The sequence below is a fragment of the Candidatus Roizmanbacteria bacterium CG_4_9_14_0_2_um_filter_38_17 genome (assembly GCA_002788855.1).
Taxonomy (GTDB): domain Bacteria; phylum Patescibacteriota; class Microgenomatia.
In genome coordinates this window covers 1-115,343 of sequence record PFSB01000006.1, presented here as the reverse complement: position 1 = coordinate 115,343, position 115,343 = coordinate 1, and the positions used below count along the sequence as shown (strand labels likewise).

The window sequence follows — 115,343 nt, the reverse complement described above, 5'->3', positions numbered from 1 at the left end:
GAGAATAAAGAGCCTTGGGTGGCTTACAAACAGTTCTGCCAACACTTTCTTGCTCCACTAGCTCTCATGTCATATGCAGATATTCGCACCCGGGAGCTCCTACGAACAAATATAGACGGAATTCCGTTGGATTTAGCTTCTAAACTATTACCTAAAAAGTCGTGGTTAAATTTTGGAATAGCAACCCACATCCATCTTCATGCACAAAGTCAGAAACGTTATGCTGACAAACACGAAACTGTAAAAACCAACCCAAGAGGAATTTCAAAAACTCAGTTAACAAATATATTAATCAATCTAAAATCAACCATAGAAAGCTTAAATTGGAATATCGCCAAGACAGAATGGGGAGACTACTACAACCAAACCAACTATTCTGGTAAAGCTTTTACACATAAACAAAAGCTAGTTAAAGACATTACTAAAAAGATTAAGCCTAAACAGATCTGGGATTTAGGAGCAAATACCGGAGAATTTAGCATAACCACTGCACCTTACACAAAAAATGTCATCGCCTTTGACATTGACCCTCTAGCAGTTGAACGCAATTATCTTAAGCTTAATAATATAAAGATTAATAATATTCTTCCTTTGATCCAGGACCTAACAAATCCATCTCCTGCGCTCGGTTGGCAAAACTGTGAGCGTATGTCTCTTATTGAGCGTGGACCAGTCGATCTGGTTCTGGCATTGGCATTAATCCATCACCTAGCTATTTCCAACAACTTACCCTTGAGCAGTATTGCAGAGTATCTGCATAGCATTACAGCTAATTTGGTTATTGAGTTTGTTCCCAAAACAGATTCCCAAGTTCAGAAAATGCTAGCAAGTCGCAAAGATATTTTTGACAAGTATACTCAAGTCCAGTTTGAACAAGAGTTTGATGAATATTTCATCACAAAATCCAAACACAAAATTACTGGTTCCAAACGAACGCTATACTGGCTGAAATCTAGATGATATCTATGTCAAAAAAATTAGTACTACTCAACCCTGTCATTTTCGCTATATATTCAGTTCTTTTTCTCTATGCCCACAATATAGCAGAGACTCCAATTAATATGGTATATAAACCCCTAGCATATTCAGTTTTAGCAACCGTTTCCACTACATTAATATTAATAATGGTTATCCGAAACAAGGCTAAAACAGCCTTTATTGCAAGTATATTTATTTTAATCTTTTTTACCCACGGACATTTGGTACAGCTATTTCCACCAGAATTTAATATAGATCTTGGAATATTAAAAGTTGGCCCAGATAAGCTTCTTTTTGTATCAGAGTTATTTCTCATAAGCTTAGGTATACAAAATGCGAGACTTGGTCGTTCCTTTCACAAAGTGAAAGGTGGGACCTTTGTCGAGAAATTTAATCAGCTATTTTTTATAATGAGCATTGTTCTCCTACTTTCATCTGCCTTCACCATTATCTCCCACAAACCAAGCTCTAATGCCAATCAAGCTTCCAATCCCAAAGCTAGCTTTGGGATTTTAAGAAGCGCTGTTAAACCAGACATATACTACCTCATCTTCGACCGCTACGCTGCCAACTCTACTCTACTATCAGAACTAGATTATGATAACGCAGAGTTTACTAACTACCTAAATAACGCAGGCTTTTATGTCACAGATAAAAGTGTTGCAAATTACCCTAAAACATTCCAGTCACTCGCTTCTTCATTAAACATGACCTATCTTAACCATCTTACCGATCAATATGGGAAAGAGTCGGAGGACCAAACACTCATTAACAGTATGCTGAATAAACATCAAGTTGGACTAGCACTGAAGGAACTAGGATATACCTATTATCACCTTGGGTCGTGGTGGTTTCCTACAGCTGACAATACTCTAGCAGACGAAGTATATAGTTGGAGCTTTCTAGGGCTTGATCAGTTCTCCAGAGAGTTCTTGCAGACCACACTAGCCTTACCAGTGCTTGCCAAAATGCAGGCTGTTGAATTCGGTGAAGAAAACTATCTTCGGGTTGAGCAGAAGTTAAGGATTCCAGCTAAAGTTAAGAGGTTAGAGCAGATCACTAAAACAAAGTCTGGTCCTAAGTTTGTGTTTGTCCATATGCTACTTCCCCATGGACCATATATTTATGACAGGGAAGGTAACCATATAACTGAAAGTGATGTAAATAGCCAAAGTGATTCAGACAGTTATCTGGATCAATTAATCTATACCAACAAAGTTATCCAAGATATTGTAGATAACATTCTGCTTAATTCAGAATCTGAACCAATCATTATTGTTCAGTCAGACGAAGGCCCCTGTGGCATTATTCCAGAATTAGCAGAAGACGATGGCTGGGGTCACTGCGGTGAAGATATGGATTGGAGAACGCTCAGTGATAACGCACTTAGAGTTAAAATGCGTATCCTAAATGCCTATTATCTACCCAATATGAACATGCAAGAGATACTGTATCCCAGCATATCTCCAGTTAACTCTTTTAGAGTAATTTTTAATCAATATTTCAACACTAATCTGGAATTATTACCTGATAACAACTATATAACATCTGACCTTGAACATCCTTATGATTTTATAGACGTTACAGATAAAGTAAAGTATTAAGCGAAATAAGGCTAAGCCTTAAATTGAGCATGAAAACAAAAATTGCAATAATCGGAGGAGGCATGTCAGGATTAAGCACAACCTATTATCTCTCACAAAACCCCGAATACCAGATAGATCTATACGAAAAAAATGCTAATTTTGGTGGACTACTGGGATTGCTTACAGTAAATGGAGTAGGTTTTGAAGGCTACTATCATCACCTATTTAAATCTGACAAAGATATTATTGGCCTTATTCACGAACTAAATATTGATCATAAGCTACTTTATTTACCAAGTTCAGTAGGTATCCACTACAACAGTAAAATCTACTCTTTCTCCACACCAAAAGACTTACTTCATTTCTCTCCTCTACCCCTTATTGACCGAATTAGACTGGGGTTTGTGGCAATATATCTACAAAAATTTGTTACTGATAAAAATTGGAAAAAGCTAGCACAGTTGTCAGCTGGCAACTGGATTCTCAAATACGCGGGCCGAAGGGCATATAAGATAATCTGGGAACCACTTTTAAAGGGAAAGTTTGGAGAACACGCAGACAGCATATCCATGGCTTGGCTCTGGTCAAGGCTATATCTTCGAAGCAAATCCAGAAACGGCGCTAATGAGGAGCTGGTCTATCTTGATGGAGGATTTAAATTATTAATTGATAAGCTATTAGAGAAGCTTAGGAATAAGCAGGTAAATCTCTATACCAATTCAGACATTGTTGAAATTAAACCTTCAAGCAAACAGGGTTTGACCCTGCAAGTTCAAAAAGGTCAAACCTTGCAATATGACAAAATTATTGTCACAACCCCAAATCCAGTCTTTGCCAAGCTTTGCCCATCTTTACCAGCAGAATATACAGAAAAACTGGCTAAGGTTAAGTATCGTGGGGCAATGGTGGCCATCTTGCAACTAAAAAAACAATTTATGAAAGATATCTATTGGCTAAACGTTAACGATCCAAATTCACATATTCTGGCTGTAGTTGAACATACTAATTTTGTATCACCAAATAAATATAGTGGAGCTCACTTGCTTTATGCTGGTGCCTACCCAGCCCAGACGGACGAGTTAATGACCATGAATAAAACAGACTTATTTGAGCTAATTGTTAAAGAACTAAAGAAAATTAATCCCAAATTTAACAAGTCCTTTGTAGATGCACATTGGATATTTAGAGATAAGTTTGCTCAACCCATCGTAGACACAAATTATCATAACTATATCCCACCTGTTAAAACCGGTATAGATAATCTCTATTTAGTAAACATGGCTCAAGTTTATCCGGAAGACAGAGGCACCAACCAAGCAGTCAGAGATGGAAAATCAATTGCAGACAAAATCATCTTTGGTGAATACTAATTTTCTGCAAGTTTTGTCCTTGCAGAAAATTCACACAAGCTATTTATATACACTAGAACGATGACCCGCTGTTAGAATATGGATTGTCTTATCTAGGTCATTAATTGTATATATTATTCTATATACTCCTACCTTATAAGAAAATTTTCCAGTCAACTCTCGCGTTAGGGGCTTGCCTGATCTGGGATTTTCTTGAAGCTCAACAAGTATTTCTACTATTGCTTGCTGGTATTTCTTTTTAATCTTTTTGAGTTCTTTTCTAGCTTGAGAAGTAATAAGTATTCTATACATCTTACTTAAAAAACAAGTTTCAATTCTTTTCTCAGCTGTTCAAGAGAATAAATCCGTCCTTTATCTACATCTTTCTCACCCTTCTTTATAGCTTTTGTAAGTTCCAAATCAGATAGAATTTCATTTGTTTCTTTCCAAGATTCGTACTCTGCCGAAGATATCACAACCGCCGCAGGGGTTCCATTAACTGTAATTACATACTCATCTAGCTTCCTCTTGACATTATCCACAAGGCTCGTCAATTCTTCCCTTGCTTGTGTTATGGGTATTGTTATTGTCATGTCTTCATTTTACATAATTCTGTACAGATTGTCAACAATCGCTCCCCCGGATAGATTCAAACCTTGTTAATTCTGGCGCAAATCAGGGCTACTTGCGGACAGAGAAATAGACAATAACAAACATACTAATCCCACAATAGCACTCAGGCGTGGACGCCAAAGAGTTGCTAAGATTAAAGACAGAAACATATTTGTTTTAAAACCCGGTTTTAAAACAAAAAAACCGGTATAGATAATCTCTATTTAGTAAATATGGCTCAAGTTTATCCAGAAGACCGAGGAACCAACCAAGCAGTCAGAGATGGGAAAAATATAGCTGATCTAATCTCAAGGGGCTACTGAAGGGGTGAAAAAACTACCAGTCTATATGTGGAAAAAGATTACTTAAACTTTCGGGATCAATAAACTTTTGTATTTCCCCTTTCCATGCACGATGCTCGTCCTTTTGGCACCTACCACAGCCACAGCCAACAGCCCTATTGCGGTACGCAGCAACTATTTCCCTGGATTCAGATAAATCGTCACCGTAGACATACCAAAACATTTCCTCTGCAACATCGTGTGCTTGCATTAACGCTCCATCATAAACAACCATACCTGGTCTAGCTTCTGACATATACAAAGAGTATACAAAACAAAGCCTATTTGTCAAACACTATGGGTTGCTATTCTGTTTCAACCCACCCACATTAAAAGGGGCTGTAAATAAGTGTAAACATAAATATTACACTAGTCTATTTTATTTAATAGCTTCCTTGAGCACAACCAAATCTTTACTTACAGTATCCCAAACCAAGTCAATATCCACCTCGTCATAGTCGTGAATTAGGACATCTCTCATCCCTGCCATATTCTTCCAGGGAACATTAGGAAACTGGCTTTTATAATCTTCTTCTAGTCTCTTTGTAGCTTCACCTATAACTTCTAGTCGTCTAATAACAGCATCTTGCTTTTCAATATTCTCTAGAAAAGACTTTTTATCATATTTAATTTCAGTTAAATATTTTTCAATCTGAACAATTGAATCTAAAATATTCTCAATGTATGGAGTAGCTATTTTCATCACGCTTGAAATAATACAGTTTCGTCTTTTAAGATATACTCCTTTATTGATGGTTTTATTGTTTTATACTGAACTAGATCTACTTTCATCCCTAGTCTATCCTGTAAATCCAGCCTTAATCCAGAATAATCAATTAAACCCATAGATCTACCTAATTCAACAAGAATGTCAATATCACTATCATCTCTATTATCACCACGAGCATACGAGCCAAAAACTGCTGCTTTCTTAACCCCATAATGAGAAAAAATATCTTTTGTATTGTTATATAAATCAGATCTCTGCATTATTGTAGATATTATAGCACGTGGGGTATGCTATTGAGCTCTGCAATGCCCCAGTTAACTTACGCTATCCTCGCTTAGATTAGTCCTGCCAAGTTCAAATAACTTGTCCGCCTACGCGTAACCCTTCTGACTCCAAAGCAATTCAGGGCTACTTGCGGGGTGTACTAATAAATAGCTGTAACAAAACAGCGTGAAGAATAAATGCGCCGGCATAATAAGTCAACCTCTGTGCTGTAAAAAATGTCCAAGTAGCAAACAAAGGAATAGATAATCCAAAACAAGCTAATCCAACAACAACACAAAGGCGAGGTTTCCTCATAACCAAAACTACCAATAAAACCGCAATAAAACCAATATCCTGTATTTTCATTTAAGCTGGGTGTACATAATTATATGTCAAATAAACATTTCCCAGGATGAATAAATAAAACCAGATACTAACTAAATAGCTATAAACACGCTTATTTTGTAGCATCATCGCTCCAATAACTGGTAAAAACATAATCACCATGAACAGTCTAAATTGAGAAGGAGCCAATCCAAAATTAGGCTCAAATATTAACTTCATCTGTGACAACCCTACAAACAGTAACATCGCTAATGGATACCAATTAAACTTGCGCTGACTCTCAACCAATAGCGCCGCAGTTAATATAGACATTAAAGGAAACAAGGGTATCATATACCAGCCAGATATAATATCTTGTGAAGCACTAACTATAAGTAATAGAAAGTATGTCATAGCAGGAACAATAATTATTTTATGTTTTGTATATTTAATTAAAGCTGTAAATATACTTAGTAAGCCCAAGAAGTACCACCCATCATAATACTCCTTATTGACAATAATTGGTTTAAACAGAAGTATCAGGAGATTATCAGGACCTATATTTCTAGTAGATTGAATGAATATTATCTCCTTAAACAATCCCCAGTCAAAGTAAGCACCATATAATACATAACCAAATCCAAATAGGAGGGTCGTTGATACTAGTAGAAGCGTCAATCTTAAGCTTTGCTTTCTTTCAATAAAAAGATACAGCAAGGATATAAAGACTATTACCCCTAGCTCTTTAGTCCAGATAGCAAGACCCGAGAGAGTACCCAATAATAATACGATTGGTACACGAAGTTTGTCCTTAAATAGTATATATAAGTACAAAGCTAGTAGAAATAATGGAGTTAAAAGATTCTCAGCAAATGCCACACGCGCATTCATTACAATAATAGTAGTAGTTATATTTATTAAGAGAGCCCATAACCCAGTCTTATAGCCATATAGTTTTTTGCCTATTAAAAATACTAGCGTTGAAGTAACCATAAATAAAAATATGGGTGCTAAACGAATTGTAGAAAGATTAATCTGATAAAACTCCCGCTCACCATTTAAAAGTGCCACTGATGCCACTAAGAGTCCATTAAGCGGTGGATGATCAAAATATGGATATACTACTGGAAAGTAGGCATTATTAATCGTTAATGAGTACTTGTTCTTGTATGCCGAAAAATGAGACCATGACGTTGGAACACCGTCTTTAATCAGACTCAAACCTAGAAATGAATAGGTGTACTCATCAGCACTAGCACCTCTTTGTGGATACTTTGCATAGTTATGTAAGATAAAGCCTAACCCTAAAGATAGGATAACTGCTACCACTAATATTTTAGCCCTTATCTTAAACATTATTTATCTGCTTTAATTTCAAATATATCTATATTCTCTATTTGGCTATGCTCAAGCCACGATAACTGCCCAAGCTCCTCTATGAGTTCAGCTCTAAGAGCTGGAACATACTTATGATCCTCAATAAACAGTTCCTCGCGATTATCGTAAGGAACAATAATATACTTAACCTTTTTATTTAGAAGTTCACTTCTAGAAAGCTCAGCTGACGATGAAGCTTCAATTGCCGGATGATTCTTGGATACAAATCCAAATCTCTGCCTACCAGGAATCCATAGTGTTTTAAAATCACCATCTTGCTCATAAATAAAATCCTTTAATTCAATATACTCACCTGGCACCGCCTTTGGCTCAAATGTACCCGTAAGCTGACCTAGCCAAACTGGTCTTATTAAAATTACCCAATAAACAATAAATAACCACACAACCCATTTAACCTTGAAACTATTAAGCACATATGGAATAAGGACAGAGTAGCTTAAAGCAATTAATAGATACCATTTAGTAGGATCTCTAAACATCACAAATCCAGGAACATGTTCAAATAGCCACAAATAGACCATACCAAAGGGTTCATTTGCACCTTTAGCCAAAAATGAACCAACTAACCCTAGTAAAGCAAAAAATAATATTTTAGGCTTTTTTGAGAACAAAAGACTGGAAAATGCCAAAATTGGCAGCAACATAAACTCAGGCCTTTGGAATCCCACTTTTCCAAATATATTGTCAGGCCAATTTGGATGAAAAAGTGAAATTGCATTTTCAAACTTTGCAAAACTAAAAAACTCTACCATTTCTCCACCTGTGTATATATCTCCATATTCCCCCGTACCAGACATAATTATAGGAACTATCCAAAATAGATTCAAAATAAATGCAATAATCAAAGGAATAATAATGAGCCTCACTTTTTTCCAGTCTGTTACTAGATAATACAAAACCACCCCAAACAAAGTTATATATGCCATTCGAGGATCAAACATTAACTGTAAAGAAACAAATAACCCTCCTAATAACCCTTTCCTACCTCTTACAAACCAATCCAACACCAAAGGCGCCAGTGCATATCCAAAAGCTACCCCCATCTGTCCCCCTCCAACCACCATTAATATATATGTGCTGGTTGTATAAACCAATACCCCCAACCATGATTTAGTTAAACGATAACTTGAATAGACACAAAGCAGTACAAAAGGTACAAACCATATAACCCTCTCAACCACTTCCCATGATAATCCCAGTACTTGCACAAAAAGTTTAGCTGGAATCTGATAATATAATCCAAGCCACAAAAATCTAATTTCTGGAAACCATGAAAATTCTCCAATATTTTCTAAATACAGATAAGGCCAATCCCCAGCAGATAAAGTTCCCAATCGAAACCAAACTCTATACACAGCAAAAACAACAACCAAAACTAAACCTAATTTCAACTTATTAAGCAACACTATTTATTAGATTGAATCATCTCTTGATAGCTATATTTCACAATAACTCCTACCAAAGATATATATAAAAAAACACCTAATATTTCTGAAAAACCAACTCCAAATACTGTATCTATTAGCAATAGAGCAGAAAAAAAGATTAATAAATACAGCATATATGTAACGCTTAGAAGAGAAATAATAATTAAATATAGTCCATATATAAATGAAGTATATGTAATCACTGCCTCAGAAATACTGCTAATTAGTATAAGTAGAAAAAGCACTGGTATTATTAACCACAGACTCGCTCCAACTAATAAACGAAAAAACACACCCAATATAACCAATGGAATCATAGTCATAATATCTATTTTTATGAATAAATTTGCATAAGGAACTTTGCTCAAAACTGCTATGACTACTAGCACAATCATCAATGTATAACCAAATTTAAGATCCATCTTTGTACTAGCTTCAGATACCCGATTTATAAGGTTTTTAATCATTCTTTTTAACAAATTTTTTGTAACAAATATATGCACCAGAGCTAACCGCAAAAAATAAACTGATAACTGCACTTACAGTAAATCTTCGCTGACTAGCGTGCCTTACCTCTAGTTTATAATCTCCATCTTTCTGAATCAACCAACTATTAGCATAATAATCAGATTCAAAGTGGTTCTGCACCTTGCTAGTCTCACCACTACCATCCGTTATTAAGAGCTCCCAATCTGGGTCAAATCTTTCATTTAATGTAACTACTGTTACATCTCCATTATCACCTATAACATTCACATTGTAATGAGTTGGATTAATTTTTGTGTAATCAACAACTAGTTTATGCACTATAACCTGTTGGTCCAACTCTCGCATATATACAACTGGAAAATATATTTGCGTTGTGTGAGGAAGAATAGATAGGCTATCTTCTTGTGTGTTGCCACAAAAAACAAATTCTCTTTTTCCCATTGCTTCAACGTCATAAAATCGAAGATCTTCAGTTGTGTCAGATACATCTTCTTGATACTCAAAAGTACTAAGATTAGTCACGCCACCTTCTATTGCATCGTTTATTTCATAGAAAATATATTCCTCACCTTGTGCGATAGGATTCTTAAACCTCATTTTAAATGAACCAAAACCAATTGGATCATCATTGACTAATTTTGCCCCATAGCAACTTTTGTCTGGATAAAGGCTTGAATCTGTCTCTGCCCATTTTAAAATATCAATATCTTCATTATTTATCCTAATCTCTAACCTATGTTCGCCCTTGTCTAAGGGTAGATCACCCATATCTATCCAAGAATCATTATTTATCTCTACCAATAAAGATTCACTTTTATCTATAACCAATTCGACAGTGGTACCTACTTTACCTAAATTAGAATCATATTTTAAGCTAAAACCATAAAGTCCTGAACGCGGTACTTGAAATATAAATAACTTGTCCTTTTCAATGTTTCCTCCAAATTTATAACTTTCAATATTTAATAGATCTTGTTGAAACTCTTGAAGTAACATCAAGTATCTACTCTTCATGCTACTACTTGCCCTTTGTATAGCTTCATTCTTAAACTGATTTCTTAAATATTGAAGTTCTTTATCTATATACATTGATGCTTTTATAGCTAACGTTAGTTTTTCCTCAGTATTTTCTATCTTTTCTATCTCAGCAATCAAAATATCGGTCTGACTAATAATATCATCCATTGTCTTGGTAAGTACCTGTTCATCTTTGACATCAAGCTCATACATCTTTATTAATCTGGCTACTCTTTTATTACTTATTCCCAAAAGTGTGGTTATTTTATCTACACCAACAACAGAGCTAATTTGCTTATTTTCTCTATACTGAATTATCTTAAAAAGAGGAGAGTTCGGTAAAATCCGTGAAGCAGTAAAATCTACATGCATGATATTTCTCTCAACCTCACACAGTCGACAATTAAGAAATGAGCTATAACTAGCTTCTTTATACATGTCCTGCGTAACACTATCAGCTATTATCGAGTTAAGCGAATATCTATAAGGAGTACCCAGTAAATTATGTAGATTAGTAATATCCGAACTAATCACTTCAATTGGCTTATAAACTGAAACAACACCATTAGAATAATTGACGGGCATGGTATACAGTGTCCATTCACCAAATGTTAGACTGGTTATATTAGGATAAAAACTTTTTATCTGGGCTTCATATTCATCCGGACTAATCGATCTCGACCATTCCAATTTATAATTAAAATCATTACGCACAAGCAGGTATTTAATGCTTGCTAACCTAGCTAATTGCTCAAAATATTGCTTGTCTCCAATAAGTAAACTACGATATATTTCATTTATTATTGTGCGAGACTGCCGATCAAGTAGCTGGTCGTTCATTATCACCGGCTTATTAGTAAAGTACCTTGTTAAAGGATATAGACTAAAAAATCCCCAGTTATAAACATCCGCTTGGGTTGAGCTGCTTAAATTAGGAATAGCCAACACTCTGTTATCCCCAGTGTCAGCTCTATTTATATAATCAGCAAAATCAAACACATATTCAGGCACCTTGAGCCTAGTACGCAAGTCATCTCTCCAATTAAATTGTTTCGTTTGTACAAACGGAAAATGATAAAGAACTACCAAACTCACAACGGCCACAGTCATAATTAAATGCATTTTAGGTTTAAATCTGTCTATAAAAAAACCAATTGTAATTCCAGCAATAATGGAAAACGAAAAGAATATTGTAGGTGCAAATTTATAATACGGGGTACGAAATATCAAAAAACCTGGTATATATCTCATCATAGCCTTGTACACAAAACCCAATGGCGCATGTGTACCGGCCGACAGAACAAAACCAATAATGAATAACCAATAGAGGTACAATACAAAAGGTCTGTGTTTTTTTGCTATAGACCATGTTTTCCATGTATATAAGGGTAGAATCAAAATTACGAGCGGAACAAAACTTGCCAATATTAGCACTGGAGTCATTAAATAGTTAGAAGCATAAGAATGCTGAGCATTGTCATACCACTCCGAAACACCCTGCAATCTAAATAAGTTATTATAGCTTGTATTCTTGCTTATAACACCCGCCCACTCAATTAACCCTTCCACACCGCCCACACTAGCAACACCGTCAATTACAGCCTTTGAAAGCTCAAAAAACACAGGCAACAACATATACATATTTGCCAAAACAGCCAAAATTAAAGTTCCTAAAATTAATAGCAAAAACCGAAAAGCTGTAGATAGTGAACCTTTAAGGCAATCATGCAGCGAGAAGAAAAGCACAAATACGACAATAGTGGTAATTAAACCTCCATACAATGGAATGCCAAACAAGCCACCAGCATTAAATATAAACAAGATTAAGCCATTTAGTAACGATCCGGTCAATATAGATAACCGCTTACGATAGACCTCATAAAATACCAGCAGAAGCAAAGGTAAAGCTGTGTACGCTGAAAATTTAGCTACCTCAGCAATAAACCAAGCTTGTAATATATAAAAATTAATCACATATAATACTGCTGCTATTGTTGCTACAACCCAATTTCCAAGACCTGTTCTTCGAACAAATAAGTACATCGATAGTGACATTGCCAACATCCAAAAAATATATGTAAATCTTTGTGCAACGGTAATCGAAAATCCAAGCATCGCTGGTAATGCCTCCAGCAAATGCATAGGTATTGTTCCCATGAAGCGCGTTTGATCAAGTCCAAAACCTTCATTTGATATCCATGTAAATAACCTACCGTGTAAAAATACTTGAGGCACAAGAGGAAATACATTATCGTGCCCATCTAGCAAATAACCGCCACTAACCCAAATTAAAGGAATCATGCTTATAGCAATGAGAATAGCGAGCCCTAAAATATCTTGCTTACGACCCTTTAACCACTTCATCCTACCAACCCAACAAGTTGCTGTTTGTAACTAATAAGCCACTTATATGTATCCTCGATAATGTTTTGTATGGATTTATTTGGCTTCCAACCCGTAGTCTTAGTTATTTCTGAATTATCTGTGTAATATAGCGGAATATCGCCAAGTCTTGCTTTGTCATTCTTTCCAATTTTAATTGTATTACCTGTAACTTCCTGACAATAATCAGTTAACTCTAACAAAGAAATACTGTTTTCAACTCCGCCTCCAGCATTATATATTTTACTTGTAAGTACAGCTGGATGTTCCAGCTGATATCTTAATAAGACAACAACATCATCAACGTGCACAATATCTCTAACCTGTTTGCCTAGTCCACCATATCCGATATAAGATAGTTCTCCACCAAAACTGTGCTTAGCTAACCAATGTGCAACTATTCCCTGATCAACCTTGCCAAACTGCCATGGACCAGCTATCATTCCATAGCGAATAATGGATGCATTTACACCATATACCTCCCTATATTCTTCAAGAATAAGCTCAGCAGATAACTTACTAGCACCATAAAAAGTCCTTTTTCCTGGAAGAGGAAATTTCTCACTAATACCGTCTACAGACACACCTGCCATTTCTATATTCTCAGGGATTTTATATCTTGACTCAGTCTCTTCATATTTTATATTTTCAAGAACACTATATGGATATACTCTACTTGTAGATATAAATATGACATCACTTGAGCATTTCCTTGCTACTTCATAACAATTAATTGCACCAATCAAATTTGTTGACAAAACATAGCTTGGACTTGATGTCACTCCAGCCTGTGCAGAAGGTTCTGCTGAACACTCAATAATCAGATCTGGATCTATTCCTGACAAGTCTTCCTGGTTTCGTACATCCCCTCGTATAAAATCAACTCCAGCATCCGCTAGACGCCCCACATTTAATTCTGATCCTCTCCTCCTCAAATTATCCAAGGCTAGAATATGAATACCTGCATACTCTTTCTTAAGAGCAAGACAAATGTTAGAGCCTACAAATCCCGCACCCCCAGTGATCAATACTTTCTTATACTTCATTTCTTATAAACGTTACATAGCTCTTCAATTATTCTGTCAATTCCATATTTATATTCCCACTTAGGATAATGCTTTTGAAATTTTGATACATCTGAAACATACCAAATATGATCTCCTATCCTATTTTCATCGATATAAACAACTTTAGCCTTTTTACCTAGCCGTTTTTCTATTTTCTCTATAGCCTCTAACATGGAAACATTTGAGTGCCTAGATCCGCCCATATTATACACTTCTCCTTTTCGAGGGTTTTGAACAACATGATAAAAAGCATTTACCAAGTCATATGAATGGATATTGTCTCGCACCTGTTTCCCTTTATACCCAAATATTTTATATTCTAACCCGATTGCAATACATTTAACTAAGTAAGCTAAAAACCCATGCAACTGAGTACCACTATGAGCAGGACCAGTTAAACATCCACCTCTAAAGATAGCCGTATTGAGACCAAAATATTTACCATATTCCTGAACCAAAATATCCGCGGCAATCTTGGATGCACCAAAGATACTATGTACAGAATTGTCTATACTCATTGATTCATCTATTCCTTGATAAAACCTATGATCTTTAGGCAACTCATAACGAGTTTCTAATTCTACAAAAGGAAGTGAATTTGGACGGTCACCATATACTTTATTCGTTGACGTGAAAATAAAGACACCGTCAGGAGCATATTTGCGAAAATTTTCAAGCAAAATCAATGTCCCATTAGCATTTATCGTAAAATCTGTCAGAGGCTCCTTAGCTGCCCAATCATGTGATGGCTGAGCGGCAGTATGTATAACAACGTCAAACTTATTCTGTCTAAATACCTTCTCTATCTTTTTTTCATCTCTGATGTCTATACTCAGATGCTTATAGTTTAGATGGCTTTCTTCAAGCTTTTTTCTATTCCAATCGGTACTCGCTTCCTTACCAAAAAAATAAGCCCTCATATCGTTATCAATACCAAAGATTTCATAATTCTTTCTACTGAAAAATCGCACTGCTTCAGAACCAATAAGACCCGCCGAACCAGTTATTAATGCTTTTTTTGTCATGAATTATTAATACTTTTTACTGCAAAAAGCTGATATGAAAACTTAGGAAAGTTATATAAAAATAACTGTGTAATACTTGCAACTACTCCCCAAAAAAACCAAGGTCTGTATTTTAAAGTTGCACATTCACCACGTAAATATCTTAACCCTCTGATTCCCTTAACATTGTAACCTCGTTTTTGAAAATCATCAACACTCCAGCCAGATCTGTGAACTTGGTAAGGGTTTCCTCCGTATGGTTCTTGATCATAATAGCCATTAGGTGTCATTATAATAACTTTTTTTGTCGCAATTTTTTCTACTTTCTCAAGTAATTTTATTCCCTCTTTTTTATCAAGATGCTCAATCAAATCCAACGCTATAACCACATCAAACGACTTTGGTTTAACCTTCTCATTAATTTTGGTCACATCACATTGGATATATTTATCATGTATTTTCTTGAGCTTACTTATTTCTATGCTTTTCGTAAATAAATCTACTCCAACAGATGTATAATTTCCAGCAACCTCTGACAGCGGTGAGTCTGCGCCACAGCCCAGATCAAGTACAGTTTCTATTCCCTCCAGTTCCCGCTCTATCGCCAAATAATAAGGCTTATCACCTAACTTCACTAGTACCTGCTTAATACTCATGGGATGATTTTAACTTTATCTCAAAGTATTGTAAACTACCTTATATGTTAAAGAGCCTTTTAATTGGAACTTTTGCCCTCTGGGAAAACAACGAGCGCACAGCAATCAACGGAATGATTGAACCAATGTTAAGCTTTTTTAAACCGCAAGTTAAACACATAGACCTAATTGACGGACCCCATCCCGGATCATCAACAGTAATTACAAAATATGAAACTTACTCTTCAGACAAAAAAATGGTAAATCGCGTGTCAGTTATTAGTATCCTCATGTATCCACTGTTAATGTTACAAAACACAATATCTACCCAAGTGTTTTTTAAGATTCGTGACATTTTTGCTACTCTTGAGCTTGCTATAAGATCAAAGAAAAATTTTGAACTATTCATAGGAATGGAGTCTATCTATACACTAGCTGGTATTATTCTTCGTAAAATGGGTAAAGTTAATAAGGTAGTATATTATGTCTCTGACTATTCCCCTAACAGATATGGCAGCTCACTTTTTAACAGCCTTTACCTATGGCTTGATAGAATGTGTTGCTATCATACGAATTATATATGGGATGTATCACCTGCAATGCATCCCGCTAGGATTAAAGCCGGGCTTAAGCCAAGTAAATCCGCACCTGTCATCCTTGTTCCAAATGCGCTATTCAAGGAACAGATATCTCCATTACCACTTTCAAAAAAGATACCTTTGTCACTCGTATATGCAGGAACATTAACAAAATCCAATGGTCCCGATCTTGCAGTAGAAGCAATGCATTATGTACTAGAAAAATTCCCAAAAAGCTCTTTACACATATTTGGAAGCAATGGCGCCGATCAAGCAAGAATTAAAAGTCTTATCCAAAAGTATTCCCTAGACAAGTCCGTTGTCTTTCATGGTTTCATAACTCAAGTTGCTGATATCACAAATGCAATCAATGTTTATTCCATTGGAGTAGCTCCATATTTGGACACTCCCAGATCTCATCGGAAATATGGAGACGCTACCAAGCTACGTCTATACCTTGGAGCTGGTCTACCCATCATCACAACAAGCATTCCTCCACTTGGAAAAGAAATCGAGAAAATTGGGGCAGCCATTAGAATAAAAGACAATCCCGAAGCCCTCGCATCAGCCATCATAGATCTCATGCATGACAAAAAGAAATATAACAAGATGCGCAAAGTGGCTATAGCATACAGTAAACAAAACACTTGGAAAAAGACCTACTCTAATGCTCTATCTCAAATGGAGTTACCGACACCGATGCATAAAGTAAGCCCATTAGCGCCGAGGACGCCTTAACTAGATACAATATTGGCAAACCTATAAGCAAATGAGGTTTGGTTAAAGCAATAGTACTAAAATATGAACGTCGTGGTAGTGAACGCGTAGCTATAGTGGTAGGATTTTGCTTCCAAGCAACCGCATATCCCTGTCCATAACGAAAAAATTTCTTAGCAAGAACACTCCAACTTGTTACCTCCTGATGCAAGATTGAAGAAGATTTCATATATTTCACCTTTGCTCCTTGGCGCAGTACTTGAGCATACAGAATTGTGTCATCAAAAATAGAGAGACCTTGAGATAGCTTGACTTTCTCTAAGATTTTTTTACTAAAGAATCTGGGACATGCTGTACCGAATAAAATACCGTCATCTATAACTTGATCTATGAGCCACTTATCATAAGCAATTAAGTATTCTAGATAGGTTCCTTTTTTAATAACAGATTTTTCAGATATGGTAATGGCATCATATCCATCCTCTTCGCAATATCTCACACATTCTTCAATTACCTTTGGCTCTAAAGTCTGATCAGAGTCAAGAGATAAAACATACTTACCGTGACTTCTGACTTGATTTTGCTTTCTAGCATCTCCAAGCTTATCGGCAAAGTGTACCTTTGCTCCAAAAGATTGGGCTATTTTAATAGTGTTATCCTTACTAAATCCATCTGCCAGAATAATTTCTATATTTTTGTAAGTCTGAGCTACTACCGATTCCAAGGTCTCTTTCAGAGTCTTAGCAGAATTATATGTACGAACATTAACAGATACCAATGGTAACGATCTCATTGAGTTATTTTATTTTGGACTTCCTTTGTAATATCAACTAGTTTTTCCTCAGAAGCAATATATTGAAAACCCACTACCTCATCTTTCTTAATACTACTTTGTTCCATGAACTTATCCAGCTTACCCTCCTCTCGAAAATACCCAAACCCTCTACCTTCACATTCTCTATATCCTTGGCTTAATTGTACATACAAAAACTGGTCGTTAAAAAAACACGCTGGAAAAGGTTCCCCATATGCATTATACCAAACCAAAAGCGTCTGCCCAAAACCGGATTGAAAAGGCATGATGTTTTCCTCCACTCCATAGAAAGATTTATCACTTGGAATATAAAAAACTACATTTTTTGGCAAAGTAGGATATTTACTCAAAATATTCTCTAAAATCCCTTTTCTCAAGTCGCCAATTGCTATTTGCTTGGCAATATCGTTTCTTATTTTGTAAATATGCAAAATAGAAAGAGCTAAAAAAACAAATATTAATGTAAGTAAGATAATTCTCTTCCGATTAAAAATTTCATACAACTCAAAAGAGACAGTAGCTATAAATATCGAAGTAAAAATGCCAGTGAGATAAAAATGTCTACCATCCAATAAAGAAAGAAATCCAGCTACTCCAGGAACAAAAATAAAAGGAAATGAGCTTAAAACTATGCCAATAATTGAGATTATCAATATACGTGCGTTTTGCTCCATTTTGTATTTTTTCAAATATATACATAAAACTAAAGTGCCAATTAGTAAAATTATTGCTATACCAAATGAAATAGTGTCTGCACCAATACTTTCCACAATATACGGATTTGGTGCATTATCAATGGCAATGAACTGAGGATAAGCAGTTTTAATAAAAAATCTACTTGCTTTAATAATATACTCTACTGGAATTACAGACTGCGTCAAAATTCTCAATGGCATACTAACTACTCGATAACCATATGTCACTAGATTTGGTTGAGTTAGTTCAACCACTGAGGGTTCAGGCTGCTCATAAAAAGCAGGAACTGCCAAACGTAAACCAACATATAGTCCTCCAAATATTAATAAGAAAATTGTAGTTTCTTTGATCTTTTTTCTATCAAACTTTACAATTAACGTATATAACGGAAGAAATAAAAAGATAAATACCGATGTTTCCTTAAAAAATATAGAGATCATCAAAAATAACAAAGATGAATATAAATATCTCCTCTTATCTGGTTTATCAAATAGATACTTAGTAAAAAATACTAAACATAGCAGAATAAAGAAAACAGCCCCTTCCGTCCCAGAGGCAGTCGCAATCCAGGTGACTGCCTGATGGGATATTGAATTAATTAGAAACAAAAACCCAGCAATACTTGCAAGAATTTTTTTCTTAAAAAGGAGCCACCCAAGCCAACAAACTAGAAGAGAATTCAAGAAGTGAAGCAGAATGCTACTGACCGCATATGGATAAAATTCTACCTCGAACAGCTTGAATTGAGTAAAAGAAAATAGGTTACTCAAAGGTATAAAATGAGTATATTGACCATAAAATAATCTTTCAAACCAACTCAAGCTTGCTTTCTGCCAGTAAAGGTAATTCCCAAAAATTAGCCATTCATCTTGCTGAAAAAAAGCAAACGGGAGCTTGCCAAAAGTAAGTAAAGCAGAAATTAAAATAATTAAGATAGATAGAAAAAAATATAACCTGTTTTTTTTCATAACTGACGTTCATACCAATCAATTGTCTTTTTTAGCCCATCACGAAAGACCATTTTAGCTGAAAAACCAAATTGGGACTTGGCCATACTAACATCAAGTTGTCTGCGTGGTTGCCCATCGGGTTTAGACTTATTCCACTCAATATCTCCCTTATACCCCGTTAGTTCGACTATTAACTCTACTACTTTTTTAATTGCAATCTCCTGACCCGAACCAAGATTGACTGGTTCTGGCTTATCGTATTCTTGCGTTGCCAATACTATACCTTCCGCCGCATCCTTAACGTAGAGAAATTCTCGAGTTGCCTTCCCCGTCCCCCAGACCTCAACCTTAGGTTTACCTAAATTTCGAGCTTCAATTATACGCCTGATTAAAGCTGGTATAACATGAGCTGTTCTTGGAACAAAATTATCCCCAGGCCCATATAGATTAACTGGTAAAAGATGAATTGCATTAAATCCGTACTGTGTCTTATATGCGTTTCCTTGCACTATTAACATCTTTTTTGCCCAGCCGTAAGGAGCAGTTGTCTCTTCAGGATAGCCATCCCAAAGGTTTTCTTCCTTAAACGGTAACGGCGGACTCTTGGGATATTCACATACTGTTCCAATGCTTACAAATTTTTCTATCCCTTCCTTACGCGCCGCTTCCATAAGCTCCACGCCCATAACTAAGTTGTTATAAAAAATTTCACCCGAGTGCTCACCAATAAACCCAATTCCACCAATCTGGGCTGCAAGGTGAATCACAACATCAACATTCTTTACAACTTTTTTACAGACCAATGTGCTACGAAGGTCGTATTCTGTAGATCTTGGTACAAATATATCTTCTGCTCCTTTAGCTTTTAACTCACTAACAACATACTGCCCCAGAAATCCCCCCCCACCAGTAACAAGGATTTTTTTATTGTTTAGATTCATTTATATAATTTCACGAAGAATATTTTCCATGTTAGCATATTACCAATAATAAACAAACCGAAAAGTACTATATAATAATATAGATACTCTGCAAAAAAATTATGTACTTTCGAAAAATTACAATAGGTTTAATTATTATTCTCAGCTTCTTTCTGATTGAATTATTTACACTATCAGATTACGGTATTAATTGGGACGAGCCTGCGCACTATATGCGAGGACAAGCATATCTTTATTACTTGTTAACAGGAAAAGAAAATTATAAAGAACTGCTAAGAGTTAAAAGCCATTATGAAAAGAGTTCTTTCTACGAAATACCAAAAGACGTTGAATATGAAGATACTTCACAATTTAGGAGAAGTATCTATCAGTACGACAGAGAGGATAAGGTCAGATATACGTATCATTATTACGCTCAATTTGACGGCGGACATCCTCCGATCAATGGAATCCTTGCGTCTTTAAGCAATCACATTTTCTATCAGAAGCTAGGATGGCTAGATGATATACAAAGTTACCACTTGTTTATCATAGTAACAAGCACTGTTCTTGTTGGTTCAATATTCTTTTTTGTCACACAATATTTTGGACTATTTAGCGGTGTCATTGCGTCTCTCTCGTTAATCTTATATCCTCTATTTTTCTCTGAATCTCATTTTAATATTAAAGACCCAGTAGAAACAACATTTTTTACCTTAACCCTTTTTACTTTTTTTAAAGGGATAACTAGTAATAGCTGGAAATGGATTTTGGCATCTGCAGCTTTCACTGGTCTGGCTCTGGGAACAAAACTCAATATTATATTTATTTCCCTAATTCTTGGACCATGGTTATTATTGTATAAGTGGAACAAGATTAAAAAAATGAAATGGCCTTTTACAAAAGGAGTTTCAATATCCTTATTTTTGCTGCCGATCATCTCGTTCTTAATATTTTATTTATCTTGGCCGTTCCTATGGCAGGATTTTAAAAACGTATTGTCAATTTTATCTTATTATCAAGATATCGGATCTCGGTTATACCAGCCTACTGATTATATTTTATTTAGAGCAATAAATACTTATGCATGGAAATGGGTTCTATTTATTACTCCCCTGTCGACTCTTTTGCTCTTTATTCTCGGAATAATTTACACCATTAATAGTGGATTTAAAGAAAAAACAAAATTATCATTATTAATTCTTTTTTGGTTTCTTGTACCACTACTAAGAGTAAGCACGCCAACAGCCGGTATTTATGGTGGAGTAAGACAAGTCATGGAATATATTCCCGCAATGGCAATATTAACCGGTATTGGAGCAATTCAAGGCATAAGATATTTATTTAAAATAATAAAGCTAAAACCAGAATCATTAAAAAAAATTAAATGGATTCTGCTTATTATATTTGTTCCTATAACAATAAAAATAGTTTCCATTCATCCCAACGAAAACGTCTATTTTAACCCGTTAATTGGGGGCTTATCTGGAGCCAGAGAAAGAAATTTTGCAGACTGGGGAGTAACCCTAGGAAGCCCTTACAAACAAGGCGTAGATTGGCTCAACAATAACACTGAAAAAGACGCAAATCTCACTCTGGTAAGAGGGTATACTCAAAATGTACCCAGAATAAGCCTAAGAAAAGACATTAATTTTAGCGATCACTACTTCTCTGGTAAAGAGAAAAAAGGCGAATACTTGATGGAGGTAACCGACTATAACTGGCTTTTGACAATACCAACGGATAAGCGTCTATATATAGAATCACTGGATCCTGTTCATGAGGTAAAAGTAGATGGAGTTCCCATTTTAACCATTTGGAAAAATGACAAAATCCATAGCAAAAATTAATAAATTTAAGTTCCACCCTTGGCTTCCTGGATTAATTATTGGGGTAGTCTTTTTTGTCTTTGGCCTTATAACATTACCTCATTATGGAGTCGATTGGGATACAATTAATCATCTTCCTCGCGGACAAGCTTACCTTAACTATTATCTAACCAAAAACTTGACCTACAATAATCTCCCCCCTCGCAACATATACTACCAAAAAGACGATACCCTGTTTTTCTCTCCTGATAAAGAGGTTAATAGGAGAAGTTTTTATCAAGTTGACTATTATTCTGCAGATTATTATCTTAATAATGACACCGGACACCCTCCTCTTTCTGATATTTTTTCTTCCCTTTTTAACTTCATATTTTTTCAAAAAATGGGAATTATAAATGATATTGATTCGTATCATATATACCCACTTCTACTTGCATCAATCCTTGTTGGAGGTCTATATATATGGGTATCAAAAGAATTTGGTATTTTTACTGCAATTATTACCGTTTTATCTCTAGTAACATATCCACTCTTTCTTGGAGAATCTCATTTTAATCTGAAAGACATTCCTGAGACTGTTTTTTTTAGTTTTGCACTTATCTTTTTTTATTACGGAGTAACTAAAATTAAAAAAATCTGGATACTACTTTCTGCAACCCTGTTCGGATTAGCCTTAGGAACAAAATTTAATATTTTCTTTGCTTTACCAATTATGATCATATGGTTAGTAATCTATATATATTTTAGAAAAATATCGATAAAAAAATACCTTAAGCTGACCCCCACGTTTCTCATGTATCCACTAATTGCATTTACTATATTGTTTGTAGGTTGGCCTTTTCTTTGGAAATCACCCATTTCACGGTTTATCCAAATTATTGATTTCTATAAATCCCTAGGTATCAGCTCGGATTTTGATCAACGATTCATTCACTTAGGTCTTAATACATATGCTTCTGAATGGATCTTATACACCACGCCCATCGTAACAATTATTCTTGCAAGCATAGGAATTTTCTATATTTTAAGATCTGGAATAAAAAAGAAATTGTTTGCAGAAATTTTCGTCCTGATTTGGTTTTTGATTCCTATTGTAAGAGTTACAGTCCCACATGCTGGAATATATGGAGGAGTACGTCAGATCATGGAATTTATTCCTGCTCTGGCCATTTTGTCTGGAATTGGAGCAGCCAAATTGGTTAATCAGACAGGAAAACTAGTGTTTTTATCACAATTGTTAATTATTCTTAGTTTCATTCCAATTACTGCTAAGCTAATTTCGATTCATCCAAATGAGAACGTCTACTTTAACCCGTTAATTGGCGGACTAAAAGGTGCACAAGAAAAAAATATTCCTTATTGGGGAAATACTTTTGGAAATGTTTACAAGCAAGCTATCCAATGGACAAATTACAATATTCCTCCAAACTCCACTTTGGTACTATCTCAAGAGATAATGACCAATTTACCAGCACTATGGGTTAGAAACGATCTAGCATATACAAATATAGAACGTAGCGGCTACTTAAAAAATGGTGAATATGTTATTGGTCTCAATTCTGGAACACCCTTCAATGAAATCTACTACAGCAGTAGATACTACAATCGTACACTAAACCCTATTTATCAAATAAAAGTCGACGATACAAGTATCTTAAATATCTGGAAAAATGACACAGAGCATACTCTAAAAAACTATCTTAAAGAAGCACAGCTTACTGATGTATATTATCAAATAACCGAAGAAGGAATAATGTTTAATCTGAAAAAGAAACTAATTATAAATCGTATTGAATGGCAGTTTTCGCAAGAAAACTGCAGTCCACTTACCCTTGGATATTTTAGAGTTTCTGCCGGCGGGAAAGACTGGATTTATACCCCCCACAATCTACCTGAAGAGTATCCAATAAGAAAATTAAATAGACAACCCGATGGCGATACTATTTCTTATCCTTTCGGGGCCGAATACGCTCAATACATATTTTTTCATATTGAACCCAAAGATGCTTGCGTAAAACAAATACTGAAAAATTCTGTTTATTTCTATCCCGACGCTAAAAAAACGAATTTGGATATAAATCCTCAAGCAGAATTGTAGGATTATTAATGTAAGGCAACTCTTTAAAGCTCTCTATAGCCTCGCTCTCGCTCTCAAATACCTCAACATCATCAAGATAACTCGTAAAATCCTGCAATGAAATACTCCGTGGAAGATTTACCCTTTGAAAACTGATAGTCATATATTTTGCACCATAAGGTGACTTAGCTGATACTTCCTCCATAACCCATTCATCTGATATGGGCGCCCTTGGAGATACAGCTACACCTACTCCTAATGTGTCCAGATTATTCATGTCATTATAAAAATCTATTCTTAAGAAGGACTCTCGATCTATATCTAATTTTTCTGCTGAATTTCTAATCCACCCCTTAACAGTATATGTTCTTCCAGCTTCTATAGAAATCGCGGACGAGCTAATTCTAGATGTATTTCCTTCTCCTTTCCCATATATTGCCACCGAACCATTCCCATTCTTTCCTATGGTCGGAACAAAACGAAAGGATGGTGGCTTAAGATTCATTAGACCTCTAATACTCCACATATCACTTTCGACATCAAAGTGAAACTCTGCAATCTTACGTCCATCATCATCTAACTTCTGAGGAATTTTAATAATAATATAGTTTCCAGTACTCATTGCTTGCCATGGCTTGTATATTTCATGAACGCTATAACTCATAAGCTCAGCAGCACTCAAGCCAAAAAATCCATTCATAATATAGTCATAGGGAACCTCTGAATATTTAATTAACTTATCCGCACTCCATCCTCTCCACCAGTAAGTCACGTTTTGCAATCTATTATCATTAAGAATTACAAAGTCAACCTCCTCTGCTTGAAATTCAGCAACCGAACTAGGTCCATAAGCATATTCCCAATCAGATTGGTTTATATGCTTGTTCTCTAGTATTGAGAAATATTGGTCTCTATTTTTCCAAGCTAAGACAAGGTTATGATTACGAAGGGTAATATTTGAAGGTAGATTTTTGTCCATCCATTGCATTAAAATGTCTGAATTCCATGTTTTTGAATAGTAATAACTTAAAAGAAAAGAATTATTAAAGGATGGAATATTAATACAGATTACCAAGCTAATAAGAACCAAAGAACCCCATCGATATTTTTTAGAGTACTGTAAAAATATCCACGCACAATATCCTGCAATAATCGTTAGAAAAGGAATAACAGTGCTAAAATTTCGAGTATATATTCCTCCATTGCTGTAAATAGTTAACATAAAGAAAAACGGCACAATAAACGAGGCTAACATTAAGAATTTTAGCAATGACTTTCTAGCCATAAAAACAGCACCCAAAACAATAGCAAAAGAGACAAACTCTCCAATTCCCCAATGAAAAAGATAAAAATATGGATATAAACGAAACTGGTAGTTTCCCATTTGATACCAACGGTATGTCAAATCCGCATGATATTTAAATTCATCTATATTTTTGAGAATGTAGGGATTTATAAGAAAAAAAACAGCAACTGAAATAAAAATTGTTAAAATAGAATTTCTATTAATAACTGCTCCTATTTTTTTTGTTTTAATCAATAAAATAATATGAACAAAAGCAAAAGGAATAAAGGTAAATATCTGATACTTCATCGCAACTGCCAATCCAATTGCAATTCCTGCAAGGATATATCTTCGCCTTGTTTGTTTTTCAAGTAATAAGTAACTTGTATAAAATGCGAAGAGAGAAAAGAACCCGTTATATGTATCAGGTAAACCAATATGACTTCCTAAAACATGACGATAATTAACAGCAAGAAATAATGCTGCAAAAAGAGCAACTTGTCTATTAAAAAGCTTCTTGGATACAAAATATACTAATAATACTGTACCCGAACCTACAAGACCTACAATATATCTTGACCAAAACATGGCACTTATATCTCTCACCCCAAAAATGGCATCATGATATTTTGTAAAAAAAATAAATCCTTTAGAAAAAAACTCGAAAATATATTCTGGGTGTAAAATAAATAACTTAAGAAGAACTATTGGAATAAAAAAGATAAGATAAAAGAGTGCCTGTATGAATGGAACTCCTGCGGGATAATAAAATATATTAGGCTCCATAAAGTGATAGAGCATATAAACACCTGTTGTAAAACTTATTCCCTCATCGGGGTGATTATCGGGAAAACCAGGATATTGTCCAAAAAATCGTAACAATCCCCCTATAATAAGAATAAAAATAAGAAGATAATAAGTTTTAACTTTTTTTTTCACTTCTTAGCTGTCTTAGGTTCTTCGTTTTTTCTTGCTATGCAAATAACTGACATTCCAAAAGGAAAATTTATATATTTTAATAGCTTGGATTCTAGCTGTAAGATTTTTAAAAATATAAAATTTATAATACCTGACATCTCAAAAATATCACTTACCGGTCTCCTGGGTCTTAAACCAATAATTTCAGGAAGTCTTTTTACAATTCCAAGTGGAAAAAGAATGCTATTTATATATGTAGACCTCAAAGTCTTAAATGAGCATTCTTTCAAAAGAATTTTTAATTCTGATGCAGTAAATCTATGTTTACCAAAAGAAATCATATCTTCATTTCCCATAAACCAATCATACGCAGGCTCTTCAAGTAAAAGAGTGCCTCCCTTCTTCAATACTCTATAGAACTCATCTAAAGCTTTTCGCTCATCTTTTACCCACACATGATATAAGACTCCGTAACAAAAAACTAAGTCAAAGGAATTATCTTTAAAGGGTAGATTCGCTATATCTGCTTTTTTCACCTTTCCTCGCTTCCTCGCAAATTTCAAAGCCTCATCTGATATATCAACTCCTATTGTTTCTCCATATTGGGATAGATATCCCAGCGCAGCACCTGCCCCACATCCAGCATCAAGAATTTTTAAACCCCTCTTTTGTGAAAAATATTTATTAAGCAAGGTTGTATTTATCAACCTCATTCCCTTATACCACCATAACGTATCTTGATTATCGTACAAATCTTCGTAGTGACTTTTTTGCATATTATAAAAAACTATTACTGTATATATCCTCTTTCTGAATAGTTGGTTTAATGTAAGGAATCTCCTTAAACTTTTCTACCGGCTCAAGACCACCCTCAAATACTTCAACGTCATCAAGATAGCTTAAAAAGCCCTGCGTCTGAATTTCTCGTTGAAAACTTACGGTCATATATTGCGCTTCTTTTGACGCCTTTGCAGAAACTTCTCTCAAAACCCATTCGTCAGAAATTGGAACCCGGGCAGAAATGGCAACTCTCGTTCCAAGCTCTCCAAGATCTTCTTTGCTATTATAAAAATCCAGTCTTAAGAAAGCGTCCTTTTCCACATCGAGAATTATTGGTGCATTTTTTATCCAACCACGCACAGTATAAATTTTCCCTGGCATAACAGGAATAGGAAAAGATGCAATTCTTGATGTACTTCTTACTTGACCACCTCCTGTTATCGCAATTGACCCTTCTTCTTCCTTTCCATCCGAAGATACAAAATTAAATACTCCAGGACTAAATTTTAATTCACCAGTAAGCGTCCATGTATCCTCCTCACTATTAAAGTGAAACTCATTTATCCTCTCACCTACGTCCGTAATCTTACCTGGAATTTTAAAAACTAAGTAGTTATTTGCACTTACCGCTTGATATGGCTTATAGAATTCTGCAACAGAATAATTCATTAATTCTGCCAAGCTCAGCCCATGAAATCCATTCATAATAAAATCAAACGGAACATCCGAATACTTAATCATACTATCAAAAGTCCAAAGACGCCACCAATAGGTAATGCTCTGAAAAGGTGCATCATTAATAATTGCAAAATCTATCTCCTCTTCTTGAAACTCTGCCAATGAGCTTGGTCCTGTATTGTAGCTCCACGGCAACATCTTAATATTCTTATTTTGAATAGCTTGGTTTAAAATAGTTCGATTCTCTGAAGATAGATCAAGAGGATAATTTCTTACTACTACCTCTGAGAGAATATAGTCCTCAATCCATTTTACCAATACATCAGAATTTCTTGGCTTTGCATAGTAGTAACTTAATACAAAAGAGTCTTTTGTCTGAGTAAAATTTGCGACAGCTATGAGTACGAATAGTATAGAATACGCAAAAAAAACATTTCTAACTTTAAGAAATTTATAGAGCCAATCGAAAAAATACGCAGCTATTATTACAACGAGCGGAATCACAGTTGTGAAGTTTCTTGTATATATACCTCCTACGCTATAAATAGTCATAAAAAAGAAAAATGGTGCAATGAAAAACAAGAGAAAAAACAATCTTATTTTTTCCTTAAAGAGAAGCACTATTCCTCCTAAAATTGAAGCTATAGAAATTATCTCTCCCAAGCCCCAGTGGTACAGATAAAAATATGAGTAGGGACGGAAACTCACGATTCCCATTTGATAGCGAAGATAATTATATCTGCTTTCTCTAAAAAATTGCTCTAAATTAAAGATTAGAAACGGATTAAGAATAGCAAAAATTACTATTACTACAAAACCCGCAAGAAAAATTTTCTTGTCAAAGAGATAAGAAAATCTTTTGGTCTTATAAACCCAAAACAAGTGTGCCAAGAATAGAGGAAAAAGATGAAAAAATTGATACTTGATTGAAACACAAATTCCAGCAATTAACCCAGCAAATAGATAATTTCGAGTAGTGTTCTTTTTAAATAATAAGAAAGACGCATAGAGAGAAAATGCAGTAAAAAACCCATTAAAAACGTCCGGGACCCCAATATGGCTGGATAATACATGACGAAAATTAAAAGCTAGAAAAAATGCAGCCAACAAACCAACACGCTTATTAAACATAATCTTTGCCAACAAATAGGTTATTACAACCGTTAATGCGCCAACAACAGCATTAATATATCTACCCCAATACAATGCAGATATAAGATTACGACCAAATAGTATATCGCTATATTCCGGATATGAGTGAGCTCCTCCATGCAACAAAAACTTCAAAAATAGCTCTGAATTTGTAAAAAGAAGCTTTGCATACTGAATCGGAAGAAACAATAGTTTGAAGACTATCAAAAGTATCAGAGGTCTTCCTCCTCCATAGTCAAAACTGTTAGGCTCTAGATTATTATAGAACATGTGTACTGCAGTCCCATATCCCAATATTTCATCTGGATGATTTTCTGAATATCCTGGGAAATCTCCGTATAAACGGACAAAAAGAGACAATAGCAAAATTAATACTAGTATCCAGTTTGCCTTGAAAAAATCTATTATATGCTTGTTTTTAGGTTGATGCTTCATAATTTCTATTCATGATAACATATAGATAACATTTCTTCTAACATATATTCTGATATAATTCGCTCGTGATAAAAAAGCGCAATACAATTGATTTATCTCTAATTCTTCCTTGTTATAACGAGAGTGAGCATATCCAAAAGAGTATCCTCAGAATCATATCTATTTTAGAAAATTCCAAGCATTCCTATGAGTTAATACTCATTGACGACAAAAGCACTGATAATACAACCACGCTGATAAAAAAACTAAGCAAGCAAAATCCAAAAATACACACGTATTTTCACAACAAAAACCAGGGCAGAGGAGCAACTGTAATAGAGGGACTACAAATTGCAAAGGGAGAAGTCGCAGGGTTTATAGATATTGACCTAGAAGTTTCTCCGGTATATATTCCTGAAATTGTAAGTGCTCTAAAAAATAATATGGCAGACATTATAGTAGGGCAAAGACACTATCCTTTTAGCTTCTTTCCAATTAACAACCTGATGAGATTCTTATCAAGTAAAATATACTCATTTATTGTTAAAAATGTATTAGAGCTTCAAATTCAAGATACAGAATCAGGCTACAAATTTTTTAATAGAAAAAAAATTCTAAAAGTTCTTTCTAAGGTTAAAGACAAGCACTGGTTTTGGGACACCGAGGTCATAGCCCAAAGCACCATTCAAGGCTTGTGTGTAAAAGAAATACCGGTTCTATTTTTAAGAAATGAAAATAAAACATCAACAGTAAAATTGCTCCCAGATACAGTAAAATATTTAGTAGCACTCCATCACTTTAAGCAGTCAACTAAAAAATGATCATAAGCTTGCTCAATAAAATTCTTGATATTCCTATTTTTTACAATCTAATACAGGTGGTCCTGAGCATGGACTTTCCTCGCGTTGCAAAGAAATATATTGAGAAATATCCTCACAATGCCATTTTTGAAATAGGTTGTGGACCAGGAAAATTTATGAAATATATCAATCCTAAAAAATATCTTGGGATTGACATGAGCGAAAGTTATATTGAATATGCCAAAAATAATTTTGAGACAAAATCTGTTAAATTTATGGTACTAAATGCCATGGATATTCCTAAATTGAACGGTTCATTCGACCTTGTTATTATCATGAATGTAACCCACCATTTAACAAACAAAGAAATAGAGCATATATTAAAGAGGCTTACTACCAATGTCTCCTTTAAGCGGCTTTTAATTTTTGATGGGAAACCAGATATCGGACCTCTTGGAAAAATATTAGAATACCTAGATCAAGGAAATAACTTCCGCGAAGTTGATCAACTTGCTCACCTAGTGAGTAAGTACCTTAAAATCGAAAAAGCAGAAACTGTGAGAAAACCATACTGGATTTATAAATGCCCGCTTGTTGTTGCTGTCCCCAAATAAAATGCAAAAGTTTAAAGAGTTCTCAATTGAAAAAACTATCAAAGATATTAAATCCAGCCCACAATATTGTTGGGATGATGACTATATCCTTTGGACTGCCATAACAACTCCCACTAGAGGGAAACGAGCCGTTCAATTATTACTTGATCATTTTAATAAAAAAGCCAAACTCCTTGACGTTGGCTATTCCCAAGGATTAACAATTGGCTATACTGGTCAAGTTTTTCCAAATCTTGAAGGAATTGATGTAGATGCGGATGCAAAAAAAACTGCACGAAAACGCCTTAATAAATTAGGCCTTAAAACTACTCTTAAGATATACAATGGAAAAACTCTACCCTTTAAAAACAATTCATTCGATGGCATCATTTCAAATGAAGTATTTGAACACGTAGACAATCGACAAACATTCGTAAGAGAACTACATAGAGTACTAAAGCCTAATGGAAAACTCATTATTACCACTCCAAATAAATTATTTCCAATGGAATGCGAGTTTCATTTACCTTTTCTATCATATCTACCAAAAAAATTAGCAGACTTATACGTAAAACTGTCTGGCAAAGGTAAGTCCTATGATGGAGTTAATCATCCTTTTCATTTTGAATTTATTGGAGAATTAGAAAGATATTTTTCAGTCAATGACATTACGCTCGATGTTCTTACAAAATACAAAAAATATTATCTAGGAGATGAACGTGGAGCAATTATCCCTCTAGTCGCATCTGTAATCAATATTCTTAAAAAGATTAATAAAACTCCATTGGCACCTATTTCAAAAGTAATTGAATATCTATTGCTTAATATCTCTGCGGGATGGATCTGTGTATGTACTAAACAGAAGAGTTCTTGAGTACTTTTTTTACAGCAGTAATTACATCCTTTACATCCTCATCTGTAAGATTTGCTCCAAGCGGAAGAGATAATATTCTCTCTCTCCCACAAACTCAGCATTTGGAAAATCTTTCTTTTTATACCCAAATGTTTTTCTATAATAAGGATGTAAATGAACTGGAGAGAAGTGCACTCCTGATCCAATATTTTCTTTAATTAGTCTATCAACAAATTCATTTCGGTCAATCGAAAGCTTTTCAAGATTGACCAAGATTGCAAACAGATGCATAGCGTGTTTGGTGTTTTTTTCAATTGGAGCAGGAAGAGTAAGTAATGGCTCATTTCTAAATGCTTTTGTGTATAAATTCCAGATCTGTTGTCTACGTTTCCAATTTTTCTCGATACGAGCAAGCTGATGAATTCCCAATGAAGAGGCAATATCAGTAAGATTATACTTAAAACCAGGCTCTACTGCCTCGTAAAGCTTAAAATGCTTAACTGAATATCTTTTCCATGCATCTTGAGAAAGCCCATGTAAACGAAGCATTGCCATTCTATCTTTCCATTTAGAATTATTTGTAGTTATCATCCCACCTTCACCTGTTGCTAGATTCTTTGTAACATAAAAAGAAAATACAGTAATATCCCCTATTGAACCTATCTTTTTACCATAATAAGTTGCCTCTATCGCATGAGCAGCATCCTCAACTACATACAAATTGTATTTTTTTGCTAGCTTACAGATAGCATCCATATTTACGGGCCTACCATGAAGATGAACAGGCATAATTACTCTTGTTTTTTTTGTTATTTTCTTCTCTATTTCAACAGGATCTATATTCCATGTTTTTCTATCAACATCTGCAAAAACAGGTTTTGCTCCGGCATGAATAATAACATTGACAGTAGAAACAAATGTTAGAGGCGTAGTTATTACTTCATCATCCGGATCTAGCTGTAACGCTTTAATCGCTAAGTGAAGACCTGCAGTAGCAGAGTTAACCGATATGGCAAATTTTGCTTTCGAATATGTACAGAATTTATTCTCGAAAATCTCTGTTTTAGGACCTGTTCCCCACCAACCCGAACGTAAAGTATTTACTACTTCCTCGATTTCTTCCTCACCTATAACCGGCTTGCCAAACACTAAAAAATCCTCTCTTCTTGACCTAATACTCATATTGTTAAAATTATTTTTTGCCAAGAATAAATTTAAAATATTCAATAGTTTTTTCTAACCCATCATCAAATGTGACAATAGGAGACCAATTAAGTTTCTTCTTTGCAAGAGATATGTCCGGCTTCCGAACAGCTGGATCATCTTTTGGTCTCGAAACAAATTCTATTTGAGATTTTGAGTCCGTTGCAGAAAGAATTTTCTTTGCTACATCTATTATTTTATATTCATCAGGATTGCCCATGTTTATTGGTCCGGTTTCAGAACTTCTCATCATTTTCATAAAGCCTGAAACCATATCAGACACATAACAGAAGGACCGAGTTTGTGTTCCATCCCCATGCGTAGTTAATGACTCACCGCGCAATGCCTGGGTGACAAATTGAGGAATAACTCTTGTATCACTAATGCTTGAGTTTGGCCCATAGGTATTAAATATTCTCACAATTCTAACTTCCACTCCAAACTCCCTATTGTATGCCATACACAACGCTTCTCCAAAACGCTTCCCTTCATCATAGCCAGATCTAACTCCAACTGAATTCACATTTCCCCAATAAGTCTCCCTTTGGGGATGCTCTTTGGGATCACCATATGCCTCGGAGCTTGAAGCAAATAAAAGTCTTGCATTTTTTTTCTTGGCAATTTCTAATAAATTCTTAGTACCACTTCCATTTGCTTCCGCTGCTTCTACTGGATATTCCATGATGTAAGTTACTGATGCGGGGCTAGCAAGATGATAAATTTCATCTATTTCTAAATTCTCAATACTACTATAAGCAGCTGAGTCTGCAACATCGCCTAGAACAAATGTAAAATTATCATTTTGTAAGAATTCCTGTATATTTTTCTTGTCACCAGTCGATAAGTTGTCAAAACAAACTACTCTATTTCCCTCTTCCATTAACGCCTTACAAAGATGCGATCCTACAAAACCAGCTCCACCTGCTACAATAATTATTTTATTCATTCTACCCATTCTATCAAATATATCGTTTGATTTCCACGTTGACAATGATTATTCTCATAATCTATACTTCCAGTAGATGAAAATAAAGCCCACCTTTAAAACATCCAGAAAAACCGCAGAAGATTATTTCCTCTGGAGAGTCGAAAGATCAATTCCCACTGTAAAAAAGATAAACTCAATTAGAAGCTTAAATAAGCTTAATATTTTAGATTTGGGTTGCGGATATGGTTCTTTATCAAAGACTCTGGGAGAGCTTGGGGCACAAGTTACATCCGCCGAAGTTAACCAAAAATCTTTAGAATTTGCCAAAAAATTCCTGTCACCATACAAAAACGTTAAAATTGTAAAAATAGGCAAAGAAAAGCTTCCCTTTAAAAGTCAAAAGTTTGACATTGTTTTTCTGTTTGATGTGATAGAACACGTTAAGAATCCAAAAACTACAATAGAAGAAAGCTTAAGAGTACTTAAAAAAGGAGGTCTACTCATAGTTGAATTTACCCCATACTATTCCATTGTTGGACACCATCTATATGACTACACTAAGTTTCCTGTACAAATATTACCGAAAAACATGGTTAAGAATATGATATATTCAAGAAAAATAGATAGCTTCCTTAGTCAAGATGAATTTTATGATGTCTTCTTATCCTTGAATAAGCTCCGAATATCAAAATTTCAAGAAATGGTCAAGATAACTAAAAAAGTTGAAGAGAAATATATAATAAAATATCCAAATCTATTTGAAGTAAATATTCCACTTTTAAAACACCTTGGACCACTTAAAGATGTATTCACCATGAGTTTCGAAGGGATTTATCAAAAAAATAATTAGTCAATTGTCCAGACTAACTACCATCGCTAAATTCAAAGACTCTGATTTCTTTATATTGAAGCAAACAAGAATCTTTATCAGCCATTTTCAGGGAAATTGAAGCAATTTCTTTACCATCAAAAAACCAAACAAATTTATCATTTTTATTCAGCTCCACAGAATAAGTACCTTGATGGCTATACCACACAATTGGGGTTCTAATTTCGCTTATTTTCCCTGGAACAGATCTTATTTGACCATTCACCTCTTCTAATTTACAATTTTCTGTACTATGGTCAATTTCCAAACGAGATACAGGCACAGATTGTAAAAAAGATATGACGAGTGAATTATCTTCCTCATTTTTTACAATTTTATAGGAGTTAAATTCAACTTCATGGAGATATTCTTTTTTTGTATAAATAGTATCATTTTTCCATATTCGAAGAAGCGTAACTCCATCTACTTTTACTTCATATATAGGATCTACTATGTTATTTAAATAATCAAAGCTGTAGGTTGTTGCAAGAGGAAAACCAACAGATACTTTTTCCATCATGTATTCACCTCGTCTGGAAGTACCAGAAAAAAATGGACCAAAAGTTATGTCTTCACGTAAAAATTGTTGAGGGACATTTGAACCAAGGCCAACTGGTAAGCCAAATTTTGCATTCTTTTCTGCATTTGCATTTAACCATTCAATACCCTGCAAATACACGTTTCCCATCGATTCTCCTGCACCTGGTAGACCTCTGGTTGAAGCACCATTAAGTCCCCCTACTAATTCATTCATATACATATTTTCGTTTGGATGTATTGACTTTAGATCAACAATAAGAAATACAAATGGGATTATGAATATCACATAGAAAATTACCTTATTGTCCATCAATAGCAATACTTTCTGTCTAATCCATAATGCACCAAGACCTGCTATACATACCATTGCTGGAACAAATTCCATGATCTGGCGTACTCCACTATATAGAGATCCACCAGGAATAGTAACTCTTAGAATAGGTACAAGAAACCATAAAAAAAGCAATAATTTAAAACGATCATTTTTATATGAAACTATAGACACTAAAAGTCCAAACAGAAAGAGCACTAATATTATGATTGGTGTTGAAGAAAAAATAAATGTTAGTGGATAAGTATTCCATCCTAAAAAATAGTATTTGATTGGCTGATATTGCTGACCACTGCCAATACCTTGATAAAAGTCAACTATTTCCAAGAAACGGACTACAGGACTTTGCCAGAGATATGGTCTGGTTATAAAAAGAAATATGAGTGCTATTGCCGGATAAATTATTAGACTATATTTAATATTATAGACAGTTTTAAAAACTGAAACAAGATTCTTTCGATAGGCAATTAGCAAATATATAAGAAAAATAATTGGTAAAAAAACTATGTTAAATTTAGTTCCCAACGCAAATCCACAAAATATACTTGATAATAATATGTATTTATTAGATTTTTTTTCAAATCCAAGATATAGAAAATATATAGCAAAACTAAAAAAGGTCGTTTCAACAGGATCTTTAATATTGAAATGAGATTCTGCAAAAAAAAGCGGGTACACACTTAAAGACAATGCACTTACAAATCCTGCAAAGATTCCGTAGTGTGTTTTCATAATAAAAAATATTAAGAAAACAAGGAGCGAAGAAATAAATATTTCGAATAGATGGTAGGACTCTAGATCTCCAACAATTCCAAGTTTTTCAAAAAATACTCTATTAAATACAGCAGCAGACACATCATTAAACGAAGGATGTCCAGTATCTTTTTCAAGAAAATAGGCCGCATCATAGCTTTTATTCTTCCAAAAACTAACTCTTGTGCTATTTAAATCCTCCGTAGAATAGTGGACTCCTTTGCCAGTAAGCATATGAAGATATGCTTGTCCACGTATAAAATGAATTGACTCATCAATATTTAATCCATAGTCCGATATTGTAAGAGTGGATACAAAAAAAAATGAAAACGCAATAAGCAACCCTATCCAATATTTTTTTAGAAATAAATTCACAGAATAAATTTAATAAGATTTACTACAAACCCCAATCCTCCTGCAGTAAATTTTACAACAGTCATCACAACCAAACCAACAAAAATAACCGGGTGTGTAAGTAAGATCTCAAGGTGCCGTAAATAACTTCCTCTAACAGGATTAAATTGCTGTGCAGCTAATTTAGGGTGTTTACGGAAATATGCAACCATGTGTTTACCATAGAAATAATGCTTACTCCAGATATCACTAATACTCTTTGGCTCACCCAAATGCCTCTCAATAGCTTCAATTCTCCCCCATTTAAATCCAGCACTTACAAAACGGTTATGAAAATCGTAGTCTTCAGGGCCATAGAGCGTTTCATCAAATCCATTAATTTTTTTCCAAGATTCTTTTGTAAAAAAGCGAACAGCAACTATTAAATTATCATCTATATAAGTATTGCGCTCATACTTTCTAACTTCAGCCCAGAACCCTAGTCCTTCTGCCGAAGTGTTGTGAACCGCGATTCCATCTAGATTCTCCTTCTCACACATCTGCACACACTGAGTTATCACAGCAGGCTCCAATACAAAGTCCGAATCTACTCTATATAGATATTTTCCCTTTGCCATTCTAGCTCCATAATTCACCTGAGCGGATCTCTCGGGACCCCTTCGGTATACCTTATCTGTATAGTCCTTTGCTAATTTAACGGTATCATCGCTTGAATTATTATCCACAACAATAATTTCCATATTTTTGTATGTCTGCTTTTTAAGGCTTTCTAAACAGGCAACTATAAAAGCTGCAGAATTCCAGGCAGGAATAATTACCGATACGAGTGGTTTTTTCATAGCAATCTACGTCCAACTCCTACTACACTGCGCCCTACTTTATTGAGAAAGAAGTTTCTCCCATCAATTACTACAGTATTATCTCTCACTAGTTTTTTGTAATCCATACCTAAAGCCGTGTGACCCGTCCCTACAATTAACATATCAACAACTTGAAGTTTAGCATTTGTAATATCTAACCGCTTTAGCTCTGCATCTGAGAGAACTGGATCATAGATCATAAACTCTATCTTCATCTCTTTTAAAATCTTCATAAGCTCCAAGACAGGACTTTCTCTAATGTCAGCAACGTCTTTTTTATATGTAACTCCATATAGCAAGACTTTCATACCATCTTTATATTCCGACTTTATCATCTGGGCAAATTTTGTCGGCATAGATTCATTTGTTAATAAGCTTTGTCTCACAACATTCATCTCTAGCTGATTTTCTTTTGCAAGCTTTAATAAATAATATGGATCGACAGGAATACAGTGACCCCCAACCCCAACTCCAGGATAATGAGCGTGGAAACTCCATTTACTGCTAGCAGCCTTAACTATTTCCAGGACATCTAAATCTAGCATTTCACAGAGCTGGGCAACCTCATTAATTAAGGCAATATTAACTGCGCGATAGGTATTTTCTAGCATCTTCGTCATTTCCGCTGCCTCTAAACTCGAAACAGTGACGACGTCTGCCGAGAGTATTTGTTTATATAAAACATATGCCAGTTGAAGACTATTCTCATTTAATCCACCCAACACCTTTGCTATATTTGAAACTTCCTTAAGACCATTACCCGGATCAATACGCTCAGGAGAACAGGCGAGAAAATACTCTACATCGGATAGCTCTCCAAACACTGCTCTTGTCATGGTCGGAGCAACTGTAGATTCATTAATAATAAGCTTACCTGCCAAATCCAGCTCTTTAAAGTGCGCAGCCACACTCACCAAAGCAGTTAAATCAGGTTTTTTATCTTCCGTTACTGGAGTTGGCACACAAACCATATACACATCACAGCTAACTAGTTTGTCTTTAGAAAGAGTAGAAACGGATAGATTCCCCTTCTTAAGTTCAGATTTTAGTGATTCAGTTAAGGATTCATCGCCTAATTCATTTTCACCCTTGTTTAGCTGGTTTACTTTATCTTGGTTACGAATAAACCCCTGTACTTTATATCCTTTGCGCGCTAAAAGAACAGCCAAAGGCAAACCAACATAACCTAGGCCTATAACGCCAATTGTTGCCTGCTTATTTTCTAGTTTATCCTTGAGAAGTTTATACATGTTCACGTATATTCGGCTACTATACCACACCAAAAATGCTATAATCAATAACAATTATGCCTAATATATCAGTCGTTATCCCTGTTAATAACGAAGAAGAGTCCTTACCTAGTCTTTATGGTGAGCTTAGCACTGTACTAAAAAAACTCAAAGCAGACTACGAGATTATTTTTATTAACGACGGCTCAACAGATAAGTCTCAGGAAGTCTTAACCAATCTCAAAAAACAAGATAGCAACATCAAAATTATTAAATTTAGAGCAAATTTTGGAAAATCTGCCGCTCTATCAAAAGGACTTGAGATGACCACAAAAGAAACTATCGTTATGCTCGATGCAGATTTGCAAGATGACCCCAAAGAAATACCAAAGCTTCTTAACAAACTTGACGAAGGATATGATCTTGTTTCAGGTTGGAGAGCAAATAGATCTGATACTGGAGTTAAAAAAGTATCAAGCATTCTCTTTAACGGAGGAACGAGATTAATCTCGGGTGTACAATTACATGATTTTAACTGTGGACTCAAAGCATTTACGAAGGAAGTTGCTAGTGAACTATATCTACACGGTGAATTACATCGCTATATTCCGGTGCTTGCTGCCAAAAAGAAATTTAGAGTAGCAGAAATAGCCGTTAATCACCGCTATCGCAAATTTGGCAAATCTAAATATGGATTTGGTCGAAGCTGGCGCAGCATCTTAGACTTATTAACAATAATTTTTTTAACTGACTACGCAACAAAACCTGCCCACTTTTTTGGAATGCTCGGGCTCTTTTTTCTCACAATTGGAGTTGTTTCAGATGGATATGTAACATTTCTTAAAATAACAACAGGTAGTACCCAAAACAAAATACCAATGCTTTTAGCAGGAATCTTATTTATTTTGGTAGGAATTCAGCTTTTATCTACTGGCCTAATTGCTGAAATGATAACTCACTACAATAGAAAAAGTAGAACAGAACTATAAATTATTGCCAAAATGAAGCAAAAAAAAATACAGCAACAAATCACAGACCTACTTCACAGCTACTACTCTGAGAAACCACAGAAGTTTGTCCCAGGGGAAACACCGATTTTATATGCTCAGGCTATATACGATGACAAAGAAGTATCGGAAATGCTGGACAGCGTGTTATCTGGTTGGCTTGGACTTTCAAAAAAAGGAGCTCTATTCGAACAACAGCTGGCAGATTATGTCGGGGTAAAACACTCTCTTTTAACAAACTCTGGTTCATCAGCCAATCTACTTGCTGTTTCAGCACTCAGTTCATGGCAACTTCCAAATCACCTGCAACCAGGAGATGAAGCAATTGTAGCTGCTTGTAGCTTTCCAACTACCGTTAATCCATTGATTCAAAATCAATTAGTTCCCGTATTTGTCGATGTTAACCCAGAAACACACAACCTAAATGCAGATCATCTAGATAAAGCTCTTTCCAATAAAACACGCTTAATTATGATTTGTCACAATTTCGGCAACCCCAACGAAATGGACAAAGTAATGGCATTTGCCAAGAAGCATAAACTGTTTGTTATCGAAGATAACTGTGACGCACTGGGCTCAACCTACGACGGCAAAAAAACTGGCAGTTTTGGGCAGCTTGCTACAGAATCATTCTATCCCGCCCATCATATGACCCTGGCTGGTGAAGGAGGAGCCATACTAATCAATGAAAATCGCTTACTGCGTATAGTTCAATCCCTCAGAGACTGGGGACGCGCATGTTGGTGTGGCGCTAGTGGTGGACCTCCCAATGGTGTGTGTAACGCACGTTTTAAATTTAAGATAGATGGTATGCCTTATGACCATAAATACATCTTTAACCACATAGGTTACAACCTAAAGCCTACCGAAATGCAGGCAGCAATGGGCTTACAGCAAATCAAGAGACTACCTGAATTTGTTGAAAAGAGAAAGAATAACTTCAAGATTTACCATAAATTCTTTAGTAAATACCAAGACTTTTTTATTCTTCCAAAAGCTTTGCCTAAATCAGATCCCAGCTGGTTCTCTTATCTTTTAACAGTCAAAGAAGATGCTCCTTTCGACCGATTTGAGATTACAAATTTTCTAGAGGAACATAAAATCCAGACCAGACCATCTTTTTCTGGCAATATCTTGCGTCAGCCAGCCTATAAACGTATAGAACATCGGGTCGTGGGTACATTAGAACACTCAGACAAAATTTTTCAGCACACATTCTTTATAGGCATACATCCTGGCTTAACAGAAGAACACCTTAACTACGTGATGGATACTTTTGATAAGTTTCTCGCAAAGTACTAATGAGCAACCAACGAATCCTTATTACAGGAGCCTCGGGTTTTATTGGTTCTAAGCTAACCCACAAATTAGTAAAACTTGGCCATACCCCTCATTTACTAGTTCGCCCGCAGAGTGATCTAACCCCTATTAAAACACTTGTCAGCAAGACCAAACTACACTATATAGACATTGCCGATAGAGAAGCTTTTTTTGCTACTGTCTCAACTATAAATCCCCATGTTATCTACCATCTTGCAGGATCTGGTGTTTACTCTTACACTCAGCTATCACCAACTAATATTCAAGCAATTCTAGACACCAATATTCAAGGAACCACAAACCTATTTCAGGCTAGTAAATATTTAACCTCACTTAAAGTATTTATAAATACAGGTAGTAGCTTTGAATACGGCAACAGCAAGCATCCATTTTCAGAAACATCACTACCCAATCCATCCAATATATATGGTGCAAGCAAGGTTTATACAACTAATTTAGCTAAAATATTTGCAATAAATGAAAAACTACCCGTTATAACGCTGCGACCATTTACAGTCTATGGACCTGGTGAAAAAGAATCAAGATTTATTTCAACCGTAATTCGCCAGTGTTTAAGCAATTTAAATCCTCAACTTACTAAACAAACCATAATACGTGACTATGTATATATCGATGACTTAGTCGACGCCTATATTGCTTCAGAAAAAGTTGGAGATAAGCTTAGCGGCAATGTATTTAATATTTGTACCGGTATAGCCACGACAACTAGTGAAATAGCTACAACCATTATGAAACTTACCAATAAAGAAAATTTACAGCTAGAAATTGGGGGATTTCCTAAACGAACTGGCGAGGTTATATCTTTAGTAGGTAATCCTGAGCTATCCAAAAAATTACTAAACTGGAGTCCTTCAACACCACTAAAAGAAGGAATTCAAAAAACTATTGATTGGATAAAACAACATCCCTAAAAATTTCTGAATACATCTTTCCAGATTTCTTATAGGACAAATAGCGCTGCGCTATCTGTCGACTTGCTTCACCCATCTTGCTCATATCTGAAGCTAACACAGATTTAATCTTATCCGCTAGTGCAGCTGCATCTCTTTGCTTAACTCGATAACCATTTTTTCCACCAACTACATATTTTGAGCCTACTGCAAGTTCTGTAGCAACTACTGGTAAGCCCGAAGAGATCGCTTCAAACAATGCCACCGTATGAGATTCTAGATTACCTTTCGAATCTTCAATTGACGGCGCAACATATACATCGGCCATCGAGTAGATATTGGCTAACTCTATGTAATCAATTCTACCTAAAAAGATAACATGCTTCTCTATTTGTAAACTTCGAACTAACTCTTCTAAAGCTACTTGTTGGTCTCCCCCACCAACTAGTACCAACTTTGCGTCTTTATTATGTTCGATAACATCTGGCATTGCTTCAACAAGGTAGGCAAAGCCCTTTTTTTCAACCATTCTTCCCACCGCAAGAATAACCTTAGCTCTTTCAGGTATATTAAACTTATGTCTTAAGCTTTTTCTCTTAGCCCCACTCGGTTTATATTTAGCCACATCCACACCATAAATAACCTCTTTAGAATGTGACAAATCTACACCAAACTTAGAAAATTCCTCCAAATAGCGTACACTATTGGAAACCACAACACTCGCTCTATTTACTGCGAATTTTGCCATAGATCGAAAAAATATATTCTTTTTAGCCAGATACATATCCGAACCTGGAACAGTTATTACAACTGGAACATTTGTCAAAATTGAAGTAACAGCTGCAACAAATCCATTTGGAACAATCCAATGAGCAGAAATAATATCAACCTTTTCTTGCTTTACCAGTTTTATCAATGATAATAGCTCAAAAAAGAACATAAATGGAGACAGTAGATATACAAACCACCTCAGCTTCTGATCTCCCTCAAGAGTTCTGGAGTAACCCAATAAATGAAACGAGTCTGGATAGATATATCTGAATAAATAAACTTTATAATTTGGATAGTCAGATATTTTAAATTTCTGATCAAATGGAGTCACCAGAAGAACTTCATTACCAGCTTCAACTAATCCTTCACAAAAATCATCCATAAATGGTGCGACTGGGTCTCCCTTAAAACGAGGAAAAGTATGAGTCAATACACAAATTTTCATTAATAACTACCTGACTAGTGTATCATTGTCTCAAATTTTTTCAAGGCAACTTGTGCAGTGTTATCCCAGCTATACTCTTGCGCTATACCCTTCGCATTCTTTCTTAGTTTAATTAATAAGTCTTTATCTTGTAATACTCTCTCTATTGCATCTGCCATGTGGAAAGGCGTTTGTTCAACTACTAAACCACTAACTTCGTCTTTGACTACGTCTTTTAATCCTGCCGATCTATATACAATAGCGGGCGTACCAACAAAGCCAGCCTCAGGAATAGTTAATCCCCATCCTTCATGTATTGAAGACACAATTAATAAATGAGCCTTACTCAATAATCTAAACTTCTTGCTATCTTCGACATACCCAAAGAACTTTATATTATTAGACAAACCAGAATTATCAACCTCATGTTTAAGCTTATTTACTACTGTTTTTTCCCCTTTTCCAATAAACCAGAGCTGTATATCCGGTATGGTTTTTATAACTAACTTTAAAGTTTCAACAACGTCAAAAGCACCTTTTTGAATATTTATACGACCTAGATATGCTAACGTTAGCCTTGTTTCTTTTACCTCTAGTTTAAAATTATCAGGAATCGTCAAACCCATTGGGAGAACAGTTATCAGAGCTTTATCAAAGCCTTTACTAATTAAGTCGTGCTTTGTTGACGGTGAGATAGCTAAAGTCTGAACATGTCTATATAACCACAGATAGAACCTCTCAAGCATCTGACCTAACCTATCTAATGGAAATGGAAGAACTTGTGAAAATAGACTCTCAGCTACTTCACAAGCAAGCAATATAGTTTTTCTTGGAGCATACAGGATAGAAAAAAAAGGAAACCAGTGTACCTCGTCAACTACAATATCGGCAAATTTACGCAAATGCAGTATATAGTATATTCCTGCAAGAAAGTGCACAGAACACCATCTACCCATCCGGATAATGCTTACTCCATCAATGGTTTCTTGCTTATTTCCACTCTTAAAGCCTGCGCTAAGCTGGGTAACACTGTGTCCCAAAACCACCCAACGCTTGGCCATTTCATGAGTCAATTGCTCCGCTCCACCTGCATCTGGATTTTTTAAGTCTCTCCAGTTTAGAATAACAATATTCATAACAAGATTATAACCCAGTTGACATATCATACATAATAATGTTATCTTAAGTGATAATGAAAAATGTCATTATTGGACTAACCACTTTTGTGCTATTGTTGACAATAAACTCCAGCGTTTTTGCTCAAGAAGACATGGAGGATAAGATAGGTGCTCCAGAAGCAAGCATAACAGCTGAGTACAAGCTACCTTATCCAGGAATGCTACCAGATAGCCCCTTTTATAAATTAAAAACGCTTCGCGATAAAATTGTTCTAGGACTAATTAGCGATCATAACAAAAAGGCAGCAAAATACCTTGAAATGGCAGATAAACAACTATACTCAGCACTAAAAGTGGCAGAAAAAGGGAATGTGCCGCTCGCTCTACATACTGCATTTAAAGGAGAACATAATATGACACTCTTAGTAGATAATTTGCGCGCCGTCCTTTATTCCGGTGGTGACATGGACTTTAAAGTAATAAGTCAAGCTCACCAGGCATCAGCTAAGCATCAAGAGCTCCTGCAAGGCATGATGGGTCGTGGTCAGGAAAATGAAAAAGAGCAATTTGCAGTAATAATGGAATTCTCCACGCGCAACAATAATCAGCTTTCTAAACTCGAAGAAGAAGCAACTTACTCAGCAGACCTACTGATGGACGAATTTCCAGATCAACCCACCCAATAACCTCGCGTAAATAAGATCACCAGTACAGACTGTAAAGTATAAAAAACAGAAGCTATAAGTATCTTAGGCAACTTCTTATATAAAGCTAAGGCAATATAAATCGGAAATGCAGTCAGAATGTATCTTGGCATAGAAGATAAGGTCCCGCTCATCGTAGGGACTAATACCGAAAAGACAGAAAACAACACCCAGCTTTTAGGCACGTTACGACGCCAGGCTATCCATAATAAAAATACAACCAGCAATAGAGATGTAAGCTCTAGTACGGCTATCCATAAGTCATAATTATATACGGATACAGATGTAAATATTTTTAAATACCTCCATAGAACTTGGGGTAATAAAACAATTTCTCCCCCACTCCGATTTGCACCAAATGCAGGTTGAGCATGGACAAAAAATAATGGGTCACCCGTTGATCTTCGTAAATACCACATGTACGCCAATAATCCAACTGGCACAAGTAGAAAAACCCCTACAAGGCGTGTAGCAGAAGCGAGAGAACTACTGACTATATATAACCACTTATTATTGATAGTTAAAGCGTAAAAACTTAGCAGAATTAATAGAAAAAACATGCTCTCTGTATATACGCTTACAAAATAGAAGGCAGTTGGAAATAGTAAAAGAAATAATATAGTCCAGAAAATCACACCTTCCGAAAACTTATGTTTTCTTAAGATATAAGAAAGTAAAATCAATGCTACTAAGAATGATACATGGCTAATAAGTAGACCAGCCAACAGATAATTATTTCCTAATAGAGCTGCCGTCCATTTTATAAGCAAAGGATAAAAGGGGAAAAATGCTTGCTCAAATTGAAAATATCCCTTCTCAGCTATACTTAAATAATGTACTCCGTCAAAGTTTGCCCATACAACTTGACCAAGGAAACCTTCGCGAGCTATTAGGTAACGCTCACCAACCCATCGCCAGAACTCAAGACTAACCCTCCAAATCACAAACATCAAGATTATGAAATGAACCTTCATCCTATATTTACCTTCATTTGAAGATCTTTATCATAACGCCATTTGCGCTTACTAGAATCATCATAGTAATGAAGGATCTTAAGTCTATAGAATACGGCAAGCGTATCCAAAGCCATATCCCAGATCGACCTATATATATTCTTTGAGATCTGACTATCTATTTGGCTCCAATCAAGCTCTATTGGCGCTTCATAAATCCGGGTAAATCCTACCCTGTTTGCCACTGCTAGAAGCTCAATATCCATTGCATACTTCTTTACTAACAACCTTGGAAGTACTTTCTCCAGTACTTCTCTACGAAAAAACTTCATACCTAACTGAGTATCGCTAATATCTAGTCCAAAAAGAAGTTTTACATAGAGTCCATATACTTTAGAAATAATTTTTCTCCACCAAGGATACTTTACCCTAGAAACAGGATGCCACTTACTTCCCACGATAATATCTGCCCCATACCACTCCATATGCACAAGAAGTATCTTTAGCCCCTTTGGATCTAAATCCGCACCAGCATCAATAAAGCCAATAATATCACCTGTACTTCGCGCCATACCATAACGGACAGCGTAACCTTTACCATGATTACTGCCGTAACCTGCTATTTTAACGTGAGGAATATTCGCCTTTTCTAATAACTCAAACGAATTATCTAGTTTACCATCTTCAACAACAATAACCTCATAGGCATTTGGCGCTACTTCTTCAAGAACAGATGTAATTTTTCGTATGTTCTTAACTAAAGTATCACCTTGTCGATAGGCTGGGACAATAATGGAGAGTTTGTTATTTTTCATTATGAACCCTAACTAGATAGTATCCTACTAGCAATATTAATAGTAGGCCCTCAGCGGTTATTGAAGATATTATAACGTGTCTTAGGCTTATGTGAAAATTCCAGATCAATATCACCTGCAATATGCTAGCTACTACAGAAGTTAACACTATTTTCGTGCGCGAAATAGACAGATAATACTGGATAAAAAGCGCCACTAAGCTATATATAAAAAAGAATAATCCCATTAGACCCAGATTATGCATCTCCACAAGATAGCTTGGATTGTTATAGAACAGCTGAATTAAAGCCTGTGGAAATATAAAGTACACAAGAGTCGCAAACGAGCCAGCTCCAAAAACCAATAATAGACTCACTAAAAATGTCTTAGTATGATCTTTTCCTTGCTCAAACTTGCCCGCAATGATGGGAAACATAACCATACTAATTGAACTAGTGGCAAAAAAGATAACTCTTCCTATCACCGAAAGAGCTGAATAGCGACCTGCATCAGTATCTGTGAAAAAATGCTTTACTAAAATAATATCCATACTCAAAAGCATACTTAAGCCAACCAGGGCTACGAATGAAGGTAGCGAATATTTTATAAGAGGTCCATATTGAATCTGTTTACGGCTTTCTTTCCGAAAAATATAACTACCAAGTGGGAAAAAAGTTAGTAAATATGGAATAAGATATGCGAGAAAAAAACCAACTGCCGCACCCCTTAACCCAAAACCTAAATATACAAGTGTCAATGCCAGTACCAGCCGCAAAATGCTTCCACTGGCTCCAAAGAGCGCCATAATTTTAAACTTCAAAAGCCCTTGTAACGCCCCACTGTTAATTGCAACCAATATGGCAAGTAATATTCCTACGATTGTTAGATTAATTAAAATACCATCTTCTATGTGCAAGAAAGACGCAATTGGTGCAACAATAAACTGTGATAAAACAACCACCACCAATACTAGCAACCCGATACGTCTAATTAGCTGTCTAAGTAGATGAGCAATATCACTACTATTATCCTGTACCCTATACTTAGAGACAAATTTAGCCACAACTGTTGTCATTGTTGCGGCAAACACACCAAAGATACTCATAAAAGAAATTAAAGCCGTCAGCACGCCGTAATGTGCTGGGGTAAGCATTCTACCCATGCTTACATGGTAGAGATAATTAAATATGTTACCAACAGTAAGTCCCACGCTAACCAGAAAACTTCCAGTTAGTAGAGGGTTAGCTAGGCTCCTATGAAGTCTTTCACGCATCTATTAATTTATTATAAATAGCAACTGTTTGGTTTACGGTCTTTTCCCAGCTAAATTTCTGTGCTTGTTCTAGGGCTTTTACTCTATGTATTTCATTCTTTTTCTGATTAAAGTATAGTTCACCAATCCCATCGGCAATGCTTCGTACGTCCGCTGGATCTACATATACTCCTGCTTCACCCGCTACCTCTGGCAGAGAGCCTGCGTCCGATACAACCACAGGACATCCACAACTCATTGCTTCTAACACCGGAATTCCAAATCCCTCGCTGTGGGAAGGCTGACAATACAGCGTAGCAACATTGTATAGCTCAACTAGATCCTCATCTGGAACAAATCCTAATGTTATATAACGTCTATCTCCTTTTATAACCTGTCTCACTTTAGCTAGATCAATATTCCAGGGATGAGCAAGATCGATTGCTTCGTCGACAAACTGCTTGCCTACTAACACAAGCGTCACGTTAATCTCTTTAACTGCCTCTATTAATGACGGTAGGTTTTTACTCCAGAGCACATCGCCTACATAAAGCACAAACTTCTCAGGTAGATTGTATTTCTTCTGCATATTTGCTAATACCTTGGGTTTATCCTGTAGCTTAGTATACCTGCGGTCCGCTGCTAGATATACTACCGAGACCTTATCATTCTCAAGGTTTAAGTGACTCAAGACTTCATCTTTTGAAGAACTTGAATCAGCCAACACATGGTCAATATTGTGCTTCAATAAAAACTTCTGTAGATACCAATTATATTTTCCTCGAACCCCGGCAGAGAAAAAGTTATCATAAACCACAGGAGTTAAATCATGAACTGTCACTATAAGCTTTTTTGCCGGCTTTATATAAGGCAAAGTTACCATAAATGGCGAAAAGTAAGGAATGTGGACAATGTCTACAGCAGGACATTTTTCATCTTGCGTATACGGATAGTATTTATTCCCGTCGTTTAACTCTTTAAGTCCATCTACCAGATGGCTAATATAGTTACCTGTGCCCTGAAAACGGTAACCCGTCTTTAAAGCAGATGTAGAAATAGCAATCTTCGACATCCATTCATTTTACCAAAAAATAGGGAGGAGATACTCACTTATGCTTATCTATAAACCTATAGATGAATTTAAAGCTCAACAAATAAAGAAAAGGCAAGAAAGGCAGAAGGTGGCGCGTGCTGATAGTTCCTAGTGAGATAAAACCACTAAACACTACTACCCATGCTGTAATTATCCCCTCCATTTCACTCCAAGTCTCCTTTTTGACCAGCTTATACAAGATAAAGAAAAAGCTCATCAGAGTAATAATAGGCCAGGTTATGCGCCAATCTACTGTATGCAAAATACTGTAATCTCCCCACCAAGCTTGCCACTGGTTAAACAAAAGCAATTTCCAGGCAGAAAAAGGGTACTGAATCTTACCTTGCTGATACAACAATACCCATTTTTGTACTAAGAGAAAATACCAGAAGCTAACTCCATAGATAAATATTCTTAGATAAGACACTACAAGAACTGCAAAGGCTGTTGGTAACGTTAAAAACACTAAGTCTCTGATACTCCTCCAATTGCGAGCTATAAATAAGTAAACCATCCAAGCAATAACCATTAAAACCCCCGTAATCATAACTTTAATACCAATAACAAATCCCAGCACCAGACCAGTCGCTAAATAGTATCGTTTTTGATTTGTGGTAACTGAGCAAAAGAAAAAGTAAAAGGCTAATAATATAAACGGTAATTGAATTATATCCAGAAGAGGTAATTTAAGCTGATCCAAAAACAGACGTTCCAGTCCAAATAGTGAGACGGGTATTAGAGCAAGCGCTGGCTTCTTATACAGCTTATTACCCAATAAAAACAAAGCAAAAAGAATAAGAATTGATGCAGCAACGACAGTGTAATTAGGATTGTTAAATAACAAGATAGATAGCCCAATCATGTATTCCCCTAGAGGTGGAACTTCAGGATTAATTTTAAGCGGATTTCCTCCCTCCATAAGTGAGCCAGCCGCATATAGATAAACTATATGATCCCCTATTAACCCCTGTCCGTTCCTATACTGTGACTGTTCATATACTTTTTTATAAACATCTGTTTTATACTCTGATCTAAAATTTATCTGGCTTATTTCCCTTATTAAACCAGCTAGCATGAGCAGCATTAAAATAGCAGTTATTATCTTATATTTCATTGTTCTTAACTTTAATTAGTATTAACGTTAACAAACCAATTATCGAAATTATACTCCCAGATGTCCTTGCTAAAGAATTATTTATTTGATCTCTACTTTCAGATTTAGCCCTAAAAACATTCCCTGTTGTAGCTGTACCTTCTGTCCAGGTTGGATTACTTAAATAAAATGAGTCATCCCTTGGCTCATAAACAACCGGCCTAGTATAGGGTAAATATAATAATACTGCCATAATTATCAGCACAGCAGAAATAATTCTTGATCTACGAGATACATATCCAGCCATAAATGAAGTTGTAATAATTACCACAGACAACAACCTCCAGGGAAACTGAAAATAGCTCATCCATGTTATTTTTTGCCAAATAAAAGATGAAACATCAAGCATTAACCATACGGAGATAAGAAAAGAAATTAACATATACTTAACTAGAGAGCTTTTGAGTTTCTTTTTAATGAGTAGCAATATCACAGCCACGAATGCAAGAATATGTGCAATTCCAATTTGAAAGCTCATTTGATCTGCACTATATCCTCTCCCTGAAAACCCCGTACCCCAGGAGGGAAAAATAAGTTTATAAATTTCTGGAAAGTGATCAATAATATTTACAGTTTCAAGTCCGGTAACATAGCTTCGATCTAAAATTATTGGTAACCAGAAATACAAAGATAAAATAAAACCCAGAAAATAGCTAAGCAACAACAAGAAACCCACTCCAGGAGTGGGTTTTGTCTTTTTAGCTTTGTGTAAAAATAGTAATCCATAGACAAGGCAAAATACAAAAAATACAGGACCTAATATATTGTGTGATAGCAAAAGCAGGTAAAGGAATATACTATTTAACACTACATACTTACGATTAGTTACAAGTTTGGTTGTAAAAAATAAACATAGAGGAGCTAGTGCAAGCGACCATACTTCCCCAACCGAACCACGCACAAATACATCGACCAAATGATAAGGCGCCAAAGTATAAAATACTGCCCCCACAAGCCCTGCCCATCGACCAAATAAAGTCCTAGTCCATAGATAAAAAGAGACTGCAGAGAAAACTAAGCCACTGGCCAATACCAAATGCAGGCTTTTTACATACGAAAATCCCAGAAGAATAAATACTTCAGCTATATAGTTAGGCAGTGGGTAAAAGTATGCGAAGATAGGTACACCTTTACCAAAATCCAGGTCAGGTGCCCAGAGCGGGAATAGGTTACCTGAGCGTATAACCTTATCAAACTGCCAGAAACGGATAATATGATACTCCCCATCATGCGTAGGAACAAATCCGGGTAATAATAAATGTCTTGATACAAAAATAGCAAAAAGTAAGACAATGATAAGCGGAAAATATTTAATAATTTTTTGCTTCATTGGAGTGCTGTGATTCCAAGGTAGTGCATATATACTGCTGCCATTATCCCTAAGCTATATAGTATTGACACATTCCTGGAATGTGATACACATTCCTGGAATGTGCTTTGCAAGCCTACAATAGATAGTAAAACTAATATGGCAGTTATATCCAAGCTGTATCGATAGCCAAACTGCATCCAGCCAGTGCTATAGACCATTAGACTGGGTAAAATAGTAAACAACATCGTTATCCACAGGGCAGATAGCACAGCTCTAAATTCCTTGTTCTTAAACCTACGAAACGGATGAGCTAGAAACATAAAAAATAGTGAGGGGGTTAATAACAATATTGAGTTACCTTTTAAGTTAATATCCATTTTAATCCCTTCATTCCAGCTAAACCTCGGTGCTTCAAGTAACATATAGTGCAAATTATAAGAAACATGCTTCAGCGAAAAAGCATCATGTTCCACCCTCCTCTGCTCTAAGTATGGAGCTTCTTTAATATATGAATAACCGTATTCAAGAGGATCGCCAAATCGCAAATAATTATGAGACAAAAACAGAACCGAAAATAATGCCACAGGCATAATCAGCAATATAAAACGACCTAGTTTAAATTTCATCTGACCTTGATACAAATCCCAGAAATAAAGTATCGCTGGCAAAGTACCCAACATAATAATGGTCCCTTTGCCTATAAGCGAGATGCTAAAACAGATACTTGCTAATAGATAATCTTTGAACCCGCGCTTGTCATGCAGAATCATATATATCCCAGCGGTACCAAAAAAACTAGATATCATCTGATCTGTATGCCAGGAGCTTCCCAAAGTACCAACATAAAAATGCGTAGTACCAAATGCAAATAAAGCAGTTGCTAGCCAGATAGCTACTTTATCCAACTCTGGAAAATAGCTTCTTCTAAAGCGCTTTAGAATCAGATAGAACAATACAACATCCAAACTCGATATAAGAACATTTAAATATATAGACGGAACGTAACCCCCTTTTATTAACTGCATGGGGATAAATAACAACCCCACTAAAGCTCCCCAGGGCAGATACCAACCTCCCTGGAATAGCACTAAGTCATAAGTACTTCCTGGTTCTGAAATATTCAATTTCCCTTGTAATAGTGATTCCGCTAGATTATTGAAATAATCCAGTGCCCATAATGACTCAAACGTCCATTTTGTCCCCAACCCAAAATAGACAATAAAAACTGTAAGAAATATTAATAATGGCGCTAATTTAAACTTCATAGCTTATACAGCCTCTGTTTATTATCCTCATATACAAGTTTCACATTTTCCTCCCAAAACAGGGGCGATACTTCATATTTGAAATCAACTAGAGGTACTACTGGAACCAATACATAGTCTATGCCGCTTTGTTTTATCTGTTCCAATATGGTGATATTATCTGCTTCAAAATAATCTTGCACAGTTTTCTTTCGATCCCTATAATCATAACCCATAACTTCTAAATAATAGCTGTTACCTAAATAATTCTTACGTCCAGCTAGCGTCACTGGATCAAATTGTTCACTTGGCGCCAAAAACACAGAATCAGGAGCAGTATTGTCTCTTACCCAAGCTATAAGCATATCTTTTGGTGCATCAGCAATTTCTAAATGAAAGTCATTTTTAACAGCCATTAAGTTAATCAATCCAGATATAGTTAACAAAAATACAATAACAATTGAAACAAATTTTCTTAAAATTCCACCTTGCCATACTTTATACACGAAGTAAGCACTAAGCATATTAGTAAATATAAATACGAAATTAAATATGCTGTGATTATGGTCAATACGAAATCCCAGCTGAAATATGTTTCCAATAATAAACAGTAATCCTATGCCCATAAACAGTATTTTTTGCTTTCTGTTTGCTAAATAAAATCCTAGAGGTATTGTTAAAGTCCCGACACCCAAGTTAACAAACCAATATTTAGCAAAATTAAATAAAGTTAATGGTTTTTCGGCATGAAAACCAGGATTAATCCAAGCATGACCTAGATTCTGACCCAATACCGGAATAATTCTTATTCCCAGAATCAATACCACTGGCGTAAGAAGAATTAGCATTTCACGAAACCTTTTCTCCAACACCAAAAATCCGAAAATAAAAATTGACGCAGAAACCATCACCAGTGTATGAATTAAAGACGAAACTCCCAATAACACACCTAAAAGAAGCATAAACCTAAACCCATTCCAGGAATGTGCAAGGTTGACATTCCTGGAGTGTGATACCAATAATAAATAAATCACAAATAGAACCATGAAAAGTCCAGCAACAAGGTGGCGCTGATTTAGATACACATTTAATGTAAAAAAAGTTGATATCAAAGATCCATCAAGTGGGCCCATATGTAAATAATCGGGCTGTAACCATAATTTACCTAAAGACAATCCGTTCTGAACAATATATGTAATAAAAGTTAAACTACTATTACCTAAAAATAGAGCTAAAGATAGTAAACCCAACAATTTACTTTTAGTAAAAATTACCTGAGGTAGTTTATATATGAGAAATAAAAGACCAGAAAAAAATAAAATACTTAGTCCGTTAAAAGCCATATCTATTCTAACTCCAGCTCTTTCAAGCAACCCAACTGATAAATCAAATAAATAGTGATATGGTAAGGGCTTACTGGCAAAAAAGGGAAGCTCCGGTGGAAAATTGTTCCCCCATGAAAAAGAACGAATAAGAGACAAATGAAGGGCAAAGTCGCCAACTTGATGACGTGCTATTCTAAATGTACTCGAAATCCCGTCGTAACCAAATGATTTATCAAACAGCCACCACGAAAATAATCCGAACATAAGTAGTAAAAACAGATCAAACCTATGTTTTTTTAACTGCATTTCTCAAGTATGTATAAATAAGCGCAATAATAGGGGGAACAAGCGTTACTAGCGTTTTCACCAGTGGAGTAATACCTCCCCACTCTCTAGTATAAATAAATGGCACGAATCTGAGTAACAAGCCAAAAGAAAATACAGTAGTAACTAGCCCAATAGACCTTTTTTTGAAATTTAGTAGTGCAATAAAGCTAATTGGCCAGATAAAGTACCACGAATACATCTCTTCTCGAAGTGGCGAAAGCATAAATATAGCAAACATAGATATTGCCGACCAACTCCAGATCCTATCCCAGTTTATGCTTTCCTTTTTTAAGGTTAATACAAAAGCAAAGATATACACAGGTAGCAGAAACATAGTAGCGTATTTAATAAATATAGATATTACTAGTATTAAGAGCGAGAGGAACAAACGCTTCTTTTGTAAAAGATAGTACGAAAGTAGAGCGAAAAACATCGCAACTACATCGTTATGAACCCCAACAAACGTTTCTAACAAAACCAATGGATTTAATGCAAAAAAGATTAGCGAATACTTATTTTTACTAGATAATCTCCAGATCACTAGACAGAGTCCGATATAAAAAGCAGCAATAAACAGCTTAAATGTGAGCATCGTCAGAAGTAAATTATTTAATCCAAGAAAATGTGGTATTGCAGATAATGTAATCCAGCTTAGTCCATACAAGGCAAACTTATTTGCTGCATGCATAAACATAAGCATCGGCTCGTTCTCTATCTCTATCGGCATCACCAAATAGGGATTTTCTCCATACAAATAAGTGACCTTAGCTGTAGCAATATAGTTAAAAATATCATTTGAAAATGCAGGATAAGCAAGCAGTAATATTCCCGCAGAGAGCCATACTAGTTTCCAAACAGTACTACTATTTATCTTTTTTGCTTTACTTAGCAACAAAGCATAAATAACAAACATAGACATAATAATACCTACATATATTGTGGTTGAAAGAACTCGCTGTTCGTAGACTAGAGAATGCAAAAAATCCAAGCTCTGGTATGGAAAATTAATATCAACAAACCCGTAGCTAAATACAACTACAGCTATCAATACGAGAAAGTATATTTTATATACGTAATTCTTCATATATATTTAGCATAACCGGCGGATTATTTTCATCTTCCCAGATAATGACTTCCGGCAACTCCTCTCTCAGTTTTATTCTTTCTTCTTTGTGCTTATCTAAAGCTTGCTTATAAATTTCCGCTTTATTACTTAGTTGCTTACCAGATTTAATTGCAATCCCAAGATGTTCCCCTGCTTTAACCAAGCTATCATTAGATATCCAAATTGCATCAACTGCCAGCAGATACTGCTCGTGCTCAAATAAGACCTTTGCCTCTACCAATTTCTTATCTGCTAAGCCCTGGTAATACTTGAATTTAACAATATCTCCAAAATGCCAATATTTTTGAGCACTGTCCCAGATTTGCTCCAGTTTATATAACTTATGACCAGGCATATAAGAAGGGTAAGGAAGAATATAATCAGCGGCATACGCAACAGGGCTATGCATAATCGCGCATATCGTGATGAGTATAATGACTAAATATTTCATTTATTTCTCCAGAGTTTAATATATGCTTGGGGAAAATGTAACGCAGAGTATAGCGCCCAGACAAAACCTGGAAATAAATCCAACACTCCCAAATGACGAATATAGATGTTAAAAAAAGTATAGATAGGCATAGCAATCATATACTTTATGGTAGTAATGGGATTTATCTTTATACTCTGATCTTTCCATAGCCTGGCTGTTAGACTTGTGTATGCTTCTGCTTTTGCCAGATACCCCGCAAAATTTGCGTATGGGTAGTGTAACAGGTCGCTTTTAAGATATCCCACCTCCCCATCGACTTGCGCCTGTTCGTGCACTGTTTTACATGGCAATCTTCCTTTACCATTTCGATATAATCGAAGCGTATATTCAGGATATACCCCTCCTTTTTTTAGCCAGTGACCTAAAAAATAATTTTTACGCGGGATCCAGTATCCATCTACTCCTGTTTCTACTTTTTCTAATATTTCTGATTTAAGTTCAGCTGTGACAACCTCATCAGCGTCTAGCTGCAATATCCAGATCCCCTTACACGCATCAATCGCTTTTTGCTTATTAACATGAAATATCTGGGGATTATCTGTATGTATAACTATTGCATTAAATGACTCAGCAATCTCTACTGTTTTATCACTAGACCCCCCATCAACCACCACAATTTCATCCACCCAGTCTTTGACAGACTTCAAGCACCTAGCTAGATTGCTCTCCTCATTATAGACTGCAATTGCAACAGATATAGTTACTTTTTTGACCATAGAACTTTATAAAACATTGGTAAGCTAACTAACAGACCGATACTAACCAGCGAAATAATCTCTGCTAATAAGCGTATTTTTGTTCTTTCAAACTTAACAATTATCTCATGCTGACCCTTCTGAACAAAAAATGTAATAAGCCCTCTGTAATTTGGATCCTGCCACCACACATCATGCAGAAATAGCTTACTCCCATCCACATACACACTCCAACCTGGAAAATACAGCGTGTTATCAAGTACCCTAACTTTGTCGTCTACAGCCGTTACTTCATACTCATGCAGTATTGAGCTATGTTTCTTATCCTGTACTTCACCTTCACCCTCAACAACCTCTATGTTAGCTTTTGGCGTTTGCTCCATAAATCTAATGGACCACACTGGTGAATTCTCTCCCGATGAATCAGTGGTTCCCTTATACTCATCTAGATAGAAGCTATCTGGGCTATAGTCATAGTCACGCACCTTCCACATATTAACAGTCAGTAGTGGAACAGTAAACAATAAACAATAGATAATAAATAAAGAGTATTTTTTGGGTAAAATACGTACGAGATATCCAGAGAGTAGTGCTGCTGGAAAAATAGCTAAAGATAGCCATCTCCAAGGAAACTGAAATTTCTTAAAGATGGTTATTATTTCATAGACCGGCTTAGATGCAGGCAATATCATTAATATTGCAACCCAGAAAGTTATATATGAAAGAATAACTAGTAATTTATCATTTACCGGACCTTTGGTAGAAGATAGACCACGGAATCTTTTTAACAGCATAAACGTTACTAACAACATAACCAGCCACTGGATAATTCCGACCTGGATACTAAACTGTCCAGTCCCTCCTAGATTCCAAGGAGAATAAAGAAGTCTTGAAAAAGGCTCAAAATGCTTAAATATCCCATCTCCCATAATAACGTTCTGCAGTGTGTACTTGCTCTCAAACAAAGCAGGTATCCAGAAGAAAGCACTTACTCCAAAACCTAATCCAGCTACTAATAGCTGGTGTGCGATAAACATTATCTTATTCTTAGCTTTCTGAACCAGTAGCAGTCCATATAGGCCAATAAAGGGTAAAAACATAAGACTGGAGGCGTTGTGAGATAGAATCAAGGCAGTGAGTGAAAGAGAAGCTCCCAGTACATGCTTAAATTTATAACCTCTTTGTAGTTTTGTTAAAAAGTATAGTACAAGAGGAGGCCAGATAAAAAAGAAGTTTTCCCCAATTGCCCCTCTTATATAAAGATCAACAAATCTATACGGTGCATACATATACAATAGCCCACTAATCAAACCCGCCTCATCGGCGGGCAGGCCCTCCTTACCTCTAAATAACTGTCTCACCCATAGATACATTGCCAAGCCACTACCCATAAATCCTAGGCCGTACACAAGCTTAGTTGAAAACACGAGTGAAAAGCCCAAAAAGTGAAACGCCGAAGCAACATAGGATGTCAGAGAATAATAAAATATAAAAGCTGGGTGTCCATAACCTAAGTTCAGATCCCCTCCCCAGCGAGGAATTAATATTCCTTCATTTAGGCTTTTATAAAAGTGTGCAATTCTAGCAACATGTAGTTGAGTATCGTGTCCGACAAACATTCCAGAATGAAATAAGCTAAACAGAGGAAGGATTGCAAATATTAGTAGTAAGATTATAGATCTATTTTTCTTCATTTAGCCTATGTTATCATTTTAATGATGCAAAAATACAAAATATTACTCAGCTTTCTCTTTGTATCTCTCGTAGCTGCTATATTTCGTATTACTAATCTCGATTTAATAGAGTTTAAAGGCGATGAAGCAATCAACCTCTATCTTGCTGCTCGCCCCGTATTTGGCCACTCATTGCCTCCTGGAGGAACAATATCCAGCATTGGAATCGTTAACCCTCCACTTCTAAATTATATCCTATTCCCGTTCGCTTTAATTAGCACAAACCCCAAAATAGTTTCACTGCTGATTGGGCTATTAAATTCAGTTACCATTGGCTTATTATACTTGGTATATAGACACTATTATGGGTTTAAATCTGCTTTAATTTCTTGCATATTCATTGCACTCTCACCCTGGGCAATTATTTACTCTCGTAAGGTTTGGGCACAGGACTTCATTTTGCCTTTGATGGTTCCATTAATATTAAGTGTTCACAAAATAGTAAAAGAGAAAAAACCACGATACTGGATTCTTTATGCTTTTATCTCTCTACTACTAATTCAACTACACCAACCAAGTCTATACTTTGTAGCGATAGTAAGCTTACTTATTATTGTGCAACAGAGAAAAGTTAGTATTAAATATTCAGCTATAGGAATTGTTCTTGGACTACTTCCATTAATACCCTATCTTATATTCCAACTAGGAAATAGCTGCCCTGCGTGTGCATCGTACACTGCGGCTAGTCAAAGATTTAGTGAGAACTATGACCTTATTCTCTTTTTCCGACCTCTACAAATCATGAGTCAAGGTGGTTTTCGCTTCATTCTAGGCGAGGATGTGTTAACTATGGCAAATTCTTACCCTCTTCTGTTTAGTCTCCGTCGAATCTTCTATTTTGAATATCTATTAATTCCCCTAGGGGGGTTCTTATTTCTAAAGCAGTTCCCTAAGCTTAAAATTCTAGTCTGGATCTGTATTTTGCTCCCAGCAATCTATTTCGTTTCCAAAGTAGTTCCCCACATGCATTACTTTGTAACTCTCATCCCATTCTTAGCCCTTTTATTGGGAACTGCATTTGCTTGGCTAATAAAAAACAAGCACTTGGCTATTAAATACTCTTCCATAGTAGTCCTAGTTTTATTAATCAGTATTTCAATCTGGTATAACCTTGTATTCTTCGATCTTCTCAGAAACAAGCAAGAGATTAAAGGTGATTATGGAACTATATTTGCCGTTACTGAAAAACGGACAAATCAAATTTATGATAAATACAAAGATTTACCCGAGTACGAAGAAATATTATTAAATAGCTACGTCCCAAAAGATTTCTATAAAACTTTTAACCCTCCACAATCTTTATAGCAGGTGTCCCATCGAGAAAATTAATCTCTTTTAGTACTTTGACATCCCCTGGAAAATCTTCTGGTCTTCCAATATATAATGTACTGCCGTCTTTTACTTCTTCATTCCAGTTAATTGGTCTAAAATCATATTTACCAAAACCAGTATGTGTTTCAGCAAATCCTCCTGTAACAGTCCCTCCTCCCGCCTGATACATAGCAGGATTATACTTCGTATAAAACAAGAAAAATATATATGACTGATCAAGATGAGGCTTATTTGTTACGACTATCGTTGAATATTTATCCTGTACCTCCTCTACAGCTACAACTACCTCTTTATATCCATACTGCCAAACCTGGGAAAGGAAATAGTTCTGTTGAACAAAATACTGATTAAAATAGTACAGAAAATTGAATATTATAAATAAAAAACTCAATAGGAACACTAAATATTTAACCTTGAAATTGAAAATTGAAAATTGAAAATTGAAAATTGTTTTTATAAAAACTAATAATCCTAGTGCAGTAAATATCTGGAATAAGGGAAGGAAGTTAAGTGTACGGATTGGATGTGGAACTCCGGTAGTAAAAGCAGCGGGTAAGGGAGTTATGAGGAACCACGCAAATATTAGCTTTTTTGTCCTACGAGAAAAATTCCCAAATACAAGTCCATAAATACCAGCCAGCATAAACGGTAGCTCCATAAGATACAAATGCCCAAAACCAGATGGCTGATGACGTGGTTGGTCACCAGCAATAAATAACCAGTTTAGATCAAAATGAGACAAGTATCCCTTAGCAAACTCGAACGAGTATTTTACTCGACGATTATCCAACACCACACCTAGATAATCCCCAGACTCCCTATCTCTGATAAGTCTTTCTACTGTGGTCTCCAAAAAGGGTGTTTGATCAGCAAAAACGCTTACTCCCTTTGCTCTAAGTAGCGCATCTGGGTTAGAAAATGTTGCATATATAAAAGGAGCAGAAGATATTAGAAGAGCTCCAATAACTAGTACCACTTTCCCTTTTATTTTCCATAGTTTTTCAAAAAATACTATTAAAAGAACTAATAGTAGCATCGGTACAAAAACCTTCTCACTCTGATAAACATACAAGCTTAAGGCAAAAAATATAGCTGAAACAAATAAAAACATCTGTTTACGCAACCCTACTAAAAAGGACCAAAGTGCAAATATGTTAAAAGCTAATCCTACGTTAGACTCAAACGCTATACGCGAAAACTGCAAATGCCAGGGGCTAATCGCCAACAGAAATGCCGTTAAATAAGCTAACTTCCTCTGCTTCTGTCTACCTCCTAGTCTGAAAAGCTCAATAACCAAGAAATACGACATAACTACCGTCAAAGATCCTATTAATGCAGAGGGTAGTCGCACCGCCCAAACATTAAGACCAAACAGCGCCACCGATGATACTACTAAGTACCCATATAAAGCTGGCTTATAATCATCAAAGGAACGCAAAATCACAGGCAATAAGGTCCCATACTCATCTCTACCCGTCTCCAATATTGAATAGGCGTTATATCCCAAGGCTGCTTCATCCCAGTCTGGTGACGGTGGCACCTGGCCTAGCTGCCAAAACCGCAACGATACCGAGATTATTGTAATAACCAACAATATAACTATTCTTTTATTCATATATCACAAATGCCCCACTGCCATTAGGCAACTCAACAATCTTCTTAACTACAGCAGATTTAGGAACATTAGTAGGTATATTTACATAAAGTAGATTGCCTTCAATATATCTACTTGGCTCTTTTGTAAAAATATATTTATCAAATTCTTTAACAGTCACGAATCCAAGTGCCTCTCGTTCAACAATTGCTTGTTCTCTAAATGATTTAGGATCTATCTTAGAATAGAACAGATTGTAGATATACGGTCTTCCTAGAAGTTCTGTAACTATAATCTTATCGTAATTACCTTTAACAAGCTCTGTATACGCGAACATCTCTTGGTATCCATACTGCCACTCATGCGCATACTCAACTGGATAGTGTCTATAGTACCCATGTAAGTAGTATGTTCCATTTGCCGCAATTGCTAGAGCTATAACACTCATAGCAACAACCTTTAACTTTTGACGCTTCACGCAAGAAACTAAAGTCACCAAACCATACGCTGTAAAAATCTGCCACATAGGAAGAGTCGTCTCTATTCTCAACGCATGTGGTGTCTCACGTGCGGTAGCTGCTGGCAGAATCCCCAAAAGTAGCCATGCTGGTACAATCCACCAATTTCCCTCTTTCTTTCTAATAAGCAGTAGTATTCCTCCAACTAAGAACGGTAACTCCCATAAATACAGCTGACCAACATCCTGTATTGAGAACTTAGGGTTTCCATCTCCCCTAATGAATAAAAACTCTGGATTGAAGTGATCCATGTAGTGCTTCATATATGATCGAGCATAGCCAAACCTGCGATTATGTATCACTCGCGAAACAATCGTATTTCCGTCATTAGCTATTTCCCTATTTGCCAGCTCTACAACTCCCGCATCAGAAAAAATATTCACCTCGTGATAACGCAGTTTCGACTGAGGAGTTAACATAAATCTTAACAATGGAATACTAATTAAGATACCAATAACCGTAGCTATTAACACCCATCTTCGGTATTTTAATAATATCCGGTAATTAAATATAGTTAATGCTAGAACCAATAAGGGTACAAAAACACGCGCTGTATTAAAGGTATACAAAGAAAATACAAAAAACAAGGCAGACAGTACTAGTAACTTCGGTTTACCTCTAATAAAGAAGAAAAAAAAGAAAACTCCCATTATTATCAACAGCTGAGCAACGTTGGCTTCAAAAGCTGCTCTGGATAAATTAATATGCCAAGGGCTTATGGCCAAAAGAAAACTTGTAGCTAAAGCATAGTGTGATCTTTTTTGACTTGATCTAAAGATCTCTTTTGTTAGAAAATACACAGCTATAATAGTTAAGCTACCGATAACAGCTGAAGGAATTCGGGTCGCTAGTTCGTTTAAGCCCAGTAGTTTAACTGGTAACACTGTAAGATACGCATATAAGGGTGGCTTAAAGTCTCCGAATGACTCAAGGTAACTCATTGATAGTAGTGCACCAAACTCATCCCTACCATCTATCCCTAAGGAATAAGCATTATATCCCCAGGCAGCCTCATCCCACGCCAAAGACACTGGATTTGAACCCAGCTGATATAGCCGTAAACTAAGACCCAGTATGAATATAAGTACAAATAGCTTTCTCATAACCTTGAATATACCTTATAATCATATCATGTACACAAAAAAACTCCCTTATTTAGTTATTGTGACGCTAATATTGGTTACCTGGTACATTTTTCTTTACAAACTATATATCCCTAGAATTGCTGCATTTGGCTGTTTTGACGACTGCTTTAACTACTTAGGCGGATACTTCATCTTAAACGGCAAGCAATTGTACTCCCAAATCTTTTTTAATCACCAGCCACTAATGGCTTACATTAGTTATCTTATTCAGCTATTTACTCAGCCTACTAATATTTTCGAACTACTACTTCGCCATCGTCAATTTGTACTTCTTTTTAGTTTCACCGCAAACTTATTACTACTACTTCGTTTTGGTTTTTTTGGCATAGGATTTGTGTTTCTATATGAGCTACTTAAATTCTACTTGTTTGGAGAGAGATTTTTAGGAGAGGGGTTAATTGTCTATCCCTTGGCTTATCTTGTGGGGATTGTAATATATAAATATCAAAATAAGAAGATATACAAAGTAGATTACGTAGTTAGTGCTATTTGTAGCTGGTTTATTATCTTTACGCGTATTCCTTTTCTACTATCAACTCTAGCAAGCTTTGGTCTAATTGTTCTTGGTAAGCCTTTTTCTAAAGTAAAACAAATTTCACTAATAACTTTTTTACTATTAAGTCTTGCTACTATCCTAATTCATCCAGTTCAAGAATATATCTTTAACATATATACCATCAACACAGGATTTTTTGAATTTGGTAGAGACATGATAAAGTCATTTATTTATCCCCTATATATCTTTTTAAGCGGTGAGTGGAACATTTTCAGACATACCCTAATAGTACTAAGCGGGGTATTTGTAGTCTTGCTTATAATTACAGTTAAGCAAAAACAGTATAAATCCGTTATAGCTCTACTAGCGATTCTAGGACTAGCAAATTTACGACTTGTTGAGCCTGGAGATGTTTTTTACGGCGCTTTTCACATGGCTCCTTGGCTTGGGGTGTTTCTATTCTCAATCTTCCTTATGTTGCAAGATCAATTTCAACATAAAAACTATAAAATTACTGCTCTTTTTGCAATAGTACTAATTAGTCTTATTGGCTATATTCTTATCTCTCCACGTTCCTATATCCATGAGCAATTAAATCAACATGAAATGTTGGTTAACAACTTTGGAAACGAAATGCAGGTTGGAGAAGTAGTTAAGGTTCTTTCAGATCCAGATGATACTCTCTTCTTAGACGGATTTGACGATCTTATCTACTGGCAGGCACAAAGACTATCGGCATATAAATACTCTTGGTATACCTCAGCTATGCCTAACTTTGCCAAGTACTCTAACACCCGCATGAAAATGTTTAAAGATAATCCACCAGATTTCTACTATGGATCTTGTCCTGATGAACGCATAGCTCTTGGATCTTTATCTAAAGACATACTCAAAGAATACCAACAGCTTATTTCAACCGATGACAAACCCACCTGCTTGTATATAAATAAGCAGAAACTACCTGAGATAACAGATAAACAATGGGGGCAAGCTAAAGAACTACTATATAAACAGCCTTAAGAAGGCTTACTTTTTTTGAAAGACATACTGATATTCAGTCTGAAATATAGCCTCATAGTTTTTATCTCTTAGCAAGAAAGTTAGCAAGCTATCTTTATCTTTAAGCCCAAAAAACACATTAGGATTTTGCTCATCCCTTAGATCAAGAACAATATAATCAGGATTATAAACCTCATAGTTATCTCTTAAGAGCATTACATCCTGATGAGTAAAACGCACAGCCAGATTGTTCTGCGTCATCACAGAGGCATCTTTAGGCACTTTATTTACCAATTCCTCTAGAAAATGAAGGTTTTTTGTATGAAGATAAAATGCACGATTATATGCAAGTGCTAGTGGTCCATGTAAATAAAACTGGTGCATAAATAATGCAACAATAACCAACACAATTCCGTAATATAGTCGAGCTTTTTTTACCAAATCTTAAGCATGCATAGATACTAGACACACCCATTATCCCGGCAAGTTGTACACTATAATGTATACTCATCCCCCACCTTAAATATGAAAACTGTGGAAAAAATCTCACACTCAAGTCTTGTAATATAAGCGGATACGCAGGTGGAAACAATAGAGGAAGGAATCCAAAACTCAAAAAACTATCAAATAAAGTTTTGCGTTTAATTGGATGATCAATTAGAAAAGTTAAATCTCTCAGCATCGATCCCAAATCCGTGGGAGCATACTGGTACAAATCTCCTGCAAAATATGGAATAATAATTTTAATACTCAACCACCCCCATAATAATGGTATTACTAAGGTTATTAAGCTTATTTTTCTCCATTTTTTATTCACAAACCAGATAAATATCGCCAGCCCAGCACTTACCAAAAAAAAAGTTCTCCTTAAAACCTAAAAATATTAGTAACCATAGGTAGTAAGAACGCTTTTTATTACGTACAAACAAGTACACCGTTAGCATAAATGGTAAAGTCGCAAACACATCCGGATGAATATCTGTTATAAGCGCATTCTGTAGACCAACAAATAGTAGATAAGAAACCATTATTGCAAAAGATATAAACCGGTCTTTCAAAACACTAATACCAATCTTATATAAAACCCACCCACTTAAACTAACAGCAACAACTTGAGCAATGAGTTGAATTTCTGCTCTTGATGTAATCCAATACAAGGATGAAAGCAAAAAGAGACTGGGAGTAAAATGGTCAGCAAAAATCCATTGACCTGTACGAACGAAATGGTCGATTATAGGCGGCTGAAATCGAGACACTCTCCAGATGGCTTGATCATATATTCCAAAATCATAATAAAATGTCTCAAACTGCCAATATCTAAACAGAGAAACCAGTACCCCCGCAGCTGTATAGCCAAGCAAGAATATATAGTGCAGATTTTTAATTATATAATTAATATAGTATTTCATCTTAGATGAAGAGGTATAATAATCTCATATTATTAAGACATGATACGTATTAAGTCACTCATAATCAAGTAAGATAGGAAATAGGATATAATAGATATTACTATGCCTGACTCAAATCCCAAAATCGTTGTTGTAATGCCAGCATATTACGCGGAGAAAACTCTAGAAAAAACATTTAAAGATTTACCAAAAAATCTTATTTCCGAAATAATATTAGTCGATGATGCCTCGGGAGATAGAACAGCAATTGAAGCTAAAAAACTAGGAATTAAAACATTTGTACATAAGCAGAATGTAGGCTACGGAGGAAATCAAAAAACTTGCTATTGGGAAGCTCAAAAAAGCAATGCAGACATAATAATCATGCTCCACCCAGATTACCAATACGATGGAACTAAAATACCAGCACTTGTAGAACCTATTCTTAAAGGTGAATACGACGTTATGCTAGGATCGAGAATCAGAACACGTCAAGAGACGCTCGCCGGAGGCATGCCACCAATCAAATACCTTGGAAATCGCATATTAACAACTATCGCTAATATAATCCTTGGTACGAATCTTTCAGAGCACTTAAGCGGTTTTCGAGCTTATTCTTCTAAAGCCTTAGAGGTAATACCTTTTCAGCGATTTTCAAACAATTTCGTATTTGACCAACAATTTATCTTTTCTGCGGTTTCATATGGATTCAAAGTAGGAGAAACTCCTGTTCCTGTTCGTTATTTTAAGGAGGCTTCATCCATCGGTGGCTGGAAAGGAATCAAATACGTACTAGATACATTATTCTGCTTCCTTCTTTACGTCCTCCATCAACTGGGTCTCATCAAGAGCAGGATGTTCAGATAGCACGCCTGGTGAAATTACCCTATATGCAGGTGAGTTGTCTCTCCATGTAATTGTTGATATTCGATACTGCTCGTACTCACGTTGACAATCAGCCCGATTAACATATAAATAGTTTTTTCCTATCTGAGGTATCTTTTTTCCAATAAGCTCTGGATAAGCACACGGCATAGGCACATAGACAATTTTTCCAAAGCCCTCATAGTCTTCATCCCTTGGTGAGCCTTCTGCTTGATACTGTTCTGGACTATATCCAAAATAATAACGAATTACTTGATCTGCACCACTGTATCCCTTACTAATGTATATGGTTTCATATTCACCTTCTATTTCTTTTAAGAATAACCCCAACTCCTTTTGTGCATAATTACGATACTGTGACTGATGTATCTCAAAATGTGTATGGTATTGATGAATAAAGAATAATAAATTCCAGCAATAGAATATTGCTACCACAGTAATAATGACTTTCCCACATCTAACTGAAACCAACATCTGTATTAACTCACTAACCCCAGCAGCAATTATTATTAATAAAGGAGGCAACATTAACAGCGTCCGGTACACATTTGGTATTTCATCAAAAGTCAAAGCTGGCGAAAGTGGAGCCAACACAAGCCAGAAAAATACCAACAATATTTCCTTATTTTTATACTTAAAATACCTCTGAGCTAGAGCAAATATTCCGTATACAAGAAGTGGCAACTCAGCTAAATTAAGCAATCCTACTGCTGGAATTTTAACTCTATTTGGAAAACCTCCTTGAAGAAACAAATATCTAGGTGAAAAATAATCCAGATAGTTCTGGCCAATAGTGAATCCAAAGTTTACAAGTTTATTATGATAAAAACGAGTTGCATAGACATTAGCTGTATTACCTTCTTCACGGATCTGCTCTCCCAATAAAGCAACTGTGTATGGATGGTTAAATATATTTAGCTGGCCTATTCTCTCGCTACTCTGCCCAAAGAAAAACGTAAAATATAAAATAGCTAACATAAATAGCCCCATTGCTGTTGCTAATACTATTTTTTGCTTTCCCTTTAAAACTTTCTGATAAAGTAAATACACAACCGGTAATAATAAAAGAAGAAAAGGACGAGGTGAATAGTACGAGTGAATTGATAGCATCAAGAAAATAAAAGCAAGAAATAAATTTGTTAATTTCGTCTTGATTACATAGCGATACATAAACAACAAGCCAGCTAAAACAAAAAACATAGCCATAACTTTTTCACTTGCCTCCCTCGAAAGATTAATATGCCAAAACGAAAACCCCAATAGCACACACGAAATAAAACCAACTCTTCGACTCTTGAGTAATCTTTTTGACAATAAATACAGAACTAGTACAGATAGAGATCCTAAGATTGCTGATGGCAACCTACCAGCAAACTCGGTCGCACCCAACAATTTAACAGGTAATATTGCAAAATAGGTGTATGCCGCTGGCCTAAAATCACCCACTGAAGTTGTAGCTAGAGGTAGTAGTTTACCCGATTGATCTCTACCGGTTAGCAGAAGAGAATAAGCATTGTAGGTAAAATCAACTTCGTCAGAATGAAACGAAGGTATTTCTCCCAAATTCACCACACGCAAAGTCAAAGCCAGAACGATTATTAATCCTAATAATATCCAGTTCTTCATTGTTTTTTTGACCCCCCACCCTGTGGCCAGAAATATGACACCACAAAGACAGATGTTAAAAATCCTACATGACTATTATTAAAGTATCGAGACATATACCAAAAAACAAAGAGAAATATGCCATAGGAGAATAATAAATTGCGCACCGTAGGTTTTTTCCGTAAATAATTGATCAAGTAAACTAACACGGGTAGCCCAAATATCAACTGGTATATCCAGAATGGAAAGTACCCCTGTAGATCTTTTATTAATCCAAACTGATTAAGCATCATTCCTATTCCGTAACCAGATATAGGATAACTAGTTGGCAGCGATCCATTTAAATAAAGTATTGTTGAATCAAAAAATGCTCGCGCATCCCACAGTAAAAACGGTAATGTTACTAAACCAAAGGCAACGGTAAACGAAAAAACTCCCTTAATCAGTGAAGATTTTGTTGTAGAGAAATACAGATATGCAACATAAAGAGGAAATATAGGCCAAGCAGACTGCTTAGTAGCAAAAGCCAACCCCATTAATATCCCGGACCAAACAAATTGCTTACGACCCAGAACATACAAAGAGAGGAGCAACCACCAAAACATCTGAATATCACTCCTACCTTCCAGAAAAAAGCTTAAGGTTGCAGGATTAAATGCAAATAATCCCAAAGCAAGAGCTCTATCTTCTTTAGGAACAATCTTATTCAATATCCACAAAATTCCAACAAACGCAAAAAATAGCGGCAATCTACCATCAACAATACTAAAAAAGTGAGCACCAAAGAAGTAGAAAGGGATAAACGACAGTAGATAAAAAGGTGGCATCACGAAATGGTATAACGCTGGATTGATAGCTGTATCCGAGTAGTACCACTCTTCAAGTGCTGTACCAAAATAATCTGCTACATAAGGATTTACTCCTTTAGTAAGATACCTTGTAGCCGCCTCAAGCTGCAAAATTATATCGTGCACACCATGCACTGGAGCAACCTGAGACCGAACTATTACAGATGAAAAAAAGACTGACCCGACTGTTATTAAAATCACACTCCAGGTAAGTATTATTCTATGTTTATCTTTACGTAAAAACAGGTTTATTCCCAAAAGAAGAAAAATAAGCCCAAACAACCAATAAGGAGTATTTCCCGTACTCAAGCCATATGTCATCAAAACTGGGGTAACCAATGCAAATAATATTATCGCACCCATATCATCAGTCGGATTTATTTTGATACCAATTCTGTGATGCATCATAATGACGACTAGGATTAATAAATCCCCAGTCATCTCCTTCTACTTTAACCTCATTAATATCTACAATTACATACCCGAAACTCTTATTGATAACAATACCCAACTTATTCTCTCCCTTGGCTACACCAATTTTGACCCCATCATCAGAAACTAATCCATCTACAAAAAGAACTAATGCAAAAGAGGATGCGCGACCATCAGTATCAAACTTATAATCGTGTATAGCAAACTTTTGACCTGGATATTTCTCTTCCAGCACCTTCTCCCAATATTTAGACTCATAATATGAATGAGTTAGCCCACCCTGCAATGCTGCCTTACTATTCCACAGACTCCCAATAACAATCAGTATTAATAAAATAACAGCTAAATAGGGTTTAATCTTATATGTTAAATACACAATCCATCCTGTTAGGATAATCACAAACGGATTAAGAAACATAATATAACTTGTAAATATTGGTGTACGAACATAACGCAGAGCTACTATCATTACACCCGTTGATATAATCATTACTAGCCATTCTTTACTGAGCTTTTTCGTAACAGCTTTATATATAGTTGCCAATACTATCAGTCCTGGAACAATATAACCAAACGCTAAGAAACCGCCTATAATGTAAGACCACTGTTCTGGCCAGAATTGCAAAACATAGGTCAACCACCTTCTTCCCAACATCTCATATGATATTCTATACTGCTCAACTAAATAGTAACTTGATATACCTTTGCTGTTTACAAAATCATTCTGCAAATCAAATATCAGTAGAGGCACTAAGGGAATAAATGAACCAATCGCCAAATAGAGTAAAGACCGTAAACTCGGCAAACCCACAACAAGAAATGTTACGATCGGTATTGCAAATAATGCTGCCCCTTGTAAATGTACTGTAGCAGCTAAGCTGGCGCATAAACCAAGCACAAACAAATATTTACTCCTCTTATTCCTAATATATTTAATACTCATCCATAACACAATAAGGCTAAAAAATGCTTGTGGAGACTGGTTTGTTAAATTGGCTGGCTGTTCAAGCTGTGTCGTCGAAACTGCAGCTAATATCCCAAGTATCAAACCAAATTTTCTATCTATTAGCTCACGACCCACATGTAGTATTAACAAAACAAACACCAGACTTAATACAACTGACATAATCCAGGGAGTAATCACAGAAAAAGGATATATGGCTGTCGAAATCATAACCAACCAATACCACTCACCGCCAGTCTGAAATGGTCCAGCTGATGAAAAAGGACCAACAAGAGGAATCTGTCCAGTCTGCAAAGCGTACCGAGCTACTAATGCATTATGAGATTGATCTTGAGCCAACACCCAACGGCTCTCAAAATTATAAAATCGCAAGAAGAACGCCAGTAATAAAATCAACAAAATAGATATCAAATACCAATTCCTTCGCAACTTTCTAATAATGTTAGTCATATATTCGATATTTTATCAACGTCCACAATGCGCGAACTCCATCACGAATAGTATCAAGCTTCTTTCCATCGTCATATCCTCGTGGATTTGTCTTAATAGGTATTTCATAAATATGAAAACCTTTTTTTAATAACTTTGCCGTTATCTCTGGCTCAAACTCAAACCCCTTCGCCTCAAGCCTAATATTTGTAAGAGCCTTACGTGGAAACAACTTATAGCAGGTTTCCATATCAGTTATCCACTGACCATAAAGTATACTGGTAACTAAACTTAGAAATCGGTTACCAAAAAAATGTAATAGAAAAAGCGGAACACGCTCATCACGTCGCAAGTTTGGCAAGCGATCCAACCTTGTGCCATATACAACATCAACCCCAGCCACGCCTAGGACTTTAACTAGTCTAGGTATATCTTGCGGATCGTATTCCAGATCAGCATCCTGAATAACTACATAATCACCCGTTGCATGCTTAATACCTGTTCGCACCGCCATCCCCTTCCCCTTATTTTTTCTATGAGATACTACTTTAAGCTTTGGAATTTGTAATTTAGATTTTTTGATTTCCAATACACTAGTATCAGTAGATCCATCGTCAACTACAATAATCTCATAACTAAAGTCTTGTTTACCTAACTTTTGCAATCTCGACAGAACCTTACAAATCGTCTTTTCTTCATTGTATACAGGAACAATAATAGATACTTTCACCTTCTAATTATAACTAATAAAGAAATAAATCCAAGCGAAGTTAGCAAGATACCCAATTTAAACGACAGTGGCTCATACTTAAACTGTACTTTATGTATTCCTTCAGGAACTGTTACTGCTCTAAAACTATAATCACTCCTATAAATCTTAGTTTTCTCTTCGTCTATGTATGCATTCCAACCAGGATAGTAGTTATCAGATAAGAACAGGATAGCTGGGCACCTTGAATCTGTTTCTATCTCTACCCTATTAGGGGTATATGATGTTATTTTTGATGTGCCCACAGCACAGTTTTGAGATCGGTCAAAGGATAGCTCTTCTTCAACAATTACCGTTTTGGATAGATCAAAGGTTTCACTAAACAACGTGTCTGCTATCTCTTGTTTATCTTTTAGTACTACATAGTCATTAACCAAAAATGAACGAGGTAGTGAGTCTAGGTTTTGATAGATGCGATACTTGTCATCCTCCCATTCTAGTTTAAAACTCTCAGCTGGGAAACGTTCTTCAGTTGTATTCCAGTCCTTACCTTCTCCCTCTTTTGCTTCTAGAATATATTTAACTCCCAAGAGAGATAGAAGCTTAGTCCGATACGGATTACCTAGAACTGCTTCATGTTCAGATGCCTGTCTAATATTAGCGTCAGTTCGAAGAATTTGCTTAGTGATTGAACCTTGTACTTCCTGAGAGAATAGTAATTCCCCATATTCTTGAGGAAATAAGGCATCGTAACCTTCGGGTGAATAAAGACCATAATACATAAGCATATTTTTCTCAATATATCCGTTTCCATATCCCCAGACTCTATTTAATCCTGCTATCTCTTGCAGCTTAGTAAGAACAGGAACCTGTGGAAACACAAATTTACGCTCAGAAAAATAGAGATACTTATTTGCAAAATAGAAAGATGATACTAGAGAAATTACAATTAGCACATAATAAGATAATTTACTTATTGAATATTTCTTAATCCCTCCCATAAATATCCCAATAACTGTCACACCAAAAAGCAGTGAAGACAATATTGTATTCCTATATGAAACTGTTGCAAAATTTCCAAAGGGATCATTAATAGCTTTTAAATACGGAAAGTACCATTTATAGACATAGTCAGATATATTTGCCATTTTTGCCAATCCAATAACCCCCCAGGAAATAGCAAATATAGATGCAAAAACCATGATAATTCCTAGCCACACTTTCTTATTCCATTTTTCGCTCAAAAACTTTTCCATCCCATAGGCTGACAACACAGACAGAGAAAAGACAGCAATAATAAATATACGCGAAGGCATAATCACAGATAATATTGGCAATCTTGAATAGTATAGAAGCCATCCTACTGGTGAAAACCCAAGCAACAAAGCAGTTATACCTACCCACTTAAAAAAAGCCATCTTATTGATCTTTAAAGATACACTTTCACTAAACAAAGCATATAGGGCAAGCATAAATCCAGGTATCCCAAAATAGATCACACTTTCATGGTAAAAACCCTTTCCAAAATAATTGTATGCTCCGGGGTTACCCCAGAAGTCTGGAATTAAAAATGTAAGTAGATGCCACGGCTTCGCTAAGTAATCATCAAATAAGAATTTTGCATCCACCTGTCCTCGAGGAGAACCAAAAAATGCCTCAATAGCTGGAACAAGATGAATACCCACCAGCAAAATCGCTACCAGCAGACCAAAGATAAATGGGTATAGCTGTTTTAGCTGTCGACGGTCTTTATTTTTCCATCTATACAAAATCCACAACCCTGCTATAGTAAAACTATAAATACTCATCTGTAGAAATCCCGCCAGTATGGATAATGATAGCCCCAACACGAGAAGCAGCCAATTAGCATATGAGTATTTACTAAATAGTCTTTCAATAGAATATAAGATCATCGGCAACCAAAGCGCCGTGTGCTCAATTACAAGTGATTCCTGACTCCATACAGTCATCCAACCTGAATATGCAAATAACACTGCCCCAAAAAGACTGGATTTAAATGACAGCGATAATTTCTTTAAGAAAAGATATGTAAAGATACCTGCGATGATGGACTGCGCAATAATCAAAAGCGACCAAGCGTCTATCTGAGGTAACACAAAGTACAAAACATTTAGAGGATATAAAACGGCCGACTGATAAGTAGCTAAATGTATATTGCCAGAAAATACATACGGGTTCCAGAGCGGAATGTGGCCCTGCGCCAGCTGTTCTGTCGTAAATTTACGAAACGGATAGAAAAGTTTTAGGTTATCAAAGCCAATCGGTTTATTAGGAGGTCCATTTGGATATCCCTCCCACTCATAATCGGCCCAAGGAGAATGATATGCAACCAAAAGATTTGATGGAAAGGGAACCTGACCCTTAAAGAAATAATTCCGAAACAGGAAAACCGATAGTACCGACAGTAAAATAAGCACAAAGACACTCTGTATTTTAATCTTCAAATTATGTCTTTTGAACTAAAAATGCTACCGCCATAGTATAGTTAAAAAACTTTTGCTCCACAATATTGAACCCTTCACCTTCAATCATGTTCTTTAATATCTCTGTATTAAATTCTTGAATATGGGCATTCTCCCATACTCCATGTCTTAGATTAGTCCACCAGTGCCAAACTAGCTTAAAGAGTAAGTTACCAGTGTCCATTTCAATAACAGCTACACCTTCTTTTTTTAATACTCTTCTTATTTCTTTTAGCACCTCTCGTGGGTTAACCACGTGCTCAAGCACCTCTGCGCAAACAACAGTATCGAACGAATCCTTCTCAAAGGGCATCTTATGCGCATCACTCACAGTTAGGTTTAGTTTTTTATATTTTTTCTTACCATATTCAACTCCATCTTTATATACATCAATTCCAGTGCAACTAGCCTTTGGATACTTTACAGCCATTTGTGATAAAAACCAACCACTAGCACAACCCACGTCTAATATAGCACTAGGATTAACATCGGATTTATTTATCAAAGATAAAATAGCTCTCAGCTTACCGTAATGCCAAATCTTTTGTAATATATTCTCCTTAACTCCTCGCTGATAATAATCAGGCCCTGGTTGCTGCCAAATGTCCTGTAAATCATCTAGTGTAATTTCGTGATTAGATACCATATATACTCCCCCCCTCACCTTTATAGACAACGTTTATTTTATCCCAATAGTCTAGCCAAAACCTATCCTCTTTTGAATAAATAAAGTGTATATCCTCCGATTGTAGCATATTATAAGCATCGTTTAAAGCATCCTGACATACTAATTTATCCCAATTTGTCTTATTACATACTTTTTCTGGTAACAAAAACCGCATAATTAGTGCCAACCTCTTATTTATATCAAGATCTGGAAATGTTACACCCTCATTTACTGCATATACTCTCTTTCCCCCAAGAGAAGGAATAATAGCACTAGATCTTGATGTGAACCATCCATATAATTCTTCTTTTGTATATTTCTGCCGCAGCTCTGGCAACTGAAGCACGGTCTGGTTATATTCTCCATGCTCACGAAAAAACTCCAGAACTTCCAATTGGCTATTATCTATAACTCTACCCTTGTCAGTAAGTAAAATCTGCAAATCAGTTACGCTGGAAGGTAAAGTGATAATAACAATTAGTAAATAAATTAATATTCTATAAAATCTGTTATTAACCTTACTCATTAGACTAACTATTCCTGGACCGACTAAAATAGATACTAAGAACAAGAAATACCAATACATCTGTACCATATTAAATACTCCACCTGCTGGTTGGAGAAAAAACATTGGAATTAAATACGAAACACCCAACATTGCCAGATAAAAAATCGCATCTACTTTTAAAATACCTCTCTTAATAAATGTTCCTAGTGCAAATATTGCCAGCAGCCTAGTGCCCATGTTTCCCAAGAAAAATACCCCGTTCGCCCAGATCTCCAATTTAATAATCCCCCACCAGTTATGCGTATATTCGGCTAACTCCCACAAAACTCTCCACCTAGTAAATCCTAGCGGTCCCTGCATTGTGATATGTGGTGGCCACAAAGGTTGAAAAAGAAGAAATCCATAATTAGCATTAAAAGGGAAGAATACCGCCATAGCCATAAGCAATGCTAAACCAAATATTATCAGCAAATCAAACTTGCGCTGTGACCAAGCCCTCCAGACAGCTGCAACAGCCAAGGCTCCCATTAATATCATGCCTGCATAAACCTTAAAGCCAACGCTTATACCAGTAGCTACTATTAGCCAAATCGCCCATTTCTTTTTATTAGTCCGTAGGTACTCAATCAAGAAATAATATGACCAGATAACCAAAACTATAGAACTTGCAAAGGCGGGGTTTACTAGTGAACATCCCAGAGGCTGACATATTCCAAAACCACTATTTATGCTCAAATCCTGCTTCCAGACCAATGGTAATAAGAATGCAAAACTCCCGCCAAATAAAGAAAAGAAAGCTGACCATAATCCAGCTTTTTTATTCTTATATAGCTTAACTACAACCCTATAAACACCATACCCCCAGAGATACGAAATAATAAGTGGAAATATGTGAAAATAGAGACTAGTTGTTGGAATACTTGTCACCTTAGCTATTCCAGCCAAGAGTATATGGTAAAAGAAATGATAACCCTTAAGCAGTTCTCCAGCAAAACCCGGGTGCTCAGGTGGAAAACTATTCATAAGTTCTGAAATAAGAGCTAAATTCCAGATACCATCACTCGCATTCACTCCTATTAATCTATAACCATTTTCTAAGTACCAGCCACTTCGAAGCATTGTCAGTGAAAACACAATAGCAAATACTCCAATGATAAGTTTGCTTCTCATTCTGTTACAACAACTTCAAATCCTAAGCTACTATTTGGAAGAAGTACTGAAGAAGTCACATCCACTGAATCAGGCACGTTAGCTGGAATATCCACTAATATAGTGTTCTTTCTTGCAAGATCTTCCGCCCAGTTTATCTCACGAAACTCATATCTACCAAAACTCTTAACGTGTACAAATGCATCATCCGTAGGCTCGTACCGATTTACCTTTTTCTGGTACAAATCTGGATCATATTCTGAGTAAAAATCTAAAAATATATATGGCGAGGCTTCCGGTTGAGACATGATAACCTGCTTATCCATATACTCATCATTATCTAATAGATCAACAAGTTGATGATGCGCATATCCCCACTCTATCCCTGTAGATTGAGGAAAATGAACATAGTAGCGTTCAAAATATAGCATTATATTCAAGCTGTACCCCACCACTAGAGTTAAGAGTATTACTTTACGTAACTGAATGTTATTATTTAATGTATCCATTAAATATAGTATTCCCATAGCTGTAATAATTGGCATTACAGGAAAAACAGCAAACATACGATTAGTGTGGGGAGCGTCCTTAGTTATGCTTGCTGCTATAGGAGCAATTAGTAGCCATAATAGAACCAGCCCATATCTTTTTCTATTTTTTCCTTGCTTGGCAACTCGTCCTATTAAGTAAACAACTCCTAATAATAAAAATGGAGCTTCTATAATATACATATTTCCGAAATTTGGAATGTTATGAGCCATATTAGATCCACCGTTAATAAACAAAAAACTAGGAGAAAAAGAATTTAAATAATTCTGTCCAAAACGCTCAAGAGCAAAAACTAAACGGTTGTGAGCAATTTTTGCTGTAAGAGAAGATGAATCATGATTCAGCACTCTTGGTTGTTCTATTTGACTATGAACAACTGTGGGATCACCAAATATACTTATTCCGGAAAGCTTGGTAGTATTAGCTGAAAATAAGGTTTTACTAAAAATAAAACCCGCCGCCCCTAAAAACAATAGCCCTGCAACAACAGACACTTTTGTACGAGGAATGCTTTTGTAAAATAAGCCCAAAATAGTAAGCACTAATAAACTAGTAAAGAGATGGTTTCCATGATAGCTATAATATGTAAGAGCAAAACCTAACCCAGATAAGATAAGAAGTTTGCGCTGGCCTCCCAGTGCCTTAAAGAAAAAATAGACCGCCAAAGTAACTAACATAACAGCCAAGTTAGATTCTGACTCTACTCTAGACAAGTGCAGATGCCAAGGAGATATTGCCAAAAGTAAGGCAGAGAGCAAAGCTAAATTTTTTCTATTAAATAACTTTTTTACCAACAAGCAGGTCAATATTATTGACGTACTTCCTGCAAGTATAGATACTAATCTGACTGACAGCTCATTCATACCTAACATTTTTACAGGCAAAATAGTTAGGTAGATATATAAAGGAAGCTTCCAATCACCAAATGATTGGAATGATAAAGGTAACAACTCTCCATATTCATCTTTACCTGTCTGAAGCAAGGAATACGCGTTGTACCCTATCGAAGCTTCGTCACGATTTACTCCTGGTGGAACATCGGTTACTCTATAAACTCTCAAACCAATCCCCAGCAACAATATTATCCCCAATACTAAAAGTGTAACTTTATTTTTCACGTCTTTTTATCATTATAATGGTTACACCCATGATCAGTACACTAGCTATACTGATTATCACACCATACCTAAAACTATCCGGCTCGTACTTGAAATATATCTCATGGCTGCCACCTGGTACAACAACTGCCCGAAATGTATAGTTTGCTCTATAAATCTTAGTTTTCTCTCCATCTATGTATGCATTCCAACCTGGGTAATAATTATCTGATAACACAAGTATTGCCTCACAATTTGTATCTAGCTGCACCGCAACTTCATTTGCCAGATAATCAAGTAATTCTAGATTATACTGCTTATCCTCACAGCTAAAATCCAGATCAAGATCTTGCTCCAGTAGCACCGTCTCTCGTGGACTATAGTCTTCACTAAAAAAGAGCTGCTCAAACTCTGTCGCAGAATTAAAAACTAGATAATCAAAGACTAACTGCAATCTGGGAACCGCCATTTTGTTAACAAATATCTTCCAACCGTCAATATCATATACCTGCTCAAGACGGTAACTTGGAAACTCACTAACATAACTTGGGTTATCTATTCTATCTAAGATATATTTAACCCCCAGAACATCAAGAACTTTTAAACGATATTCATTTTCTTTTAAATCCTCTAGACTATAAGCTGTGGCAATAACTGCATCTGTACGGTTGGTGCGATCAAATTTTTGCTGTAGTTTTCCTTGCTTTGTTAACGCTATAAACTCCCCATATCTTTGTGGATAAAGCGGATCGTATCCTTCGGGTGAATAAAGCTTAAGCTGTGTTGCAAAATTGGCATCAATAGCTGCAGAACCATATCCCCAAACCCTATCTATACCAGCATTTACTTTAAGAAAATCTACAATTTCTGTATCCGGATAAACCACTTCCTTGGGTACAAACGAATTAAATTTACGAAATGAGTACCAGCGCTCAGAAAATTGCAGAAATATAAGTGCGTATATTCCTAGATAAGCTATCTTTCCTTTTAGTGTTGAAATATATAGAAGTGGCAAACTTGCTACTAACAACAAACTGGTCAAAATTACACTACTCCTGTTTATGGGTAGCACATCAGAGAAGTACAATAACCAAGCCACTCCTACTATAAGTATCGCTGGGACTACATATCTATAATGTTTCTTTTGCCAGTGATCTAAACCCATACCTGCCAAGATACTTAAACTAAATGCTAATATGAAACCCATCAAAGTTGGACTGCTACTCGAAATAAGAGGTAGTGGAAGCATATAAATAATTCTAGATAAAGGATTAGCAGTAAGCATAATTCCTATCACCAGCGCTACTACTGCATAAAGCCTTACTAAGTGAGATTTTCTAATCTGACTAAATGAAACTAATACAAACAATATTGCCACAAAACCTATGGACAAGGCTTTACCGATGTATGTATCAGAAATAACATAATTTGCTGTAGCCGGGTTTCCGTAAATATCTGGAATAAATAGCATTAAAAGCTGATAGGGCTGAACCAGTATCTTGTCTACTAGAAAATTGTATTCAAGTATACTCCTTGCAGACAGTCCTATTAACTCAATACCCGGCAAAAGCTGAACTGCTCCAATGCCTACTGAAAGGACGATAAACCACGCTATAAACCAAAATCTTCTTATTTTATGCAGTAACTTTGCACGATATATTGAGTATATGAGTACAAAACTCAATACGTAGCCTAAAACCTGGATATGGCCCGCAAAAAGCGCAGATATTATACCTAGCACAAATAAGAACATCCATCTGATTGTCATTTTCTGCAGCAAATGCTCAACTGCTAAAAGCAGAAGCGGCAACCATAACATAACCTGAATAATAGTGTTGTATTCAAGCCACACGATCGCAAACTGAGAGTAAGCAAAGGATAAACTCGCTAACACTGCTCCTGTAACCTTTAAACCTACTTTTCTAGCATATAGATACATAAACCAGTTAGCTAATAAGGGCTGTAGCATAACTAACAAGCTCCAGGCAGAAAGCTGCGGAAAAATAAAGTAAAAGATGTTAAGAGGATAGAAAACTGCCGATTGAAAATTAGCTAGCAGTGGCTGTCCAGAAAAATTATGGGGATTCCAGAGAGGAATTGCTCCTTGCTTCAACTGGTCAACTACAAATGTCTTCCAGGGATATAGCTGTTTTAGGGTATCAAAGTACTGGAACTTTGTCGGAAATGATCCTGGAACATATCCTAAGAAACTATACCTTCTCCAGGGATTATACTCAGCTATTAATAGATCTCCAGGAAAAGGCACGAGACCTAATGCTATAAGTTTATAGAAAAATATTGCAGCTAACCCCCCAAATAGGAATAGAGCTAAGATTATTTCTTTGCGAACCATTTAAAAACCTTCTTTCTAAAAATCCCAACAATAATAATTACAACAAAACTTAAGACCGTAATCATATCTGCTATATACCTCACCTTACTCTCTCCAAATCTAACTTCAACTTTATGCTTACCCTCGGGAACACTATAAGTGATTTGTCCCTTCCAGCTAAAATCTTGAAATTCTATATCTCTTTTTTTTCCATCTACTAGCACCCTCCAACCAGGAAAATACTGCGTATGATCAACTAACATACTCTCCTGAGAGACTTCAACAACATATGTATGCACATTAGATTTCTTAACATAGTTTGAGACACTAGCATCTCCCGCTACTATCTCAACCGGAGAAGCTGGGTAAGAACTTGCCGGTCCCTCAGACCATATTACATCTGTTTCACCCCAGTAGGTTGTAGTCTTAGGAAAATTCCAATAGCCCTCCTCCTTGATGGTATCTAGACCCAAGCTAGGCAACCAGTAATAGACAGATGTAACAATAGTCAATAAAATTATACTAGTGTATACAGCTTTATTTTTGACAACACTAAATTTCAATAAAACCGGCGCCATCATTGCAATAGCAAAAGTCATTAGCGAAAGAAAACGCCAAGGAAACTGAAATTGGCGAAGTAGGCTTATTCGTTCCCACAATGGCTTTGACACTGGCTGCATAAAAAATAGTGCTCCAAATACAATTAGAAATCCAAAGACTATGACTCTACTAAGCTTCTTACCTTTCTTTAATGCTGAGTAAGCTACCCCAAACGCAACAAACAACACAACCAACTGCATTAAACCCAGCTGGGTTACAATTCCCCCTGTCTGGAGAAACTGTATATTTGTAAGATTCGGTACAAGAAGTTGTAAAAATGGAGGGAAATGCTCCAGATATATACTCTGCATAAATAGATCTCCATACGTATATTTATGCTCTGCCATCGCAGACACCCAGTAGTACGCAGATAGACCCATTCCAAGCAAAAGTGAAGCAGCTCCCCAAGTAATATTTCTCTTATTTTTGCCAAATAAGATTAAGAACAATACTGCAACACCAAAAAACAACAAACTGACCGAGTTATGCGAGATTATCAGGAGCGCTACTGCTACTGAGGTTAAGACAATATTGGTAAAGTTAATTTTTTTAAATAATCTAACTAAGCCATATAAAACTAACGGTAAAAAAGTATACGTATATACTTCTCCAAAACTTCCTCTAACCAGAAGCTCAACGAATCGAAAAGTATTAAACTGATAAAAAACGGTTACCAATAGAGCTTTCTTGTCACTCTTAAAAAACTCCCTAGCAAATAACCACATGAATATACCCGAAAAAATATAGCTCAAAGATAAGGTTACCTTAAAAGCTCCAACCAACGAACTCCCGAGCGCTATCAATAGTGATGAAACTATATATGGAAATTGATAAATGAAAATAAATAGCGGCATACCATATCCATAATTAAGATCCCCTGCAAAACGTGGTGGTATTTGTCCATCTAAGAGAGCTTTATAGTAAGCAGCCATGCGTGGCAAATGCACCAGACCATCATGGGTATGGACAAGCTTATCTGTTATAAACAAGCTTAAAAGTGGCAGCATAGAAAGAACTATAACTCCGAGTAAATAGCTATGTTTTGTTAAGAATTTTTTTATCATTATATACATAATTACTTCTCTGTCTACTAACAATTCCCAATCTAAATAGCGCCAGTACAAAGCCATAACTAAATGCAAAATCGCCTCTCGCGATGGTTGCTAAAAAGTGATAGGGAAGCCAAACTATGTGACTAATTGTAAGTTGCAGATCTGTTATATTTTTCCAGACAAACAATAGCTGATTTCTATAAGCTATTGATTTAATTTCTTCATCGCTGAAATTAGATTTAATTGTTCCATCAGAGTGAGCATGAGTAACCACGCTCTTTGATTCAAACAATAATTTATACCCAGCTTTACGAGCCCTGTAAGAAAGATCAATATCTTCCCAGTAGAATGGCTTATATAGCTCATCCATTCCTCCAAGCTTATCCCAGATATATTTACGAAACGCGCCTGAACCACCAGATACCCAGAATGTATCTGCCTTGTTCACTTCTCCTCTTTTATGCACAACCATCCCCCTTTCCCACCAACCAATACCTCGACCTCTCTCTATGGTTTTATTTCCTTCGATGCTCTTGTCTAGGCATCCAACCGCAAAAATTTTCTCATCAGTAAAATGGGATATTAGTGGCTCTAGAAAATTAAACTCCGGGCTAACGTCTGAATTAAGTAAAACAACAATATCTCCTCTAGCATTTGCAACACCAGTATTTACTGCAACAGAAAATCCTCTATTTTTCTCGTGCCTAACTAGCTTTATGTTTTTAACTTTTGAACGCTGGCTCTCAATTTGGGTAACAGAGTTATCTATGGAAGCATCATCAACTACTATTATTTCAATAGTACTGTCATATGCTAATGCTGCTTGAGCAATCTTCGGCAAATTCTGCTTAAGTAATTCTTCACCATTGTAGTTTGGAATAACAATCGAGACCAGTGATTTTAATTTAGCCATTCTTTATTATATTCTAATCTTAAATTCAACTTTATGCTTTCCAGAAGGTACAACCACACCGCGCAAAGCATAATCTACTTCAATGATATCCTTTGAAACTCCATCGACAAAAACACTCCATTCAGGGTAATATACATCGCTCAATACCAATAAGTGCTCCTCTTCAGTCACAGTCTCCGCCACAACTGAATTAGGGCTATAGCTAAGTAGCTTTACGTTCTCAGATCTGACTAAGGGCGTATTAGCCAGCTTAAGATCTTCATATACAACTGCTTGAGTACCTAGATCCAGACCCTCTTCAAATATTTTATTAATAGCCTCTTGTTTACTATTGACTTTTAAAACTGAGGATACCAAAAAGACCCGTGGATAAACTTCTATATTTTCATACACCTTGGTTTGCCCTTCAGAAAAGACTTCTACTAGCTTTGATGAACTTAACTCATCTAAACTAAGAATGTACTTCACATTCAATAAATCCGCTAACTTACTCTCATAGTTTTGAGGTGATAATATGCGATTAAACTCTAATAAGGAAGCGTCTGGTTTATTCTTCTCCCAGGCACTCACCAATTCTCCATAATTCTTAAGATATAGTGGGTCGTATCCTCCAACATCCTGTAATCTATAGAAAGTTGAAAAGTTCGATGGCAAGATTCGCCTATCAGCCGCCATAATTCTAAACACCCCCTCTTGCTCCTGCAAAAACTCAATGGTTTTGGTAGAAGGAAAGAGATAGTCACTAGCTACAAAAGGAGTGAATTTCCAGCCAAACCGAAATAGGTCAAAGACTACAGTAAACAGTAAACAGTAAACAGTAAACAAAAAAATCTTTTTATTTCTACTAGCTATTGCACTAAGTAATAAGATAACAGTAATAATAAATAGTCCTGTTGGTAAAATTAAATTACGTTTTGCTACTGCAAGCTCTACACTACCTGTATCAGTATATATCCATAATGCAATAAATAAGCTCAAAAACAATACTAATACTGTGCTTATCTTTTTTATATTTAGCTGTCTACGTAAAAAATAATCTAGTCCAAGTGCAGCTAGCACCGCTAATGAAAAATCTACTATGGCCAATAATCTGGTCGGCTGACTAGTTCCAATTAGTGGCAAACCCATCCTAAAAGGTAACTGAGCAATAACATTATTTGTAGCAAATAATATAGATCCGATTAATAATCCAATATAGAAGAATGTCTTCCTATCTCTCCTGTATATAATTGCAAGAAGGGCAAATACAAAGCCGGCTATTCCTACATACCCAATAAATTCACCATAATTCCAAACTCCCCAGTAATTCAAGGTTGCTGGATTGCCAAAAAAATCTGGAGCAAAAAACTGAACTAGATGCTTAGCTGGTATAAACCAGCCTTCCTTTTGCCATAATACTTGATCAATTTCACGCGCTGACTGCAGGTAAAATTTTACAAATTGAATCCACTGTAGAGACGTTACTACAGCAAACAGTGAGCAAAGAGCAGAAAGTAGCAACACCAACTTACCCTTAGATTTACTTCTATACAAAATAGTAACTAAATAAGCCATAAGAACCAAAGATACATAGAAGAAGACCTGTAAATGCCCTGCAAGAAAACTTGAAGAAAGAGCAAAAATAAAAATAGTACTCCAAAGAAGACTCAATTTAACTCTTAGTTTTTCAAGCGCCAGCAATAATAATGGCAACCATAAAATTACGTGTAAAATAGTGTTCCACTCTAGCCAAGCAACGAAAAACCCACTAAAAGCAAATATTACAGCACCAAATGTCGCAGGTAGCTTAAATAGTTTCATTTCTTTTAGATATAGGTACATAAATAACAAAGCAAGAAGTGGCTGTAGTATAACCAGCACTGTCCACGTCATTTGAAATGGCATTAACCAGTACAATATATTCAAGGGATATAGGGCTGCTGACTGTAGATTACCAAGAAGTGGAGTACCCGCAAATTGATATGGATTCCAAAGCGGTAACTCACCTTGTTTCATAATCGACACAGCTAATTCTCGCCAAGGATACTGCTGACGAACTGGATCAGTTATTAAAAAATTCTTGTAAGGAATCCCGTTAGGATATTCCTGAAAAACAGCATCTCGAAATGGATGATACAAGCCGACTATAGTATCTGCTGGAATAGGCAATAATCCTTGAAAAATAGTTTTTGCAAAAAAAACTACTACTATTAACCCTAATAGCAATGGGAATAAGTATCTTTTCATAGCCTTTCTATTAGCTCCTGCCAATTTTTACAAAATTCTGCCTCAGAATATTTTACTGCATCTTGCTTTGATTGCTTTGAAAGTTTTTCCCATAATTCAGTTGAACCAGCTAGCTCTTGTGTATATTTTACTAACTCATCTGTAGTATCCCAGAGATAACCACCTATCTTGTCATTAATAATTTCTTTCTGTCCACCGCCTTTGAAAGCTACCGGAATACAACCAGACGCCATTGCCTCAACTGTTGTTATTCCAAAGTGCTCCATATTCTCTGGGTTTTTTTCACCATAACCCGTTCCATGCCAGTAGATCTTAGTCTCTTCATATAGCCGAGTTAAATCCTCATGGCTGATATTAGGCAATAGCTTAATATTATTACCCACACACTTTGCCACAAGCGCCTGGTAATAACTCTTGTCTTGCTCAAGTAATCCCCCAGCTATTACAAATTGCCAATCACCTAACTTTTCTTGTATGGAAATAAAGGTATCTATAAGCACATCTTGCTTTTTGAGCGGATGAAATCTTCCCACAGTTAAGATAGTATTCTGTTTTTTACCCGCCTTAAACTCTGTTGTATTGACTGGAGGATATATAACACTGCTATTTACTGCAAATTCTTGATCTATATATTTTTTTGTAAATTCTGAATTACAGACAAAATGATTAAATCTCTTAAGCTTAAGCTGGTTAGATAAGCTCCTCCCGTTTACGCTTGTGAAAGGAACCTGAAAATGAAGTATATTGTGCTTAGCTAAGCTAATCGGGACGCTACCATCTGAAAGGTAAATAATTACATCGTATTTAAAAGTATGCTTAATACGACTAATCTTACCTATCTGCATCGAGGCGTTAACAGAAACACCGTCTAGATCCAGATTGAATCTTTTTTTAGCCCTTTCAATAATATCCATGTTTGGCCAGAAAACATCAACTCTATGCTTTTTTGACAAACAAGAAGCTATGGTGAGCATATATCTCTCACCCCCAGCTAGACTATCTAGATATGGACTAGAAATACCAATTTTCATATTTAAAAATCACCTTGTGATCACCTTCCGGGACCACCACAGCTCTAAACGTATAATTTGCACGATATATATTCGACTTAGTTCCATCGAGATATACATTCCAACCCGGATAGTAATTATCAGACATGAACAGTAATCCTGGACAATCCGTAGACACATCAAGCTCGATCCTATTGGCTGAATAGTTAACAATAGCTACCTTGTCTTCTCCTTTGCACGGCTCTATGGCATCCTGTGGTTTCTCTTCGAGAATAGCTGTTTCTCTTAAGTCTGTATCATCGGCCAATATACTATCTATAACTTCCTGATCGCTATCTGCTACGATATAGTCATGTACTACATAAGCTCTAGGGTACGCAGTGGTATTTTCATAGATCTCATATTTTTCATCACTCCAAACTGCTGAACCAAAACTTTCTGGATATTCCCAGAATGGAAACACCCAGATATTTCTCCCATCGCCTTTAGACTGAAGGTAATATTTAACCCCCAGTAGATCAAGCATACTCTTTGTATACTCCCCATTTTTGTTCATAAGAACCACTGATCGATCCACACCCCGAAGATGACCATCACCAGCTGCAGAAACAAACTCTCCATAGCGACTAACATACAGCGGATCATATCCTTCAATTCCTTGAAGTTTAAATGGTGTCTGTCCTTCATTGCCAAAATTTCCAAACACTCTATAATTTCCAACATTCTTTTGTAAATATGTAAGCGCCCCATTTTCTGGATACATATTTTCTATTAGATCAAACGGCATCCATTTTGTACTAAACCTAAGCACATCAAAAGAAACAACAACCAACAAACCTAGTATCAACAGCTTTATGTATATTTCTTTCTTTACGAAGTAACCTAAAAATATCACTACTATTCCACTAAATATAAAAAACGTTGGAAGAATAAAATTGCGTTTGGCTATAGAAAATTCTTGCATCCCAGCTTTCTCAAGAAAGAAAAGATTATTACTAAGAAGCATCCCCCATGCACCAATTACAAGAACTATCCACACTCCAAAAAAAAGCATCATCTTTTTTGTTATCCTATGCTTGCTCCACACCACTATAAGTCTGTCTAAGCCAAATCCGGATAGTACCGCTATTCCAAAACTAAATAAAACAATAATGCGCGACGCTGCACTAGTAGCCAGCACAGGAATTTTCAGCTTAGCCAACAGATCAATCAAGGGCGTCTGGTAAGCCAATAGTAGGGAAAATGCTGCTAGCACACCAAAAAACCTTACTTTGCTAGATTTTCTATCCAAAAATAATACAAAAATAGCCAACATTACCGGAATCACTCCCGCAAAACTCGACCACTCAGCGTAGTGTCCAAACCAATCATTACGAGTAACCGGGTTGCCATAAAAATCTGGCGCTAGAACAGTTATTAGATAACTCCAAGGAATAACTTCTCCCACTTCGTACAATCCACTTCGTACAGACTGCTGATAAAACTGAATCGCTGGAATAAGCTGAGGCAGAGATATGATAAGACCTACTAAGAATAACATCGACAAACTTAAAAGCTTTCTCTTATTTAGCCAAAAAGAATACACTCCATATGAAGCTCCAGCAAGTAGCATGTAAATACTTGTTTGAAAGTGTCCAGAAAATAGTGATAGCGGAATACTAAATACAACAATTAACTTTGCAGCAAGATCTGGCTTGCTACGATAGCGTTCAATTCCATAAAGCACAAGGGGAAAATATAGAATTGCGTAAGCAAGTGTCCCATAAGCCATCCATACCGTTATGAAACCAGCAAACATAAATGATATGGCGCTTAATACAGCTGCAGCTCTACTCACTTTCAGCTTACGCACAAACAGATAAGTAAATAATCCTGCAAGCAGCGGCTGCAGAAGAATTAAGATGCTCCAGGCATGGACAAATGGTAGTACAAAAAAGAGCATATTTAACGGTGTAAATACTGCTGACTGAACATTCGCTAACTGAGGGTTACCCGCAAACTGATAAGGATTCCAAAACGGAATCTGGCCAAATTTCCAGCTTTCTATTACAACAGTCTTCCAGGGATAGAGCTGTGATATAACATCTGGCATCGCATTATTTCCAAACGGAAATCCAAAATAATTATTCCAAGGAGAGAAAAAATTCACCAGATAACCCGATGGAAAAGGTGCTAAACCTTTAAGTAAATACGGCTGTGAAAATATTAGCCATAAAACAACAATCCATATAACCGGCCAATATCTACGAATTATTTTCTTTGTAATTCCCATAATTTAGCATAAACTACAAAGTAACTATAAGCCTGATACATGCTTTCGATAAAACCGATGGCACCAACCTTCCAACCTCCTTGTATAAAATAAGAGTCTCTGAATTTTGTCAGCATTATCCTTAAAAACCTCCACCAGCTCATCTGAGGATGACCTGATTTAAATAACAACCCTGCTTCAACATCCGACCATTCGTTCGTTTTTTTAATCATTGAACTTAAATTTTTATGTGTATAATGGTTTAGATAGGAGTTTAAAATTCCTATTTTTCCTTCAAAAATTGCGGTCTCATGAATTTTTCCCCTCCACCCTCGCAATTTAGCTTTTAAAAACAGTCTTGGAATTTCCTCAATAAATGGCCACTCATGTTTACCTAGATAAAAGTTTCTTCTTCTTAAGATGTATCCCCCATACACATCTTGAATATTTGAAATTTCCTGCACAAGCTCATTTGACAACCTTTCGTCTGCATCAATATAAAGCAACCATTTTTTTGTTGCCTTATTATGTGCAAAATCTCTTTGCTGGGCAAAATTACTAAACTTCTGACTATAAACAATAGCTCCCGCATTTTTTGCAATATCTACTGTTTTATCAGCTGATAAATTATCTACAACAATAACCTCGTCTGCAAAGCTAACGTTTTTAATAACATCAGCTATATTATTTTCTTCGTTTCTAGTAATAATTATGGCACTTAGTTTTCCCATTTTCCCCAGTTGTATAAGTAATAATCTCGCACTGCTTTTCTTAAAACTCCACCTTTTTGAAAAAACTTAAGACTTTCTTTAAGTAGAGCTACTCTGGTTCTTATTGGAGCATAACGCATTCCCACTATTAAACGGTTTCTTGTTAAATAGTATTGATGCAACTTAGATCCAGGTTTATCTGACGAAGACGCATTCTTATGCCAAACCATAGCTTTGGGCTTATAAATTATCTCATATCCCTCTTTTATAGAACGCAAACAAAAATCTAGATCTTCTAGGTATAAAAAGAGGTCATCGTCTAAATAGCCAACTTCCTCAAACACCTCACGACTTACCAACATACAGCATCCAGATGCAAACTCTGTCTGCTCTTTAACGTCGTATTGCCCTTTGTCTACCTCATCCACTCCGCGATGACTGGCATACATATTATTCCAGTCTATCTGTCCTCCCGCATACCAGATAACTTTACCTTGCTCTGCTTTTGTATATCGCCCCTTGTGGTATTCATAGCCCTTAGCAAAATATATTTTAGGTACCACTATACCTGCTTTCTTATTAGCTGCTTTTACCAGCTCTGTAACTAGATCAAGGTCTACTGTGGTGTCATTGTTTAAAAGCATGATGTAGTCATCGTCTTGTGCTATCGCACTTTTAATGCCTACGTTAGTTCCTCCGCTAAACCCTAAGTTACTAGATAGTTTAACTAATTCAACATTTACTAATTCTTCTTCTTTGGTAATAAATTCGGTTAGTTGATCATACGAATCGTTAGAGGAATCGTTGTCTATAACAACTGTGTGTAACTTAATATCTGGCAAATTGAGATGGGATATAGACTTAAGACAATCAATGGTATCTTGCCAACCATTGTAGTTTACGATTATAATTGCGACTCTCTTCATTTTGTAAATATCTTTATCCGAGTAGAGTCAGCTAATGATTCTCTCCCAAATCTAGTTTTCATCTGAAGCTGATACAGCTTATTCCCGCTACTGAGATTAATATTGTTTGCCTGTAATAGAATAGAATCTATATTATAGGCACTTGTTACATCGCTAGACTTAACTGCCGCACTGTCTGTTACATTATAAAGCCGTGCAAATACCTCATCATTTGCCGTAGGAACTCTAAGTGACACCTCGAATGTAACCAAGCTAATATCGCTATAGTTATTGGTATTTATATATGCATTTACGCCTGGTACATCTTCCCAGTCCTTTGCATCAGAGCTTCCTTTACCCAAAGTAACTGAGTATTCCTTAGCTGCATTGTTAGTAGCTGAAGATTGAGTCTCCGCAGTTTCTGCTTCCTTTATTATCTGGGGTGTAATTCTAGCTACGACCTTTTTTACATTATCAATCTGGTCCTGGCACGCCGGGTTACAAGAATCTGAATAAAAGGCTACTGCTTCTGGATCTGGAGTGGGTCTACTAACCGTTTGAAGTGGTTCAGCGACTTCTTGACTGACAGTAGCCTGAGAACTTGCTTTAACTTTATTAAGTTCATCTCTTAGCTGGTAATTCAGATAATACAGGACCACCAAGTTAGATACCAATACTACCGATAGAAATGTAGTTATCCATGTAAATTTAGACATATATCTTTACCCAAAATATTTAGCTACCAGCTTAGCAACGCCGTTATTAGCTAAATCAACTTTTGCATGCTTCACCCAATATTTCCATGTTTGCCTATACACGCCAACCTCCGAAGCAACCTCACCTAGGTTAACGTCTTGCTCTACATACTTCTTGCGCTCCCATAATCTCAAAAAAACCACTAGATGATATACACTCATAAGTAGAGATAAAATCAACCCATGTAAGCCATCACGATATCCTTTATGCGCAAAATAACGATTAAAAAACTCACGAAGCGGCATGATAATAGCGTCCTTCCAGTTAAATACATATCCATCCTTTAGTAAATTATCTGCCTCGCTGTGAGAATACACTACCAAAAGCTTTTGAAAAAATTGGTCTACCGTCTCGTAGTTATAGTGCTGAATATGACCTTTAAGCTGCTCTGTTTTACCTTTCACCTCTACCATCTCATGAACATGCTTTTGGGCAAACTTACCTCTGTCTCTACGAAATAATCTTAGCTGGTAGTCTGGATACCAACCCGTGTGTTGTATCCACTTACCAAAAATAATGTTCTTGCGGGGAATCCAGTAACCACTAACATCACCTCGTAACTCGTAACTCGTAACTTGTAACTCTTTTAGAATCTCTTTTTTTAGCTCATCTGTAGCTCTTTCATCAGCGTCCAAGCTCAATATCCAATCACCAGTAGCTTTACTAAATCCATAATTCTTATTTACATTGAGCATTAAGTTATTAGGACGAGAATAAACTTCATCCGCATACTTCTTGGCTATTTTGGCTGTATCATCCGTCGAGTTATTGTCTACAACAATAACCTGGTCTGCCCAAGTAACAGATTTTAAACAATCCTCAAGCAATTTTTCTTCATTGTAAGCTGAAATAACTACTGATATTTTATTCATATTAGCTCCTCATAATCCCAATTATAGTCACAACCTCTGCCTTTAGTTTACCCCAAAAAAACAACCGCAGCATCATAAGATATACAGCTATTAATATTAACCCCGTGCTAACTAAGCCAACAATACTATAGTGACGAGCAGTTGGTAAAAACAGACCAACCAATAACATCACGATGCTAGATAATAATGCGGGTGTAATATTAGCTAGTACATCAAACGTAAAATGTTGCTTACTAACTTTAATTACAAGATAGATAGTAAGACTAATCAACACTGCTGATAATGCCACCCCTTCCAGCCCAATTATGTTCACTAATAGTATACCCAGTCCCCAGGTCAGCACTGTCCAGAGAATCATTAATTTTAATGTTACTGTAACTTTACCAACTGCATTTAAAGCATTAGTTAAGGGAGTTGAAATACTAGCAAATACCGCTGCAATAACAAACAAGTAGAAAGAGAAAAGTGCCGGTTCCCACTTAGTATATTTAGGAATTACGTATATTAATGGCTTCATCAGTAATATAAGTCCTATCGCCATCGGAAATATTAATATTGAAGAAAAAAACATCGACTTATTAATCCCCTTACGTAGCTTATCTGCCATACCTTGCAGACGAGAATAAGTAGGAAAGGTTACTCGAATAAAACTATCCATAATTAATCTCAATGGTGTATCTGCCCATTTCTTTGCCCAGCCAATTAAACTAATCTGCTCAAGCGGCAACACAGTCCCTAGATATAGCGTAAATAAATCATCTTTTATAAGTCCTAATAGACTATTGGCCTGAAGAGGAATACCAAACGATAATAATTTCTTAAGAACCTTTGAATTAATACCAAAGCGCGGCATCCAGGGTGACACAATATATATCATCACCAAACCAACAATAGCTCTACCTAAAACCGCATACGTTAAGCTTTCAATCCCAAACCCTTTCCAGGCTAATAACACCGCTATGACATAAAACGAGACAACCTCAAATACCTGCGGAATAACCAATATACTAAACTTCAGATCTCTTTCTAGAAGAATAGAAGGAATTGTCTTTAACGATGACAAAATAAATGCCAAAACTAACACTCTAAATAGAACTACCCCTTGCTGATCAAGACCATATATTCCGGCAACCCAAGAAGACAGCAGCAGAGCTATGGTTGAAACACCCAATACCATCAACTGCTGTACTGTAAACGTCGTTGCCAGATCTTCTTTAGTTAACGCCTCTTTCTTTTGAATTAATGCTCCAGCAAGGCCAATGTCTGAAAAGTAGTTCAGAAAACTAGAAGCTGCCTGCACCACGATAAATACTCCGAATAACCTCAGATCAAGATAAATCGTCAATAAAAAGAAACCAACACTAGATATAAGCTGCAGTAGACCTGTTCGCGAGGTTAAAGCTAAAATACCAGCAACCGATCTTTTTTTGACATCATGGAGCTCTATTTCAGCCATGTACTGATTTTATCACTACTTTGAACTTATATTTGAACCTGTGTGCTTCCGGACAATCACATGTGGCTACTTTTTAGCTTTTAGTTGTTTTATATGGTAGAAATAATAATCAGCATCTCTATCTTTGAATTCAAGCACTTTGCCACTATCTACATAGAACCCAGTTTTCTCCTTAATTAGCATATAGTTACCTTCATGTTCTCCAATAAATATCTGAACACTATTTATTATATATATGACCCAAAAACTCACTACCACATATTTTACAATTATATTGCCTCTATTAAGCAAAAAATTTATTAAATATGCGATTATTAATATCGCCACGTACCTTGAAGCTGAAAAATAATAATGCGTTAATTCTCCACTATAGGTAGACAAAAATAACCACGGAATAACAACCCATAATATAGCTAGATAAGACAATAATAATGAGTTTTTGCTTGGCTTTGTAAAATAATATATACCAGCAAATAGGGGTAGTACTAAATATACCAGTGGAGGAAAAAACTTATATTGGAGAATCATCTCAAAACTAATAAATCCATCATGAGCAATTTGAAGGACTCTTCTTAAGTGAAAACCGTGAAAATAAGTACCAAAATATGTAAGAAATTGACCTCCACCAGACGAGTTAAAAAATACACTATAGAGCATAGGTGATAAAAACAGCAGAAATATTATTAAAGATATAATATATTTGGATAAATCCTTTCTAACATCCGGGAGAAATGGGAGCATTAATAGAACTAAAAAAGGATAGAAAAATGATACAAAGTGGACGTGAAAGCCAAACCCAATAATCCCTGCAAGCCAGATTAAATACTTACTGTTTTTACTTACTACTAGTCGATATAAAAAGTAAAAAGTTATATACGAAATAATTGGTATGAGGATATAAGCCGCTTGAACTCGCTCTGACTGAACCATAATCGGTGAAAATACATAAATCGCTAGCGCTATACTTGCAACTTTCTTACCCATGATTTTCTTAGATATTAAATAGAAAATAAACATACTTACGATGCTGACTACTCCAGCAAAAATACTTGCAGCAATTGGATCTAGGCTTGTTAGCTTATAAAATGGAACAGCTAAATAATAGTAAAGCGGACCCATTGTCATAGATGTATTGCCTTTTATTGGAACTCCCTCTATTAATAATTTATTTCCTTCGAGAAGATTAAAAGCAGCCCAAGCTGTATCCATCTGATCCCAGCCTAGTTCCGTACGCTTAGCTAACTCATAGAAACGCAAAAAAATATGAAAAGCTGCTAAAAGAAGAAATATTAATCCATATTTATACTTATTAAAACGTCTATGCAAATTCATTTAGTCTAACAATATTTGATTTTTTTAATTACCTTCCAAGGTCTTGTCTTCCATAACCTAACCAATCCCTTAATATCACCCATTGCCGTTGGCAGTACCCGAACTGTGGAACCCGGAGTATCTACCCAACGCACAGCTTCTTCATATATCTTATAACCACTCTTTTCTGCAATGACTAGAAGCTCTGTATCCATAAACCAGTCATTATCTTCTATATGAGGAATCAGCTCCATAGTAGCCTTTTTTGTCATACCTTTAAATCCACACTGCGCATCCGAAAAACGCGTCATAAATAGGATCTTGATCATTAGGTTGTATGCTCGAGAAATAAATTCTCGTCTCAGTTCGCGCTTTTCTACTTCCGAACCTGGCAGCAAACGGGATCCAATCGCAATATCCGCACCCGACGTCAATGCCTTAACTAGGGGTGTTAAATGCTTAAGATCTGTAGATAAATCAATATCCATATACATTACTATATCTGCCTTGCTTTCAAGCCAGAGCTGTTTAACAGCTCTTCCTCTCCCTTTTTTGGCTATGCGTACGTAATTAATACCATTTTTTTTTGCTAACTTCTCACCAATAGAAGCCGTGCTATCGTTTGAGGCATTGTCAGCTATGGTAATATCCCAGCTGTAATTTGTTTGAGTATCTACAAACTTACGAAGCTTAAGCGTATGAGCTTCTAGCTCATCCTCTTCGTTATATACAGGTAACACTATTTCAACAGTAGGTTTATGATTTTGCATATTTAACTAGTAAGACCAATAATACTCCTAAGCTTATAACTGAAGTCAAATTTGCTAGTGTTCTGACTGGAGTATTTTCCAATCTTAACATAACATTATGAGCTCCAGTTGGAACAGTAATACTGATTCCACGAGTTAGTCTTTTAACAGGAACCTCTTTTCCATCAACATATCCTTTCCAACCTGGAAAATAAGCTATATCCATTGATATTTCAGCAATTTCAAGAGCTGTGATATTAAATTTAAGCAAATTTGATCGATCTTCAGTTATGTCTGCATCAAAATTCACTCTTCTTAATGAAATATCTTCTTCTCTCTGGGGCTGGAAGAAATATTTTGGTAGGTATTCATCTGACTTTTCAGACTTTAGCCAACGCAAATTATGATCGCTAGTTATTGCCTCATCGTCTAATAAATAATACTCACTAGGCATAAAGTGTAATAATTCCAGTTTGGGTAAAGCTCGAACATTTACTGTAACTAATATAAAGATCACCGCAACCAGCACCATCCCTAGTCTATATTTTTGAACCACCATACTAACTCCTCCGGCTATTACAGATAGGGCAAAACCCGCATACATTAACAAACGCCAAGGAAATTGCACATATTTTAAAGGGGGTAGCCTGTCCCAGATATTTTTAGAGATTGGAAGCATCATAAACACAGAGCCAATAAATAACAAAGTTAAAATAGCCAGTAGAGGATAATACTTCTTATCGCGCTTATATAAAACCCATACCAATGCCACTAGAGCAGTTATTATGTGCACTTTACCAAGCTTAAATGACATTCCATCTTGCTCACTCATAGGTGCCGATCCAGCATACCCCCAGACAGAACTCCAGAGCTGCCACGGCTCCACAAAATGATCACCGTAATAACTACCACCACCAACTACTTTATTAACTTGAGTAAAATTATTTTCCGTAACAGCCGGCATCCAGAAGAATGCAGACAGGCATAACCCTATTAATAATACAGTAACTTGCGATTTGTTTATACGCCTAACAATTAGTCCATAAGTAAACATATATATAAGGACAAGCATGGTTATCAACATCGCACTGATATTGTGCGACAGTATAATTCCCGAGTACGTCAATCCACCAATAAAGATCCACTTTTCAACCCGCTTGCTGTTCAATTTCAAAAAACTCAACACAAGTAACGGTAATAAAGCATAGGCATAATACTCCCCTACTGCTCCACGCACGTATATTTGAACTGCGTGATAGGGTAGGTATACATATAAGACAGCCGAAATAATACCACCTACCTTCCCCCATATTTCTTTACCCAATAGATACATAGATATCCCTGAAATTAAGATACCAATTCCAAACATCAACTTCGCAGAGACTACTAAGCTCAGTCCAACTATATTAAAAAAAGCCCCAATATAATAAGGTAGAGGACCATAAAAATTAAACAAAGGGTATCCATAACCATAACCCAAGTCGTACACCCAACGCACTGGGAATTGACCATCCTTTATTGCACTTGCCATTTCATAAATTCGCTCGACCTGTAAACTGTCGTGCACTGGAAAATATCCAGATCCCAATAAGGATTTAATCGCAAAAAAAGACGATAACAATACTAATACAATACCTATATATTTTGTTAAGTTTCTTTCCATGACTTAAACTGCAATGCAGCTAATGCAAATAGTGAAATAACTGAAATAAGATCTGCAATCATTCGTGGTGTTGTTTCCTTGAACACTACTTTAACCCGATGCTGACCTGCAGGTAGCTCTATATTCATTGTTCCTTTTTCTGAGACCTGAATATCTATTTCTTCGCTACCTTCGATAGCCATCCAACCTGGAAAATATATTGAATTAATTTCTACTATACTAGGAACATCTAGATTTGCCATAAATTCTATTAGATGCCCCTTTTCCTGCATTGGTATTATCTCTCCACCACCATCTATAAGTTGAACCTTGTACTCTGCGTGAGCCATAAACTCCTGCCCTACCCAAACCGGCATATATTCATTCTTTATCGTTGATGATGATTCGTTCGTTGCATAAAATCCTTCTCCCTTATCTACAATTTCTACAGCTGTCAATACTGGAATGGCAACTATTAATAATAAGACTATCAATATAGCACCCACTCCTCTCCTTAATCTACCTGGTAATCTGTCATTAATATATGCAGCTAACAAAGCTAAGCCGGGTATCGTAACTGCAAGCATACGAAAAGGAAACTGAACAAAGGTTACCGGTAACACTGTCCAAACCAAACTACTTAATGAGGTACTAAGAAAAAGACCAAGGGCCACTAATCCCCAAGATAATATAGACAGCTTAGTACGATATCTAAAGATAATTCCTAAGGACAGCAATAAAATCGCAACATTTAGATATCCAAACAGCTTAATATCAGCAAAATGATTCATCCATACTGAAACAGTGGTACTAGTAAAAACTGTATATTGTAAGTCATAGATCGCTGGCACCCAGAAAAAAGCTGACAATCCTAATCCAAAAAGCACATTTAGCATCAGCTCTCTTCTGCTAAATTTAGAACGAATGTACATATAGACTATTAAAGCTGGAAAAAATAACACAGCTAAAATATTATGAGATGTTATTAGAGCAGCTAGGCCGATGGCTGTCCAGAACCTACTTCTGTGCTCAATTGACCAAAGAACAAACGGCACAACCCCCAGAGCTACAATCTCACCTATGGAGCCTCTCCTATAAAGATCAAATAAGATATATGGATGATAAACATATACCAATGCTCCCACAAGCGCGCAAGTGCGGTTAAACATACTCTTTAGCCACAGATAGGTAAATGCAGATGCAGAAGCTACACTAACTCCTAGCACTAACTTAATGGAGGTAACAAAACCAAATCCCAATAGCTTTGGTAGCACTGCCCCATACATATATGCTGGATAATTAAAGTTGGCAACTGGATAACCATAATTAAAGTTCAGCCTACCCAACCAGCGTACAGGAAAATGCCCCTGAGAAAGTGCTTGATAAAAAGCAGTAAAACGAATGATAAACCAATCCGCATCGTCCGTAACAGGAAATCCTACTTTAAACAAAGGCAGAAGAAGAGGAATTACTAGTATGAGTACAAAGGCTAAAAAGAAATACTGCTTACGATTCATTATCCTTAAGCTTCCAGAGCCTTAATTTGCGAGTTGTATTACTGCCTTTATTCCACTCACCAATTAGCTCTGCTTTCCATTTCCAAGGTAGCTCTTGCTCTCGATTCGAAATATAATAAACTGGCTCTTGATCAATCTTTTCTTTCATCTGATCTGTATATTCACTTGGGACAGGCCACATTCCAATAATTTCAAGTTTTGGATCATCTACGAGATAAATCTCAATACCATACGGTAATAAGCCAAAATTACCCTCAGTAAACACCGTAATTTCTTTATCTTGAACCTCTTTAGCTAAGAAGTCCACTGACTCTCTAATTCCCCAACCTGATGGCCAATCGTTAACATATTGACCAGCGTCAGATCTAGGCAAAGGTGCCGTAATAATACTCAGCAATATCTTAGCGTCAAAATACACTAAGTAGCTAACCAACAACACATATATCAGAACTAGAACCATTTTGTGTTTAATTCGCTCAGTCATATAATTTAAGCTCCATGCTGCAAGAACCAATAGTGGCATTGTCATAAATAGGACAAAACGAGGATAAAGAACTTTACCAAATAGAGCCAATCCAACCAAAGGAGCACTAAACATTATTAAAAGTAACAGCTTAACCCTCGTCTCTTTCCAGAACAAAACTAGTGCTTCAATAACTGGTAGGAGAAGAGACCAGGTCATATAATGTGTAACCCAATCAAGCTCTCCTCTTAGGTTTCCATACAAAAAGCGGAAGGGATGTTCTTTCCACTCTGTAAGTGTATACAAAAAAGTCGTATCTTTCTGAGCTATCATATGAAACCAAGGTGAAAGTCGCAGGATACTGTAGTATGCCTGGGAAAGAAAAACCGCAAATAATGCAAATATAAACCATGTCAGAAGTCGCATATTTCGATTTTTCTTTTGCCAATCAAATAGTAAAAGTGTTACTGGCAGCAGATAAATATTAAGGAAACCGCTCGTTTTAGTCAGAGTCGCTCCACCCAGCACCATGCCAAACAACAACAACACATCCAATCTGGGACGCCGAGCCAGTATTACAGCTAAATACAGTGACCAAACTGAAAACATCGCCACCATCGAATCCATGAGAGCCATTCGATCATACATTAATCCAAAGGGATAGATTAAATACAAGAAAGATGCGATTATACCTGTTCTCGTATTCTTAAAAAGTTCTCTAGCCAGTAGTCCAATTCCTACTAGTGTCCCAGCTCCCGCAAATACAGATACTACTCGTCCAGCTACGACCGGATCACTCACAAAACGTAACATTATCATGGCCCCCCAAACAAAGAGAGGTTGTTTACCGTCAGTTAGCGAGATAAATCGCCAACTTGCATCTTGATTAGCAATCTGCGCCCAACGTATATAAATAGCCTCATCGGTAAATATAGGTAATGCTGTTAAATTAATAAGTCGTGTAACAAAATACAAGACCAGAAAAATAACAATACTTATAATAAACGTCTTATTTTTTTGGATGTCTTTGAACATAATAAAACAATACAACCATTATAGCTGAAGTAACCAATGGAATAACAGTAACCCAGAATTTAATCGTGGGCACCGGCGGATCCCAGTTCCCCAGATAAAGAAATGGGGTATAACGCAATAATAGTCCAAAAGACAAAGCTACCCCAGGTATAAAGATAAATTTGCGGTCTACATTCAAACTTATAAGCGGCGCAATCCAGATCCAGTACCAAGGCAAAAATTCTCGCCTTGTTAAGACCAAACCCAAACCCAACAACATCAATGCCAAGGATAATAGTCTCCTAGGTCCAAACACTGCAAGCGGTAACAAAAAGACAGACATCCATTTTATTCCCACGGATATTGAAAGTGTAAACACACCAAAGAGACGTTCTTTTTTCTGCCAGAGATATATCGAAAGCAACATCCAAAATGCCATGACCACATCGTTATGACCACTAACTAAGCTCTCAATAATGACAAGTGGATTAAGCGCAAAAGAAACTACTGCCGCTTTCCAGTAGCGATAATTTATCCGCTGCATAATTTTTGCAATCAAAAAACTTGAACCCAGGTATCCAGCTACAGACAGAAGCTTAAAATTAATTATGAGTAGCACAATTTTATTAAAGCTGATTAGATACATAGGTAAGGTCAAAAGTATCCAGAGAGGTGGGTAGGTTCCTGGTATATGTATCCAACGCATAAAGTTAAGCCATGGATCATCGGGAAAATTCATCGGTGGAGCAAAGTATGGTAACTGACCATATTTAATAATTGTTTTAGCACTAAACATATAGTTAAAGATGTCATGCGAAAAAGCAGGAAAAGAAAAAAGCAGCACAACCCCTGTTAAGATAATAATATGAAATAGATGCTTCGTACTTAAAAACTTAGACAAGGACAGCCGAAGGAATAAAGTATATTGCGTATATAGTGCCAGAAGAATTAAAATAAATATAGCCGTAGACAAGGGGCGCTTATAATATCCAATATACATAAACCATTTCTGTATGCCCTGCCAAATTGACACACGTGAGAGTGTTAGATTTAGATCTATCTGTGTAAAGGAATAAAGAAAGAGCAGCAGAACTGTTATAAAATAACTTGCAACTAAGATCTTAACTCCGGGTCGCATTGTTTAACGATATTTCCCCTGCAGATCAAATAATTTTATGCGCATAATGTCCTTAAGCCCATTCCAGGAGTCTCTAATAGGACTTACTCGTCTCGTCTCAACATAGTGCCATTTAACCTGAACCTCTTTAATCTTAAATCCAAGCTTTCTGGCAATAAATAGTAGCTCAACGTCAAATCCAGCAGTAACATTTGACCCTTTAATCTCCTTGTCACCTCCATATAGCTTAAGTTTTTTTACAAGAGTAATTGCTACATCCTTCTTAAATGCCTTAAAACCACATTGAGTATCGTTAATATCGCTTAAACCAATTAAACTACTGCGGATAAACGCAAATCCAGGACCCATTAAGCTTCTAAAAAAAGGCGCACCTTCGCGTTTGCGATTACGCGAACCAATTACAATATCGTATCCTTTCCTAAAGTATGGTAAAAACTTCTCTACCTCGCCAAGTGGCGTAGATCCATCAAGATCAGAAAACAGTATATAGTCACCTTTTGCACGCATAACACCAGCAACAACTGTACGTGCTTTACCTTGATGTACTCGCTCAATTAGCTTGAATTTTGGCTTGTTTTTTATGTATTTCCGTACCAACTCCGCAGTTGCATCTTGTGACCCGTCATCAATTATCAACACTTCCCAGGATAGGGTCTGCTTCTGTAGATAATTGTTTACCTTTTCTAAAGCTCCAAACCGAATATTCTGCTCTTCATTGTAACAAGGAATAACAATCGATAACTGTGGCGCTTTTTGTTGCATAGCTTGATTTTATCGCACATTATCCTCTGTAGCAAAGTCTTCTCCTTGATACGGCACAAGTCTATACACTTCTAGAAACGAAACCTTCCAGCTCGTATCAATTTGAGCCCTACCAAAACCAGCTATCTCCCATAACGGATGACCAAGTGGTTCACAAGGTAATGTTTCGCAAAGCACATAAAGCTGATCAGTAACAGTCTTCCTCTCTGGGTCAACTTCATCGAATTCAATCGTAACTGAGGGATTACCCCAGATCTCAAATAAATAGCGATATGCATGGTCTGAATTACCACCAGTAATAAGCGCAAAGTTAAACGGTTTACCGTCTGCATGATTAAAAATCGAGCGACTAATCATCGATACCTGATCAAACTGATTATTAGGCGGAAACTGAAATGGTCGACCCATCCAATTAATCCAGATTAATAGCGCCAATGCAATAGCAGCTATGGGCTTAAGTAATTTCCTTTGCCAAAACACAACCAATAAATTAGCAACCAATAGAAACAATAAGGGAAAAACTAATACAAAATAATAATCATAAATACTCTTTTGATACAACATAAATAGACCCAAGCCAAATACCATCCACAACAGCATTAGCAAATGGGGCTTACTTTTCTGCATACGGACATATCTAAGTAGCATAAATATGCTTAAAATAACTACTAACCAAACGCTAGTTTTCCAGACAGTAATTACCCAGTCTTCGTACTTATAAAACTGTTCAGGTGGAGGAAAGTTAAACAGTACTCTAGCAAAAGAACGAAACAACACGTCTCTCATCGTTAATATTGATCCAGATAAGCTCAGACCCACATCTCCTTCTGTTGTTACATAGTGCCAAATTGTCTGTGTATTTGGAAGTTTATTTTTAAACTCAAATCCTATAAACGGGATAAGTGGAAGAATCACACCCAGAACAAAGGTACGTAACTTTATAAACAACATTTTTTCCCGATACAGATAGAGATATATTAATGAAACAGGCAGCATGAATAGAAAGAGATAGTGCAACTGAATTCCTACTCCAAACGAAATCCCTGCTACAAACAACCACCTTACCTTTCGTGACTCTTGTGCTTTCCACAGTGAATAGATATACAGCAAAGAAAAAAAAGGGACAATGTTAGGATTCCATGACGAACGCGAGTGCGCAACAACAAGAGGCGCGATAGCATATAACAAAGCCGCGATATACCCAGTAGATCTTGACACAAAATCAGTTCCCACTCGATACAATAGATATATTGTAGCCACACCAAATAGCGCTACCATTACAGCCGGTCCAACCGGATTAAGATTCCATAACCACAAGAAAGGAGCCATAAAATAATAATAGATTGGACCTAAGAAAAATCCTCCCACAGAAGCTGTTGGACCCAAAAAAGTAATATCATGGTCTACAATCATTCTCTTAACCACCAGAACATCTCTCCCCTCATCACCTAAAAAGGTCATGTAACCTCCTATGTTCCACAAACGAAGATAAGCGGATAAGAAAAGAATAGCAAAAATACCAATCGTTCCCCAGTGACGATAAACAAAACCCCTCATGCTTATATTAGCTTTTCCATATAATACGGTTATACATAACATAACTATATGGAACTATAAGTATTAAAGACAATAGTAAAAATAGGAACCTCGTATCTACTCCAAACATGTTGGTGCCTATGCCAACGATAAGAGCTTGAATCACAATAGCCCCCACAGCAACTCCATTAAACCTTAAAAACTTCATTCGTAATCCGTCGCCCCTCTTAATACTCTTATGTGAAAAACTCCAAAAATTATTAAACATAAAATTTGAAACAATCGCAAACTCTGCCCCAAATGCAGCTGCAATTCCAGGATGAAATCCCAATCGATAAAATACTTCAAGCCCTATCAGGTTAACTGTAAAACCAACAACTCCAACAACTCCAAATTTTACAAAACTTGAATTTAAGAGGATATACAACAGCACGTTCGAGATATATTCAAGAGGAATGAATTTTGACTCACCGTGCTTTCTATCTACAAAATTTAACGGTACTTCCCCAACTTTGTACTTTGCATTAAGAGCTCTATGTAAATATGCCATCTGAAATGTGTAGCCTTTATACTTATCTAAACCATCCACTATGTTCTTAAATACTTCAACCTTAATCGCCCTATATCCACTACTCCAATCATGAATGGAAGGAATCATGAGGCCAAAACGAATTATTAAATTCCCAAATATCGAAAATAGCTTACGCTGCCATGCCCAATCAGCTGGAATTGACCCACCTGGTATATATCTAGCTCCAACAACAATATCTGAGCCTTGCTCAATCTTGCGTAAAAACTGAGGTATTAAAGAAGGATCGTGAGATAAATCTGAATCCATACTAAAAAATATATCAGCGTGAAGCTTGGATTCTGCATATTTCATACCACGTATATATGCAATTCCCAGGCCTTGTTTTTCCCCTGTAATAAGCTCTATATTTGAGTACTTTTTTCCTAACTTATTGACAATTCCTGCTGTATTATCAGGTGATTTATCATCAACTACAAGAATTGAAAAAGTATAACTAGAAATAGAAGTAAAGACATTCTGGAGCTGCTCAATTACTAAGCTAATATTATCAACCTCGTTATATGTAGGTAAGATAAATACTACACGCGGTTTTTTTTTCACACTCGTTCCCGCCAGTAATTAAGTAGGTCTTCTAGTGTTTGCTCAAACTTATACTTTGGCTCCCAGCCAGTAGCCTTTTTAAATTTAGTCGCATCGCCCTGTAGGATTTCAACATCCGATGGTCTCATTCGCTCGGGATCTTCCTCAATCTTAATATCTTTTTTACTCATACCAAGTAACATATCTAGCACCTTCTTAATCTGCCACGTTTTACCCGTTGCAATGTTGTACACTTCTCCAGGCTCTCCCTTTTCTACTGCTAACAAATACGCCTTTACCATATCACGCACATCTGTAAAATCACGATATGATTCAATATTGCCAACTTTCATTATTGGACCCTGTTTATCTGCTTCAATTAAAGCTATTTGCTTAGCAAACGTTGAACACACATAGACATCTCCGCGTCTTGGGCCAGTATGATTAAATCCACGAGTTCTAATAATTCTCACGCCATAACTTTTGAAATACTGATAACCAAGATAGTCCATGGCTATCTTAGAAACTGCATATGGTGAAAGCGGTCTAAGTGGATTTTCTTCTGTTATCGGCACTTCATCGGGTTTTACCAAACCATACTCCTCTGAAGAACACGCAATCTGCACAACGGGATCAATATTAGCGCGTCTAATTGCTTCAAACAAATGAATTGAACCAGACGCATTAATTTCCATCGTAGTTGCTGGACTACTCCAGGAAGTAGGCACAAATGCCTGTGCAGCTAAGTGGAAGATATACTCTGGCTTTACCGTCATAAAAACTGTCTGCAAACTATGAGAATCAGAAAGATCCGCATCATACAGTTTAAGCTTATTCTTAATATGATCTATATGCTCGGTTTTACTTCTAGGTCGAATTGTACCTACTACGTCATAACCTTTATCCAGCAACAGCTCTGCAAGATGGCTACCTGCAAAACCTGTAATTCCTGTAATTAAAACTTTTCTTGCTTTATTCATTGCTACCTACGGATTACCTCCGGCCCACACCTATATAATTAAACCCTAGTTTCTTTGCTTCAGCTGGATTAAAAACATTCCGCATATCTACAATATTCGGCTGACTAACTAACTCTTTTATCTTAGCCAGACTCACTTGAGAAAACTCACGCCATTCCGTTAGTACTACTACTATATCAGCATTTTTAACTGCTGAGAAGATATTTTTAGCATAAATTGTCGCTTCTGGCAAGACTCTCTTTGCATTTTCAGCTGATTGGGGGTCAAAAGCTATCACACTAGCTCCTTCTTTAAGCAACTTAGATATAACATGAATTGCCGGCGCATCACGCATATCGTCAGTATCTGGTTTAAAAGCTAATCCTAAAATGGCGATTCTTTTATCCTTTAGTGAACCAAGCATATCTTCAATTTTCTTAACCACTCGATTCTTCGCGTCTTCATTTACCTCGTGAACCGCCTCCAGAATCTTAAAATCATAACCAGCTTTCTTTGAAAAAGAGATCAATGCCTTTACATCTTTAGGAAAACAGCTTCCACCATATCCAGGTCCTGGATTCAAAAAGCGCTTTCCAATTCGCTCATCCAGTCCTGCCCCTTTTAGAACTTCTGTTGCATCCGCTCCAACTAGCTCACTTACAAAAGCAATGCTGTTAGCAAAAGATATTTTGGTAGCTAAAAGCGAATTAGAAGCATACTTAATAAGCTCAGCCGAGGCAATATCTGTTAAGACCCGCACTCCTCCGATTGGGTCATGCAATTTTATCAGTACGTCTTCTGCTTGCTTAAAATCTGTTCCAATAATTACTCGATCAGGGTATAAAGTGTCAGATATTGCTGTTCCCTCTCGTAAAAATTCGGGTACAGATGCAATTTGATACTGAGCTTCTGGCTTAGCATTCTTCTTCAATATTTTCCTTACTTTAAAATTTGTTCCTACGGGAACTGTGCTCTTGCAACCAACGACAGTGTGACCAGAAAGAAGTTTACCAATATCTTCCGCTACCGCAAAAACCTGACTTAAATCTGCTTCACCATTTTCTTTACTTGGTGTCCCTACAGCTATAAACACCACATCTGCTTCAGGCACGCCTTCCTCCATGTTCAATGTAAACCTTATTCGTTTTGCCTGAACGTTCTTTTTTAGAAGCTCTTCTAAACCAGGTTCGTAAAATGTGGGTACTCCATTGTTCAGTTGATCAATTTTCGCTTTTGTTCTCCCAACACAGATAACCTCATTGCCTAAATCCGCAAATACGGTAGCTGTAACGAGACCCACATAACCATGACCAATAACTGCTAATTTCATTTTAATTGTTCCTTAATAATACCAAGACCATCTTCTAGTGTCTGCATCTGCAAACCTAATCTAGTTATTTTACCATTATCTGTAACTAACTTTAACGGGCGGGGAGCCTTTCCGAGAAATAGATCCTCTAGTTTTACTGCGCGAACCAGGGTTTTGTCAAATCCAAACAATTCTGCAATGGCTGTGGCCATTTCGTAAGGTGTCATTGAGTCTGATCCTACGCTATGGAATATACCCACTTCATTATTAGTAATAAATGCTTCAATCACATTCGCCATATCATCTATAAAACCTGGTGTGATCATCCAGTTACTTACAGCATCTACCGATTTACCTTCTTTTAGTGTATTTAGGAAGAAACGTACCACGTCTGATCGCTCAAATTTAGCCCTGTAAGGAAAAGATAGACGCAATATGGCATAGTCAGTTAATTTTTCTTGAACGACCATTTCTGCCCTAAGCTTTGTTTCACCATACCAGTTAATAGGATTAGGTTTAGACTCTTCCGTATATCTATCCTCAAGGCCAGAAAAAACAAAGTCCGTGGATATATGAATTATGCGCTTACCAGTTGCCTTGACCGCTTTAACTATATTTTCTGTTCCAGTAACGTTTACTCTCCAGCTTAAGCTATTTTCCCCGTCATTTCTTTCTTTCTCACAAGCATCAACATTAGTTATTGCAGCCATATGCAACACAACCTTTGCGTCTGATGCTCCAATTCTTTCATCTACCTGATCTATATCCGTAATATCTACTTCCGTATCTAAACTAAGATCTTCAAAGTCATATTTATCTTGCAACAACTCAACAACTCTACTTCCAACCAAGCCAGATAGTCCTGTTCCGAGAATTTTAGTCTTCATTTTTACATTAACACCCGGTGTTAACACCGGGTGTTGTTAATAGAGGCTTCCACCAATTTTCGTTATTTTTATACCAATCTATAGTTAGCTTTAGCGCCTCTTCAAACTCATATTTAGGCTTCCAATCTAGTTCATTCTTAATTTTACTCCAGTCAAATGCGTATCTTCTATCGTGGCCAGGTCGGTTCTTAACAAATTCAATTTTTTCTTCAGACTTCCCCATTAACTTCAAAACGAGTTTGATTAAATCTAGATTATTAATCTCGTCGTGGTACGCACCAACCAGATACGTTTCCCCAACTTCTCCTCTATTAAGAACTGCGTCAATTGCCCGGCAGTGGTCGGCGACATACAACCAGTCCCTTACATATAGTCCATCTCCATATACTGGAACTTGGCGACCTTCTAAAATATTAGTTATAGCTAGAGGTAATAATTTTTCTGGATAGTGGAAAGGTCCAAAATTATTTGAACAATTTGTTATTGTCACGGGCAGATTATAAGTCACGTGATAAGCTCTTACTAGATGATCTGATGCTGCCTTAGAAGCGGAGTAGGGACTACGAGGCGCGTAAGGTGAATTTTCCGTCCACTCTGATTTATCACCTAGCTCTAATGAGCCAAATACTTCATCTGTCGAGATATGATGGAAATGTTTTATCTTCGCTTTTACAGCAGCATCAAGTAATACCTGAGTTCCCACTACATTAGTCTGCACAAATACCGCTGGCCCAGTAATTGAGCGATCTACATGGCTCTCTGCAGCAAAATGGACCACAGTATCTATCTCACCCATTGCTTTTGCAACAATTTGGGCATCTGTAATATCTCCTTTAATAAATTGGTAATTAGGATTGTTTTCAACTGATTTTAGATTAGCCAAATTTCCAGCATAAGTAAGCTTATCGAGATTAATTATCTGATCATCGGGATGAGTTTTTAGCCAATAGTGAATAAAGTTTGACCCTATAAAACCTGCACCGCCAGTTACAAGTAATTTCATATTATTTATTAAAGGCCTTGCCTTTAATATTTTTCATCTCCTCTTTTGTGTAATCTATTTGCTCATCTTTTAGGCTTGGATCATAAAATGGGTCTGGAAAATTAATAAGCCACGCTTCTTCATCGCCGATATTCTCCAACCCAGTTGGAGTATGTGGAGGAATAAATAGTCGCTGAGGATTATCTGAAGATAGAATATGCTCCTCACGTACTCCATTGGCTCCGCCAACGTACAGTATGACCTTCATCTTTCCTTTAAGACAGATATAGCGGGAGGCGCGAATAGTGTGTTCATGATAACCTTTAAACGCACCAGGTGAGGCAGCAGTTAAATAAGCAACTGTCTTTTCTCCATCTTTAAGAAGCTCTATAAGAAAACCATTTTTATCCTTGGAGGAGACGTCGAAGGTCGAAACCCTCTTGATTTCTTCTATTTTAACTTCTGTAACTGAACTAGTATTATCCATTAGACTTATTCTTCCAGTAACTATTTGCTTGATATAAGCTTTTAAATGTCCCCGCATCCGACCAGTAACCAGAAAGCTCTGACCATTTAAGCTTACCTGCTTTGATATAGGCATTATTTACCTCCGTTATCTCCAATTCTCCCCTGTTAGATGGCTTACAGTTTCTTATAAAGTTAAAAACTTCACGATCATAGATATACAATCCAGTTACTGAATAGTTAGAAGGTGGATCCTTGGGCTTCTCTATAATCTCTACAATGGTGTCTTTATCCTTAACATCAAACCGAGGAACACCATATCGTTCGGGATCTGGTACTTCTTTTAAAAAAACAACAGCCCCGTCTGTAAATTCATTTACCGGCTTTGAAATATCTGCATCTGTTGTGTTATCTCCTAAAATTACGGTCAAGGGGCCATTCTCCGCAAAGTCTTCAGCCAAAGACAATGCATCAGCTATTCCACCATCTGGTTTCTCCTGATAAGCATATTCCAGATGCTTGAGCCCTAGCTCGTGTCCATTTTTAAGAACTCTAAGAAAGTGACCAGCATGTGGACCAGAACTTACAACCATAACCTCCTTAATCCCCGCATTTACCAACGTCTGTATGGGATAAAAAATCATCGGCTTGTCATAGACAGGCAACAGATGTTTATTCGTTGCGTGTGTCAACGGATACATTCTTGTTCCCAAGCCTCCTGCTAAGATAACACCTTTCATATTATTATAATAACACCCTATTTAATAAAATAACCCCAAACAAGGCGATTAATCCGTATTCTACCATATGCTTAACATGCAAATCACCCTGCATATAGTGATGCACAATTCCCCAGGAAAAGTAACTCATGGCCATTCCAGCACCAAGATAATACTGCAGCAAAGGCCTACCATTGTATATAAACAGCAGAAACAATCCTGCGCTTAATATAAGTGCAAGTATCAAATAATGTAATGTATGTATATATTTCTTCACTGTTTATATTATCGCACCTGAGCGAGCAAAATATACAATTAACAACGCAGATATCAAAAATATAACATGTGCCCAATTGCGACCAGCTATTCGCACAGTTCGATGCCTAAATACAAAATAGCCATCAATCAATAAGACCATAATTAGAAACGCCAACATTACCAGAGACACTCTTCTTTGAACTGAAAATAGGTCAAATAATGGGCGTTTTTTAACTGATGAAGCTTCATTAACTAACACTTCTGGTGATGCTTCGGAAACTTGACTAGCACCAGCAACGCTTACATCAATCTGGGATATTTTAGCTCCTTTTTCAGTGCCAAACATCTGCACGACCAACGTAGTTTCTTCATTTTGTAACACCCCATCAACAATCGCAAACCCAATATCACTATAGTCATTTTTCAGTAAGTTTTCCCTATGACTTGGTGAGTTCATCCAGGCATCGACTACTCCGGTAGAATGATCAAAATTCTTTGCTAAGTTTTCTCCTGCAACTAGATATTCATAATCTTCGCCCAAAATAAATACCCAGGGTGTAGAGCCATCTGGAGCAGTATGGGCCCAATAATTATTAGCAAACATGTGCTCAGCTTTAGCATGTGCAGCTTTTGACAGTTTTTCATTCAGCTCAAGTGGAGCTAATCCATGTTCAACTCGTTGATTATTCGTTTCAGTCAATAGCTCAATTACTGATACGTCCGTTGCATAGCCTAAGATATTAGGATTTATACTATGAACAAAATTTAAGAAAAACTGAACAATTACAAATAGTGCCAAATATCCTAATACACTCGAAGAGTGCAATAACCTTGCTCGATGATTATTGGAGTAATGCGGTGTAAACAGATGTCTACACGCCCATTTAATACCCATTAAACCATTATACCTAATCTTACGAACAAAGCAAAAGCAGACCTGCCCGCCGTAGGAGGATTATATTTTTCTGCGGATATACCAGCCGGCTGGCAACAATAACGAAGATAAAAGCAACGTTTCAGCTCCCGTCTTAGGGATCTCTTGAATCCCCCCTTTTGTTTGCGTCACAACCTGTGACTTATTTTGAGGAAGCGAATATACACGTGTTCCAGATATTTCCACACCTGGTGTAGGAGTTATAAAAGCAATATCTGCAGGTGTTGGTGTAATTTGCTGTTGCTTTGTACGAGTCTCACCAAAAAATCTTGTGCGTAGATCTTGACCAAGTCTTCGACCAAGCAACACCAAACCTACTACGAACAATAGTCCTAGTATTCCTGCAACAACCTGTGTTCCAAATCCTTTTGGCATAGTGGCAAGAATTATAGCACCAAATATTATAGGTTACAATATTTCTATAAGTCGTAGATCTATAGACTTGCATTGGGATCACGGTCAAGCCCATTAGGATCAACAACAAGCTCATTCCGTCTAAACTTATGATACCCCGCCACCGCAATCATGGCTGCGTTATCTGTTAACAACTTATGGCTTGTGGCAGTAAATAAAGATATGCCATTTTTTTGAGCAACTTTCCTTAATTTTGAGCGTATATAAAGATTAGAAATAACCCCACCACCTAAAAGCAAAGTTTGAGGTTTATATTGGGCGATTGCTCGCTCTAATTTAAAAGTCAGAGAACGGGCAACAACGCGTTGAAAGGCAGCGGCCATATCCTTAATTTCTTTACCCTTAAACTGCTTTTCTTTCTTAAGCTTCTCCGTTGCATATAGAACCGATGTTTTTATTCCTGAGTAACTAAACATAAGGCCTTTATGTTTTATCATTGGCACAGGTAGATCAAATCTATCTTCATTTCCCTCTTTAGCTAATTGCTCAACAATTAGACCCCCTGGATAGCCTATCCCCAGCATTCTACCTACTTTATCAAAAGCTTCCCCAGCTGCATCATCGAGTGTTTCTCCTAAAACCTTATACTTACCCAGATTTTTTACCAAAACCAGCATAGTATGACCACCCGACACTAACAAACCAAGCGCTGGAAACGCTAAACTTGAAAGATCGTTCCCTGTCTTCCCAGTAGAGTTTTGTACAAAAGAAGACAGTAAATGACCCTCCATATGGTTAACTGCAACCAGCGCCTTGTCATATTTTATAGCTAATTCTCGAGCCTGATCAATTCCCACGCCCAGCGCTAGAGACTGCCCTGGTCCATACGTCACAGCAATTACATCAATATTATCTAGACTAAAATTATACTTATTAGCGTGGTATCTGCGAGATACATAGTTAGCTCGCGAAAAAGCTTCAGCTATAACATGTGGTAAACGCTCCTCATGTGCGCGTTTAGCAATAATTGGAACAACTCCACCATATTTTCGATGCAGCTCTATTTGGGAGCTAATAACATTGGAAAAAACTCTGTTCTCCACTGAGATAGCCGCACATGTCTCATCCAAGCTCGTCTCAATAGCCAAGACAACTGTTTTCTTACTCCTACTCATCTAGCAATTTTACAACAATCACTTCGAGAACCCGCTTCTCGATATTTTTTCAGAGTACCAAGACTCCAAGCACCTTCACTTCCACATATCTTTCGGAAAATCAATCAAATAGTTGCCTCGTTAGAATTTCTGAATAGGGGACGGTTCTTGAACAAGCTTTTAATAACGACAATCGCTCACTTAAGAACCGCCCTCTATTCAAAAGTTAATCCGCTACCCTACCTCAAAAAACCAGGGAAGGGATTAATTTTCCATCCGAGAAAAGCATAGGATCTTCGTTCGTAAGATAGCTTTAGCTTCTTAAGCTATAATATGTCTAAATCAACCATAACTAAAAATGAAACTAGAAAAGCAAACTATTACTCTCATTGGTATTTTCGTGATAGCAATAACATCCTCAACTTACTGTAATGAATTACTATCAGAACCAATACTATTTCCACTCACTAATAATAGCCAGCTTGCACCAACTTTTCTTATTACGATGTGTAGAAATATCACAAACCAACCCGAAGATCCACCTAACCTATATTATCCAGTTGGAACACATACAATTACCAGTAGTTCTTTTGTAGGAACATCGAACTTACCAAGCACTAGTACAACAACAACTATCTAGCTTATATTCCAATATAAATGTAAAATGACTAATTGACTTATGGTACTCAGAACAATTAAATTTGTTAAATCTACACAACAAAAAAATATTAGCAATTTACAAAAACGATCGCTTATACCAAATAAAAAATAGGCTGAAAAAAACAAGCTTAATTGTAATAGTCGTTTTATTCTTGCTTATATTAGACTCAATAATTACCTTGAGCACAGGAGCTCCAGTCATACTTAATTTATATAGTGCTACTGTAGGAAATAAGGCTGTATTCCTAAAAAAGTAGAAAATCTCTCAACAGGTGTACATATTAATAGCTATAAGAAACAATTTGGGGAACCAAACCTAATGCAATATATACCTGAGACTGATGGAATTGAGTATGTTTTCATAAACAAATATTCCAATATACAAGCTGTAACTAACAACAAAGAAATAGTTCAAAATTTTAGTATTACTACAACAGACAAAAATTTTAATCCCATAATTATAACTCCATCTGGTAATAAAATCAGATTAGGAAGAGATCACTTTAGTGACAATGTGAACGAGCCATATGATGTTCAAGTTTGCCTAGGTGCTAGAAGAATTTATTATTATGAGGTACACTACGAAGGAAACCCAGGAAAATACCAAACATATGCGTTAGGTGTTAATGATTCAGGAATAATGAACTTTGATGAAAAATCGTTTATGAAGCTTAGTCGTTATTATTGCATCCCAGAAGAATCTGATGAAAAGCCAGGCATAAACACAGATGGACAAAAGAAATTACTAAAAGCTTTTAGGACAAAATCTATAATAAATACATATCAGGAAACATTTAGATTTACTGACATGTATACTGGTTTTTGGGGCATAGGAGCAGACCAAGACGCTATAAGAGTTCTACATAATAAGTAGTAAAGAGAGAGTCACATATAAAGCAAAACCATATATGTATTCTTCAAATTCGCTCAAGCAAATAAATACTTCTCCCTTTCTCAGCTATCTCAGCATAATGGGTCCAAATTTACGTTTGCGAGATAACCCCAAAAGGTCAGACCTTCTGGGTTCAAAAATTCTCAAGCCAAGTTAGTGCAATCTTTGTATTGGGGTCATTAGTTAGTAATTTAGCATTTCTCATTGTTTTCCAGCCAATTTGATAAAACTCTTTTCCAAGTAAGTTCTCATCTGGATTAAACTTGTTCATGTCAAGCAAAATAAAATACCAGATATCATAGTGAAACCTGCAAATTTGCCTATCTGGATGCTCTATCTCTGTCACTGTTAATAGTGAAGGTATATTTCTATACTTTTGTACTGATCCCCACTCTTCCATCATTTCCCTCTCTAGCGCTTCCAAAGGTTGTTCTCCCTTATCCATATGTCCTCCATTAAACAACCAAAGACCAGATTTTCTGTGGTGACCAATAAATACGTGATTACTGAAATTATCATATGCAGCAAAATATACACAAAAATGCGTATAGGGATTTTCTTCTCTACTTACGTTCTCCTTCTGTACCCGACTCAGAAAGTCTCTTTTCGTGTCATCACTGCTCACAACCAACTTAATTGTACTTATAAGAGATTGTTTTATCGAGGTCACATTAGTGATTATATCCTATTCTCATAAAACCGCTCATAAATCTCCCCAAAGAAGATACAATTGGTTCTAATTGGAACTCTTCAACAACTTAAGTAATTAACTTACAATCGATTGTTCTAAAGCAGAAATTCTTTCTTCATGATCATTTATCCTATCGCTCTGCCCTTGTGTTAATATTAATTCTTGTTCTATTCGATCAAGCTTTTCAACCATCTCATCCTTAAACTTTGCAGTATTATTATTGACTTTGGCAACTATATTCTTTCCTTCATCGCGCACAGCCTCAATAACTTCATCCCTAAATTTTCTATTATCTCGTGTCATCTCAGCACGAACCTCATTGTACATTTGGACAAATAGCTTGGAGTCTGTCTTGCTGATCATAGTAGTATGATAACATATTTATTTAACACATCCTGGACACCCGTATTCTAGAAACTAATGCAACCCCTAGGGATTATTAAGGTACTCAGAAAATACTTCCTGAGGTGTTTTGAAATTAAGACGTTTACGGGGTCTG

Annotated in this window: 100 protein-coding genes and 1 pseudogene (1 of these 101 running past the window's edge); 19 read left to right on the top strand and 82 right to left on the bottom strand. The window is 36.3% G+C overall.

Annotated features, from left to right (window positions below; genetic code table 11):
• The 3 genes in view from CO050_01255 to CO050_01245 are tightly spaced (at most 29 nt apart) and all read left to right on the top strand, a layout consistent with a single transcriptional unit that may run on beyond the window.
• Nucleotides 1–960, top strand: the 3' portion of a protein-coding gene (locus CO050_01255) for an SAM-dependent methyltransferase (GenBank protein PJC32106.1). 423 nt of this gene lie to the left of the window's left edge; the window shows 960 of its 1,383 coding nt (coding positions 424–1,383); its start codon lies off the left edge, out of view; it ends in the stop codon at nt 958–960.
• Entirely contained in the window at nt 957–2,582 is a 1,626-nt protein-coding gene (locus CO050_01250) for a hypothetical protein (GenBank protein ID PJC32105.1), read from the top strand. Before CO050_01255 ends, CO050_01250 begins: the two co-directional genes overlap by 4 nt.
• 29 nt (nt 2,583–2,611) lie before the next feature.
• Nucleotides 2,612–3,934, top strand: a complete 1,323-nt coding sequence (locus CO050_01245; GenBank protein ID PJC32104.1) for a hypothetical protein — start codon at nt 2,612–2,614, stop codon at nt 3,932–3,934.
• Between the two features lie 39 nt (nt 3,935–3,973).
• On the opposite strand, the gene CO050_01240 is transcribed toward CO050_01245, so the two are convergent.
• The 13 genes from CO050_01240 to CO050_01180 form a co-directional block, all read right to left on the bottom strand.
• The gene (locus CO050_01240; protein PJC32103.1) at nt 3,974–4,225 is read right to left on the bottom strand and encodes a type II toxin-antitoxin system RelE/ParE family toxin; all 252 of its coding nucleotides are present in this window, start codon (nt 4,223–4,225) and stop codon (nt 3,974–3,976) included.
• A gap of 5 nt (nt 4,226–4,230) precedes the next feature.
• Nucleotides 4,231–4,506, bottom strand: coding sequence for a hypothetical protein (locus tag CO050_01235; GenBank protein ID PJC32102.1), 276 nt, complete (start codon nt 4,504–4,506; stop codon nt 4,231–4,233).
• A 355-nt stretch (nt 4,507–4,861) separates the two neighbouring features.
• Complete coding sequence (locus CO050_01230; GenBank protein PJC32101.1) at nt 4,862–5,122, bottom strand: hypothetical protein; 261 nt, start codon at nt 5,120–5,122, stop codon at nt 4,862–4,864.
• Between the two features lie 123 nt (nt 5,123–5,245).
• Nucleotides 5,246–5,569, bottom strand: coding sequence for a hypothetical protein (locus CO050_01225; protein PJC32100.1), 324 nt, complete (start codon nt 5,567–5,569; stop codon nt 5,246–5,248).
• Nucleotides 5,569–5,856: a hypothetical protein gene (locus tag CO050_01220; GenBank protein PJC32099.1), complete on the bottom strand. Its 288-nt coding sequence runs from the start codon at nt 5,854–5,856 to the stop codon at nt 5,569–5,571. Before CO050_01220 ends, CO050_01225 begins: the two co-directional genes overlap by 1 nt.
• Nucleotides 5,857–6,004: 148 nt before the next feature.
• Entirely contained in the window at nt 6,005–6,226 is a 222-nt protein-coding gene (locus CO050_01215; GenBank protein PJC32098.1) for a hypothetical protein, read from the bottom strand.
• Nucleotides 6,227–7,540 carry a hypothetical protein gene (locus CO050_01210; protein ID PJC32097.1) on the bottom strand — a complete coding sequence of 438 codons (1,314 nt, stop codon included), beginning with the start codon at nt 7,538–7,540 and terminating at the stop codon, nt 6,227–6,229.
• Nucleotides 7,540–8,988 carry a hypothetical protein gene (locus CO050_01205; protein PJC32096.1) on the bottom strand — a complete coding sequence of 483 codons (1,449 nt, stop codon included), beginning with the start codon at nt 8,986–8,988 and terminating at the stop codon, nt 7,540–7,542. The genes CO050_01210 and CO050_01205 overlap by 1 nt, the downstream gene beginning before the upstream one ends.
• A complete protein-coding gene (locus CO050_01200) occupies nt 8,988–9,476 on the bottom strand; it encodes a hypothetical protein (GenBank protein ID PJC32095.1) in 489 nt (162 codons plus the stop codon). The genes CO050_01205 and CO050_01200 overlap by 1 nt, the downstream gene beginning before the upstream one ends.
• Nucleotides 9,469–12,879, bottom strand: a complete 3,411-nt coding sequence (locus tag CO050_01195) for a hypothetical protein (protein PJC32094.1) — start codon at nt 12,877–12,879, stop codon at nt 9,469–9,471. The genes CO050_01200 and CO050_01195 overlap by 8 nt, the downstream gene beginning before the upstream one ends.
• The gene (locus CO050_01190; GenBank protein PJC32093.1) at nt 12,876–13,943 is read right to left on the bottom strand and encodes a 3-beta hydroxysteroid dehydrogenase; all 1,068 of its coding nucleotides are present in this window, start codon (nt 13,941–13,943) and stop codon (nt 12,876–12,878) included. Before CO050_01190 ends, CO050_01195 begins: the two co-directional genes overlap by 4 nt.
• Nucleotides 13,940–14,989, bottom strand: coding sequence for an NAD-dependent epimerase (locus tag CO050_01185; protein PJC32092.1), 1,050 nt, complete (start codon nt 14,987–14,989; stop codon nt 13,940–13,942). Before CO050_01185 ends, CO050_01190 begins: the two co-directional genes overlap by 4 nt.
• Nucleotides 14,986–15,624, bottom strand: a complete 639-nt coding sequence (locus tag CO050_01180; GenBank protein ID PJC32091.1) for an SAM-dependent methyltransferase — start codon at nt 15,622–15,624, stop codon at nt 14,986–14,988. The genes CO050_01185 and CO050_01180 overlap by 4 nt, the downstream gene beginning before the upstream one ends.
• Before the next feature lie 44 nt (nt 15,625–15,668).
• Here CO050_01180 and CO050_01175 point away from each other — a divergent pair, with 44 nt between their 5' ends.
• Entirely contained in the window at nt 15,669–16,919 is a 1,251-nt protein-coding gene (locus tag CO050_01175; GenBank protein PJC32090.1) for a hypothetical protein, read from the top strand.
• On the opposite strand, the gene CO050_01170 is transcribed toward CO050_01175, so the two are convergent.
• The 3 genes from CO050_01170 to CO050_01160 are packed head-to-tail and all read right to left on the bottom strand — an operon-like array spanning nt 16,846 to nt 20,299.
• Nucleotides 16,846–17,691 (bottom strand): hypothetical protein, encoded by an 846-nt coding sequence (locus CO050_01170; protein ID PJC32089.1) that lies wholly within the window; start codon nt 17,689–17,691, stop codon nt 16,846–16,848. The genes CO050_01175 and CO050_01170 overlap by 74 nt on opposite strands.
• On the bottom strand, nt 17,688–19,376 hold the full coding sequence (locus tag CO050_01165; GenBank protein ID PJC32088.1) for a hypothetical protein: 1,689 nt from the start codon (nt 19,374–19,376) through the stop codon (nt 17,688–17,690). The genes CO050_01170 and CO050_01165 overlap by 4 nt, the downstream gene beginning before the upstream one ends.
• Nucleotides 19,373–20,299, bottom strand: coding sequence for a GDP-fucose synthetase (locus CO050_01160; GenBank protein ID PJC32087.1), 927 nt, complete (start codon nt 20,297–20,299; stop codon nt 19,373–19,375). Before CO050_01160 ends, CO050_01165 begins: the two co-directional genes overlap by 4 nt.
• Before the next feature lie 101 nt (nt 20,300–20,400).
• Between CO050_01160 and CO050_01155 the strand changes: the two genes are divergently transcribed.
• Entirely contained in the window at nt 20,401–22,128 is a 1,728-nt protein-coding gene (locus CO050_01155; GenBank protein PJC32086.1) for a hypothetical protein, read from the top strand.
• Entirely contained in the window at nt 22,103–24,205 is a 2,103-nt protein-coding gene (locus CO050_01150; GenBank protein PJC32085.1) for a hypothetical protein, read from the top strand. Before CO050_01155 ends, CO050_01150 begins: the two co-directional genes overlap by 26 nt.
• Here the strand turns inward: CO050_01150 and CO050_01145 are convergent.
• Genes CO050_01145 through CO050_01135 form a run of 3 tightly spaced genes read right to left on the bottom strand, consistent with a single transcriptional unit; the run spans nt 24,162 to nt 29,432 of the window.
• The gene (locus CO050_01145) at nt 24,162–26,408 is read right to left on the bottom strand and encodes a hypothetical protein (protein PJC32084.1); all 2,247 of its coding nucleotides are present in this window, start codon (nt 26,406–26,408) and stop codon (nt 24,162–24,164) included. The genes CO050_01150 and CO050_01145 overlap by 44 nt on opposite strands.
• A complete protein-coding gene (locus CO050_01140) occupies nt 26,405–27,163 on the bottom strand; it encodes a methyltransferase type 11 (GenBank protein ID PJC32083.1) in 759 nt (252 codons plus the stop codon). Before CO050_01140 ends, CO050_01145 begins: the two co-directional genes overlap by 4 nt.
• 1 nt (nt 27,164) lies before the next feature.
• Nucleotides 27,165–29,432 (bottom strand): hypothetical protein, encoded by a 2,268-nt coding sequence (locus tag CO050_01135; GenBank protein PJC32082.1) that lies wholly within the window; start codon nt 29,430–29,432, stop codon nt 27,165–27,167.
• 65 nt (nt 29,433–29,497) lie between these two features.
• On the opposite strand from CO050_01135, the gene CO050_01130 reads away from it, so the two are divergent.
• The 3 genes from CO050_01130 to CO050_01120 are packed head-to-tail and all read left to right on the top strand — an operon-like array spanning nt 29,498 to nt 31,678.
• Nucleotides 29,498–30,232, top strand: a complete 735-nt coding sequence (locus tag CO050_01130; protein ID PJC32081.1) for a hypothetical protein — start codon at nt 29,498–29,500, stop codon at nt 30,230–30,232.
• The gene (locus CO050_01125; GenBank protein PJC32080.1) at nt 30,229–30,825 is read left to right on the top strand and encodes a hypothetical protein; all 597 of its coding nucleotides are present in this window, start codon (nt 30,229–30,231) and stop codon (nt 30,823–30,825) included. Before CO050_01130 ends, CO050_01125 begins: the two co-directional genes overlap by 4 nt.
• A 1-nt stretch (nt 30,826) precedes the next feature.
• The gene (locus CO050_01120; GenBank protein ID PJC32079.1) at nt 30,827–31,678 is read left to right on the top strand and encodes a hypothetical protein; all 852 of its coding nucleotides are present in this window, start codon (nt 30,827–30,829) and stop codon (nt 31,676–31,678) included.
• Here CO050_01120 and CO050_01115 read toward each other — a convergent pair.
• Both CO050_01115 and CO050_01110 read right to left on the bottom strand, forming a co-directional pair.
• Nucleotides 31,659–32,833: pseudogene (locus CO050_01115) on the bottom strand (UDP-4-amino-4,6-dideoxy-N-acetyl-beta-L-altrosamine transaminase). The gene CO050_01120 and the pseudogene CO050_01115 sit on opposite strands and share 20 nt — an antisense overlap.
• Before the next feature lie 16 nt (nt 32,834–32,849).
• Nucleotides 32,850–33,806: an NAD-dependent dehydratase gene (locus tag CO050_01110; GenBank protein ID PJC32078.1), complete on the bottom strand. Its 957-nt coding sequence runs from the start codon at nt 33,804–33,806 to the stop codon at nt 32,850–32,852.
• A gap of 76 nt (nt 33,807–33,882) precedes the next feature.
• Here CO050_01110 and CO050_01105 point away from each other — a divergent pair, with 76 nt between their 5' ends.
• Nucleotides 33,883–34,638 carry a hypothetical protein gene (locus CO050_01105; protein ID PJC32077.1) on the top strand — a complete coding sequence of 252 codons (756 nt, stop codon included), beginning with the start codon at nt 33,883–33,885 and terminating at the stop codon, nt 34,636–34,638.
• A gap of 13 nt (nt 34,639–34,651) precedes the next feature.
• Here CO050_01105 and CO050_01100 read toward each other — a convergent pair whose 3' ends face one another.
• From CO050_01100 to CO050_01090, 3 genes are read right to left on the bottom strand one after another with little or no spacing between them, the layout of a single operon-like run.
• Nucleotides 34,652–36,655 (bottom strand): hypothetical protein, encoded by a 2,004-nt coding sequence (locus CO050_01100; protein ID PJC32076.1) that lies wholly within the window; start codon nt 36,653–36,655, stop codon nt 34,652–34,654.
• Nucleotides 36,652–37,479 carry a glycosyl transferase gene (locus tag CO050_01095; protein PJC32075.1) on the bottom strand — a complete coding sequence of 276 codons (828 nt, stop codon included), beginning with the start codon at nt 37,477–37,479 and terminating at the stop codon, nt 36,652–36,654. The genes CO050_01100 and CO050_01095 overlap by 4 nt, the downstream gene beginning before the upstream one ends.
• Entirely contained in the window at nt 37,470–38,744 is a 1,275-nt protein-coding gene (locus tag CO050_01090) for a UDP-N-acetyl-D-glucosamine dehydrogenase (protein ID PJC32074.1), read from the bottom strand. The genes CO050_01095 and CO050_01090 overlap by 10 nt, the downstream gene beginning before the upstream one ends.
• A 56-nt stretch (nt 38,745–38,800) precedes the next feature.
• Between CO050_01090 and CO050_01085 the strand changes: the two genes are divergently transcribed.
• Genes CO050_01085 through CO050_01075 form a run of 3 tightly spaced genes read left to right on the top strand, consistent with a single transcriptional unit; the run spans nt 38,801 to nt 41,982 of the window.
• Nucleotides 38,801–39,712, top strand: a complete 912-nt coding sequence (locus CO050_01085; GenBank protein ID PJC32073.1) for a glycosyltransferase — start codon at nt 38,801–38,803, stop codon at nt 39,710–39,712.
• Between the two features lie 12 nt (nt 39,713–39,724).
• Entirely contained in the window at nt 39,725–41,032 is a 1,308-nt protein-coding gene (locus CO050_01080) for a lipopolysaccharide biosynthesis protein RfbH (protein ID PJC32072.1), read from the top strand.
• Nucleotides 41,032–41,982, top strand: coding sequence for a hypothetical protein (locus tag CO050_01075; protein ID PJC32071.1), 951 nt, complete (start codon nt 41,032–41,034; stop codon nt 41,980–41,982). Before CO050_01080 ends, CO050_01075 begins: the two co-directional genes overlap by 1 nt.
• Here the strand turns inward: CO050_01075 and CO050_01070 are convergent.
• A complete protein-coding gene (locus CO050_01070; protein PJC32070.1) occupies nt 41,954–43,177 on the bottom strand; it encodes a hypothetical protein in 1,224 nt (407 codons plus the stop codon). The genes CO050_01075 and CO050_01070 overlap by 29 nt on opposite strands.
• 14 nt (nt 43,178–43,191) lie before the next feature.
• Nucleotides 43,192–44,322, bottom strand: coding sequence for a hypothetical protein (locus CO050_01065; protein ID PJC32069.1), 1,131 nt, complete (start codon nt 44,320–44,322; stop codon nt 43,192–43,194).
• Between the two features lie 26 nt (nt 44,323–44,348).
• Here CO050_01065 and CO050_01060 point away from each other — a divergent pair, with 26 nt between their 5' ends.
• Entirely contained in the window at nt 44,349–44,960 is a 612-nt protein-coding gene (locus CO050_01060) for a hypothetical protein (GenBank protein PJC32068.1), read from the top strand.
• Here the strand turns inward: CO050_01060 and CO050_01055 are convergent.
• Genes CO050_01055 through CO050_01000 form a run of 12 tightly spaced genes read right to left on the bottom strand, consistent with a single transcriptional unit; the run spans nt 44,945 to nt 58,418 of the window.
• Nucleotides 44,945–45,952 (bottom strand): hypothetical protein, encoded by a 1,008-nt coding sequence (locus CO050_01055; GenBank protein ID PJC32067.1) that lies wholly within the window; start codon nt 45,950–45,952, stop codon nt 44,945–44,947. The genes CO050_01060 and CO050_01055 overlap by 16 nt on opposite strands.
• Nucleotides 45,949–46,746: a glycosyltransferase family 2 protein gene (locus CO050_01050; GenBank protein ID PJC32066.1), complete on the bottom strand. Its 798-nt coding sequence runs from the start codon at nt 46,744–46,746 to the stop codon at nt 45,949–45,951. The genes CO050_01055 and CO050_01050 overlap by 4 nt, the downstream gene beginning before the upstream one ends.
• Nucleotides 46,736–47,998: a hypothetical protein gene (locus tag CO050_01045; protein ID PJC32065.1), complete on the bottom strand. Its 1,263-nt coding sequence runs from the start codon at nt 47,996–47,998 to the stop codon at nt 46,736–46,738. Before CO050_01045 ends, CO050_01050 begins: the two co-directional genes overlap by 11 nt.
• Nucleotides 47,991–49,049 (bottom strand): hypothetical protein, encoded by a 1,059-nt coding sequence (locus CO050_01040; protein PJC32064.1) that lies wholly within the window; start codon nt 49,047–49,049, stop codon nt 47,991–47,993. The genes CO050_01045 and CO050_01040 overlap by 8 nt, the downstream gene beginning before the upstream one ends.
• A gap of 34 nt (nt 49,050–49,083) precedes the next feature.
• A complete protein-coding gene (locus CO050_01035; GenBank protein PJC32063.1) occupies nt 49,084–50,184 on the bottom strand; it encodes a hypothetical protein in 1,101 nt (366 codons plus the stop codon).
• Entirely contained in the window at nt 50,174–51,553 is a 1,380-nt protein-coding gene (locus CO050_01030) for a hypothetical protein (GenBank protein PJC32062.1), read from the bottom strand. The genes CO050_01035 and CO050_01030 overlap by 11 nt, the downstream gene beginning before the upstream one ends.
• Nucleotides 51,550–52,800: a hypothetical protein gene (locus CO050_01025; GenBank protein ID PJC32061.1), complete on the bottom strand. Its 1,251-nt coding sequence runs from the start codon at nt 52,798–52,800 to the stop codon at nt 51,550–51,552. Before CO050_01025 ends, CO050_01030 begins: the two co-directional genes overlap by 4 nt.
• Nucleotides 52,797–54,368 (bottom strand): hypothetical protein, encoded by a 1,572-nt coding sequence (locus tag CO050_01020; protein ID PJC32060.1) that lies wholly within the window; start codon nt 54,366–54,368, stop codon nt 52,797–52,799. Before CO050_01020 ends, CO050_01025 begins: the two co-directional genes overlap by 4 nt.
• 22 nt (nt 54,369–54,390) lie before the next feature.
• Nucleotides 54,391–55,515, bottom strand: a complete 1,125-nt coding sequence (locus tag CO050_01015; protein PJC32059.1) for a hypothetical protein — start codon at nt 55,513–55,515, stop codon at nt 54,391–54,393.
• On the bottom strand, nt 55,496–55,945 hold the full coding sequence (locus CO050_01010) for a hypothetical protein (GenBank protein PJC32058.1): 450 nt from the start codon (nt 55,943–55,945) through the stop codon (nt 55,496–55,498). Before CO050_01010 ends, CO050_01015 begins: the two co-directional genes overlap by 20 nt.
• 38 nt (nt 55,946–55,983) lie before the next feature.
• Complete coding sequence (locus tag CO050_01005; GenBank protein PJC32057.1) at nt 55,984–56,745, bottom strand: glycosyltransferase family 2 protein; 762 nt, start codon at nt 56,743–56,745, stop codon at nt 55,984–55,986.
• The gene (locus CO050_01000; GenBank protein ID PJC32056.1) at nt 56,730–58,418 is read right to left on the bottom strand and encodes a hypothetical protein; all 1,689 of its coding nucleotides are present in this window, start codon (nt 58,416–58,418) and stop codon (nt 56,730–56,732) included. Before CO050_01000 ends, CO050_01005 begins: the two co-directional genes overlap by 16 nt.
• Nucleotides 58,419–58,439: 21 nt before the next feature.
• Here CO050_01000 and CO050_00995 point away from each other — a divergent pair, with 21 nt between their 5' ends.
• On the top strand, nt 58,440–59,762 hold the full coding sequence (locus CO050_00995) for a hypothetical protein (GenBank protein ID PJC32055.1): 1,323 nt from the start codon (nt 58,440–58,442) through the stop codon (nt 59,760–59,762).
• Here the strand turns inward: CO050_00995 and CO050_00990 are convergent.
• Both CO050_00990 and CO050_00985 read right to left on the bottom strand, forming a co-directional pair.
• Nucleotides 59,740–61,404: a hypothetical protein gene (locus CO050_00990; GenBank protein ID PJC32054.1), complete on the bottom strand. Its 1,665-nt coding sequence runs from the start codon at nt 61,402–61,404 to the stop codon at nt 59,740–59,742. The two genes, CO050_00995 and CO050_00990, sit on opposite strands and share 23 nt — an antisense overlap.
• Nucleotides 61,397–63,004, bottom strand: coding sequence for a hypothetical protein (locus tag CO050_00985; protein ID PJC32053.1), 1,608 nt, complete (start codon nt 63,002–63,004; stop codon nt 61,397–61,399). The genes CO050_00990 and CO050_00985 overlap by 8 nt, the downstream gene beginning before the upstream one ends.
• A gap of 28 nt (nt 63,005–63,032) precedes the next feature.
• Between CO050_00985 and CO050_00980 the strand changes: the two genes are divergently transcribed.
• On the top strand, nt 63,033–64,562 hold the full coding sequence (locus CO050_00980; protein ID PJC32052.1) for a hypothetical protein: 1,530 nt from the start codon (nt 63,033–63,035) through the stop codon (nt 64,560–64,562).
• Nucleotides 64,563–64,568: 6 nt separating this feature from the next.
• Here CO050_00980 and CO050_00975 read toward each other — a convergent pair whose 3' ends face one another.
• Complete coding sequence (locus CO050_00975) at nt 64,569–64,982, bottom strand: hypothetical protein (protein ID PJC32051.1); 414 nt, start codon at nt 64,980–64,982, stop codon at nt 64,569–64,571.
• 368 nt (nt 64,983–65,350) lie between these two features.
• On the bottom strand, nt 65,351–65,950 hold the full coding sequence (locus CO050_00970) for a hypothetical protein (GenBank protein PJC32050.1): 600 nt from the start codon (nt 65,948–65,950) through the stop codon (nt 65,351–65,353).
• 102 nt (nt 65,951–66,052) lie between these two features.
• On the opposite strand from CO050_00970, the gene CO050_00965 reads away from it, so the two are divergent.
• Nucleotides 66,053–66,796, top strand: coding sequence for a glycosyl transferase family 2 (locus CO050_00965; GenBank protein PJC32049.1), 744 nt, complete (start codon nt 66,053–66,055; stop codon nt 66,794–66,796).
• Here the strand turns inward: CO050_00965 and CO050_00960 are convergent.
• The 38 genes from CO050_00960 to tsaD all read right to left on the bottom strand — a co-directional run bounded on the left by CO050_00960 (nt 66,731) and on the right by tsaD (nt 112,622).
• Nucleotides 66,731–68,440 carry a hypothetical protein gene (locus CO050_00960; GenBank protein PJC32048.1) on the bottom strand — a complete coding sequence of 570 codons (1,710 nt, stop codon included), beginning with the start codon at nt 68,438–68,440 and terminating at the stop codon, nt 66,731–66,733. The genes CO050_00965 and CO050_00960 overlap by 66 nt on opposite strands.
• Nucleotides 68,437–69,672 carry a hypothetical protein gene (locus tag CO050_00955; protein PJC32047.1) on the bottom strand — a complete coding sequence of 412 codons (1,236 nt, stop codon included), beginning with the start codon at nt 69,670–69,672 and terminating at the stop codon, nt 68,437–68,439. Before CO050_00955 ends, CO050_00960 begins: the two co-directional genes overlap by 4 nt.
• The gene (locus CO050_00950; protein ID PJC32046.1) at nt 69,635–71,113 is read right to left on the bottom strand and encodes a hypothetical protein; all 1,479 of its coding nucleotides are present in this window, start codon (nt 71,111–71,113) and stop codon (nt 69,635–69,637) included. Before CO050_00950 ends, CO050_00955 begins: the two co-directional genes overlap by 38 nt.
• The gene (locus CO050_00945) at nt 71,106–71,822 is read right to left on the bottom strand and encodes a glycosyl transferase (GenBank protein ID PJC32045.1); all 717 of its coding nucleotides are present in this window, start codon (nt 71,820–71,822) and stop codon (nt 71,106–71,108) included. Before CO050_00945 ends, CO050_00950 begins: the two co-directional genes overlap by 8 nt.
• Nucleotides 71,819–74,266 (bottom strand): hypothetical protein, encoded by a 2,448-nt coding sequence (locus CO050_00940; protein ID PJC32044.1) that lies wholly within the window; start codon nt 74,264–74,266, stop codon nt 71,819–71,821. Before CO050_00940 ends, CO050_00945 begins: the two co-directional genes overlap by 4 nt.
• 1 nt (nt 74,267) lies before the next feature.
• Complete coding sequence (locus tag CO050_00935) at nt 74,268–74,930, bottom strand: hypothetical protein (protein ID PJC32043.1); 663 nt, start codon at nt 74,928–74,930, stop codon at nt 74,268–74,270.
• Nucleotides 74,920–76,629, bottom strand: a complete 1,710-nt coding sequence (locus tag CO050_00930; protein PJC32042.1) for a hypothetical protein — start codon at nt 76,627–76,629, stop codon at nt 74,920–74,922. The genes CO050_00935 and CO050_00930 overlap by 11 nt, the downstream gene beginning before the upstream one ends.
• Nucleotides 76,626–78,275: a hypothetical protein gene (locus CO050_00925; protein ID PJC32041.1), complete on the bottom strand. Its 1,650-nt coding sequence runs from the start codon at nt 78,273–78,275 to the stop codon at nt 76,626–76,628. Before CO050_00925 ends, CO050_00930 begins: the two co-directional genes overlap by 4 nt.
• The gene (locus CO050_00920; GenBank protein ID PJC32040.1) at nt 78,265–80,607 is read right to left on the bottom strand and encodes a hypothetical protein; all 2,343 of its coding nucleotides are present in this window, start codon (nt 80,605–80,607) and stop codon (nt 78,265–78,267) included. The genes CO050_00925 and CO050_00920 overlap by 11 nt, the downstream gene beginning before the upstream one ends.
• On the bottom strand, nt 80,589–82,250 hold the full coding sequence (locus CO050_00915) for a hypothetical protein (protein ID PJC32039.1): 1,662 nt from the start codon (nt 82,248–82,250) through the stop codon (nt 80,589–80,591). Before CO050_00915 ends, CO050_00920 begins: the two co-directional genes overlap by 19 nt.
• Nucleotides 82,222–83,151 (bottom strand): hypothetical protein, encoded by a 930-nt coding sequence (locus CO050_00910; protein PJC32038.1) that lies wholly within the window; start codon nt 83,149–83,151, stop codon nt 82,222–82,224. Before CO050_00910 ends, CO050_00915 begins: the two co-directional genes overlap by 29 nt.
• A gap of 6 nt (nt 83,152–83,157) precedes the next feature.
• Complete coding sequence (locus CO050_00905; protein PJC32037.1) at nt 83,158–85,401, bottom strand: hypothetical protein; 2,244 nt, start codon at nt 85,399–85,401, stop codon at nt 83,158–83,160.
• On the bottom strand, nt 85,374–86,408 hold the full coding sequence (locus CO050_00900; GenBank protein ID PJC32036.1) for a hypothetical protein: 1,035 nt from the start codon (nt 86,406–86,408) through the stop codon (nt 85,374–85,376). Before CO050_00900 ends, CO050_00905 begins: the two co-directional genes overlap by 28 nt.
• Nucleotides 86,389–88,659 (bottom strand): hypothetical protein, encoded by a 2,271-nt coding sequence (locus CO050_00895; protein ID PJC32035.1) that lies wholly within the window; start codon nt 88,657–88,659, stop codon nt 86,389–86,391. Before CO050_00895 ends, CO050_00900 begins: the two co-directional genes overlap by 20 nt.
• Complete coding sequence (locus CO050_00890) at nt 88,638–89,369, bottom strand: hypothetical protein (protein ID PJC32034.1); 732 nt, start codon at nt 89,367–89,369, stop codon at nt 88,638–88,640. The genes CO050_00895 and CO050_00890 overlap by 22 nt, the downstream gene beginning before the upstream one ends.
• On the bottom strand, nt 89,357–90,274 hold the full coding sequence (locus CO050_00885) for a glycosyltransferase family 2 protein (GenBank protein ID PJC32033.1): 918 nt from the start codon (nt 90,272–90,274) through the stop codon (nt 89,357–89,359). The genes CO050_00890 and CO050_00885 overlap by 13 nt, the downstream gene beginning before the upstream one ends.
• Nucleotides 90,271–90,969, bottom strand: a complete 699-nt coding sequence (locus CO050_00880; protein ID PJC32032.1) for a hypothetical protein — start codon at nt 90,967–90,969, stop codon at nt 90,271–90,273. Before CO050_00880 ends, CO050_00885 begins: the two co-directional genes overlap by 4 nt.
• Nucleotides 90,970–90,975: 6 nt before the next feature.
• Nucleotides 90,976–91,881 (bottom strand): glycosyltransferase family 2 protein, encoded by a 906-nt coding sequence (locus CO050_00875; GenBank protein ID PJC32031.1) that lies wholly within the window; start codon nt 91,879–91,881, stop codon nt 90,976–90,978.
• Nucleotide 91,882: 1 nt separating this feature from the next.
• Nucleotides 91,883–93,337, bottom strand: a complete 1,455-nt coding sequence (locus CO050_00870; GenBank protein PJC32030.1) for a hypothetical protein — start codon at nt 93,335–93,337, stop codon at nt 91,883–91,885.
• Nucleotides 93,338–93,403: 66 nt separating this feature from the next.
• Complete coding sequence (locus tag CO050_00865; GenBank protein ID PJC32029.1) at nt 93,404–94,669, bottom strand: hypothetical protein; 1,266 nt, start codon at nt 94,667–94,669, stop codon at nt 93,404–93,406.
• Nucleotides 94,670–94,674: 5 nt separating this feature from the next.
• On the bottom strand, nt 94,675–95,418 hold the full coding sequence (locus CO050_00860) for a glycosyl transferase (GenBank protein PJC32028.1): 744 nt from the start codon (nt 95,416–95,418) through the stop codon (nt 94,675–94,677).
• Nucleotides 95,405–97,060 carry a hypothetical protein gene (locus CO050_00855; GenBank protein ID PJC32027.1) on the bottom strand — a complete coding sequence of 552 codons (1,656 nt, stop codon included), beginning with the start codon at nt 97,058–97,060 and terminating at the stop codon, nt 95,405–95,407. The genes CO050_00860 and CO050_00855 overlap by 14 nt, the downstream gene beginning before the upstream one ends.
• Nucleotides 97,045–98,556 carry a hypothetical protein gene (locus CO050_00850; protein PJC32026.1) on the bottom strand — a complete coding sequence of 504 codons (1,512 nt, stop codon included), beginning with the start codon at nt 98,554–98,556 and terminating at the stop codon, nt 97,045–97,047. Before CO050_00850 ends, CO050_00855 begins: the two co-directional genes overlap by 16 nt.
• Nucleotides 98,546–100,054, bottom strand: a complete 1,509-nt coding sequence (locus tag CO050_00845) for a hypothetical protein (protein ID PJC32025.1) — start codon at nt 100,052–100,054, stop codon at nt 98,546–98,548. The genes CO050_00850 and CO050_00845 overlap by 11 nt, the downstream gene beginning before the upstream one ends.
• A complete protein-coding gene (locus CO050_00840) occupies nt 100,029–101,171 on the bottom strand; it encodes a hypothetical protein (GenBank protein ID PJC32024.1) in 1,143 nt (380 codons plus the stop codon). The genes CO050_00845 and CO050_00840 overlap by 26 nt, the downstream gene beginning before the upstream one ends.
• 3 nt (nt 101,172–101,174) lie before the next feature.
• Complete coding sequence (locus tag CO050_00835) at nt 101,175–101,933, bottom strand: hypothetical protein (GenBank protein PJC32023.1); 759 nt, start codon at nt 101,931–101,933, stop codon at nt 101,175–101,177.
• A 9-nt stretch (nt 101,934–101,942) separates the two neighbouring features.
• Entirely contained in the window at nt 101,943–103,532 is a 1,590-nt protein-coding gene (locus CO050_00830) for a hypothetical protein (protein ID PJC32022.1), read from the bottom strand.
• Nucleotides 103,498–104,601 carry a glycosyltransferase family 2 protein gene (locus CO050_00825; GenBank protein ID PJC32021.1) on the bottom strand — a complete coding sequence of 368 codons (1,104 nt, stop codon included), beginning with the start codon at nt 104,599–104,601 and terminating at the stop codon, nt 103,498–103,500. The genes CO050_00830 and CO050_00825 overlap by 35 nt, the downstream gene beginning before the upstream one ends.
• Complete coding sequence (locus CO050_00820; GenBank protein ID PJC32020.1) at nt 104,598–105,560, bottom strand: GDP-mannose 4,6-dehydratase; 963 nt, start codon at nt 105,558–105,560, stop codon at nt 104,598–104,600. The genes CO050_00825 and CO050_00820 overlap by 4 nt, the downstream gene beginning before the upstream one ends.
• Nucleotides 105,561–105,573: 13 nt before the next feature.
• The gene (locus CO050_00815; protein PJC32019.1) at nt 105,574–106,869 is read right to left on the bottom strand and encodes a UDP-glucose 6-dehydrogenase; all 1,296 of its coding nucleotides are present in this window, start codon (nt 106,867–106,869) and stop codon (nt 105,574–105,576) included.
• Complete coding sequence (locus CO050_00810) at nt 106,866–107,735, bottom strand: hypothetical protein (GenBank protein PJC32018.1); 870 nt, start codon at nt 107,733–107,735, stop codon at nt 106,866–106,868. Before CO050_00810 ends, CO050_00815 begins: the two co-directional genes overlap by 4 nt.
• Nucleotides 107,736–107,742: 7 nt before the next feature.
• Entirely contained in the window at nt 107,743–108,738 is a 996-nt protein-coding gene (rfbB, locus tag CO050_00805; GenBank protein PJC32017.1) for a dTDP-glucose 4,6-dehydratase, read from the bottom strand.
• A 1-nt stretch (nt 108,739) separates the two neighbouring features.
• Nucleotides 108,740–109,261: a hypothetical protein gene (locus tag CO050_00800; GenBank protein PJC32016.1), complete on the bottom strand. Its 522-nt coding sequence runs from the start codon at nt 109,259–109,261 to the stop codon at nt 108,740–108,742.
• On the bottom strand, nt 109,197–109,922 hold the full coding sequence (locus tag CO050_00795; protein ID PJC32015.1) for a spore coat protein: 726 nt from the start codon (nt 109,920–109,922) through the stop codon (nt 109,197–109,199). Before CO050_00795 ends, CO050_00800 begins: the two co-directional genes overlap by 65 nt.
• Before the next feature lie 4 nt (nt 109,923–109,926).
• Nucleotides 109,927–110,178 (bottom strand): hypothetical protein, encoded by a 252-nt coding sequence (locus tag CO050_00790; protein ID PJC32014.1) that lies wholly within the window; start codon nt 110,176–110,178, stop codon nt 109,927–109,929.
• Between the two features lie 3 nt (nt 110,179–110,181).
• A complete protein-coding gene (locus CO050_00785) occupies nt 110,182–111,054 on the bottom strand; it encodes a hypothetical protein (protein PJC32013.1) in 873 nt (290 codons plus the stop codon).
• A gap of 60 nt (nt 111,055–111,114) precedes the next feature.
• Nucleotides 111,115–111,468 carry a hypothetical protein gene (locus CO050_00780; GenBank protein ID PJC32012.1) on the bottom strand — a complete coding sequence of 118 codons (354 nt, stop codon included), beginning with the start codon at nt 111,466–111,468 and terminating at the stop codon, nt 111,115–111,117.
• 59 nt (nt 111,469–111,527) lie between these two features.
• Entirely contained in the window at nt 111,528–112,622 is a 1,095-nt protein-coding gene (tsaD, locus tag CO050_00775) for a tRNA (adenosine(37)-N6)-threonylcarbamoyltransferase complex transferase subunit TsaD (protein ID PJC32011.1), read from the bottom strand.
• 337 nt (nt 112,623–112,959) lie between these two features.
• Between tsaD and CO050_00770 the strand changes: the two genes are divergently transcribed.
• Nucleotides 112,960–113,241 (top strand): hypothetical protein, encoded by a 282-nt coding sequence (locus CO050_00770; GenBank protein ID PJC32010.1) that lies wholly within the window; start codon nt 112,960–112,962, stop codon nt 113,239–113,241.
• 339 nt (nt 113,242–113,580) lie between these two features.
• Complete coding sequence (locus tag CO050_00765) at nt 113,581–114,135, top strand: hypothetical protein (protein PJC32009.1); 555 nt, start codon at nt 113,581–113,583, stop codon at nt 114,133–114,135.
• Between the two features lie 151 nt (nt 114,136–114,286).
• Here CO050_00765 and CO050_00760 read toward each other — a convergent pair whose 3' ends face one another.
• A complete protein-coding gene (locus tag CO050_00760) occupies nt 114,287–114,835 on the bottom strand; it encodes a hypothetical protein (protein ID PJC32008.1) in 549 nt (182 codons plus the stop codon).
• A gap of 84 nt (nt 114,836–114,919) precedes the next feature.
• Nucleotides 114,920–115,207, bottom strand: coding sequence for a hypothetical protein (locus CO050_00755; GenBank protein PJC32007.1), 288 nt, complete (start codon nt 115,205–115,207; stop codon nt 114,920–114,922).
• Nucleotides 115,208–115,343 lie beyond the last annotated feature (136 nt).

Coding starts and splice junctions, on each gene's coding strand:
- CO050_01065 (PJC32069.1), bottom strand. CDS start 44,322: ATGATATGTCAACTGGGTTATAATCTTGTTATGAATATTGTTATTCTA.
- CO050_00960 (PJC32048.1), bottom strand. CDS start 68,440: ATGAAGAACTGGATATTATTAGGATTAATAATCGTTCTGGCTTTGACT.
- CO050_00800 (PJC32016.1), bottom strand. CDS start 109,261: ATGCGGGGACATTTAAAAGCTTATATCAAGCAAATAGTTACTGGAAGA.
- CO050_01045 (PJC32065.1), bottom strand. CDS start 47,998: ATGCGTGAAAGACTTCATAGGAGCCTAGCTAACCCTCTACTAACTGGA.
- CO050_00845 (PJC32025.1), bottom strand. CDS start 100,054: ATGTTCAAAGACATCCAAAAAAATAAGACGTTTATTATAAGTATTGTT.
- CO050_00955 (PJC32047.1), bottom strand. CDS start 69,672: ATGCATCACAGAATTGGTATCAAAATAAATCCGACTGATGATATGGGT.
- CO050_00780 (PJC32012.1), bottom strand. CDS start 111,468: ATGCCAAAAGGATTTGGAACACAGGTTGTTGCAGGAATACTAGGACTA.
- CO050_01140 (PJC32083.1), bottom strand. CDS start 27,163: ATGCAAAAAAGTCACTACGAAGATTTGTACGATAATCAAGATACGTTA.
- CO050_00890 (PJC32034.1), bottom strand. CDS start 89,369: ATGGGAAAACTAAGTGCCATAATTATTACTAGAAACGAAGAAAATAAT.
- CO050_00860 (PJC32028.1), bottom strand. CDS start 95,418: ATGCAAAATCATAAACCTACTGTTGAAATAGTGTTACCTGTATATAAC.
- CO050_00870 (PJC32030.1), bottom strand. CDS start 93,337: ATGGCTGAAATAGAGCTCCATGATGTCAAAAAAAGATCGGTTGCTGGT.
- CO050_00785 (PJC32013.1), bottom strand. CDS start 111,054: ATGGGTATTAAATGGGCGTGTAGACATCTGTTTACACCGCATTACTCC.
- CO050_01080 (PJC32072.1), top strand. CDS start 39,725: ATGAAGCAAAAAAAAATACAGCAACAAATCACAGACCTACTTCACAGC.
- CO050_00840 (PJC32024.1), bottom strand. CDS start 101,171: ATGCGACCCGGAGTTAAGATCTTAGTTGCAAGTTATTTTATAACAGTT.
- CO050_01010 (PJC32058.1), bottom strand. CDS start 55,945: ATGCATAGCCCTGTTGCGTATGCCGCTGATTATATTCTTCCTTACCCT.
- CO050_01070 (PJC32070.1), bottom strand. CDS start 43,177: ATGAAAATTTGTGTATTGACTCATACTTTTCCTCGTTTTAAGGGAGAC.
- CO050_00880 (PJC32032.1), bottom strand. CDS start 90,969: ATGTCTAAATTTACATGGATAACTACATTTCTATCGGTAGTATTGGTA.
- CO050_01085 (PJC32073.1), top strand. CDS start 38,801: ATGCCTAATATATCAGTCGTTATCCCTGTTAATAACGAAGAAGAGTCC.
- CO050_00995 (PJC32055.1), top strand. CDS start 58,440: ATGATGCAAAAATACAAAATATTACTCAGCTTTCTCTTTGTATCTCTC.
- CO050_01220 (PJC32099.1), bottom strand. CDS start 5,856: ATGCAGAGATCTGATTTATATAACAATACAAAAGATATTTTTTCTCAT.
- CO050_01225 (PJC32100.1), bottom strand. CDS start 5,569: ATGAAAATAGCTACTCCATACATTGAGAATATTTTAGATTCAATTGTT.
- CO050_00820 (PJC32020.1), bottom strand. CDS start 105,560: ATGAATAAAGCAAGAAAAGTTTTAATTACAGGAATTACAGGTTTTGCA.
- CO050_01060 (PJC32068.1), top strand. CDS start 44,349: ATGAAAAATGTCATTATTGGACTAACCACTTTTGTGCTATTGTTGACA.
- CO050_01000 (PJC32056.1), bottom strand. CDS start 58,418: ATGAAGAAAAATAGATCTATAATCTTACTACTAATATTTGCAATCCTT.
- CO050_01180 (PJC32091.1), bottom strand. CDS start 15,624: ATGAGTATTAAGCAGGTACTAGTGAAGTTAGGTGATAAGCCTTATTAT.
- CO050_00865 (PJC32029.1), bottom strand. CDS start 94,669: ATGAATTTGCATAGACGTTTTAATAAGTATAAATATGGATTAATATTT.
- CO050_00830 (PJC32022.1), bottom strand. CDS start 103,532: ATGTTATGTATAACCGTATTATATGGAAAAGCTAATATAAGCATGAGG.
- CO050_01090 (PJC32074.1), bottom strand. CDS start 38,744: ATGTATAAACTTCTCAAGGATAAACTAGAAAATAAGCAGGCAACAATT.
- CO050_01200 (PJC32095.1), bottom strand. CDS start 9,476: ATGATTAAAAACCTTATAAATCGGGTATCTGAAGCTAGTACAAAGATG.
- CO050_00855 (PJC32027.1), bottom strand. CDS start 97,060: ATGGAAAGAAACTTAACAAAATATATAGGTATTGTATTAGTATTGTTA.
- CO050_01135 (PJC32082.1), bottom strand. CDS start 29,432: ATGAAGCATCAACCTAAAAACAAGCATATAATAGATTTTTTCAAGGCA.
- CO050_01240 (PJC32103.1), bottom strand. CDS start 4,225: ATGTATAGAATACTTATTACTTCTCAAGCTAGAAAAGAACTCAAAAAG.
- CO050_00875 (PJC32031.1), bottom strand. CDS start 91,881: ATGAATAAAATATCAGTAGTTATTTCAGCTTACAATGAAGAAAAATTG.
- CO050_00980 (PJC32052.1), top strand. CDS start 63,033: ATGTACACAAAAAAACTCCCTTATTTAGTTATTGTGACGCTAATATTG.
- CO050_01075 (PJC32071.1), top strand. CDS start 41,032: ATGAGCAACCAACGAATCCTTATTACAGGAGCCTCGGGTTTTATTGGT.
- CO050_01105 (PJC32077.1), top strand. CDS start 33,883: ATGAAAATAAAGCCCACCTTTAAAACATCCAGAAAAACCGCAGAAGAT.
- CO050_01125 (PJC32080.1), top strand. CDS start 30,229: ATGATCATAAGCTTGCTCAATAAAATTCTTGATATTCCTATTTTTTAC.
- CO050_01160 (PJC32087.1), bottom strand. CDS start 20,299: ATGAATCTAAACAATAAAAAAATCCTTGTTACTGGTGGGGGGGGATTT.
- CO050_00795 (PJC32015.1), bottom strand. CDS start 109,922: ATGAAAGGTGTTATCTTAGCAGGAGGCTTGGGAACAAGAATGTATCCG.
- CO050_01195 (PJC32094.1), bottom strand. CDS start 12,879: ATGAAGTGGTTAAAGGGTCGTAAGCAAGATATTTTAGGGCTCGCTATT.
- CO050_01110 (PJC32078.1), bottom strand. CDS start 33,806: ATGAATAAAATAATTATTGTAGCAGGTGGAGCTGGTTTTGTAGGATCG.
- CO050_01155 (PJC32086.1), top strand. CDS start 20,401: ATGTACTTTCGAAAAATTACAATAGGTTTAATTATTATTCTCAGCTTC.
- CO050_00770 (PJC32010.1), top strand. CDS start 112,960: ATGAAACTAGAAAAGCAAACTATTACTCTCATTGGTATTTTCGTGATA.
- CO050_01005 (PJC32057.1), bottom strand. CDS start 56,745: ATGGTCAAAAAAGTAACTATATCTGTTGCAATTGCAGTCTATAATGAG.
- CO050_00900 (PJC32036.1), bottom strand. CDS start 86,408: ATGAAAATTGGTATTTCTAGTCCATATCTAGATAGTCTAGCTGGGGGT.
- CO050_01015 (PJC32059.1), bottom strand. CDS start 55,515: ATGAAGAATTACGTATATAAAATATACTTTCTCGTATTGATAGCTGTA.
- CO050_01035 (PJC32063.1), bottom strand. CDS start 50,184: ATGAAATATAAGATAATAACTGCTATTTTAATGCTGCTCATGCTAGCT.
- CO050_01040 (PJC32064.1), bottom strand. CDS start 49,049: ATGTCGAAGATTGCTATTTCTACATCTGCTTTAAAGACGGGTTACCGT.
- CO050_00765 (PJC32009.1), top strand. CDS start 113,581: ATGCAATATATACCTGAGACTGATGGAATTGAGTATGTTTTCATAAAC.
- CO050_01185 (PJC32092.1), bottom strand. CDS start 14,989: ATGACAAAAAAAGCATTAATAACTGGTTCGGCGGGTCTTATTGGTTCT.
- CO050_00930 (PJC32042.1), bottom strand. CDS start 76,629: ATGAGAAGCAAACTTATCATTGGAGTATTTGCTATTGTGTTTTCACTG.
- tsaD (PJC32011.1), bottom strand. CDS start 112,622: ATGAGTAGGAGTAAGAAAACAGTTGTCTTGGCTATTGAGACGAGCTTG.
- CO050_01120 (PJC32079.1), top strand. CDS start 30,827: ATGCAAAAGTTTAAAGAGTTCTCAATTGAAAAAACTATCAAAGATATT.
- CO050_01020 (PJC32060.1), bottom strand. CDS start 54,368: ATGTTCGGATTATTTTCGTGGTGGCTGTTTGATAAATCATTTGGTTAC.
- CO050_00895 (PJC32035.1), bottom strand. CDS start 88,659: ATGGGAATTACAAAGAAAATAATTCGTAGATATTGGCCGGTTATATGG.
- CO050_01050 (PJC32066.1), bottom strand. CDS start 46,746: ATGAAAAATAACAAACTCTCCATTATTGTCCCAGCCTATCGACAAGGT.
- CO050_01055 (PJC32067.1), bottom strand. CDS start 45,952: ATGAAGGTTCATTTCATAATCTTGATGTTTGTGATTTGGAGGGTTAGT.
- CO050_00965 (PJC32049.1), top strand. CDS start 66,053: ATGCCTGACTCAAATCCCAAAATCGTTGTTGTAATGCCAGCATATTAC.
- CO050_00935 (PJC32043.1), bottom strand. CDS start 74,930: ATGGTATCTAATCACGAAATTACACTAGATGATTTACAGGACATTTGG.
- rfbB (PJC32017.1), bottom strand. CDS start 108,738: ATGAAATTACTTGTAACTGGCGGTGCAGGTTTTATAGGGTCAAACTTT.
- CO050_01190 (PJC32093.1), bottom strand. CDS start 13,943: ATGAAGTATAAGAAAGTATTGATCACTGGGGGTGCGGGATTTGTAGGC.
- CO050_01030 (PJC32062.1), bottom strand. CDS start 51,553: ATGAAGCAAAAAATTATTAAATATTTTCCGCTTATCATTGTCTTACTT.
- CO050_00885 (PJC32033.1), bottom strand. CDS start 90,274: ATGAAGAGAGTCGCAATTATAATCGTAAACTACAATGGTTGGCAAGAT.
- CO050_01250 (PJC32105.1), top strand. CDS start 957: ATGATATCTATGTCAAAAAAATTAGTACTACTCAACCCTGTCATTTTC.
- CO050_01170 (PJC32089.1), bottom strand. CDS start 17,691: ATGAGATCGTTACCATTGGTATCTGTTAATGTTCGTACATATAATTCT.
- CO050_00950 (PJC32046.1), bottom strand. CDS start 71,113: ATGACTAACATTATTAGAAAGTTGCGAAGGAATTGGTATTTGATATCT.
- CO050_00970 (PJC32050.1), bottom strand. CDS start 65,950: ATGAAATACTATATTAATTATATAATTAAAAATCTGCACTATATATTC.
- CO050_00910 (PJC32038.1), bottom strand. CDS start 83,151: ATGGCTAAATTAAAATCACTGGTCTCGATTGTTATTCCAAACTACAAT.
- CO050_01210 (PJC32097.1), bottom strand. CDS start 7,540: ATGTTTAAGATAAGGGCTAAAATATTAGTGGTAGCAGTTATCCTATCT.
- CO050_01235 (PJC32102.1), bottom strand. CDS start 4,506: ATGACAATAACAATACCCATAACACAAGCAAGGGAAGAATTGACGAGC.
- CO050_01175 (PJC32090.1), top strand. CDS start 15,669: ATGTTAAAGAGCCTTTTAATTGGAACTTTTGCCCTCTGGGAAAACAAC.
- CO050_00920 (PJC32040.1), bottom strand. CDS start 80,607: ATGGTTCGCAAAGAAATAATCTTAGCTCTATTCCTATTTGGGGGGTTA.
- CO050_00985 (PJC32053.1), bottom strand. CDS start 63,004: ATGAGAAAGCTATTTGTACTTATATTCATACTGGGTCTTAGTTTACGG.
- CO050_01150 (PJC32085.1), top strand. CDS start 22,103: ATGACAAAATCCATAGCAAAAATTAATAAATTTAAGTTCCACCCTTGG.
- CO050_01215 (PJC32098.1), bottom strand. CDS start 6,226: ATGAAAATACAGGATATTGGTTTTATTGCGGTTTTATTGGTAGTTTTG.
- CO050_00850 (PJC32026.1), bottom strand. CDS start 98,556: ATGAATCGTAAGCAGTATTTCTTTTTAGCCTTTGTACTCATACTAGTA.
- CO050_01245 (PJC32104.1), top strand. CDS start 2,612: ATGAAAACAAAAATTGCAATAATCGGAGGAGGCATGTCAGGATTAAGC.
- CO050_00915 (PJC32039.1), bottom strand. CDS start 82,250: ATGATAAAAAAATTCTTAACAAAACATAGCTATTTACTCGGAGTTATA.
- CO050_00815 (PJC32019.1), bottom strand. CDS start 106,869: ATGAAATTAGCAGTTATTGGTCATGGTTATGTGGGTCTCGTTACAGCT.
- CO050_00835 (PJC32023.1), bottom strand. CDS start 101,933: ATGCAACAAAAAGCGCCACAGTTATCGATTGTTATTCCTTGTTACAAT.
- CO050_01025 (PJC32061.1), bottom strand. CDS start 52,800: ATGAAGTTTAAATTAGCGCCATTATTAATATTTCTTACAGTTTTTATT.
- CO050_00810 (PJC32018.1), bottom strand. CDS start 107,735: ATGAAGACTAAAATTCTCGGAACAGGACTATCTGGCTTGGTTGGAAGT.
- CO050_01165 (PJC32088.1), bottom strand. CDS start 19,376: ATGAAAAAAAACAGGTTATATTTTTTTCTATCTATCTTAATTATTTTA.
- CO050_01230 (PJC32101.1), bottom strand. CDS start 5,122: ATGTCAGAAGCTAGACCAGGTATGGTTGTTTATGATGGAGCGTTAATG.
- CO050_00990 (PJC32054.1), bottom strand. CDS start 61,404: ATGAATAAAAGAATAGTTATATTGTTGGTTATTACAATAATCTCGGTA.
- CO050_00755 (PJC32007.1), bottom strand. CDS start 115,207: ATGATCAGCAAGACAGACTCCAAGCTATTTGTCCAAATGTACAATGAG.